The organism is Enterobacter vonholyi, assembly GCF_008364555.1.
Lineage (GTDB): Bacteria > Pseudomonadota > Gammaproteobacteria > Enterobacterales > Enterobacteriaceae > Enterobacter > Enterobacter vonholyi.
In genome coordinates, this window is the sequence record NZ_VTUC01000037.1 from 57,672 (window position 1) to 171,364 (window position 113,693).

Sequence of the window (113,693 nt, forward strand, 5' to 3'; positions counted from 1 at the left end):
GACCTTTATAGATGTTCACCAGGTTAGAGAGGCTACAGACGTAGAACTCTTTATCGTCCTGGAGACGTTTTTCAATGCGGCGGCGGGCGATAAACAGACGGCGTTCCATATCACGTGGACGCCAGCCCGCAGGCGCGTTGACGAAAATCTGTTCAATACGAGGCAGCGAGGAGAGGGCGATTTCACCGAGCACCCCTTCGTTGGTTGGCACATCGCGCCAGCCGACAATTGACAGGGTTTCACGCTGAAGTTCTTCTTCGACGATGCGGCGTGAGGCGGCAGCCTTTTCAGGATCCTGATTCAGGAACAGCATGCCGACAGCGTAGTTTTTGGCTAAACGCCAGCCGCGCTCTTCCGCCACGATGCGGAAGAAACGATCCGGTTTTTGCAGCAGCAGGCCGCAACCGTCGCCGGTTTTACCATCGGCAAGGATTGCACCACGGTGCTGCATACGGGCCAGTGCGTGAATAGCAGTACGCACTACCTTGTGGCTAGGTTCGCCTTCTATGTGGGCGATCAGGCCGAAACCACAGTTATCCTTCTCAAGGGATTTATCGTACAACATATCAGTGAACCTCCCCAGGCTCGTCGGGCTTCCCACTGAACTTTACCGTGGCGCACAGGCACAGAAAGAGCATGGCGACGGGGTTTGCGTTTCATACGCGGACCTCGCATTCGCCCTCTTTTTCATCCTTTCGCGCAGGTAAACAAGTTTGAGGACTTGCTTCAGAGGGAATCTCAATTACTGCATAAATATGATGAGCAGGCCGCTCATCCAGAAAGCTTCCAGCGGATTTCCAACTTATCGGGAATTGGTACACAGGTCAAATGGCAATCTTATTTATACAAAAATGTGCTAAAGAGAGTCTATGTTTTTGTATTTTAAGTGTATTTAACTATTTTTACATTGATTGAATGACCTGAGAGCGAGCAGCGGAGTGTGATCTGACTCACTATATGAAAGCGGTATTATCAATGTAGCGTGCTGAATAGCGGTTTTATAGCAGAACAATAATCTGGCAATGGATGCAAACCCGCATAAACCCACTGTTTTTCAGTGGTAGCGCTATAAATGAAAAAAACAATCAGAACATAAGGAAAAGTAATCACAGGAGGCGTGAATGAAATTGCAGTAATCGTGAGTATTTATTCATATAGATAAAGGCCGTCCAGGGCGATTGATCCAGGTCATCGCCGACAGAGGCTAAAAGTGGCAGGCTTGTCCCCTTTCTCCGGGACGGTCTATCAGATTATGCAGTTACAGAAATTAGTCAATATGTTTGGTGGGGATCTTTTGCAGCGGTACGGGCAAAAGGTTCATAAGCTGACGCTGCACGGCGGGTTTAGCTGCCCGAATCGCGATGGCACCATCGGGCGCGGCGGCTGCACCTTCTGTAACGTCGCGTCGTTTGCCGATGAGGCGCAGCAGCACCATTCTATCGCTGAGCAGCTTGCCCACCAGGCCAGCCTGGTGAACCGCGCGAAGCAATATCTGGCCTATTTCCAGGCCTACACCAGCACGTGGGCGGAGGTGCAGGTATTGCGTTCGATGTATCAGCAGGCCGTCAGCCAGGCCAATATCGTTGGGCTTTGCGTGGGCACACGCCCGGACTGCGTACCGGACGCGGTGCTGGACCTGCTCAGCGAGTACAAAGAACAAGGCTACGAGATCTGGCTGGAGCTGGGCTTGCAGACCGCGCACGACAAAACGCTGCACCGTATTAACCGTGGCCATGATTTCGCCTGCTACCAGCGCACCACGCGCCTGGCCCGCGAGCGCGGGCTGAAGGTCTGCTCGCATCTGATTGTTGGGTTACCCGGCGAGGGTCAACAGCATGGTCTTGAAACGCTGGAAAAGGTGGTTGAAACCGGCGTGGACGGCATTAAGCTGCACCCGCTGCATATCGTGAAGGGCAGCATTATGGCGAAAGCCTGGGAGGCTGGGCGGTTAAGCGGTATTGAGCTTGAAGACTATACGGTGACAGCGGGGGAGATGATTCGCCATACGCCGCCGGATATTGTCTACCACCGCATCTCGGCCAGCGCCCGCCGTCCAACGCTTCTGGCACCGCTATGGTGTGAAAACCGCTGGACGGGGATGGTGGAAATTGACCGCTATCTGCGGGAGAACGGCGTACAGGGTTCGGCGCTGGGCCGCCCCTGGATTCCGCGTCTAGCGGCGACGGCCGCCTAGCAAACTCCCCAGCATGCCGCGCACGATTTGATTGGTGACCTGTCGGGCTGCGCTTTTCGCCATGGTCTGCACCACGCCATCGCGCTTGCCGCCGCGCGGCCCGGTGCTGCCGAACAGAATGTCTTTGAGCCCACCGAGAATGCCGTCATCGACGGCGACAGATTGCCCTTTAGCGGCAGGCGCATCCTGCGATTCTGTTGTCGCCTGGACCCCTTTTTGCAGCATCTCGAACGCGGACTCGCGATCCACCTCGTCTTCGTATTTCCCGTAAACCGGAGAGTGGTTAATCAGGCCGTTGCGCTCATCGTCGGTCACCGGCCCCATGCGCGAGCAAGGCGCGATCACCATGGCGCGTTCTACCACAGACGGGCTGCCCTTCGCATCCAGGAACGAGATCAGCGCTTCACCGGTGCCTAGCGCCTGAATCGCCGCTTCGGTATCAAAGGCAGGATTGGCGCGCATGGTTTGCGCGGCGGCTTTCACCGCTTTCTGATCTTTTGGCGTAAAGGCGCGCAGGGCATGCTGCACGCGGTTGCCGAGCTGCCCGAGCACGTTGTCGGGGATATCCGACGGGTTTTGCGAGACAAACCAGACGCCGACGCCTTTGGAGCGGATCAGGCGGATAACCTGTTCGATCTTATCCAGCAATACCTGCGGCGCGTCGTTAAACAGCAGATGCGCTTCGTCAAAGAAGAACACCAGCTTCGGTTTTTCCAGATCGCCCGCTTCCGGTAATTGTTCATAGAGCTCGGAGAGCATCCACAGCAGGCTGGCGGCGTAGAGTTTCGGCATCTGGTAGAGCTTCTCTGAGCTCAGGATGTTAATAATGCCTTTGCCGCTGCTGTCGGTGCGCATCCAGTCCTTGATATCCAGCATCGGCTCGCCGAAGAAGTGTTCGGCCCCCTGCTGCTCAAGCGTCAGTAGACCGCGCTGAATAGCGCCCACCGAGGCGCTGCTGATATTGCCGTACTGGTTCTGGAAGGATTTGGCGTTATCGCCGATGTATTGCGTAATGGCGCGTAGATCTTTGAAATCAAGCAGCAGCAGTCCCTGATCGTCGGCAATGCGGAAGATAATATTCAGCACGCCGGACTGCACGTCGTTGAGGTTAAGCAGACGGGCCAGCAGCAGCGGGCCAAGATCGGAGACGGTGGCGCGCACCGGGTGGCCTTTCTCACCAAAGATATCCCACACCACCACCGGGTTACCGTGCGGGGTCCAGTCCGTGATGCCAATATTTTTCAGCCGCTCGAGCAGTTTTTCAGATGCCGTCCCATCCTGAGCCACACCGGTTAAATCGCCTTTCACGTCAGCCATAAAGACCGGTACGCCAATCTCTGAAAGCGACTCCGCCAGCTTTTGCAGGGTGACGGTTTTCCCCGTCCCGGTCGCTCCGGTGATCAGACCGTGGCGGTTCGCCATCGCGGGCAGTAAATACAGCTCTTTTTCCAGCGTCCTGGCAATTAACAATGGTGTACTCATGATGCGCTTCCTCTCTTAGTCCTGGGTGGAGTATAGGCAACCTGGCCGCAATTTGGTTGAGTAAATTCCTGACTTTGCGGCGCATTATCCAGCGCGGACTATGCTTTTGCATACGGTTCACAAAATAGTGGGAAACTATGTCCAGATTCTTCTTTAACGGTCGTAAACAGCTGGTCAACGATGCCATTGAAGGCATACTGCTTTCTGCGCCACACGCCAATCTCGTCAAGCTTGATATCGATCCGGCCATCAGGATCGTCGCACGCGGCGACTGGGACAAAAGCCGCGTGGCGGTGATCTCCGGCGGCGGCTCAGGCCACGAACCCGCGCACGCCGGGTTTGTCGGCAAAGGGATGCTGACGGCGGCAGTGTGTGGCGATCTTTTTGCTTCGCCGAGCGTGGATGCTGTGCTGAATGCCATTGTGGCGGTCACGGGCGACCGGGGCTGTCTGCTGATCGTAAAAAACTACACCGGCGATCGCCTGAACTTTGGTCTGGCGGCGGAAAAGGCTAAACGTTACGGTCTTAAGGTGGAGATGGTGATCGTGGCGGACGATATCGCGCTGCCGGATAACAAGCAGCCGCGCGGTATTGCCGGAACGGCACTGGTGCACAAGATTGCGGGCTATGCGGCGGAGCAGGGGAAATCGCTGAGCGAGGTGCGGGATATTGCGCAACAGGCCTGCGATAACCTCTGGAGCCTGGGCGTGGCGATGCAAACGTGCAACCTGCCGGGCAGCGACGATGAAGAGGGGCGGATTAAACAAGGCCATGTCGAGCTGGGCCTGGGCATTCACGGCGAGCCCGGGGCTTCCGTGGTGGATACGCAAAACAGCAAAGCCATTATCGACACCCTAGTGACGCCGTTACGCGCGCAGGCGGGCGAAGGGCGTTTTGCGGTATTGATTAACAATCTTGGCGGCGTATCGGCGCTGGAGATGGCGCTGCTGACCAAAGAGCTGGCGCACTCGGCGCTGAAAGAGAACATCGCGTACCTGATTGGCCCTGCGCCGCTGGTCAGCGCGCTGGATATGAAAGGCTTTTCTCTGACGCTGCTGAAGCTCAATGATTTCTTCGAAAAGGCGATTCACGCCGATGTCGAGACGCTGGGCTGGCAGAAGCCCGTGGCGTTTGCGCCACTGCGTACCGTGACGCATAGCGCCATTCATGACCGTGTGGAATATACCCCGTCTGACAATCCGCAGGTGCGTGCGTTTGTCTCCGCAGTGTCGACAACGCTGATCCAGCTGGAAAACCGCCTGAACGCGCTGGATGCCAAAGTGGGGGATGGCGATACCGGCTCCACCTTTGCGCAAGGGGCGCGGGATATTGCGCAGCGCCTGGAGGAGAACACGCTCCCGCTTAATGATGTGTCTAAGCTGCTGCTGCTGGTTGGCGAGCGGCTGGCGACGGTGATGGGCGGGTCGAGCGGGGTGCTGATGTCGATCTTCTTCACTGCGGCAGGGCAAAAGCTTCACGATGGTCAGCCTCTCCCTGAGGCCTTGCTCAGCGGACTGGCGCAGATGAAGCAGTACGGTGGGGCAGATCTCGGCGATCGCACGCTGATCGACGCGCTGCAACCGGCGCTGGAGGCGTTGCTGAAAGGAGATATCGAGGCAGCGGCGAAGGCAGCACAGCACGGTGCCGAAGCAACGGCGAAAATGGCGAAAGCCGGCGCGGGACGCTCGTCGTATGTCAATAAAGAGAACCTGGATGGAGTAATGGATCCTGGAGCGGTCGCGATAGCGGAAGTATTTAACGTATTGGCGCAGCAGTGAAAGTAGGCCGGGTAAGGCGAAGCCGCCACCCGGCAAACTCACATCAGAAATCCGCTTTCAGCACCACGCGGTAGCGGGCTTTACCGTCGCGCACGTGCTGGATCGCTTCGTTGATTTTCGACATTGGATACAGTTCGGTGGTCGGTGCCACTTTGGTGCGTCCGGCGAATTTCATCAGTTTGCGCAGCTCGTACGGCGTACCGGTAGCAGAACCGGATATGCTGCGATCCCCACCGATCAGGGTAAACGCCGGAACCGGCAGCGGCTTCATCACCGCACCCACGGTGTGGAAGTTACCGCCGTAGGCCAGCGCTTCAAAGTACGGCTGCCAGTCGAGATCCACGTTAACGGTGTTGATGATCAGATCAAACTGGCCCGCCAGCGCGTTCAGCGCCTGCGGATCGCGGCTGTTCACCACTTTATCCGCCCCCATCGCCAGCACTTCTTTCTCTTTCGCCGGGTTCGAGCTGAACGCCGTGACTTCGCAGCCCATCGCGTGCAGCAGCTTAATGGCGATATGGCCCAGTCCGCCGATACCGATGACGCCGACGCGGCTGGTGGCTGTTATATGGTGCATCAGCAGGGGCTTGAAGACGGTGATACCGCCGCACAGCAGCGGGCCGGCGGATTCGATATCAATGCTCTCCGGCAGCGGGATCACCCATTGCCAGTCGGCGCGCAGCTTATCGGCAAAACCGCCTTTGTTCAGGATGGTAGGAACGGCGCCTTCGAGGCAGTTGATCTGATTTCCGCTGATACAGGCGTCGCAGTGACCACAGCTGCGTGCCGTCCAGCCAATTCCCACGCGCTGGCCCACTTTCAGCCCTTTGTCCTGCGCGGCGCTACCGAGCGCCACGACGCGGCCAATGACTTCGTGTCCGGCAACCAGCGGATAGCTGGAGAAGCCCCATTCGTTGTCGATCATCGAGAGATCCGAGTGGCAGATCCCGCAGTAATCAACCTGTACTTCGACGTCTTCTGCTTTTAGTTCGCCCGCATCGTACTCGTACAGCTCAAGTTCTGCACCCGCCTGCGGTGCGGCGTAGCTTTTTATCTTCGACATCGTGTTTCCCCCGTTGTGGTGTGAACTGAGAGTGTAGAGCATTCAGTTTACAGCCGCTTAACAGAAGAGGGCAGGAACGAAAGTTACAGACTTTTCAGCATTCTGACTTCGCAATCAACGTGGCCGGTACAGCCCAGCGGCGCATCGATATGCTCAAAGCCCAGATGTTCATACAGGCCGATGGCCTCTTTGAGGAACGCGGTCGTTTCAAGGTAGCAGCGGGTGAAGCCCTGCTTGCGCGCGTGGTCCAGAGCAATCAGCGCCAGCTTTTTCGCCAGTCCTTGCCCGCGCGCCGTTGGCAGAAAATACATTTTCTGCAGTTCGCAGATATCCGGCTCGCTGCAGCTGAGGGGCGCCACGCCGCCGCCTCCGACAACCTGGCCGTTCTGCTCGATTACCCAGTAGGCGTGCCCTGGCTGGCTGTAGAGCTGGTAAAGCGCGTCCAGGTTCGGGTCGGCAACCGTGTAGCCTTTGTCAGCCGTCAGGCCATATTCGGCAGAAACGGTGCGGATAACGGCGGCGATAGCCGGGTTATCCTGCTCAGCGATCCGGCGCATCGTCGTCGCGACGGGGGTAATCACGCTCATAGCATTACTCATTACAAAAATTGACACATAACTGCTGTTAATAGCACCGCAGAAAGGGGAGTGCAAGCGAGGAGTTTTCAGGAAGGATACCCCTTACGCTCTGAAGCGTAAGGGGTAAAAGCATTACAGGGCAGCGATAACCGCCTGCTGCTCAATCAGCTTGGTCTTCGCATCGGCGAAGGCAACCAGACGCTCACGCTCTTTCGCGATGACCGCTTCCGGCGCGCGGGCGACAAAGCCTTCGTTCGCCAGCTTGCTTTCGATTTTGCCAATTTCCACGTCGACTTTCGCCACTTCTTTCGCCAGACGAGCCAGCTCCGCGTCTTTATCGATCAGACCTGCCATCGGGATCAGAAGCTCGGCGCCGTCGATGATTTTGGTCACGGAAACCGGACCTTTGTCATCCGCAGGCAGCACGGTGATGCTTTCCAGACGCGCCATGGTTTTCAGGAAGGTGTTGTTCTCTGTGACGCGACGAACAGCCGCTTCGCTGCAGCCACGAAGCAGCAGCTCCAGCGGTTTGCCAGGGGCAATGTTCATTTCAGCACGGATGTTACGTACCGCAACGATCGCCTGCTTCAGCCACTCGGTATCCGCTGATGCCGCTTCATCCACTTTCGCCGCATCGAATTCCGGGAACGGCTGCAGCATGATGGTATCTGCGTTGATGCCAGCAATCACCTTCACGCGCTGCCAGATGGTCTCGGTGATGAATGGAATAACCGGGTGCGCCAGGCGCAGCAGGCCTTCCAGAACGGTAATCAGCGTGTTGCGCGTGCCGCGCAGTTCCGCCTCGGTGCCGCCGTTCATCACCGGCTTCGCCAGCTCCAGATACCAGTCGCAGAACTGGTTCCAGGTGAATTCATACAGGATGCCCGCCGCGATGTCGAAGCGGTAGCTGTCCAGCGCCTCGCGGAACGCTTTCACCGTCTGGTTGAATTCCGCCAGGATCCAGCGGTCAGCCAGAGACAGCGTCATTTCGCCGCCGTTGAAGCCACAATCCTGATCTTCGGTGTTCATCAGCACGAAGCGGCTGGCGTTCCACAGCTTGTTACAGAAGTTTCGGTAACCTTCCAGACGCTTCATGTCCCAGTTGATGTCACGGCCGGTAGAGGCCAGTGCCGCCAGGGTGAAGCGCAGGGCGTCGGTACCGTGAGCCTCAATCCCGTTCGGGAACTGCTTCTCGGTGCGCTTGCGGATTTTCTCCGCCAGCTGCGGCTGCATCATGTTGCCGGTACGTTTTTCCAGCAGCTCTTCCAGAGAGATACCGTCAACCATGTCCAGCGGGTCAATAACGTTCCCCTTGGACTTGGACATCTTCTGGCCTTCGTCGTCGCGGATCAGACCGGTCATATAGACGGTATGGAACGGAACCTGCGGCTTGCCGTCTTCGTCTTTGATGAAGTGCATGGTCATCATGATCATGCGGGCAATCCAGAAGAAGATGATGTCGAAACCGGACACCATCACGCTGGTTGGGTGGAACTGACGCAGCGCGTCAGTGTTTTCTGGCCAGCCAAGGGTGGAGAAGGTCCACAGCGCGGAGGAGAACCAGGTATCCAGCACGTCTTCGTCCTGACGCAGGGCAACGTCCGCGCTCAGGTTGTTTTCCTGACGCACTTCATCTTCGCTGCGACCAACGTAGACGTTGCCTTCGTTGTCGTACCATGCCGGGATACGGTGACCCCACCACAGCTGACGAGAGATACACCAGTCCTGAATATCGCGCATCCAGGAGAAGTACATGTTTTCGTACTGCTTCGGCACGAACTGAATGCTGCCGTTCTCAACCGCTTCAACAGCTGGTTTCGCCAGCACGTCGGCACGCACGTACCACTGGTCGGTCAGCATTGGCTCGATCACCACGCCGCCACGGTCGCCGTACGGCACGGTCAGATCGTGAGGTTTGATCTCTTCCAGCAGGCCGAGTGCGTCGACGGCAGCCACGATCGCTTTACGCGCGGCAAAGCGTTCCAGCTTCTGGAACTCCGCCGGGATGTCGCTGGAGTAAACGTCAGACTCTTCGCCTTTGGTATCATACACTTCTGCGCTTTCGCGGATATCGCCGTCGAAGGTCAGGATGTTGATCATCGGCAGGGCGTGACGACGACCCACTTCATAGTCGTTGAAGTCGTGCGCAGGGGTGATTTTTACGCAGCCGGTGCCTTTTTCCATGTCGGCGTGTTCGTCGCCCACAATCGGAATACGGCGGTTTACCAGCGGCAGCACCACGAATTTGCCGATCAGATCTTTATAACGTGGATCTTCCGGGTTAACAGCCACGCCGGTATCGCCCAGCAGGGTTTCCGGACGGGTGGTTGCGACCACCAGGTAATCTTTACCGTCGGCGGTTTTTGCGCCGTCGGCCAGCGGATAGCGGATGTGCCACATGGAGCCTTTAGACTCGCGGTTTTCCACTTCCAGGTCAGAGATGGCGGTGCGCAGTTTCGGATCCCAGTTTACCAGGCGCTTGCCGCGGTAAATCAGATCTTCTTTATACAGGCGAACGAAGACTTCTTTAACGGCATTGGACAGGCCTTCATCCATGGTAAAGCGCTCGCGCTCCCAGTCCACGGAGTTGCCAAGACGACGCATCTGACGGGTAATGGTGCCGCCAGATTCCGCTTTCCACTGCCAGATTTTGTCGATAAAAGCGTCGCGACCGTAGTCGTGGCGGGTTTTTCCTTCTTCAGCGGCAATTTTACGCTCAACCACCATCTGGGTCGCGATACCCGCGTGGTCAGTCCCCGCCTGCCACAGGGTGTTTTTGCCCTGCATGCGCTGGTAACGGATCATGGTGTCCATGATGGTCTGCTGGAAAGCATGACCCATATGCAAACTGCCGGTGACGTTCGGCGGCGGGATCATGATGCAGAAGGACTCTTTGCTTTCGTCGCCGTTAGGCTTGAAATAGCCCTGCTGTTCCCAGTGCTCGTAAAGCGGCTGTTCGATATCGCGTGGGTTATATGTCTTTTCCATTATTTCCAGGTTGCCGTATTCAGGTTAAAACCAGCCAGGCGGTACGCTTTGTAGCGTTCGCGCGCCAGTTGTTTCAAAGATTCTTCGTAAGGGACAAAGTCTACCACTTCTGTGAAAGCGGTGGCAAAATCTGCAAAATCTATCCGCAGGCTAATCAGAATGTCGCGCGCGCTACTGTTGCGCTTTTGCGGCCAGGCAATTTCAACCGGTGCCCCGCCGCGCGGACCTTCGCCTGACAGGTTATGCGGAACAAAACTCTCCGGCGGGCGGGCCCACAGCGCTTCATCGAGACGAATCGCCTGCTGCTCATCTTCACAGGCTATCAACACGCGTTTGCCTGCGCGCCAACGTTCTGCGGCAATTTCACACACCAGCTGTTCGACGGCGCTGAGGCCATCCTGATGGGTGTCGTTGTCCAGAAGGTAGAACGTTGCATTCTTCATATATGGGGCTTCTTGTGCTCACTTTAAATGCTTAAGCCGGGCGGCGGCTTCGCCTTACCCGGCCTACGGTTTACTGCCGTTTTGACTTACTCGTCGCCGTTAAAACCCGCACGATTGAGCAGGAACTGCGACAATAGCGCTACCGGGCGACCGGTTGCGCCTTTGGCCTTGCCGGAGCGCCACGCGGTGCCCGCGATATCCAGGTGCGCCCAGTTGTACTTGCGGGTGAAGCGCGCCAGGAAACAGCCCGCGGTGATCGCCCCGCCAGGACGTCCGCCAATGTTCGCCATATCCGCAAAGTTAGACTCAAGCTGATCCTGATATTCGTCACCCAGCGGCAGACGCCATGCGCGGTCCCCGGCCTGCTCTGACGCACCAATCAGCTCGTGCGCCAGCGGATTGTGGTTCGACATCAGGCCGGTAATGTGATGGCCCAGCGCAATCACACAGGCTCCGGTGAGCGTGGCGACGTCAATCACCGCTTCCGGCTCGAAGCGCTCAACGTAGGTCAACACGTCACAGAGTACCAGACGGCCTTCGGCGTCGGTATTCAGCACTTCAACGGTCTGGCCGGACATGGTGGTCAGAACGTCCCCCGGACGATAGGCGCGGCCGCCAGGCATATTTTCGCAGCCCGCCAGAACGCCGATCACGTTGATAGGCAACTGAAGTTCCGCGACCATGCGCATCACGCCATAAACCGCCGCCGCACCGCACATGTCGTACTTCATCTCATCCATGCCTTCGGCAGGCTTGATGGAGATACCGCCGGAGTCGAAGGTCAGGCCTTTACCGACGAGCACAATCGGGCGTGCGTCTTCGGACGGGTTGCCTTTGTACTCAATGACCGACATCAGGGATTCGTTTTGCGAGCCGTTACCGACCGCCAGATAAGAGTGCATCCCCAGCTCTTTCATCTGCTGTTCGCCGATGACGCGGGTAATGACGTTTTTGCTGTAGGCGTCGGCCAGCTGACGCGCCTGAGAAGCCAGGTACGCCGCGTTACAGATGTTCGGCGGCATGTTGCCGAGATCTTTAGCCGCTTTAATGCCGGCTGCAATGGCCAGACCGTGTTGAATGGCGCGTTCACCGCTGGTCAGTTCACGACGGGTTGGCACGTTAAAGACCATTTTACGCAGCGGACGACGCGGCTCGCTTTTATTGGTTTTCAACTGATCGAAGCTGTACAGGCTCTCTTTTGCCGTTTCAACCGCCTGACGCACTTTCCAGTAGGTGTTACGCCCTTTGACGTGCAGCTCGGTCAGGAAGCAGACGGCTTCCATTGAGCCAGTATCATTCAGCGTATTGATTGTTTTCTGAATCACCTGCTTATACTGACGTTCATCCAGCTCGCGTTCTTTGCCGCAGCCAATCAGCAGAATACGCTCTGACAGTACGTTCGGAACATGGTGCAGTAACAGCGTCTGCCCAGGTTTGCCTTCCAGTTCGCCACGACGCAGCAGGGCGCTAATATAGCCGTCACTGATTTTATCGAGTTGCTCGGCGATCGGGGAGAGTCGGCGTGGTTCAAAGACGCCCACAACGATGCAGGCACTCCGCTGTTTCTCCGGGCTACCGCTTTTTACACTGAACTCCATGCACTACGCTCCTGAATCTTAAAGACAACGGCGGCAGCTACGGATAGAATTGAAACCTTTCGTAACTCATGTCCGCTGTTGTGGTGACTTCGTGTTAATCTTACGTTACTACGGTTTCGACACGTCAGAAACAATCCTGAAGCGTGAATCCGCCGGATGTTTTAATCTTAGCGATGATTTCGACGACTCAAGAGAATAAATGACGTTTAAGCCATGAAACAAGCGATTTTCCAGCAAAGAGACGGGTTTTTACGGGCGTATTTAAAGTGATAATCATAAGATATCTGGTGCGGGAGACGCTCAAAAGCCAACTGGCGATCCTTTTCATCCTGCTGCTGATTTTTTTCTGTCAGAAGCTGGTTAAGATCCTCGGTGCGGCCGTTGACGGCGAAATTCCAACAAATCTGGTACTTTCCCTGCTTGGTTTAGGGATCCCGGAAATGGCGCAGCTTATCCTGCCGCTAAGTCTTTTCCTTGGCCTTCTCATGACGCTTGGGAAACTCTACACCGAGAGTGAAATCACGGTGATGCACGCCTGCGGCCTGAGCAAAGCGGTGCTGGTGAAAGCCGCCATGATACTGGCGCTGTTCACGGGTATCGTTGCGGCGGTGAATGTGATGTGGGCGGGGCCCATGTCTTCCCGCCATCAGGACGAAGTGCTGGCCGAAGCGAAAGCCAACCCCGGCATGGCGGCGTTAGCCCAGGGGCAGTTCCAGCAGGCAACCGACGGAAACTCCGTGCTGTTTATTGAGAGCGTTGACGGCAGTAAATTCAACGACGTCTTCCTTGCGCAGCTGCGTCCCAAAGGAAACGCGCGTCCTTCAGTGGTGGTTGCAGACTCCGGTCAGCTTGCTCAGCGCAAAGATGGTTCACAGGTCGTGACGCTGAACAAAGGTACCCGTTTCGAAGGCACCGCGATGCTGCGTGACTTCCGTATTACGGATTTCCAGAACTATCAGGCCATTATCGGCCATCAGACCGTGGCGCTCGATCCAACGGATACCGAGCAAATGGACATGCGTACCCTCTGGAATACCGATACTGACCGGGCGCGTGCTGAGTTCCACTGGCGTATCACGCTCGTCTTCACCGTGTTTATGATGGCGCTGATTGTCGTTCCGCTGAGCGTGGTGAACCCGCGTCAGGGACGCGTGCTATCTATGCTGCCGGCGATGCTGCTTTACCTGATCTATTTCCTGCTGCAAACCTCGATTCGTTCCAACGGCGCGAAGGGTAAGCTGGACCCTATGGTCTGGACATGGTTCGTCAACAGCCTGTACATCTTACTGGCGCTGGGGTTAAACCTGTGGGATACGGTGCCTGTGCGCCGTATACGTGCCCGATTCTCGCGTAAAGGAGCCATCTAATGCAGGCGTTTGGCGTTCTTGATCGCTATATCGGTAAAACCATTTTTACCACCATCATGATGACGTTGTTCATGCTGGTGTCGCTCTCCGGCATTATCAAATTTGTCGATCAGCTGAAAAAAGCCGGGCAGGGGAGCTATGACGCGCTGGGCGCGGGGATGTATACCCTGCTCAGCGTGCCGAAAGATGTACAGATCTTCTTCCCGATGGCGGCACTGCTGGGGGCGCTGCTGGGGCTGGGAATGCTGGCGCAGCGCAGTGAGCTGGTCGTTATGCAGGCCTCGGGTTTTACCCGTATGCAGGTTGCGCTGTCGGTGATGAAAACCGCAATCCCACTGGTGCTGTTGACCATGGCGATTGGCGAATGGGTTGCGCCTCAGGGTGAACAGATGGCGCGTAACTACCGTGCTCAGGCCATGTACGGTGGTTCGCTGCTCTCGACTCAGCAAGGTTTATGGGCTAAAGACGGTAAAAACTTCGTCTACATCGAACGGGTGAAGGGGAATGATGAACTGGGCGGGGTGAGCATCTACGCTTTCGATGACCAGCGCCGTCTGCAGTCCGTTCGCCACGCCTCTTCGGCGAAATTTGACGCCGAACATAAGCAGTGGCGGTTATCCCAGGTTGATGAATCCGACCTGACCGATCCGAAACAGATTACGGGTTCTCAGACGGTAACCGGCACGTGGAAGACCAACCTGACGCCTGACAAGCTCGGTGTTGTTGCCTTGGATCCTGACGCGCTCTCCATCAGCGGTCTGCACAACTATGTGAAATATCTGAAGTCGAGCGGACAGGATGCGGGACGTTATCAGCTCAACATGTGGAGCAAAATCTTCCAGCCAATGTCCGTGGCGGTAATGATGCTGATGGCGCTGTCGTTTATCTTCGGTCCGTTGCGCAGCGTGCCGATGGGGGTTCGCGTCGTGACCGGCATCAGCTTCGGCTTTGTGTTCTACGTGCTCGATCAGATCTTCGGTCCGCTGACGCTGGTTTATGGCATTCCGCCGATAATTGGTGCGCTGCTGCCAAGCGCCAGCTTCCTCCTGATCAGCCTGTGGCTGATGTTGAAACGCTCCTGATTGACCTCTCCTCGCTTCCGGTTAACCGGAAGCGAGGCTAATCACCTGTTTCACCCCGCACTTTTTCTCATAACCTTCAACGCCTCGCCCTGAATTTGAGTATTATTGAGCGATAACGTCGTGAAGGGATCCTCTATGAAGCAAATTCGAATGCTCGCCCAGTATTACGTCGACCTGATGATGAAGCTTGGGCTGGTGCGTTTCTCCATGCTGCTTGCGCTGGCGCTGGTCGTTCTGGCCATTGTTGTGCAAATGGCCGTTACTATGGTTCTGCATGGTCAGGTCGAGAGTATCGACGTCATCCGCTCCATCTTCTTTGGGTTGCTCATTACCCCCTGGGCGGTCTATTTCCTTTCCGTGGTGGTTGAACAGCTGGAAGAATCCCGTCAGCGTTTGTCTAAGCTGGTCGATAAACTGGAAGAGATGCGCGAGCGCGATCTGAAGCTTAACGTCCAGCTTAAAGACAACATTGCGCAACTGAATCAGGAGATCTCCGATCGTGAGAAGGCGGAAGCCGAACGTCAGGCCACGCTGGAGCAGCTGAAAATCGAAATGAAAGAGCGCGAGGTCACGCAGATCCAGCTTGAGCAGCAATCCTCTTTCCTGCGGTCGTTCCTCGATGCGTCGCCGGACCTGGTGTTTTACCGCAATGAAGATAAAGAGTTTTCCGGCTGTAACCGGGCGATGGAGTTGCTCACCGGGAAAAGCGAGAAGCAGCTGATTCACCTGAAGCCGCAGGACGTTTACTCTGAAGAGGCGGCGGCCAAGGTCATGGAGACCGACGAAAAAGTCTTCCGTCATAACGTCTCGCTGACCTATGAACAGTGGCTGGATTACCCGGACGGACGCAAAGCCTGTTTTGAGATCCGTAAGGTTCCGTACTATGACCGCGTGGGGAAACGCCACGGCCTGATGGGCTTTGGCCGCGATATCACCGAGCGTAAGCGCTATCAGGATGCCCTGGAGCGCGCCAGTCGCGACAAGACCACCTTTATCTCCACCATTAGCCACGAGCTGCGCACGCCGCTTAACGGCATTGTCGGGCTGAGCCGTATTCTGCTGGATACCGACCTGACCGCAGAGCAGGAAAAATACCTCAAGACTATCCATGTCTCAGCGGTCACGCTGGGTAATATCTTCAACGATATTATTGATATGGATAAGATGGAGCGCCGTAAAGTTCAGCTTGATAATCAGCCTGTTGATTTCACCAGCTTCCTTGCCGATCTCGAAAACCTGTCCGGCCTGCAGGCCCAGCAGAAGGGACTGAGTTTTGTCATGGAGCCAACCCTGCCGCTGCCGCATAAAGTGGTGACTGACGGCACGCGTCTGCGCCAGATCCTGTGGAACCTTATCAGCAACGCGGTGAAATTCACCCAGAAGGGGCAGGTGGCGGTGCGTATCCGCTATGACGAAGGAGATATGCTGCACTTCGAGGTGGAGGACTCCGGGATTGGTATTCCGCAGGAGGAGCAGGACAAAATCTTTGCCATGTACTACCAGGTGAAGGACAGCAACGGCGGAAAACCGGCGACCGGAACAGGCATTGGCCTGGCGGTCTCTAAACGTCTGGCGAAGAGCATGGGTGGCGATATCACCGTTGCCAGCCAGCCGGGCAAAGGGTCAACCTTCACGCTAACGGTCCATGCGCCGGCGGTGGCGGAAGAGGTAGAAGATACCTTCGAAAATGACGATATGCCGCTGCCTGCCCTGCACGTTCTGCTGGTGGAGGATATTGAGCTGAACGTGATTGTGGCTCGCTCGGTATTGGAAAAACTGGGCAACAGCGTGGATGTCGCGATGACCGGTAAGGCCGCACTGGAGATGTTTAAACCGGGCGAATACGACCTTGTGCTGCTTGATATCCAGCTGCCGGATATGACCGGGCTGGATATCTCGCGTGAGCTGACGCGTCAGTACGCGGCCGACGAACTGCCGCCGCTGGTGGCGCTGACGGCGAACGTGCTGAAAGATAAAAAAGAGTATCTCGATGCCGGTATGGACGATGTACTCAGCAAGCCGCTGGCGGTGCCTGCTCTGACCGCCATGATTAAGAAGTTCTGGGATACCCGTGATGAAGAGGAGAGCACCATGACGTCTGTTGATAGCGCAAAAGCCCAAACGATACTCGATACCGCGATGCTGGAGCAGTATATCGATCTGGTAGGCCCGAAACTTATTACCGATGGTCTGGCGGTCTTCGAAAAAATGATGCCGGGCTATCTGAGCGTTCTGGAATCAAACCTGACGGCCCGGGACCAGAAAGGCATCGTCGAAGAAGGACATAAAATCAAAGGTGCCGCCGGCTCGGTCGGTTTGCGCCATCTTCAGCAGCTGGGTCAACAGATTCAGTCGCCTGATTTACCTGCATGGGAAGATAACGTGGGTGATTGGGTTGAAGAGATGAAACAAGAGTGGCAAAACGATGTTGCGGTGCTTAAAGCCTGGGTCGACGCCAGAAAAAAATGACCCCGGCTTAACCGGGGTGCGCGAATACTGCGCCAACACCAGGGAAATCGTGGCTGCGCCTATTTTTTTAAAGTTATTTTCGAAAGGGCGCTGCCTGAAAAATTTAGGCCGCACGCAGATAAGATAGCAAATCTTAAATGATTTGTTACATGAATCAGTGAAATGTGTGAAGCATAGCGTTTTAATCAAAATTATTAATGTGCTTCAGCAAGTTGCAGAAAAGGATTGTCATGATGAAAAAGATTGGTGTCGTGCTGAGCGGATGCGGTGTTTACGATGGTTCTGAGATACATGAAGCCGTAATCACGCTGCTGGCCCTGGCTAAGCAGGGAGCGGAGGTTATTTGTTTTGCACCAGACAAAAATCAGTCGGATGTGATTAACCATCTGACCGGTGAACCAATGGCGGAAACCCGTAACGTGCTGATTGAAGCCGCGCGTATTGCGCGAGGTGATATCCATCCTCTTATTCAGGCAGACGCCGCAGAGCTTGATGCGCTCATTGTGCCGGGTGGGTTTGGCGCGGCCAAAAATCTCAGTACCTTTGCCGAGCAGGGCGCGGAGTGTCAGATCGATCCTCATCTCAAAGCGCTGTCGCAGGCCATGCATGCGGCAGGGAAACCGCTGGGCTTTATCTGTATCGCACCGGCGATGTTGCCCAGGATTTTTGATTTCCCGCTGCGCCTGACCATCGGGACGGATATTGATACCGCGGAAATCGTAGAGGAAATGGGGGGCGAACACGTTCCGTGCCCGGTGGATGACATTGTGGTTGATGAAGATAACAAAATAGTCACCACGCCTGCGTATATGCTGGCGCAGAATATTGCAGAAGCGGCTATGGGGATCGAAAAGCTGGTCGCCCGAGTGCTGGTGCTGGCTGAATGAGTCGTCAATCTGGTGCTGGCGCGTGGGTAAAACGTATCCTGTTGCGCATCGTTCTGGTGCTGGCGGTATTTTGGGGCGGTGGACTCGCCCTGTTCAGCATTATGCCGGTCCCGTTCTCTGCCGTGATGGTTGAGCGTCAGCTCGGCGCGTGGCTCAGCGGTGATTTCGGCTATGTTGCCCATTCTGACTGGGTGAGCATGGACGAGATCTCACCGCTCATGGGGCTGGCGGTCATCGCGGCGGAGGATCAGAAATTCCCGGAGCACTGGGGATTCGACGTTGCGGCCATTGAGAAGGCGCTAGCCCATAATGAACGCCATGAAAACCGCGTGCGCGGTGCGTCAACCTTGTCGCAGCAGACGGCCAAAAATCTGTTTCTGTGGGACGGCCGCAGCTGGGTGCGAAAGGGGCTGGAAGCGGGGTTGACCCTGGGGATGGAAACGGTCTGGAGCAAAAAACGCATTCTGACCGTCTATCTCAACGTCGCTGAGTTTGGTGACGGCGTTTTTGGCGTGGAAGCTGCCGCGCAGCGTTATTTCAATAAGCCAGCCAGCCGTCTGAGCATGTCAGAAGCAGCGTTATTGGCCGCCGTTTTACCGAACCCTATCCGCTTTAAAGCCAGTGCCCCATCAGGGTACGTGCGAAGCCGTCAGGCGTGGATCATGCGCCAGATGCGTCAGTTGGGAGGGGAAGGGTTTATGGAGAGCAATAAATTAATGTAGGGCGGGTAAGCGCAGCGCTACCCGCCTGAATAGCAGACCTTAATCTTCGTCAAACCCTGCATTAAACAGCGCAATCACAGCTGCCAACGCTTCCTCTTCCTGAGGTCCGGTGGCTTCGACTTCAATCTGGCGCCCTTTGGCGGAATCCAGCATCAGCAGCGCGATCACGCTGTTCGCTTCCGCTTCGGTGCCTTCGTCATTTCGCAGCAGAACCTCTGCATCGAAACCCTGCATCAGCTCAAACAGCTTCATCGCCGGGCGTGCATGCATGCCCAGCTTATTGGTGATCTCAACGGTCTGTTTTACGGTCATGTTTTACGTTTTTCCAGCGTGCGATGACGGGACTGAACGTTCTTACCGCGCGAGCGGAAATAGTCGGCCAGCTGTTCGGCGATATAAACCGAACGATGTTTACCACCGGTACAGCCAATCGCTACCGTCAGGTAGCTACGATTGTTTGTCTCCAGCATAGGTAACCATAGCTCAAGGTAGCTTCGCGTCTGGTAGATAAAATTGTGTACTTCTGTGTGCCTGTCGAGGAAGGCCGCGACGGGTTTGTCCAGGCCGGTCATGGGACGCAGCTTCGGATCCCAGTGCGGGTTCGGCAGGAAGCGCACGTCGAAAACATAATCCGCATCAATCGGGATACCGTGCTTGAAGCCAAAGGATTCGAACACCATCGTCAGTTCACGCTCGCGTTTACCCAATAACCGGGTGCGCAGCATTTCTGCCAGCTCGTGAACGGACATCTCAGAGGTGTCGACAATCAGGTCGGCACGAGAACGCAGTGGCTCCAGCAGGTCGCTCTCTTCATCGATAGCACTCTCCAGAGAGAGGTTCTTACTGGAAAGCGGGTGCAAGCGACGGGTATCGCTGTAGCGACGGATTAGCGTATTGCGGTCTGCATCAAGGAACAGCAGCTGAGGCGAGAACGTGTCAGGCAGGTTGCTCATGGCCTGTTCGAAGATCTCTGGCGATTCAGGCATGTTACGGACGTCGATACTGACGGCTGCAGAGGTTTGTCTCTCCGCAAGCGTGCGGGCCAGATCGGGCAACAACACGACCGGCAGGTTATCAACGCAGTAAAAACCCATGTCTTCCAGCGCGCGCAGAGCAACGGATTTCCCCGACCCTGAACGGCCACTGACAATCATCAGCACCATGTTCCGTTTCTCCTCAGGACAACAGATGTGAAGGCCATCTCCTGGTTATGCATCATCCTGATTGCCTTCTGCTTCAGTGATAATTTGGTAGAGCTCTTCATCACTTTGGGCCGAGCGCAGTCGACGGCAAATAGTTTTATCGGCCAGACGTTTTGCGACCAGCGACAGCGTATGCAGGTGGGTTTTCGTCTGATCGGCAGGCACCAGCAGCGCGAAAAGGAGATCGACGGGCTGGTTATCAATGGCATCAAAGGCGATGGGTGTTTCAAGCTGCACAAACACACCAACGGCACGCAGGGTATCCTCTTCCAGTTTGCCGTGCGGGATCGCGATGCCGTTGCCGATACCGGTACTGCCCATTTTTTCACGGGTCAGAATCGCTTCGAACACCACCTGCGGCGGCAGGCCCAGCTGTTTAGCAGCCAGTTCACTGATGATCTCCAGCGCACGTTTTTTGCTCTGGCAGTGAACCGCACTGCGGGTACATTCCTGGTTAAGGACATTGCTCAGTTGAAGAGCGGAATCGTTGTTCATCATAATTTCACCTAAGCGCTAACTGTACAAATGGCCTGTTGTGTTTCACAACAGGCCGTCCTGCACCCGTTAACTGCCCGGACAATTAGTGTTGTTTCAGTTTATCTTTATGTTTATTGAGCTGTCGCGCAAGCTTATCAATCAAGCCGTCGATAGCAGCGTACATGTCTTGCCCTTCCGCACTGGCATGCAGTTCACCCCCGTTAACATGCAGGGTGGCATCCGAGATATGAGTCACTTTCTCCACTTTCAACACAATATAGACCTGATTGATCCTTTCGAAATACTGCTCGAGTTTTGCAAACTTCGCGTTCACGAATTCGCGTAAAGCCTCAGTAATTTCGACGTTTTGTCCAGTGATGTTGAGCTGCATAGTGTCTTCCTTATCGGTTGTGTCAGACCAGCTGTTTACGCTGGTTGGACGGCGGAATGGATAAAGACTCTCGATACTTCGCAACAGTACGACGTGCCACCATAATACCCTGATCGGACAGCATGGTGGTTAACTTACTGTCGCTTAGCGGCTTCGCGGGGTTCTCCGCGGCGATCAACTTCTTCACCAGGGCACGAATGGCCGTTGACGACGCTTCACCGCCGCCCTCGGTATTCACATGGCTGGAGAAGAAATACTTAAGCTCAAAAATACCGCGTGGACTGTGCAGATACTTCTGCGTGGTGACACGGGAAATGGTTGATTCATGCATCTCGACGGCCTGGGCGATATCCGCCAGCACCATCGGTTTCATATACTCTTCGCCCTGCTCAAAGAAAGCCTGCTGCTGTTCGACAATACAGCGGCTGACGCGTAGCAGCGTATCATTTCGGCTCTCAAGACTTTTGATCAGCCATCGCGCTTCCTGAAGATTGCTACGAATATATTGATTGTCGGAGTCGTTACGCACGCTGGTGCACATGGAGGCATACTGCTGGTTGATTTGCAGGCGAGGGATGCTGTCTGAATTCAGTTCAACGACCCAGCGGCCATTGTGTTTTCTGACCAGCACGTCCGGAATAACGTACTCAGGCTCGCTGGTCTGGATTGACTGTCCCGGGCGTGGATCGAGTGACTGGATCAGATTCACCGCTTCTTTCAGCACATCTTCTTTCAGGCGCGTGACGCGCATCAGGGTGCGGAAATCGTGGTTCGCCAGCAGATCCAGGTGATCGCTGATGATCACGCGCGCCTCGTCGAGCCATGGCGTCTCTTTGCTGAACTGAGAAAGCTGGATCAGCAGGCAGTCGCGCAGATCTTTTGCGGCTACGCCTACCGGATCGAAACGCTGGATGCGCTTCAGAACGGCTTCAACTTCCTCAAGTTCTATCTCTTCGTCGCCCATGCTTTCCAGAATATCGTCAAGCGTGACGGTCAAATAGCCGGTGTCGTCAACGGCATCGACAATTGAGGTAGCAATCGCGCGGTCGGTATCGGAGAAGGGAGTGAGTTCCACCTGCCACATCAGGTAATCCTGCAGCGACTGAGTGGTTTCTCCCTGATAGACCGGTAGCTCATCATCCTGGTAGTCCGCACGCGTACCGGAAGGCGTTCCGGCGGTGTAGATTTCATCCCAGCTGGCATCCAGCGGAAGCTCGTCGGGCATCTCTTTTTGTTCGAGTGCGTCGGCGGTATCAAGCGCTTCAGTGTCCTGTGACTGCTGGGTATCTACCTCGTCATGAAGATCGGTTTGTTCCAGCAGGGGGTTGCTGTCCAGCGCCTGCTGGAGCTCCTGCTGAAGTTCTAACGTGGACAGTTGCAACAGGCGAATTGCCTGCTGTAGCTGCGGCGTCATTGCCAGTTGTTGGCTGAGCCTTAATTGCAAACCTTGCTTCATGTTCAGAGCATTTTTCTCCGGTTCGGCGTTACGTTACCTCTACCCTATCAGAGTCTGAAGTCTTCCCCAAGATAGACGCGCTTAACATGATCGTCTTCGAGGATCTGCTGTGGCGTACCGTGGGCGATCAGATTGCCCTGGCTCACAATATACGCGCGTTCACATACGGCCAGCGTTTCACGGACGTTGTGGTCGGTGATCAGTACGCCAAGCCCGCTGTCGCGCAGGTGTTCAATGATACGTTTAATGTCGATAACCGAGATCGGGTCAACACCCGCAAACGGTTCATCCAGAAGGATAAATTTAGGGTTTGCGGCCAGCGCACGCGCGATCTCAACGCGACGGCGTTCGCCCCCGGAGAGTGCCTGACCGAGGCTGTCGCGCAGATGCTCAATGTGGAACTCTTCCATCAGCTCGTTGGCACGATCCTGACGCTGTTCGCTGGTCAGATCGTTACGAATTTGCAGGACCGCCATCAGGTTGTCGTAAACGCTAAGTCGACGGAAAATGGAGGCTTCCTGCGGCAGATAGCCGATCCCGCGACGCGCGCGCGCGTGAAGCGGTAGAAGACTGATGTCTTCATCGTCAATGATTATGTTGCCGGCATCGCGCGGCACAATGCCAACGACCATGTAGAAGGTTGTCGTTTTACCCGCACCGTTAGGGCCAAGCAGCCCCACGATTTCGCCAGAGTTGACGGTCAAACTGACATCTTCTACGACACGGCGGCCCTTATAGGCCTTCGCGAGGTTTTTTGCAGTTAATGTTGCCATAACGGATTAGTTACTCTTCTTCTGTGCCGGGGCCTGGCCCTTGCCTTTGTCCTGCAGCTGCGACGGAACCAGTACGGTCGTGACGCGTTTACCTTTCTCGCTGGAGGCCTGCATTTTTTGCTCTTTCACCAGATAGGTGATTTGATCGCCGGTAATGTTGCTGTCCAGCTGTTCCAGATACGCGTTTCCGGTCAGGATTACCAGGTCCTTCGCCAGCTCGTAATGCATATGTGAGGCGCGGCCTTTCACCGGCTTGCCGTTGTCCTGCATCTGGTAGAAGGTTGCCGGGTTGCCGTAACCATCAATGATCTCTTTGCCCTGCTCGCCACCCGGACGGGTCACGACCACTTTGTCAGCGTTAATTTTGATGGTGCCCTGGGTCATGACGACGTTACCCGTGAAGGTGACGACGTTACCCTGCATATCGAGAGACTGGGTGTCGGACTCGATATGAATCGGCTGGTCGGTATCGCCCGTTACAGCAAGCGCGGGGAGACTGGTCGCCAGCATCGCGCTGGCGATAATTACTTTAAGGCTGAGTTTGTTTGTTTTGAATTTCATAGGAGGTTCTAACCTTTTCAATCAGCTCGGCGTTCTTGCTGCGTAAGTTCCCGCGCATTCTCAAACCGCTGGAATTAAATGTTGTGCCATACAGTGTGACCAGATCCTGCGACGTCACGTCCTGGGTAACCAGGTTGATCTGGGCATTATCCGTCGTAATTTTTCGCAGTTGCGAGTCAGCGGTTAGGGCGTTGACTTCAACGTGGCCGTACAGATAAAGCATACGGTCATTTGTCAGTTTGGCCCGATCTGACTTAATTGACCACGTCGGCACTTTGTCTTTATCGAATGTGGTCATCACAGGTTGGGTAAACCACGAAATACCGTCATCTGAAAAATATTCAACATGCTGGGCAATCAGGCGATAGTTCAGCGCGCCTTCCGGGCTGTAGACCACTGTTTCGCTGTGATCGCTTTTATAGGTTGGATCGGTATTGTTAACCACTTCCGTTTGCGTATCGTCGCGATCGGCAAGGTTCACGCCAATCAATACCAGTGCGACTAGCGAAAGCAAAATGATAATCCAGCGTCTGGTTTTACTCATATCGATTGCCCTTTGGCCTCATCAAGCTTGCCCTGCGCCAGCAGGAGCAGATCGCAGACTTCACGGACGGCACCACGGCCCCCGTTGATGTGGGTAACGTAGTCAGCGCGCGGGATCAGCAGCGGATGCGCATCGGCAACGGCGATGCTCAGCCCGACTTCAGCCATCACTGGCCAGTCAATCAGATCGTCCCCAACGTAGGCCACGTTTTCCGGTGCGATAGCCAGTTTACCCAGTAAATCCTTAAACGCCGCCATCTTATCGGACTGCCCCTGATACAGATGGGTAATTCCTAAGGTTTCACAGCGGTCTTCTACCAGTTTAGCTTTTCGCCCGGTGATGATAGCCACCTCAATACCCGAGGTGAGCGCACAGCGGATACCATAGCCGTCGCGGACGTTAAATGCTTTCAGCTCTTCACCATTATTGCCCATGTAAATCAGGCCATCGGAGAGTACGCCATCCACATCCAGGATGAGCAGACGAATGTTTTTCGCCTTTGCCATCATCTGGGTACTGACCGGGCCATAACAGGTTGCAAGGGATGCACCCGCATTACTCATTGTCTTATCCTTCATTACACTACGCCTGCGCGCAGCAGATCATGCATATGTACCACACCCAGCAACTGGTCGCCATCGGCAACCATAACGGAGGTGATATGGCGGGACTGCATCAGGTTCAGCACATCAACGGCCAGCGTACCCGGACGCACGCGGATACCGCCCGGCGTCATCACGTCGGCAATGCCCAGGGTACGGACATCAACACCCATGTCGAACACGCGGCGCAGGTCGCCATCGGTGAAGATCCCCTGAATTTTCATCAGATCGTCGCACACGACCGTCATACCCAGATTCTTACGGGTGATTTCCAGCAGCGCATCACGTAGGGAGGCCTCTTTGCTGACGTGAGGGATCTCATCCCCGGTGTGCATAATATCGTTTACCCGAAGCAGCAGCTTGCGCCCCAGCGCGCCGCCCGGATGGGAAAGCGCGAAATCTTCCGGCGTAAAACCGCGGGCTTCAAGCAGTGCGACGGCAAGCGCATCACCCATGACCAGCGCTGCGGTGGTGCTGGACGTTGGCGCCAGGCCGAGCGGACAGGCCTCCTTGGGAACCTTCACGCACAGGTGAATATCGGCCGCACGCGCCATGCTACTTTCCGGACGGCTGGTCATGCAAATAAGCGGCACCTGCAATCGTTTCAGTACCGGGATCAGCGCCAGAATTTCATTGGACTCACCGGAGTTAGACAGTGCGATGACGATATCCTGCGGCGTGACCATACCCAGGTCGCCGTGCGCGGCTTCCCCCGGGTGTACAAAGAAGGAAGAGGTTCCGGTGCTGGCAAATGTTGCCGCCATTTTACGTCCAATGTGGCCGGACTTACCCATCCCCATCACCACGACTTTGCCAGCACAGTAGAACATCTTCTCACATGCCAGACTAAAATCCTGATTAATGTACTGATCTAACTGCGCCAGACCTTCACGTTCAATCTCCAGAACCTCTTTGCCTGCTTTCTGAAAGTCAAAACCCGGCTGCAATTCTATTTGCGACATAATGCGTTTCCGTTTACCCAGAGAGAAGAGGCGAGAGCCAGTACAGCATCGCCATCCATACGATAAATCCACCCGTCAGCAGCGCGCCTGCGCCTTTGCCGATCTGTCGTTGCCGCCGCCAGCAGAGCAGGGCAAATATCACGCTGACCAATAACATCACGCCGTAGTCACGCGAGAACGCCAGGGGATTAAAGGGCCCTGGCGTAATGAGGGCCGGAAGGCCCATCACAATGGCGATATTAAATATGTTGGAACCGATGATATTACCAATGGCAATGTCATCTTCACCTTTACGTGCCCCCGCAATGGCCGTGGCCAGTTCCGGCAGGCTGGTACCGATGGCAATCACCGTCAGACCAATGGTAAGTTCACTGATGGCGAAATAGTTCGCCAGTACCGTCGCGTTATCCACGACCATACGCGTTGCCATCGGCATGATGATCAGCGCAACGCCAAGCCAGAGCAGGGCAACAGGCAGTGTGCCTTCTCGCGGAAGTTCGGCGACCTGCTCACGCGTGAGGCTATCCTGACCCTGTTTTTCCGCCTGACGGGCGATTTTAACACTATACAGCAACCAAATGACGGCCAGCGCCAGCAGGAAAATGCCGTCGCTATAGCTCAGTACGCCATCGTAAAATACGCAGCCTGCCAACAGGCTTACGATTAACATTAGCGGCAATTCACGGCGCAGAACATCAGAATGCACGCGAAATGGATGGAGCAGTGCGGCCAGGCCTAAAATCAAGAGTATATTGACGATGTTAGAGCCAATCGCGGTGCCTACTGCAAGGTCTAACTGACCATGCAGCGATGCCGAGACAGAGACGATGATTTCAGGAAGTGACGTTCCGACACTGACCACGGTCATCCCGATGACGACAGGCGGTACGCCCGTCAGGCGACACAGGATAGATGCAGCAAATACTAAACGGTCAGCACTGTAGACGACCAAAAGTAAACCAATTATTAACAGTGCTGTTGCTAAAAGCATCAAAAGTCCTTTCTTCAGGTATACTCGTCGGTCCATCGCGCGTGAACGGCTGGACTGCATACAGTCTGAGGCGTAACGAATTCCTAATTTTGACTTTATGCGCCGGAAAAGTAAAACAAATGCCAGCTTTCGCTAACCTCTACGGTTATTATTCTGTAAAAATGCTGAGTTTAGGGCTGATTCAGGCTACATGCCTTAACGTGAGCAGGATAAGAAAGGAACTATAAATGAGCCAAACCATGGCGAATTTAGTCGATGTCCGCGGGTTGAGTTTTTCTCGCGCCAACAGATTGATATTTGATGATATTTCGTTGACCGTTCCGCGTGGCAAGATCACTGCCATTATGGGGCCGTCCGGGATCGGTAAAACGACCCTGCTTCGCCTTATTGGTGGGCAGATCCCACCGGATAGCGGTGAAATCCTCTTTGATGGCGAAAACATCCCGGAGATGTCGCGCTCGCGCCTGTATACTGTCCGCAAACGCATGAGCATGCTCTTTCAGTCGGGCGCCTTGTTCACCGACATGAACGTCTTTGATAACGTGGCTTATCCGCTGCGCGAGCATACCAGTCTGCCACCTGAACTGCTGAAAAGCACGGTGATGATGAAGCTCGAAGCCGTTGGCTTGCGGGGTGCTGCGAAGCTGATGCCTTCGGAGCTGTCCGGCGGCATGGCGCGCCGCGCCGCGCTGGCGAGAGCCATTGCATTAGAGCCTGATTTAATCATGTTCGACGAACCGTTTGTTGGACAGGATCCCATTACGATGGGCGTGCTGGTGAAGCTCATCTCTGAACTGAACAGCGCGCTTGGTGTCACCTGCATTGTGGTGTCTCACGATGTACCGGAAGTATTGAGCATTGCCGATTACGCCTATATCGTGGCGGACAAAAAGATCGTCGCACACGGTAGCGCTCAGGCGCTGCAGGAAAATTGCGATCCGCGTGTTAGACAGTTCCTCGACGGTATTGCTGATGGCCCTGTGCCGTTCCGCTACCCGGCAGGCGACTATCGTGACGATTTACTGGGAATAGGGAGTTAAGCCACTCATGCTGTTAAATGCGTTGGCCGCTCTCGGACACCGTGGCATAAAAACCATCAGGACGTTCGGGCGTGCCGGATTGATGTTATTCAACGCCCTGGTTGGCAAGCCGGAATTCCGTAAGCACGCGCCGCTATTGGTGCGCCAGCTTTATAATGTCGGCGTGCTGTCGATGCTCATCATCATTGTCTCCGGTCTGTTTATCGGTATGGTGCTTGGGCTGCAGGGCTATCTTGTTCTGACAACCTACAGTGCGGAAACTAGCCTCGGGATGCTGGTGGCGCTCTCGCTGCTGCGCGAACTGGGGCCCGTCGTGGCGGCGCTGTTGTTCGCCGGGCGCGCGGGGTCGGCATTAACAGCTGAGATTGGCCTGATGCGTGCGACCGAGCAGCTTTCCAGCATGGAGATGATGGCGGTCGATCCGCTGCGTCGCGTGATCTCGCCGCGTTTCTGGGCTGGGGTGATCTCTTTACCGTTACTGACTATTCTGTTTGTCGCCGTGGGTATCTGGGGCGGCTCGCTGGTTGGCGTGCACTGGAAAGGCATCGATGCCGGTTTCTTCTGGTCCGCGATGCAGGACGCCATTGACCTGCGAATGGATCTGGTTAACTGCCTGATTAAAAGCGTGGTATTTGCCATTACGGTCACCTGGATTGCATTGTTCAATGGCTACGATGCCATCCCGACGTCGGCGGGCATTAGCCGTGCAACTACACGTACAGTCGTTCATTCGTCGCTGGCCGTACTGGGTCTGGATTTTGTGCTCACCGCACTGATGTTTGGGAATTGAGTTCATGCAAACGAGAAAAAATGAAATTTGGGTCGGTGTATTCCTGCTGCTGGCGCTGCTGGCCGCGCTGTTTATCTGCCTGAGAGCGGCGGATATCACGTCTGTGCGCACAGAACCGACGTATCGCATCTATGCCACCTTCGATAACATCGGCGGGCTGAAGGCGCGTTCACCGGTCCGTATCGGCGGCGTGGTGATCGGGCGCGTATCCGACATTACGCTGGATGAGAAGACCTATCTGCCTCGCGTCGCGATGGATATCGAAGAGCGTTACAACCACATTCCGGACACCAGCTCCCTGTCTATCCGGACTTCCGGTCTGCTGGGCGAACAATATCTGGCGCTTAACGTTGGCTTTGAAGATCCCGAGCTGGGAACGACTATCCTTAAAGACGGTAGCGTCATTCAGGATACGAAATCCGCGATGGTGCTGGAGGATATGATTGGTCAGTTCCTTTACAACAGTAAAGGAGATGAGAAAAAATCTGACGCTGCCCCTGCGCAGAGCGAAGACCATACCAATGCCGCGCCGACCCCAGGTGCTGCGAATTAATATCAGGAGAAGTCATTCATGTTTAAACGACTGTTAATGGTTGCCATGCTGGTCATCGCCCCTCTTACCGCCGCCCACGCTGCGGATCAGAGTAACCCGTACAAACTGATGGACGAAGCGGCGAAGAAGACATTCGACCGTCTTAAAAACGAACAGCCTAAGATTCGTTCTAATCCTGATTACCTGCGTGACGTGGTTGACCAGGAGCTGCTGCCGTACGTGCAGATCAAATATGCGGGTGCGCTGGTGCTGGGCCGCTATTACAAAGACGCGACTCCTGCGCAGCGTGAGGCCTACTTTGCCGCGTTCCGTGAATACCTAAAACAGGCTTATGGCCAGGCGCTGGCGATGTACCACGGTCAGACCTATCAGATTGCGCCCGAGCAGCCGCTGGGCGATGCGACCATCGTCCCTATCCGTGTGACGATCAACGATCCTAACGGCCGTCCGCCGGTTCGTCTGGATTTCCAGTGGCGTAAAAACAGCCAGACCGGTCACTGGCAGGCGTATGACATGATCGCCGAAGGCGTAAGCATGATCACCACCAAACAGAACGAATGGAGCGATCTGCTGCGCACCAAAGGCATTGATGGCCTGACCGCTCAGCTGCAGTCCATTGCTCGTCAGAAAATCACGCTGGACGAGAAGAAGTAATGTCACAGCAACTCAGCTGGTCGCGTGAAGGCGAGACGTTAAAGCTGTCCGGTGAACTGGATCAGGATCTGCTGAACCCACTGTGGGACAAACGCCATGAAGTGATGCAGGGCGTGATGCTTATCGACTTAACCGAGGTCACGCGGGTGGATACGGCCGGGGTTGCGCTGCTTGCCCATCTGATTGCTGTAGGGAAAAAGCAGGGGGCTAGCGTCACGCTTCGCGGCGCGAGCGAGAATGTCGTGACCCTTGCTCAGCTCTACAATCTTCCTCAGGACGTATTGCCTCGTTAATATTTTCAGTGCGTTACTTCCGAAAGCCCTGACAGTTTCATCGTCAGGGCTTTTTGCTTGTTTAAGACAACGTCACTTTGCTCTAAGATGTTGGGCTTGTTTTCACTATCAGATGATTAAGAACCCATGGAAAATCATGAAATCCAGACAGTGCTGATGAATGCACTCTCCCTTCAGGAAGCCCACGTCACTGGCGATGGCAGTCACTTCCAGGTTATTGCTGTGGGTGAGATGTTCGACGGTATGAGCCGCGTGAAGAAACAGCAGGCTGTGTACGCGCCGCTGATGGAATATATTGCGGATAACCGCATCCACGCCCTGTCGATTAAAGCGTTCACCCCGCAAGAGTGGGCACGCGATCGCAAACTAAACGGTTTTTGAGCTGAGGGCGACAGGCCCGCAGCACGGTTGAATTTATAAGAGAGCACACAATGGATAAATTTCGTGTACAGGGGCCAACGCGTCTCCAGGGCGAAGTCACAATTTCTGGCGCGAAAAACGCCGCGCTGCCAATCCTCTTTGCTGCGCTGCTGGCTGAAGAGCCGGTAGAAATTCAGAACGTACCGAAGCTGAAAGATATCGACACCACCATGAAGCTGCTCACCCAGTTGGGCACGAAAGTTGAGCGTAACGGTTCCGTCTGGATCGACGCCAGCAAGGTGAACAACTTCTCAGCACCTTACGATCTGGTGAAAACCATGCGTGCATCCATCTGGGCGCTTGGCCCGCTGGTGGCGCGTTTTGGTCAGGGTCAGGTTTCTCTGCCGGGCGGTTGCGCCATCGGTGCGCGTCCGGTTGACCTGCACATCTTTGGTCTGGAAAAACTGGGCGCAGAGATCAAGCTGGAAGAAGGTTACGTTAAAGCGTCCGTTAATGGTCGTCTGAAAGGCGCGCACATTGTCATGGACAAAGTGAGCGTGGGCGCAACGGTAACCATTATGTCTGCGGCGACGCTGGCAGAAGGCACCACCATCATCGAAAACGCCGCGCGTGAACCGGAGATTGTGGATACCGCCAACTTCCTCGTGGCGCTGGGGGCGAAGATCTCCGGCCAGGGTACCGACCGTATCACCATCGAAGGCGTTGAGCGTCTGGGCGGTGGTGTCTATCGCGTTCTGCCGGACCGTATCGAAACCGGTACATTCCTGGTCGCAGCGGCGATTTCTGGCGGTAAGATTGTTTGTCGCAACGCACAGCCAGATACCCTGGATGCGGTGCTGGCGAAACTGCGCGATGCGGGTGCGGATATTGAAGTCGGTGAAGACTGGATCAGCCTCGATATGCATGGCCAGCGTCCAAAGGCAGTCAATGTGCGTACGGCGCCACACCCGGCGTTCCCAACTGACATGCAGGCGCAGTTCACCCTGTTGAACCTGGTCGCCGAGGGTACTGGCTTCATCACAGAAACCATTTTCGAGAACCGCTTTATGCACGTACCGGAGCTGATCCGTATGGGTGCACGTGCTGAGATCGAAAGTAATACCGTGATTTGCCATGGCGTTGAGACGCTGTCCGGCGCTCAGGTGATGGCAACCGATCTGCGTGCGTCTGCAAGCCTGGTGCTGGCGGGTTGTATCGCGGAAGGTACAACGATTGTGGATCGTATCTATCACATCGATCGTGGCTATGAGCGTATCGAAGATAAACTGCGCGCGCTGGGTGCCAACATCGAGCGTGTGAAGGGCGAGTAATCGTTCCGGCAGCCCCCTGCCAGAAATGACCGGGGGGTTGCTGTTCCTGTCAAAAAACGCGTTATTCCTGCGGTTCTCTTTTTACTCTTCTCTGGCGAATCATGCGCGATCTGTCGATAAATTCATGGGTAATGGGATCGTGGTAGCGTGAAGGCCAAATCACCCACGGATGCGTATCCAGCGCCGTTGCGATAATTAATTCTCCTTTGGGCCAGGGGCGGGTGAGGGCGTTTGCCAGAGTTGAAGAACTCAGTCCATGGCGGCGGGACTCTGCTGCCAGTGAAGTGCCTTTTTTGCGCAATGCGGCAATAATATCAGCCGTGTGCCAGTCGATAAATTTCGTATCCATAACGCCGTCCTTAAGTTCGGATTCACCTACGCCGTTTCTTCTGAAACGACGGGGTTTACTATACCCATTTCAACTTCTTGTTCTAAAAAGTTCGCGTTACTTGATGGGATATTCAGAATAAGACACGGCTTTATTCATGCGGTCTCTAAACCGATGAATTTACATGAACACGGAATTTACAGGCGTGTACAGGAACTCCCCGCTATCGCTGCGGGGAGATACAAGGGGATTAACGGTCGCGCTGGACGGCGATGTGGGCAAGACCAATCAGTGCCTCGCGCCACGGACTGTCTGGAATAACCTTAAGCGCTTCGATGGCTTTGTCGGCTTCTTCTTCCGCACGCTGACGCGTCCATTCCAGCGATCCGCAGATTGCCATGGTTTCCAGTACAGGTTCCAGAAGATGGCGACCATTTCCCTGCTCAATCGCTTCGCGGATCATTTTCGACTGGTCGGCTGTTCCGTTCCGCATAGCATGCAGCAGCGGCAGGGTCGGTTTGCCTTCGTTCAGGTCATCGCCCACGTTTTTGCCGAGCGTCTCGCCGTCCGCACTGTAGTCCAGTAAATCATCGATCAGCTGGAATGCCGTACCCAGATAGCGGCCATAGTCCTGCAGGCCCTTTTCCTGTGCTTCGGTACAGTCAGCCAGAATGCCGGAACACTGGGCCGCCGCTTCAAACAGGCGCGCGGTTTTGCTGTAGATGACGCGCATGTAGTTTTCTTCGGTGATGTCAGGATCGTTCACGTTCATCAGCTGCAGCACTTCGCCTTCAGCAATGACGTTTACGGCTTCGGACATTACTTCCAGCACTTTAAGGGAGCCCAGACTGGTCATCATCTGGAAGGCGCGGGTATAAATAAAATCTCCCACCAGGACGCTGGCTGCGTTCCCGAAAGCGGCGTTTGCCGTGGCTTTGCCACGACGCATATCCGATTCATCCACCACATCGTCATGCAGAAGCGTCGCCGTGTGGATAAATTCGATGAGCGCTGCGATAGTGATGTGGGCATTTCCCTGATAGCCAACGGCTCTGGCAGCCAGAATGGCAATCATCGGACGAATGCGTTTACCGCCGCCGCTGACGATGTAATAACCCAACTGATTGATCAGTTGAACGTCAGAGTTGAGTTGCTCCAGGATTGCTGCATTCACACCCGCCATATCTTGCGCGGTTAACTCGTTGATTTTTTCTAAATTCATCGCAAAAGCCGGGCTTTTTATCCTGTTGATCCCATCTTCAATGGGGTAACGAAGGGTTTCGGTTTATCAATAGTAGTGCTGATTGTACTGAAAAAACGGCTCAGATAAACGTTACCGTACGTGTTGTGTTTTTTTTCTTCATGTATTGACGGTAGCACTTGTCAAAGGCTCGCGTTTTGCGTAATATTCGCGCCCTATTGTGAATATTTATAGCGCACTCTGATTCATACGAGGACGTGCGCGGAAGCGGAGTTTATATGTACGCGGTTTTCCAAAGTGGTGGTAAACAACACCGAGTAAGCGAAGGTCAGACCGTTCGCCTGGAAAAGCTGGACATCGCAACTGGCGAATCTGTTGAGTTCGCTGAAGTTCTGATGATCGCAAACGGTGAAGAAGTCAAAATCGGCGTTCCTTTCGTTGATGGCGGCGTTATCAAAGCTGAAGTTGTTGCACACGGTCGTGGCGAGAAAGTTAAAATCGTTAAGTTTCGTCGTCGTAAGCACTACCGTAAGCAGCAGGGCCACCGTCAGTGGTTCACTGATGTGAAAATTACTGGCATCAGCGCCTAAGACCTGAGGAGAGATTTAAATGGCACATAAAAAGGCTGGCGGCTCCACACGTAACGGTCGCGATTCAGAAGCTAAACGCCTGGGCGTTAAGCGTTTCGGTGGCGAATCCGTTCTGGCGGGTAGCATCATCGTTCGTCAACGTGGTACCAAATTCCACGCTGGCAACAACGTAGGTTGCGGTCGTGACCACACTCTGTTTGCTAAGGCAGACGGTAAAGTGAAATTTGAAGTTAAAGGCCCGAACAACCGTAAATACATCAGCATCGTTGCTGAGTAAGGTTTTCTCGGTCCGGTAACGGATTAAAGCCCCGCAACCTGTTGCGGGGCTTTTTACATTGGAAACCCGGTAATTTTTTCTGTAGGGAAAACGGGCATGAAGCAGCAGGCCGGCATTGGTATTCTTTTGGCGCTCACTACCGCAATGTGCTGGGGTGCGCTGCCAATTGCAATGAAGCAGGTACTGGAAGTGATGGAGCCGCCTACGGTGGTTTTTTATCGCTTTCTGATGGCAAGCATCGGCCTCGGGGCCATTCTGGCAATCAAAGGTAAGCTTCCACCCTTGCGGCTCTTCCGTAAACCGCGCTGGCTGGTATTGCTGGCTATCGCGACGGGCGGTCTGTTCGGTAACTTCATCCTGTTCAGCTCTTCCCTGCAATACCTCAGCCCCACGGCATCGCAGGTGATAGGTCAGCTTTCACCGGTTGGCATGATGGTCGCCAGCGTCTTTATCCTCAAGGAAAAGATGCGCGGTACGCAGATTATCGGGGCGAGCATGCTGCTGTGCGGTCTGGTGATGTTCTTCAACACCAGTCTGATTGAGATTTTCACTCGCCTGACGGATTACACATGGGGTGTAATTTTCGGTGTGGGGGCAGCAACGGTCTGGGTGAGCTATGGCGTCGCACAAAAGGTGTTATTGCGTCGTCTTGCCTCACAGCAGATCCTCTTTTTGCTGTACACTTTGTGTACAATAGCATTGCTGCCATTAGCAAAGCCGGGAGTGATTTCCCAGCTTAGCGACTGGCAACTGGCGTGCCTCATTTTTTGTGGGCTGAACACGCTGGTCGGTTATGGCGCGCTGGCCGAAGCGATGGCGCGCTGGCAAGCAGCACAGGTGAGCGCGTTAATTACGCTTACTCCGCTGTTTACGCTGTTATTTTCAGATTTGTTATCAATGGCCTGGCCCGATGTCTTCGTCAGACCGATGCTCAACCTGTTGGGTTATCTCGGTGCGTTTGTCGTGGTTGCGGGCGCGATGTATTCCGCCATTGGTCATCGTCTTTGGGGACGTTGGCGCAAAAATGAAGCGGTTGTAGTAGTCCCCCGCTCAGGCGAATGAGTTACGGAGAGTAAAATGAAGTTTGTTGATGAAGCGACGATCCTGGTCGTGGCTGGTGATGGCGGCAACGGTTGCGTGAGCTTCCGCCGTGAAAAGTATATCCCACGTGGCGGTCCTGATGGCGGCGACGGCGGGGATGGTGGTGACGTGTGGCTGGAGGCGGATGAGAACCTCAACACGCTGATCGACTACCGTTTCGAAAAATCCTTCCGCGCTGAACGTGGCCAAAACGGCCAGAGCCGTGACTGTACCGGGAAACGCGGTAAAGACGTCACCATTAAAGTTCCGGTCGGTACGCGCGTGATTGACCAGGGGACCGGTGAAACCATGGGTGACATGACCAAACACGGTCAGCGCCTGATGGTGGCGAAAGGCGGCTGGCACGGTCTGGGTAACAGCCGTTTCAAATCTTCCGTTAACCGTACGCCGCGTCAGAAAACGATGGGTACGCCGGGCGATAAGCGCGACCTGCAGCTGGAGCTGATGCTTCTGGCAGACGTGGGCATGCTGGGTATGCCAAACGCCGGTAAATCGACGTTCATTCGCGCCGTCTCTGCGGCCAAGCCAAAAGTGGCAGACTATCCGTTTACCACGCTGGTACCAAGCCTGGGTGTTGTCCGTATGGATAACGAGAAGAGCTTCGTGGTTGCCGATATCCCGGGTCTGATTGAAGGCGCCGCGGAAGGGGCGGGTCTGGGGATTCGCTTCCTGAAGCACCTTGAGCGCTGCCGCGTGCTGCTGCACCTTATCGATATCGATCCTATCGACGGTTCCGATCCGGTTGAAAATGCCCGTATCATCGTGGGCGAGCTGGAAAAATACAGCGAAAAACTGGCGAATAAACCACGCTGGCTGGTCTTCAACAAGATCGACCTGATGGATAAAGCCGAAGCGGAAGCAAAAGCGAAAGCCATTGCTGAAGCGATGGGTTGGGAAGATAAGTACTACCTGATCTCTGCGGCAAGCCAGGTTGGCGTGAAAGATCTATGCTGGGATGTGATGACCTTCATCATTGAGAACCCAATTGTTCAGGCGGAAGAAGTCAAACAGCCTGAAAAAGTCGAATTCATGTGGGATGACTACCACCGCCAGCAGCTCGAAGAGCTGGAAGCGGAAGAAGACGATGAAGACTGGGACGATGACTGGGATGAAGACGACGAAGAAGGCGTCGAGTTCATCTACAAGCACTAATATCTGTTCAAAGCCCCCATTATGGGGGCTTTTTTATTGAAGCGTTGTGGGCAGCCAGCAGTTGGCGATTAAACCGCCTTCAGCGCCATTTTCAAGGGTCAGCCTGCCGTGGTGTAGCTGGACGATGCGCTGCACGATACTCAGGCCCAGACCGCTCCCTCCGTAGCGCTGGTCAAGACGGCGGAATGGCTCAGTGATTGACACTCGGTGCGCTTCATCAATCCCTGGACCCTGATCGATAACGCTGATCTGCGATCCCCCGTCGACCTCGGTTAATGTCACTGTAATCGTTGTCCCTTCCGGGCTGTAGCGCCCTGCATTCTCCAGCAGGTTGCGCAGCATCAGGCGCAGGAGCACGGCATCTCCCTGAACCGTGAGCGCGCTTTTAGCGGGCCAAATCACCGTATGCTCTTTGGCTTCATGCCCCAGGCCGAGAGGTTCAATGATATTTTCCGTCCAGTTCACGGTTTCGTAGTGCCCGCTCGCCATTGCCTGTCCGGCACGGGCCAGCATTAGCAGCTGTTCGACGGTATGCATGAGCTGATCGATACGGCTAATTAACGTCGCGGCCTGTGGCGCGCCTGACTGCGCCATGAGCTCAAGATGGAGCCGGATGCCGGCCAGAGGCGTTCTCAGCTCGTGTGCGGCGTCTGCGGTGAAGAGACGCTCCTGCTGAATGGTGCTATCCAGTCGTGCCAATAGCTGGTTCAGGGAGGTCGTCACCGCGCCAATTTCTTCCATGTCGGAATACATAGGAAGCGGGGTTAAGTTATCGGCCGAACGGTTAGCGAGACTGTCGCGGAGTTTATTCAGCGGTCGGGTTATCCAGGTGACCGCCCAGAAGGAGAAGAGCAGGGTAAAGCCGACCATCACCAGGGAAGGAACCAGCAGCGAGGCAATCGCTTCACGGATCTCTTTCTCGACGTGATTATTGCGCGCTTTTGCTGACAGCGTTTCGTTGACCAGAAAACCAATCTGTTCACGGCTTTCATGCCATAGCCAGATAACGCTTATCAGCTGGAAAAACAGGAGAATCACCGCCAGCAGCACCATCAAACGCCGACGCATGCTGTTCATTTCTGGCTCTCCAGACGGTAGCCGACGCCGCGAACGGTTTTGATCCTGTCTTTGCCGAGTTTACGCCGCAGGTTATGGATGTGGACCTCAAGGGTATTTGAGCCGGGATCGTCCTGCCAGGAGTAAATATCCTGCTGGAGCGTTTCTCTGTGTACCGTTTGCCCGCTCCGCATGATCAGACGCGTAAGCAAGGCGAACTCTTTTGGCGTCACCTCTACGGCCTGATCCTGGCGCAGCACCTGCTGGGTTTGCAAATTCAGCGTAATATCGCCGTCGGTCAATAAGTTATCACTATGGCCCTGATAGCGGCGAATTAACGCTCGCACCCGAGCCTGCAGCTCCGCGAGCGCAAAAGGCTTCACCAGGTAATCATCAGCGCCTGCATCGAGGCCAGTGATACGGTCTTCAATGGAATCTCGTGCCGTCAGGATCAATACCGGGTTGGCGATGCCGCGACGTCGCCACTGGCCGAGCAGCGTGGCGCCATCTTTATCAGGCAAGCCCAAATCGAGGATCACCAGGCTGTATTCGCCGCTCTGAATCAGAGAGTCCGCCTCCGCTGCGGTGCCAGCACAGTCGAGGGCGTACCCTTCATTGGCTAGACCTAGCGCCAGCCCTTCCTGCAATAACAGATCGTCTTCAACTATGAGTAGTTTCATCGCTAGTTATTCTGATAGATGTCCTTATAAAGCCTGCTTTCGAAGCGAACAAGCGGAATACGACGATTGCGCTGGTCGGTCGGTTCGACGGCATAGCCGGAAAGATACTGCACGAATGCCATGCGTTGTCCGCTGGCGGTAGTGATGAAGCCTGCAAGGTTGTAAACCCCCTGCAATGAGCCTGTTTTCGCGGAGACTTTACCATCCACACCGGCAGCGTGAAGCCCGGCACGGTACTGCAGAGAACCGTCATGCCCGGCCAGCGGCAGCATTGAAATAAAGTTTAGCTCAGTGTCGTGCTGTGCAATGTACTGAAGCACCTGCATCATCGTGGCCGGAGAGATCAAATTATGACGCGATAGTCCGGAGCCATCGACGGCGATGGTATTACCCAGATCGATTCCGGCCTGCTGGCGCAGGATCTGCCGAACCGCGTCTGAACCCGCGCGCCAGGTTCCCGGCACGCCGAAACGCGCGTGACCAATCATGCGAAACACCGTATCGGCAATCATGTTGTCCGATTTTTTCAGCATGATCCGCAGTAAATCGTGCAGCGGAGGAGACTGTTTGCTGGCGATGACCGTGCCGGGCTGGTTGACCTGCGTCTGACGAAGCAGGGTGCCGGTATAAGTTATGCCCGCTTGCTTCAGTTCATCTTTCAGAATGGCACCCGCATAGCTTGCCCCATCCTGTATCGCAAAGGCCAGGGGCAGTGGATCGGCGCGCTGCGTCAGGCAGCCGGTAAGGGTGAAGCGGTTAAGATCGCCAGGCACGACGTCCAGCTCACAATATTGCGCATCCGGGGAACCTTTCGCCAGCGTGCGAACCTGGCTAAACATGGTGACCGGGTAGTAGGATGCTATGCGGATAAATGCTAAATCATCTGGCTTTGGCGCGCTGTAAAGTGAAACCGAAAAGCAGTTACGGTCAACAATCGCGGCGGCGGGTGGGGCGCTAAAGCACTGGGTCATGTCGTTCCACGGCCAGCCAGGAGCTTTATCGTGGCTGGCAAAGATGGACGTGTCAATCAGCACATTGCCATCAATTTTCTGCACGCCAGATTTTTTCAGTACCGCAACCATATTGCGGATATCCTGGCGCTTAAAGGTCGGATCGCCGCCAAAACGGGCGATAAGATCGCCTTTCAGTTCGCCACCCTCGACGTTACCTTTGGTCTCGAGTGTGGTAGTAAAACGGAAGTCAGGACCGAGCTGGAGCAAGGCGGCGAGGGCAGTGATCACCTTTTGGGTACTGGCAGGCAGCGCCATCTGTTGACTGTGATAGTCAATCTCGGGAGCCTGTGCGCCAACCTTCTGCACCATCAGGGCAAGGTTCGCGCCTGCGGGGAGCTGATTAATGTACTCATCAACATTCGCGGCCTGGGCAGTGAACGTTAAACTGGTAGTCAATCCGATGATAAATCTGGAAAATCGCATAATCTCGCGCTAACAACCCGAAAACAAACCGTCATACTACGGTGCATAGCACTGCAAAGTAAACGATGACCCATAGTGAACTTCGCGGTAAAATGCATATCAAATTGAAAAATTGCTGCTGACCTGGGGCATTGCTCCCGGGTCGGTTTTCTTTTTGCTTCTTGCCCGCTTAGGTGGGCAGGAGCAGGGAACACTGCTCCCAACAGGAATGTTTAAGAGGTATAACAAATGCAAGCTATTCCGATGACCTTACGTGGTGCCGAAAAACTGCGCGAAGAGCTGGATTTCCTGAAATCCGTGCGTCGTCCTGAAATCATCGCCGCTATCGCGGATGCGCGCGAGCATGGCGACCTGAAAGAGAACGCTGAATACCACGCCGCGCGTGAGCAGCAGGGTTTCTGTGAAGGGCGTATTAAAGATATCGAGGCAAAACTGTCCAATGCACAGGTTATCGATATCACCAAAATGCCTAACAATGGGCGTGTGATCTTTGGTTCTACCGTGACCGTGCTGAACCTGGACAACGACGAAGAGCAGACCTATCGCATCGTCGGTGATGATGAAGCAGACTTCAAACAGAACCTGATTTCAGTGAACTCTCCGATTGCTCGCGGCCTGATTGGCAAAGAGCAGGACGATGTTGTCACCATCCGCACCCCTGGCGGTGAAGTGGAATACGAAATTATTAAGGTTGAATACCTGTAATTCGCTTCTCTACTAAGATGTTGATACATTGTAAAGAAAAGAAAAAGGCCGCGTAGCGGCCTTTTATCAACTCAAGGAGCATGGCATTTTGCTCGCCTGCTGGCAGAAATCCCTCGTTTCACACAGAAAATGTGTTTAATTCAGGATATCCTTAGCGTGGCAGCGAGATTTTACGCTCTTTAGATGGGCGGTAGAGCACCAGCGTTTTACCGATGACCTGTACATTACAGGCGCCGGTTTCGCGCACGATGGCTTCCACGATCAGGTTTTTAGTGTCTCTGTCTTCAGAGGCGATTTTCACCTTGATCAGCTCGTGGTGTTCCAGCGCTTGTTCAATCTCGGCAAGCACCCCTTCGGTCAAACCATTGTTGCCAAGCATCACTACAGGCTTGAGCGGATGTGCCAGACCTTTAAGGTGCTGTTTTTGTTTAGTACTAAGATTCATCGTATATTTTTGCTTACGTTGGGATTGAAAACGGTTCATTCTACCGCCATCTCCCTTATATCGCCAAATAGCTGCGTAGAAATTTACGTCACAGGCAGGTAACGATGAACCAGGACGGAAATGTTAAATGACAGGTAAAAAGCGTTCTGCCAGCTCCAGCCGCTGGCTTCAGGAACACTTTAGCGATAAATATGTTCAACAGGCACAGAAAAAGGGGTTGCGTTCCCGTGCCTGGTTTAAACTTGATGAAATACAGCAAAGTGACAAACTTTTTAAGCCGGGGATGACGGTTGTAGACCTCGGTGCGGCACCTGGCGGATGGTCCCAGTATGCGGTAACGCAGATCGGCGGAACGGGCCGAATCATTGCGTGCGATCTTTTACCAATGGATCCCATTGTCGGTGTCGACTTCCTTCAGGGCGACTTTCGTGATGAATTAGTGCTGAAAGCGTTACTTGATCGTGTAGGTGATAGTAAGGTCCAGGTTGTCATGTCAGATATGGCACCAAATATGTGCGGAACACCGGCGGTGGATATCCCCCGCGCCATGTATCTGGTGGAGCTAGCGTTAGAAATGTGTCGTGATGTACTAGCGCCTGGTGGTAGTTTTGTTGTGAAGGTGTTTCAGGGCGAAGGTTTCGAGGAGTATCTTAAGGAAATTCGCTCCCTGTTTGCGAAGGTTAAAGTTCGTAAGCCGGACTCTTCCCGGGCCCGTTCCCGAGAAGTGTATATTGTAGCGACCGGGCGAAAATGATAACCGGTAGATTTCAGGCGAAAGTTTGAATGAAACTGGATATAGAGTATCCTGACGCTGTTTTTAACACAGTTGTAATATGAGGTTAATCCCTTGAGTGACATGGCGAAAAACCTAATACTCTGGCTGGTCATTGCCGTTGTGCTGATGTCAGTATTCCAGAGCTTTGGGCCCAGCGAGTCGAATGGCCGCAAGGTGGATTATTCTACCTTCCTGCAGGAGGTCAATCAGGACCAGGTTCGCGAAGCGCGTATCAACGGACGTGAGATCAACGTTACCAAGAAAGATAGTAACCGTTACACGACTTACATCCCGGTGAACGATCCTAAGCTGCTTGATAACCTTCTGACTAAAAACGTCAAGGTGGTAGGTGAGCCGCCAGAAGAACCAAGCCTGCTGGCTTCTATCTTCATTTCCTGGTTCCCGATGCTGCTTCTTATCGGCGTCTGGATCTTCTTTATGCGCCAGATGCAGGGCGGCGGTGGCAAAGGTGCCATGTCGTTCGGTAAGAGCAAGGCGCGTATGCTAACGGAAGACCAGATCAAGACCACGTTCGCTGACGTCGCCGGTTGTGACGAAGCGAAAGAAGAGGTCGGTGAACTGGTTGAATACCTGCGTGAACCGAGCCGTTTCCAGAAGCTGGGCGGTAAGATCCCGAAAGGGGTGCTGATGGTTGGCCCTCCGGGTACAGGTAAAACCCTGCTGGCGAAAGCCATCGCGGGCGAAGCGAAGGTGCCGTTCTTTACTATTTCAGGTTCTGACTTCGTTGAAATGTTCGTGGGTGTCGGTGCATCTCGTGTGCGTGACATGTTCGAGCAGGCCAAGAAGGCAGCACCGTGCATTATCTTCATCGATGAAATCGACGCCGTAGGCCGCCAGCGTGGCGCAGGTCTGGGCGGTGGTCACGATGAACGTGAACAGACGCTGAACCAGATGCTGGTTGAGATGGACGGCTTCGAAGGTAACGAAGGTATCATCGTTATCGCGGCGACTAACCGTCCGGACGTACTTGACCCTGCGCTGCTGCGTCCAGGCCGTTTCGACCGTCAGGTTGTTGTGGGTCTGCCGGACGTTCGCGGTCGCGAACAGATTCTGAAAGTTCACATGCGTCGCGTACCGCTGGCGCCAGATATCGATGCGGCAATCATTGCGCGCGGTACCCCAGGCTTCTCCGGTGCGGACCTGGCTAACTTGGTCAACGAAGCTGCTCTGTTTGCCGCTCGGGGTAACAAGCGCGTCGTATCGATGGTGGAGTTTGAGAAAGCGAAAGACAAAATCATGATGGGTGCGGAACGTCGCTCCATGGTGATGACGGAAGCGCAGAAAGAGTCCACGGCATACCACGAAGCGGGTCATGCGATTATTGGTCGCCTCGTGCCGGAACACGATCCGGTGCATAAAGTGACGATTATTCCGCGTGGTCGTGCGCTGGGTGTGACCTTCTTCCTGCCTGAAGGCGACGCGATCAGCGCCAGCCGTCAGAAGCTGGAAAGCCAGATTTCTACCCTCTACGGTGGTCGTCTGGCAGAAGAGATTATCTACGGTGTGGAACATGTTTCTACCGGTGCGTCCAACGACATTAAAGTGGCGACAAACCTGGCGCGTAACATGGTGACTCAGTGGGGCTTCTCCGACAAACTCGGTCCGCTGCTGTATGCAGAAGAAGAGGGTGAAGTATTCCTGGGCCGTTCTGTGGCTAAAGCGAAACATATGTCCGATGAGACGGCACGTATCATCGACCAGGAAGTTAAATCTCTGGTAGAGCGTAACTATGCGCGTGCGCGCCAGATCCTGAACGACAATATGGACATCCTGCATTCGATGAAAGATGCGCTCATGAAATATGAGACCATCGATGCACCGCAGATTGACGACCTGATGGCGCGCCGCGAAGTACGTCCGCCAGCAGGCTGGGAAGACCCAGGCACTTCCAATAATTCTGACAACAATGGCACCCCGCGTGCGCCGCGTCCGGTTGATGAACCGCGTACGCCAAATCCGGGCAACACCATGTCAGAACAGTTGGGCGATAAGTAAGCCACTGCTGTTGACGCGTTTGTCTGTACCTCAAACCCTGGAGCTTGCTCCGGGGTTTTTCATTTCTGTTTAACCATATAGATACCAGGGATTTCGCCATGAAATTATTCGCTCAGGACTCGCATCTCGATCTTTCACATCCCCACGTGATGGGGATCCTGAATGTTACCCCTGACTCCTTCTCTGACGGCGGTGCGCATAACACGCTTATCGAGGCGGTTAAGCACGCGAATTTAATGATTAATGCGGGTGCCACCATCATTGACGTTGGCGGCGAATCGACGCGTCCAGGCGCGGCGGACGTGTCTGTGGAAGAAGAGCTGGCGCGCGTGGTGCCGGTCGTTGAAGCTATCGCGCAGCGGTTTGAAGTGTGGATCTCCGTTGATACTTCCAAACCGGAGGTGATCCGTGAAGTGGCGAGAGTAGGCGCTCACATTATCAATGATATCCGTTCACTTACCGAACCGGGAGCGATTGAGGCGGCTGCGGAAACGGGGCTGCCGGTTTGCCTGATGCATATGCAGGGCCAACCGAAAACTATGCAGGACGCGCCGAAGTATGACGATGTCTTTGCCGACGTAAATCGCTTCTTTATTGAGCATATCGAACGCTGTGAACGTGCAGGTATCCCAAAAGAGAAATTGCTGCTCGACCCGGGGTTCGGTTTCGGTAAAAATCTCTCACACAATTATGCGTTGCTTGCGCGCTTATCGGAATTCCATCATTTTGACCTGCCGTTACTGGTAGGGATGTCAAGAAAGTCGATGATTGGGCAGTTGCTGAACGTGGGGCCGGGCGAACGCCTGAGCGGCAGCCTGGCCTGCGCGGTGATTGCGGCGATGCAGGGCGCGCACATTATTCGTGTCCATGACGTTAAAGAAACAGTAGAAGCCATGCGTGTGGTGGAAGCCACACTGGCAGCGAAGGAAAACAAACGCTATGAGTAATCGTAAATATTTTGGTACCGACGGTATCCGTGGGCGCGTAGGCGATGCTCCCATCACCCCTGATTTTGTCCTGAAGCTCGGCTGGGCTGCTGGTAAAGTGCTTGCGCGTCATGGCTCACGTAAAATTATCATCGGTAAAGACACCCGTATTTCGGGCTATATGCTGGAATCCGCGCTGGAAGCGGGGCTGGCGGCTGCGGGACTGTCCGCCTCCTTTACGGGCCCAATGCCAACGCCTGCGGTCGCGTATCTGACGCGCACCTTCCGTGCGGAAGCGGGAATTGTCATTTCAGCTTCTCACAACCCGTTCTACGACAACGGCATTAAATTCTTCTCCATTGATGGCACCAAGCTGCCGGATGACGTGGAAGAAGCTATTGAAGCTGAGATGGAAAAAGAGATTACCTGTGTTGATTCCGCAGAGCTGGGTAAAGCGAACCGCATCGTTGATGCGGCGGGTCGCTATATCGAATTCTGTAAAGGTACCTTCCCGAATGAGCTGAGCCTGGCCCACCTCAAAATTGTGGTGGACTGTGCGAATGGCGCGACCTATCACATCGCCCCGAATGTCTTCCGCGAACTGGGTGCGAAAGTAATCACCATTGGCTGCGAGCCGGATGGTCTGAACATTAATGAGCAGGTGGGGGCAACTGACGTTCGTGCCCTGCAGGCGCGTGTTCTGGCAGAAAAAGCCGATCTGGGTATTGCGCTGGACGGCGACGGTGACCGCGTGATCATGGTTGACCACGAAGGTAATAAGGTCGACGGCGATCAGATCCTCTACATCATTGCCCGTGAAGGCCTGCGTCAGGGCCAGCTGCGCGGCGGTGCGGTGGGCACGCTGATGAGTAACATGGGCCTGGAACTGGCCCTGAAACAGCTCGGTATTCCGTTTGTCCGCGCGAAGGTGGGTGACCGCTATGTGCTGGAAAAACTGCAGGAGAAGGGCTGGCGTATCGGTGCAGAAAACTCGGGTCACGTGATCCTGCTCGACAAAACCACCACCGGTGACGGTATCGTGGCCGCGCTGCAGGTGGTTGCCGCTATGGCGCGCAACCATATGAGCCTGCACGATCTGTGCAGCGGCATGAAAATGTTCCCACAGATCCTGGTAAACGTACGTTTCACTGCCGGCAAAGGCGATCCGCTGGAAAATGAGAACGTCAAAGCGGTGATGGCTGACGTTGAAGCGGCCCTCGGCAATCGTGGACGCGTGCTGCTGCGTAAGTCCGGTACTGAACCGCTGATCCGCGTGATGGTGGAAGGTGAAGACGAAGCGCAGGTAACCGAATTCGCGCACCGTATTGCGGATGCTGTAAAAGCTGCATAATCTTGCACGCTAAATGTTTAAAAAGGCGGCGTTTGCCGCCTTTGTTTTAAGCAATTAATGGCTTTTTGCTGTTTTTTTCCGCAGTTGATACAATGCGTCGAAAATGCCCTTGCGAAGGTGATTCGCTTTGGTTAGTATTCACACCCGCTTCAGTGGGAAACAGAAATCCTGCTAATTGGTCGAAGCATTGGTATGCGGCAAATCCGCAAGGAACAGGTTGATTATGTACGAAGCTCTTTTAGTTGTTTTCCTTATTGTAGCCATCGCTCTCGTAGCGCTGATTATGCTGCAGCAAGGTAAAGGCGCTGATATGGGAGCCTCCTTCGGAGCAGGCGCTTCCGGTACGCTGTTCGGTTCAAGTGGTTCTGCGAACTTCATGACCCGCACTACGGCGATTCTGGCTACGCTGTTCTTCATCATCAGCCTGGTGCTTGGCAATATCAACAGCAACAAGACCAGCAAAGGAAGCGAGTGGGAAAATCTGAGCGCGCCAGCGAAAACTGAGCAGACTCAGCCAGCTGCACCGGCTAAGCCAACCAGCGATATCCCGCACTAAGTATTCTGTACCGAGGTGGTGGAATTGGTAGACACGCTACCTTGAGGTGGTAGTGCCCTAACGGGCTTGTGGGTTCGAGTCCCATCCTCGGTACCAATATTCCAGAAAAAAGACGTCGAAAGACGTCTTTTTTTTCGTCTGTAGATTATGTGTTGTTTTTCGTAGGCCCGGTAAGCGCAGCGCCACCGGGCAAAATGGCGGGTTGCGCTGCGCTTACCCGCCCTACGAAAGTCCAAATAAAAAAGGCGTCCCCAGGACGCCTTTTGCATGCTACATCAGCGATTACTTCTTATCGCTATGCTCCAGTTTTTCAACCTGAGGCAGGCCGTTATCGGAATTCGCGGAGAGCAGGCCATTCTCAACATAGTTGAACAGCTTCTCGCGGGTATCGGTAATGTCCAGATTACGCATGGTCAGCTGTCCAATACGATCGTCCGGTGAGAACACGGATTCACCTTTCTCCATGGTCAGACGCTCTGCTTTATAGGTCAGGTTGTCAGACACCGTATTCAGAATGGAGTAGTCGTTACCGCGACGCAGTTCCAGGGTCACCTCACCGGTTATCGCGCTTGCCACCCAACGCTGCAGGGCATCACGCAGCATCAGTGCCTGTGGATCGAACCAGCGGCCCTGATACAGCAGTTTACCCAGCTGACGGCCATGAGAGTGATACTGCTCAATGGTATCTTCGTTGTGGATACCGGTCAGCAGGCGCTCGTAAGCGATGTGCAGCAGTGCCATACCCGGGGCTTCATAGATGCCACGGCTTTTCGCTTCGATGATACGGTTTTCAATCTGATCGCTCATGCCCAGACCGTGACGACCGCCAATCCGGTTAGCTTCCAGCATCAGCTCAACATCGTCTGAGAAGGTTTTACCGTTCAGCGCAACCGGATGGCCGCGTTCGAAACGTACGGTAACTTCTTCAGCCTGGATTTTGACGTTCTCGTCCCAGAACTTCACGCCCATGATCGGGTTAACGATCTTCACGCTGGAGTTCAGGAATTCCAGGTCTTTCGCTTCGTGCGTCGCTCCCAGCATGTTGGAGTCGGTGGAGTAGGCTTTCTCGACTGACATCTTATAGTCAAAGCCGCAGGCAATCATAAACTCGGACATCTCATGACGACCACCCAGCTCGTCGATGAAGTCGGTATCCAGCCACGGTTTGTAAATCTGCAGTTCGGCGTTGGTCAGCAGGCCATAACGATAGAAACGTTCGATATCGTTTCCTTTATAGGTGCTGCCGTCACCCCAGATGTTGACGCCGTCTTCTTTCATCGCCGCAACTAGCATGGTGCCGGTAACCGCGCGGCCCAGCGGAGTGGTGTTGAAATAGGTCAGACCGCCGGTTGTGTTATGGAATGCACCACACTGAATAGCTGCGATACCTTCCGCGACCAGTTGCTTACGGCAGTCAATCAGGCGCGCGTTCTCTGCACCATACTCTTTAGCGCGACGAGGAATAGCATCATAGTCGTCCTCATCCGGCTGACCCAGGTTCGCAGTATAAGCATACGGAACCGCTCCCTTCTGGCGCATCCACAGCAGTGCAGCGCTGGTATCCAGGCCGCCTGAGAAAGCGATGCCAATACGTTGTCCTACCGGAAGATGCTTGAGAATCGTCGTCATAGAATAAAACCCTGCTTGATTGACTGATTAGAGACCGCTTTCGCTCTCTTGTGCATTTTTATGCAAAATAAGTGAGTATTCATTTAATCATCTTTTGGCGAAGACCGGAAGAGACTCGTGCGTTTTTTGTAAAAATTTTGGTCCGATCGATCTGGCGGAAGTCGCCTTGACAGGTGGGGTCAACTATCAATATACTAAACGCCGATTTTACGTCCCGTCTTCGGTACCAAATCCCAGCATTATTTGCAAATTCTGTCCAAAACGCGTAGAATTTGCCACGTTTCAGGCGCGGGGTGGAGCAGCCTGGTAGCTCGTCGGGCTCATAACCCGAAGGTCGTCGGTTCAAATCCGGCCCCCGCAACCACTTTCCCATAAAGTTCTTTTTCAAATATACTGTGAAGACTTAGAGCCTTCGTAGCTGGATTTGAAAAAATTCTTTAGGAAAGTGCTCCAGGCCACAGTTGTGGCTATAGGGTTCAGTTATCTAAAGCCCCGATTTATCGGGGTTTTTTGTTATCTGACTACAGAATAACTGGGCTTTACGCCCTTTTTTTATGTCTTGGGGGTGGGCTTGTCCACATTAGAGCAAAAATTAACAGAGATGATTACTGCACCGGTCGAAGCACTGGGCTACGAACTGGTCGGCATCGAATTCGTTCGCGGCCGTACATCGACGCTGCGCATCTATATTGATAGTGAAGATGGCATCAATGTTGATGATTGTGCTGATGTCAGCCACCAGGTGAGTGCGGTTCTTGATGTTGAAGACCCAATTACCGTTGCGTACAACCTGGAAGTTTCCTCACCTGGCCTCGATCGCCCGATGTTCACGGCCGAGCACTATGTGCGCTTTACCGGTGAAGAAGTGGCTCTCGTTCTGCGTATGGCCGTACAGAACCGCCGCAAATGGCAGGGAATTATCAAAGCCGTTGATGGTGAAATGATCACGGTGACAGTCGAAGGCAAAGATGAAGTGTTCGCGCTGAGTAATATCCAGAAGGCGAACCTGGTTCCCCACTTTTAACAGTCTGGATTGAGGTGAAAAGCCCGCGATGAACAAAGAAATTTTGGCTGTTGTTGAAGCCGTCTCCAATGAGAAATCACTGCCGCGTGAGAAGATTTTCGAAGCGCTGGAAAGTGCACTGGCTACAGCAACCAAGAAAAAATACGAACAAGAGATCGATGTTCGCGTAGAAATCGATCGTAAAAGCGGTGACTTCGATACATTCCGTCGTTGGGTAATCGTTGAAGAAGTGACCCAGCCGACCAAAGAGATCACGCTGGAAGCCGCCCGTTTTGAAGACGAAAGTCTGAACGTGGGTGACTACGTTGAAGATCAGATTGAATCTGTGACCTTCGACCGTATCACCACCCAGACCGCTAAACAGGTTATCGTGCAGAAAGTGCGCGAAGCCGAGCGCGCGCTGGTTGTCGATCAGTTCCGCGATCAGGAAGGCGAGATCATCACCGGTGTGGTGAAGAAAGTGAACCGCGACAACATCTCTCTGGAGATCAAATCCGAAGGGTTGCCGGGTAACGCTGAAGCCGTGATCCTGCGTGAAGATATGCTGCCACGTGAAAACTTCCGTCCAGGCGACCGTATTCGCGGTGTTCTGTACGCCGTTCGCCCTGAAGCGCGTGGTGCACAGCTCTTCGTGACCCGTTCTAAACCAGAAATGCTGGTAGAACTGTTCCGGATTGAAGTACCGGAAATCGGTGAAGAAGTTATTGAGATTAAAGCGGCGGCTCGCGATCCGGGCTCCCGTGCGAAAATTGCGGTGAAAACCAACGACAAGCGTATCGACCCGGTCGGTGCTTGCGTCGGTATGCGCGGTGCGCGTGTCCAGGCAGTTTCTACTGAGCTGGGCGGTGAACGAATTGATATCGTTCTGTGGGATGACAACCCGGCGCAGTTCGTGATCAACGCAATGGCTCCAGCTGATGTGGCGTCTATCGTTGTTGACGAAGACAAACACACCATGGATATCGCTGTTGAAGCGGGCAACCTGGCGCAGGCAATCGGCCGTAACGGTCAGAACGTACGCCTGGCGTCACAGCTGAGCGGCTGGGAACTCAACGTCATGACCGTTGATGACCTGCAGGCTAAGCATCAGGCTGAAGCCCATGCGGCGATCGATACCTTCACCAAATACCTGGATATTGACGAAGATTTCGCCACTGTTCTGGTAGAAGAAGGTTTCTCTACGCTGGAAGAACTGGCCTATGTGCCAATGAAAGAGCTGCTGGAAATTGACGGTCTGGATGAACCAACCGTTGAAGCCCTGCGTGAACGCGCTAAAAACGCACTGACCACCCTGGCACTGGCTCAGGAAGAAAGCCTTGGCGATAAGAAGCCGGCTGATGACCTGCTGAATCTGGAAGGTCTTGATCGTGCGATTGCGTTCAAGCTGGCTGCCCGTGGTGTTTGTACGCTGGAAGATCTCGCTGAGCAAGGCGTTGATGACCTGGCTGATATCGAAGGTTTAACCGACGAGAAAGCCGGCGAGCTCATCATGGCCGCACGTAATATTTGCTGGTTCGGCGACGAAGCGTAATAAACTGTAGCAGGAAGGAACAGCATGACTGATGTAACTGTAAAATCGCTGGCTGCTGAGATTCAGACCTCCGTGGACCGCCTGGTACAGCAATTTGCTGATGCAGGGATCCCGAAGTCCGCTGATGACTCGGTGACCGCGCAAGAAAAACAAACCTTGTTAACGCACCTGAACCGTGAACACGGCTCTACGCCTGACAAGTTAACGCTGCAGCGCAAAACGCGTAGCACGTTAAACATCCCTGGTACCGGTGGTAAAAGCAAATCGGTACAAATTGAAGTCCGCAAGACGCGCACCTTTGTAAAACGTGATCCGCAAGAGGCAGAACGCCTTGCCGCGGAAGAGCAGGCACAGCGTGAAGCGGAAGAACAAGCTCAGCGTGAGGCGGAAGCAGCCGCCAAACGTGAAGCAGAATTAAAAGCTGAACGTGAGGCCGCAGAAAAAGCGAAACGCGACGCAAGTGATAAAGTGAAGCGTGACGCTGCGGAAAAAGACAAAGTGAGCAATCAACAGACAGACGAAATGACCAAAACCGCCCAGGCTGAAAAAGCCCGCCGTGAAAATGAAGCTGCCGAGCTGAAGCGTAAAGCGGAAGAAGAAGCCCGCCGTAAGCTGGAAGAAGAAGCTCGCCGCGTCGCCGAAGAAGCGCGTCGTATGGCTGAAGAAAATGAGAAGAACGGTGTTGATACCGTTGAGCAGTCTGAAGACACCAGCGACTATCACGTGACCACTTCTCAGCACGCGCGTCAGGCTGAAGATGATAACGACCGTGAAGTTGAAGGCGGTCGTGGCCGTGGTCGTAATGCAAAAGCAGCGCGTCCGGCGAAAAAAGGCAACAAGCACGCTGAATCTAAAGCTGACCGTGAAGAAGCACGCGCGGCTGTTCGCGGCGGTAAAGGCGGCAAGCGTAAAGGTTCCGCTCTGCAGCAGGGCTTCCAGAAGCCAGCTCAGGCCGTTAACCGTGACGTTGTGATCGGCGAAACCATTACCGTTGGCGAACTGGCGAACAAGATGGCGGTTAAAGGCTCTCAGGTCATCAAAGCGATGATGAAGCTGGGCGCTATGGCAACCATCAACCAGGTGATCGATCAGGAAACTGCACAGCTGGTTGCGGAAGAAATGGGTCACAAAGTTATCCTGCGTCGTGAAAACGAGCTGGAAGAAGCGGTAATGAGCGACCGTGACACAGGTGCTGCGGCAGAACCGCGCGCACCGGTAGTGACCATCATGGGTCACGTTGACCACGGTAAAACTTCTCTGCTTGACTACATTCGCTCTACCAAGGTTGCCTCTGGCGAAGCGGGTGGTATTACCCAGCACATCGGTGCATACCACGTAGAAACTGACAACGGTATGATCACCTTCCTGGATACCCCGGGTCACGCCGCGTTTACCTCAATGCGTGCTCGTGGTGCTCAGGCGACGGATATCGTTGTTCTGGTTGTTGCTGCAGACGACGGCGTCATGCCGCAGACCATCGAAGCTATCCAGCACGCGAAAGCAGCGGGTGTGCCGGTTGTGGTTGCAGTGAACAAGATCGATAAGCCAGAAGCGGATCCCGATCGTGTTAAAAACGAACTTTCCCAGTACGGTATTCTGCCGGAAGAGTGGGGCGGCGAAAGCCAGTTCGTACACGTGTCTGCGAAAGCGGGTACCGGTATCGACGAACTGCTGGACGCGATCCTGCTGCAGGCCGAAGTTCTGGAGCTGAAAGCCATCCGTAACGGTATGGCGAGCGGTGCGGTTATCGAATCCTTCCTGGATAAAGGACGTGGCCCGGTTGCTACCGTTCTGGTTCGCGAAGGTACGCTGCATAAAGGCGATATCGTTCTGTGCGGTTTCGAATACGGTCGCGTTCGTGCGATGCGTAACGAACTGGGTCAGGAAGTGCTGGAAGCAGGTCCGTCCATTCCAGTTGAAATCCTGGGTCTGTCCGGTGTTCCGGCTGCTGGTGACGAAGTGACCGTGGTGCGTGACGAGAAGAAAGCGCGTGAAGTGGCACTGTATCGTCAGGGCAAATTCCGTGAAGTTAAACTGGCTCGTCAGCAGAAATCTAAACTCGAGAACATGTTTGCCAACATGACCGATGGCGAAGTTCACGAAGTGAACATCGTTCTGAAAGCCGACGTTCAGGGTTCTGTGGAAGCGATCTCCGACTCCTTGCTGAAACTGTCTACCGACGAAGTTAAAGTGAAGATCATCGGTTCTGGCGTAGGTGGTATCACCGAAACCGACGCGACCCTGGCTGCTGCGTCCAACGCTATCCTGGTTGGCTTCAACGTTCGTGCGGATGCGTCTGCGCGTAAAGTGATTGAAGCCGAAAGCCTGGATCTGCGTTACTACTCCGTCATCTATAACCTGATCGACGAAGTGAAAGCAGCGATGAGCGGCATGCTGTCTCCTGAGCTGAAACAGCAGATCATCGGTCTGGCTGAAGTACGTGACGTGTTCAAATCACCGAAATTCGGTGCGATCGCGGGCTGTATGGTTACCGAAGGTAACATCAAGCGTCACAACCCAATCCGCGTCCTGCGTGACAACGTGGTTATCTACGAAGGCGAGTTGGAATCTCTGCGCCGCTTCAAAGATGACGTTAACGAAGTCCGTAACGGCATGGAATGTGGTATCGGCGTGAAGAACTACAACGACGTTCGCGTTGGCGATATGATCGAAGTTTTCGAGATCATCGAAATTCAGCGTACCATCGCTTAATTACCGATTGTAAGCCGGGATCGCCTCGCGCCACCCGGCAATAATTTCAAAAAGGGGCTTTAGCCCCTTTTTTGTCTGGAGAATTTATTATGGCGAAAGAATTTGGTCGCCCTCAGCGCGTAGCGCAGGAAATGCAGAAAGAGATCGCGCTCATTCTGCAACGTGAAATCAAAGACCCGCGCGTCGGCATGATGACCACCGTTTCCGGTGTCGAAATGTCCCGCGATTTGGCCTATGCAAAAGTGTTCGTTACTTTCCTGAACGATCAGGACGAAGCGGCAGTGAAAAACGGCATTAAAGCGCTGCAGGAAGCGTCTGGTTTCATCCGCTCTCTGCTCGGCAAGGCGATGCGCCTGCGTATCGTGCCTGAACTGACGTTCTTCTACGACAACTCGCTGGTTGAAGGTATGCGTATGTCCAACCTGGTGACCAGCGTGGTTAAACATGACGATGAGCGTCGTGTTAACCCGGCGGACGACAGCAAGGAGGACTGATGAGTCGTCCTCGTCGTCGTGGTCGCGACGTGCATGGTGTGCTGCTGCTGGATAAACCCCAGGGCGCTTCCAGCAACGACGTGCTGCAAAAAGTTAAGCGTATTTATAACGCCAACCGTGCGGGCCACACCGGCGCGCTCGATCCGCTGGCAACCGGCATGCTGCCGGTCTGCCTGGGAGAGGCGACAAAGTTTTCCCAATACCTGCTCGACTCCGATAAGCGTTACCGCGTTATCGCTAAGCTGGGCCAGCGCACGGATACCTCCGACGCGGATGGTCAGGTAGTTGAAGAGCGCCCGGTGACGTTCAGCGCGGAACAGCTTGATGCTGCGCTGGAGAGTTTCCGTGGTGACACGATGCAGGTGCCGTCGATGTATTCGGCGCTGAAGTATCAGGGAAAAAAACTCTACGAATATGCGCGCCAGGGCATTGAAGTCCCGCGTGAAGCCCGTCCGATTACCGTGTATGAGCTGCTGTTTATTCGCCACGAAGGTGATGAGCTGGAGCTTGAAGTACACTGTTCGAAAGGGACCTATATTCGCACCATCATTGACGACCTCGGTGAAAAGCTGGGCTGCGGCGCGCATGTGATTTACCTGCGCCGTCTGGCGGTGAGCAAGTATCCGGTGGAGCGGATGGTGACCCTGGAACATCTGCGCGAGCTGTTAGAACAGGCGGAAGCGCAGGGGATCGCGCCGGCAGATTTGCTGGATCCACTGCTAATGCCGATGGACAGTCCGGCAGCGGACTTCCCGGTCGTTAATCTTCCTTTAACATCGTCCGTTTACTTTAAGAACGGCAACCCGGTTCGTACGGCGGAAGCGCCGCTGGAAGGCCTGGTACGTGTGACCGAAGGTGACGAAGGGAAATTCATCGGTATGGGCGAAATGGATGGCGAAGGGCGCGTTGCGCCGCGTCGTCTGGTCGTCGAATATCCGGTCGACGCGTGACGGTGATAACGGCTCACCTTGCGATAAGCAGGGGAGACGAGTAGAATATCGCCGCTTAACGCCTGGTAAATTGTTTAACAATCTGCGGGGCGTACATGGGATCGCTGAATTAGAGATCGGCATCCTTACATTCTTTATACTTTGGAGTTTGAAAATGTCTCTAAGCGTTGAAGCTAAAGCTAAAATCGTTTCTGAGTTTGGTCGTGGTACTAACGACAGCGGTTCTACCGAAGTTCAGGTTGCACTGCTGACTGCACAGATTAACCACCTGCAGGGTCACTTTGCAGAGCACAAAAAAGATCACCACAGCCGTCGTGGTCTGCTGCGTATGGTTTCTCAGCGTCGTAAACTGCTCGACTACCTGAAACGTAAAGATGTTGCACGCTACACCGCGCTGATCGAGCGTCTGGGTCTGCGTCGCTAATTCTTGCGAGTTTCAGAAAAGGGGGCCTGATGGCCCCTTTTTTCAACCAGACGGCAGCAATTCACTGGAAACTATTGTATTGTTGCTATAAATGATCTTCATTGCAGAGGTTCGCGCGGCTAATGAGAGGCTTCACCCATGGGGGTGTTGGTTGTCATTAGTCGCGAGGATGCGAAGAAGGTCGGGTTAAATCGACAGCACACCGGTGGTGTGCTTTCAAACATTTAAGAAAGGACAGAACTTTGCTGAATCCGATCGTTCGTAAATTCCAGTATGGTCAACATACCGTCACGCTGGAAACCGGCATGATGGCTCGTCAGGCTACTGCTGCCGTTATGGTAAGCATGGATGACACTGCGGTATTCGTTACCGTGGTTGGCCAGAAAAAAGCTAAACCAGGTCAGGACTTCTTCCCCCTGACCGTTAACTACCAGGAGCGTACCTACGCTGCCGGTAAAATCCCGGGTGGCTTCTTCCGTCGTGAAGGCCGTCCAAGCGAAGGCGAAACCCTGATCGCGCGTCTGATTGACCGCCCGGTTCGTCCGCTGTTCCCGGAAGGCTTCGTTAACGAAGTACAGGTTATCGCGACCGTTGTTTCCGTTAACCCACAGGTTAACCCAGACATCGTTGCCATGATTGGCGCATCCGCTGCCCTGTCACTGTCTGGTATTCCGTTCAATGGCCCAATCGGTGCCGCGCGCGTTGGCTACATCAACGACCAGTACGTGTTGAACCCAACTCAGGAAGAGCTGAAAGAAAGTAAGCTGGACCTGGTTGTTGCGGGTACTGAAGCAGCTGTGCTGATGGTTGAATCCGAAGCTGAACTGCTGAGCGAAGACCAGATGCTCGGTGCTGTGGTCTTCGGCCATGACCAGCAGCAGATCGTTATCCAGAACATCAACGATCTGGTGAAAGAAGCCGGTAAACCACGTTGGGACTGGCAGCCAGAAGCGGCAAACGACGCGCTGAACGCACGCGTTGCAGCTCTGGCAGAATCTCGTCTGAGCGATGCGTACCGCATCACTGACAAGCAGGAGCGTTACGCTCAGGTTGACGTGATCAAATCTGAAGTAACCGCGACCCTGGTTGCCGAAGACGAAACGCTGGACGCTAACGAAATTGGCGAAATCCTGCACGCAATCGAGAAAAACGTTGTTCGTAGCCGCGTTCTGGCAGGCGAGCCGCGTATCGATGGCCGTGAAAAAGACATGATCCGCGGCCTGGACGTGCGTACTGGCGTTCTGCCTCGTACTCACGGTTCCGCGCTGTTTACCCGTGGCGAAACGCAGGCACTGGTTACTGCGACCCTGGGTACTGCACGTGACGCACAGATCATCGACGAACTGATGGGCGAGCGCACTGACAGCTTCCTGTTCCACTACAACTTCCCTCCGTACTCCGTAGGCGAAACCGGTATGGTTGGCTCGCCGAAGCGTCGTGAAATTGGTCACGGTCGTCTGGCGAAGCGCGGCGTGCTGGCAGTAATGCCAGAAGCTGACAAATTCCCGTACACCGTACGTGTGGTGTCTGAAATCACCGAATCCAACGGTTCCTCTTCCATGGCTTCCGTATGTGGTGCTTCTCTGGCGCTGATGGATGCAGGCGTGCCAATCAAAGCCGCCGTTGCGGGTATCGCAATGGGCCTGGTGAAAGAAGGCGACAACTTCGTTGTTCTGTCTGACATTCTGGGTGACGAAGACCACCTGGGCGACATGGACTTCAAAGTGGCGGGTTCCCGCGACGGTATCTCTGCGCTGCAGATGGATATCAAAATTGAAGGTATCACCAAAGAGATCATGCAGGTTGCTCTGAACCAGGCTAAAGGTGCGCGTCTGCACATCCTGGGCGTGATGGAACAGGCGATTAACGCGCCGCGTGGCGACATTTCTCAGTTCGCTCCACGTATCCACACCATCAAGATCAATCCAGACAAGATCAAAGATGTTATCGGTAAGGGCGGTTCCGTAATCCGTGCGCTGACCGAAGAGACTGGCACCACCATCGAAATCGAAGATGACGGTACTGTGAAGATCGCAGCAACCGACGGCGAGAAAGCGAAATTCGCGATCCGTCGCATCGAAGAAATCACTGCAGAGATCGAAGTGGGCCGCGTCTACGCAGGTAAAGTGACCCGTATCGTTGACTTTGGCGCGTTCGTTGCCATCGGTGGCGGTAAAGAAGGTCTGGTTCACATTTCTCAGATCGCTGACAAGCGCGTTGAGAAAGTGACCGATTACCTGCAGATGGGTCAGGAAGTACCGGTGAAAGTTCTGGAAGTTGATCGCCAGGGCCGTATCCGTCTGAGCATTAAAGAAGCAACCGAGCAGTCTCAGCCAGCTGCTGCGCCAGAAGCACAGGCGGCAGAACAGCAAGGCGAGTAAGTTGCCATTTGCCCTCCGCTTTGCGGAGGGCCTATTATCAGGCAGGACGCCTTGTTAAGCCGCCGGGGGACAGGACGTTCATCCAATAGTTGTCTTCGGGAGTGGGAAATGAAGCCTTTTTTGCGCTGGTGTTTCGTTGCGACAGCTTTAACGCTGGCAGGATGCAGCAACTCTGCCTGGCGTAAGAGCGAAGTCCTCGCAGTGCCATTGCAACCGACTTTGCAGCAAGAAGTGATTCTGGCACGCATGGAACAAATACTTGCCAGTCGGGCTTTAACCGATGAAGAACGCGCACAGCTTTTATATGAGCGCGGAGTGTTGTATGATAGTCTCGGTCTGAGGGCACTGGCGCGAAATGATTTTTCACAAGCGCTGGCTATCCGACCTGATATGCCTGAAGTATTCAATTACTTAGGCATTTATTTAACGCAGGCAGGCAATTTTGATGCTGCCTATGAAGCGTTTGATTCTGTACTTGAGCTTGATCCAACTTACAACTACGCGCACTTGAATCGCGGTATCGCATTGTATTACGGCGGTCGTGATAAGTTAGCGCAAGATGATCTGCTGGCGTTTTATCAAGACGATCCTAATGATCCTTTCCGTAGCCTGTGGCTTTACATCGTTGAGCGGAAGCTCAATGAGAAGCAGGCAAAAGAGGCACTGAAACAGCGCTTCGATAAATCGGACAAGGAACAGTGGGGATGGAACATTGTCGAGTTCTACCTGGGCAACATTAGCGAAGCAACGCTGATGGAACGCCTCAAGGCGGACGCAACGGATAACACCTCGCTCGCTGAGCATCTCAGTGAAACCAACTTCTATTTAGGTAAGTACTACCTAAGTCTGGGGGATATGGACAGCGCTACGGCACTGTTCAAATTAGCGGTTGCTAACAACGTACACAACTTCGTTGAGCACCGTTATGCATTGTTGGAATTATCGCTCTTGGGCCAGGAGCATGACGACCTGGCAGAATCGGACCAGCAATAGCTGACGACATAAACATCAGCCCGTAATCTTTTGATTGCCATCACCTTAACTGGTGAGGGCGTTGTTGTTCGTCAATACACCTACTTTGAGCCGGTTCACACTTTTCAATGAAAATTGCTAATCATTTTCACGATGAGCTAAGTAGACTGGCCGCCATTGACATTGAGGCACTCGTACTACATGGCTGAATTCGAAACCACTTTTGCAGATCTGGGCCTGAAGGCTCCTATCCTTGAAGCCCTTAACGATCTGGGTTACGAAAAACCATCTCCGATCCAGGCTGAGTGTATCCCACACCTGCTTTCTGGTCGTGACGTGCTGGGCATGGCCCAGACTGGTAGCGGTAAAACTGCAGCATTCTCGCTGCCGCTGCTGAACAACATTGATCCGGACCTGCGTGCACCGCAGATCCTCGTCCTGGCTCCAACCCGTGAACTGGCTGTTCAGGTTGCAGAAGCAATGACGGAATTCTCTAAACATATGCGCGGCGTAAACGTGGTAGCCCTGTACGGCGGCCAGCGTTATGACGTGCAGTTACGCGCCCTGCGCCAGGGTCCACAGATTGTTGTCGGTACGCCGGGCCGTCTGCTGGATCACCTGAAGCGCGGTACTCTGGACCTCTCTAAACTGAGCGGTCTGGTGCTGGATGAAGCAGATGAAATGCTGCGTATGGGCTTCATCGAAGACGTCGAAACCATCATGGCGCAGATCCCGGACGGTCATCAGACCGCGCTGTTCTCTGCCACCATGCCAGAAGCGATTCGTCGTATCACCAAACGCTTCATGAAAGATCCGCAGGAAGTGCGTATTCAGTCCAGCGTAACCACTCGCCCGGACATCAGCCAGAGCTACTGGTCTGTGTACGGCATGCGCAAAAACGAAGCGCTGGTACGTTTCCTGGAAGCGGAAGATTTTGATGCGGCGATTATTTTCGTTCGCACCAAAAACGCGACCCTGGAAGTGGCTGAAGCCCTGGAGCGTAGCGGCTACAACAGCGCAGCGCTGAACGGCGACATGAACCAGGCTCTGCGTGAGCAGACTCTGGAGCGTCTGAAAGACGGTCGTCTGGATATCCTGATTGCAACCGACGTGGCAGCACGTGGTCTGGACGTTGAGCGTATCAGCCTGGTTGTTAACTATGACATCCCGATGGATTCCGAGTCTTACGTTCACCGTATCGGCCGTACCGGTCGTGCGGGTCGTGCTGGCCGTGCGCTGCTGTTCGTTGAGAACCGCGAGCGTCGTCTGCTGCGTAACATCGAACGCACCATGAAGCTGACCATTCCAGAAGCGGACCTGCCAAACGCAGAGCTACTGGGCAAACGCCGTCTGGAAAAATTCGCCGCTAAAGTACAGCAGCAGCTGGAAAGCAGCGATCTGGATCAGTACCGTGCGCTGCTGTCGCAGATTCAGCCTGTTGCTGAAGGCGAAGAGCTGGACATGGAAACCCTGGCTGCAGCACTGCTGAAAATGGCTCAGGGCGAACGTAGCCTCATCGTGCCACCAGATGCACCGATGCGTCCTAAGCGTGAATTCCGTGACCGTGACGATCGCTTCGAACGTCGTGGCGACCGTAACGATCGTGGCCCACGTGGTGACCGTCCAGAGCGCGGTGGTGAAGACCGTCCACGTCGTGAACGTCGCGACGCAGGTGACATGGAACTGTACCGCATTGAAGTGGGCCGTGATGATGGCGTTGAAGTTCGTCACATCGTTGGCGCGATCGCTAACGAAGGCGACATCAGCAGCCGTTACATTGGTAACATTAAGCTGTTCGCATCCCACTCTACTATCGAGCTGCCAAAAGGCATGCCGGGCGAAGTGCTGCAGCACTTTACGCGTACCCGCATCCTGAACAAGCCGATGAACATGCAGCTGCTGGGTGATGCGCAGCCACGTCCTGACCGTGGCGGCGAACGTCGTGGCGGTGGTCGCGGTTTCGGCGGTGAGCGTCGTGAAGGCGGTCGCAGCGAAGGTCGCGGTGGTGAAGGTCGTCGTTTCTCCGGCGAGCGCCGCGAAAGCCGTGGCCCGCGTCGTGAAGAAGGCACCAGCCGTCGTCGTTTCGGTGACGCGTAAGCCTTACGCTTCTGACGTAAAGTAAAATATACAGCCCCGATTCATGCGATCGGGGCTTTTTTTATTCCTTTTGTACTCTTGTACTGGTACAGTGCGTCACATTAAAATGCAGAACCGTATGATTGACTGGAGAAAAGGCTGTATGGCGACACTAACCACCACCCAAACGTCACCTTCGCTGCTTGGCGGCGTGGTGATCATCGGCGGAACCATTATAGGTGCCGGGATGTTCTCCCTGCCCGTGGTCATGTCCGGTGCGTGGTTCTTCTGGTCGCTGGCCGCGCTGGTCTTTACCTGGTTCTGTATGCTCCATTCCGGGCTGATGATCCTCGAGGCGAACCTGAACTACAGGATTGGCTCCAGTTTCGACACCATCACCAAAGATCTGCTGGGCAAAGGCTGGAATCTGGTGAACGGGCTGTCCATCGCGTTTGTGCTGTATATCCTCACCTACGCGTATATTTCAGCGAGCGGCTCGATTCTGCATCACACCTTCTCGGAGATGTCGCTGAACGTTCCGGCGCGTCTGGCGGGGCTATGTTTCGCGCTGGCTGTGGCGTTTATCGTATGGATGAGTACCAAAGCGGTGAGCCGCATGACGGCAATCGTACTGGGCGCGAAGGTCATCACCTTCTTCCTGACCTTCGGCAGTCTGTTGGGGCACGTGACGCCCGCCACGCTGTTTAACGTCGCCGAAGTGAACACCTCCTACACGCCTTACCTGCTGATGACCCTGCCGTTCTGTCTGGCGTCGTTCGGCTACCACGGTAACGTGCCGAGCCTGATGAAGTACTACGGCAAAGATCCGCGCACCATTGTGAAGTGTCTGGTCTACGGCACGCTGCTGGCGCTGGGGCTGTATGTGATTTGGCTGCTGGGGACGATGGGCAACATCCCGCGTCCGGAATTTATCGGCATCGCCCAGAAGGGCGGTAACATTGACGTGCTGGTGCAGGCGCTGAGCGGCGTGCTGAACAGCCGCAGCCTGGATCTGCTGTTGGTTATCTTCTCTAACTTTGCGGTGGCGAGCTCTTTCCTCGGCGTAACCCTGGGCCTGTTTGACTACCTGGCGGATCTGTTCGGCTTTGATGATTCTGCGATGGGGCGCTTTAAAACCGCGCTGCTGACCTTCCTGCCGCCGATTGTGGGTGGCCTGCTGTGGCCGAACGGTTTCCTGTACGCCATCGGCTATGCAGGGCTGGCGGCAACCATCTGGGCGGCAATTGTGCCCGCGCTGCTGGCACGTAAATCACGTAAACGCTTCGGCAGCCCGAAATTCCGCGTCTGGGGCGGCAAGCCGATGATTGCGCTGATTCTGGTATTCGGCGTTGGTAACGCTCTGGTACACGTGCTGTCGAGTTTTAATCTGTTGCCCGTTTACCAGTAAAACGTGCTGTTTGAACCCCTCACCCCGGCCCTCTCCCATAGGGAGAGGGTGAAAAGCAAAAACTACCCCACCAACTCCTCTTTCACCTGCATCGCCAGCTCAAACGAGTGCAAACGCGCCTGGTGATCGAAAATCTGGCCGTTAACCATAATTTCATCCGCCTGCGTTTCGCGCAGCACCGCCTCCAGCCCGTGACGCACTTTCGCTTTATCGCCTACCAGCGACATGCTCAGCGCCTGCTGCACGCCATACTGTTCGGAGGCTGACCACAGCTGATGCATATTCTCCACCGGTGGCGGAAGCTGGCCCGTTTCACCGCGACGCAGCTTCACAAACGCCTGCTGCATGGAGGTAAACAGGAATTCCGCGTCGCGATTGCTGTCGGCGGCAACGATGTTGATACACACCATCGCGTACGGCTTCTCCAGACGCTCGGACGGTTTGAAGTTCGTGCGGTAGAGATGCAGCGCCTGATGCAGCATATCCGGCGCGAAGTGCGAGGCAAATGCAAACGGTAGCCCCAGTTGGGCGGCAAGCTGCGCGCTGTAGAGGCTCGAGCCCAGCAGCCACACCGGGATCTTCTCGCCGTAGCCCGGTACCGGACGCACGTGCGGGTTCGGATCGCGTGCGTCGAACCAGTCCACCAGTTCGGCCACGTCGCGCGGGAAGTTGTCGATATCGCCGCTCATATGGCGACGCAGGGCACGCATGGTAGGCTGGTCGCTGCCCGGTGCACGGCCAAGCCCTAAATCGATACGGCCCGGATAAAGGGTATTCAGGGTGCCAAACTGCTCGGCGATCACCAACGGAGAGTGGTTCGGCAGCATCACGCCGCCGGATCCCAGGTGCAGTGTGGTGGTGTTTGCCGCCAGATAACCAATCAGTACCGAGGTGGCGGCGCTGGCGATGCCCACCATGTTGTGGTGTTCGGCCAGCCAGTAGCGGTGATAGCCACGCTTTTCGGCCAGCTGAGCCAGATCCAGAGAGTGCGAAAAGGCTTCTCTTGCCGAGGAGCCTTGTGGGATCGGCGCCAGATCCAGCACCGAAAACGGAATGGTTTTGTCAGTCATAACAGCTCACTTTGTCGACGGTGAATCTTTAATACTGCATTAAAAAATGATAACCGTTGTTAACAAAGTGAGCCTTTTTTAGGCCTGAAGTTCCAGTCCTGCGAGCCGTCGCCAGTAGCCGTTACAGTCGCTGTTTGCCGTAAGCGGCAGCGGAGCAGCACCGTTTTCGTTGGCGCGGAAGGCATCCAGCATCGCAAACACGCCGTTATCGAGCGGTGACAGGCGCACCATATCCACCAGCCCGTCCATCGACGCCAGCTCGTTGCCAAGGTTATAGACATAGCCGCTCATGGTCTGAATGCCGTTGAGAACAAACACCTGCTGGTTCTCCTGGGACAGCATGCTGCGTCCGTTCGGGTACTTAATACAGCAGGTTTCGCACTCGTCTTTTGGACGGTCTTCCGAGCGTGCGGTAAAGCAGCGGGCGGAATAGGCCAGCGGCAGATGCCCGTAGCTCAGCACTTCCACTTCAAACTTGTTACGAATGCCCAACTCTTCGCACTGGGTCAGCAGGTTTGCCAGCCAGTCGCGGGAGAGCTCAACAGGCATACACCAGCGCGTCATCCCATGTTTGAGCAGCAGGCGCAGGGTCACGGCGTTGTAGCAGTTCAGGGCATGGCCCGCGACAAACGGCAGCCTGCGTTCGGCGCACATGTTCACCACGCCGAGATCGCTCGCCTCCAGCAGGAACTCGCCGTTCTCTACGTAGCGTTTCAGCTCGCCCAGTTCAGAAGATGCCTGCACCAGCGCGAGCGTGGAGAGCACGACCTGTTTGCCGCTGACGGCCAGGTTTTTCGCCATATCAAGCCAGTCGCCCACTTTGGTGGCGCGGCGTTTGCTACACACCGCTTCGCCGAGGTAAATCACATCGGCGCTGCTGGAGGCAGCCTGTTGGTAAAAATCTTCCAGCGTCTCTTTTGGCCAGTAGTAAAGCACCGGCCCTAATGAATATTTCATGATTTTCTCACTGCCATTTACGGTGATACGCGCCCAGCGTGGTTTGCGTGCCTTCGGACATCGATCCGAGCGTTTCCATCCAGGCCTGCTGCGGGGCGTAGTTCTGCGGGGCCGCCATGCAGCGGTCGATGGCCTGACGCCACACTTTCGCCACCTGGCTCACATAGGCCGGGCTGCGCTGGCGACCTTCGATTTTCACCGAGGCAATATTGGCCGCCAGCAGTTCAGGCAGCAGCTCGAGCGTATTAAGGCTGGTAGGCTCTTCGAGCGCGTGGTAGCGCTCGCCGTCGACCAGATAGCGGCCTTTACACAGCGTCGGATAACCGGCGTTTTCACCATCCTGATAGCGGTCAATCAGCACCTCATTCAGACGAGATTCCAGCCCCTGCGGCGTTTGCTGCCAGCGAACGAAGCGGGCAGGGGAGCAGGCCCCGACGGTATTCGGCGACTCGCCGGTCAAATACGAGGAAAGATAGCAACGGCCTTCGGCCATAATGCACAGGCTGCCAAAGGCAAAAACTTCCAGCGGCACTGGCGTGACGCGCGCGAGTTGCTTAACCTGATGAATAGAGAGTACGCGCGGCAGCACCACGCGGGCTACGTCAAAGTTTCGGTGATAAAATCGTACGGCCTCCTCGTTGGTGGCAGATGCCTGAACAGAGACGTGGCGCTCAATATGGGGATAGCGTTCTGCCGCATACTCAAGCATAGCGAGGTCGGCCAGAATCAGCGCATCGGCACCCAGCTGTGCCGCCATATCCACCGCGCGCTGCCAGCGGGCGTAGCCGTCAGGATGAGCAAAGGTATTGATGGCGATATGCAACTTGCGGCGGTGCTGGTGAACGAAGTTAACGGCTTCCTGAAGCTTTTTCTCCGTAAAGTTGAGGCCGGCAAAATGGCGGGCGTTGGTGTCATCTTTCAGCCCGATATAGACCGCATCGGCCCCATTTTCGATGGCCGCCTTAAGCGCCGGAAGATTTCCGGCTGGGCAGAGCAGCTCCATAATTTATCCTGATGTTGTCGATCGCAAAAATGTTAACGAGCTGGGATTTTAATTAACCCATACGCGACAATTTTTGATTTAAGGCAGCTAATGGCGTATTGATGGCACCAATAATGAGGTACGACGGACGATGGTTTGTTGATTTACGCCGCTATGTTGCGCTTCGGATATGGCAAAATAGCAGGACTATAGATATCAGGGAGTAAAGCTCGTGCTGGATAAACTGCGTTCACGTCTCGTACAATTTGGTCCATCAATGCTGAGCGTGCCGGTCAGGCTGGCGCCGTTCGCGCTTAAACGCCAGGTGCTGGAGCAGGTCCTGAGCTGGCAGTTCCGCCAGGCGCTGCAGGATGGTGAGCTGGAGTTCCTGGAAGGACGCTGGTTAAGCATTGAGGTGCGTGACATCGGGCTGCGCTGGTTTACCTCCGTTGAGAATGACCAGCTCATCGTCCGCGAAACCGCCGAGGCAGACGTGAGCTTTAGCGCCAACGCCAGCGATCTGCTGATGATCGCCGCGCGCAAGCAGGATCCGGACACGCTCTTCTTCCAGCGCCGTCTGGTGATTGAAGGCGACACGGAGCTGGGCCTGTACGTGAAGAATTTAATGGATGCCATTGAGCTGGAGCAGATGCCGAAAGCGCTGCGCGTGATGCTAATGCAAATGGCAGATTTCGTTGAGGCCGGGCTGAAAACCCCGCCGGACGGTAAACACACTTCAGTAGGTGAGCCATGCTGATTCGAGTCGAAATTGGGATTGATGCGCCGGGGATCGATGCGTTGTTGCGCCGAGCCTTTACGAGCGATGCCGAAGCCCAACTGGTCCACGATCTTCGCGAAGACGGCCTGATTACGCTGGGGCTGGTTGCCACCGATGATGAAGGTCAGGTGGTGGGCTATGTAGCCTTCAGTCCGGTAACCGTTCAGGGCGAAGAGCTGCAGTGGGTCGGTATGGCGCCGCTGGCGGTGGATGAAAACTATCGCGGGCAAGGGCTGGCGCGTCAGCTGGTCTATGAAGGGCTGGATTCGCTCAATGAGTTCGGCTATGCGGCCGTTGTAACGCTGGGCGATCCGGCGTTCTATGGCCGTTTAGGCTTCGAGCAGGCCGCGCGTTACGATCTGCGCTGCCGCTGGCCGGGTACGGAATCCGCTTTCCAGGTACACCGTCTGGCGGACGACGCGCTTAACGGCGTCAATGGGCTTGTCGAGTACCACGACCATTTCAACCGCTTTTAATCAGGCTCTCGCGTAGCGCCTCAAAGGAGCCGTCTCCGGTCACGAGGCGCTCTTTCTGGCGCTTCGTCAGCTGCTTGATGCGGTATTCCAGCCTGAGTGCCAGCGATCGGTCGCCGACCGCTGCTGAGAAGGCGAGCTGTAATTCTCCTTTCCCCCGCAGCGCTTTTGCCCCTTTCCCCGTTTGATGTTGTAAAAAACGCCGCCCCACATCGGTGGTGATCCCGGTGTAGAGTGCGTTATCAGCGGTTCGGACAAGATAGAGAAACCAGCACACGGTAAACAGATTCAGTATGTTAAGGTGAACGCACCATAGCATGAGAGAGAACGAAAATGGAAACACTGGCCGCCATTAACCGCTGGCTGGCGAAGCAGCACGTCGTCACCTGGTGCGTCTACAGCGAGGGTGAGATGTGGTGCGCAAACGCGTTTTACTACTACGATCCTGAGCGCGTCGCGTTTTATGTTATGAGCGAAGACAAAACGCGCCATGCGCAGATGACCGGCCAGCAGGCTAAGGTCGCGGGCACGGTGAACGGTCAGCCGAAAACGGTCGCGCTGATCCGCGGCGTGCAGTTTAAAGGGGAGATCCGTCGTCTGGACGGAGAAGAGAGCGACGCGCGTCGTAAGCATTACACGCGCCGCTTTCCGGTTGCCGCTGCGCTAAAAGCCCCGGTGTGGGAAATCCGCCTCGATGAGCTGAAATTTACCGACAACACCCTGGGCTTTGGCAAGAAGCTGCACTGGTTACGCGCCGAGCAGGCGTAGCGCTTCGCGGTTAAACGCCGGGAGATCGTCCGGGGTCCGGCTGGTGATCAGCTGGTCTTTGTCGTTGACCACCTCCTGATCGTAAAACTCAGCACCCGCGTTTTTGAGATCGATAACGATCGGTTTCACAGCCGTAAGCTTACGCCCTCGGACCACTTCTGCGCTGATGAGCAACTGCGGGCCGTGGCAGATGGCAAAGACCGGTTTGCCGGTAGAGACAAAGTCCCGGGTAAAGGTCACGAAACGCTCGTCCCCGCGCAGGGAATCCGGTGAGTGGCCGCCGGGTAACAGCAGGGCGTCGAAATCTGAGGGGCTAACGTTGTCGATGGTCTCGTCGATGGTCACGCTGGCCTCGCCCTTATGGCCTGTTACCGTTTTGCCCGCCTCTCTTTCAATGGTGATGACCTCATGTCCCGCCTTGCGGAACGCCTCTGCAGGAGAGGTGAATTCTGAATCTTCAAACTCGTCGGTAATCAAGACTGCGATTTTCTTGCCCATGCTTCCTCCGTTGTTTTGGCTTCAGACTGATTTTTCTCCGCTTGTGGTAAATACTTACCTGTAACAGACTTCTAAGTGTGGTCGACGACGCTGAGTTCGCAAACGGACAATTCTGTAAAGGGGATAAGATGAGTCAGGTATTGATTACGGGTGCTACCGGGTTAGTGGGCGATCACCTGCTGCGGCTGCTGATTCAGGATCGCCGCGTGAACTACATCGCCGCCCCGACGCGTCGACCGCTGGCGGACATCTCCGGCGTCTTTAATCCGCACGATCCCCAGCTGACGGATGCGCTGGCGCAGGTCCAGGACCCGATTGATATCGCCTTTTGCTGTCTGGGCACCACGCGGCGGGAGGCGGGGAGCAAAGAGGCATTTATCCACGCCGACTATACGCTGGTGGTGGACACCGCGCTTACGGCGAAAAAGCTGGGAGCCAGACATTTTCTGGTGGTCAGCGCGCTGGGCGCCAGTGCCGGATCGCCTTTCTTCTACAACAAGGTGAAGGGTAAGATGGAGGACGCGCTGATTGCGCAGAAATGGGAGCAGCTGACGATTGTGCGCCCCTCGATGCTGATCGGCCACCGGGACGAGCGCCGCTTTAACGAGTCCATCATGGCCCCGCTGTTTCGCATCCTTCCCGGCAACTGGAAAGCCATCGAGGCGCGGGACGTCGCGCGTGCGCTGTTAAAAGAGGGACTGGCCCCGTCGAAAGCGGGCGTAAACATTATCCCTTCGGCAAAACTGCGTGAAATCGCGCAGGGCGAGGCGTAAACTCCCCCGGCTAATAACTCATACTCTCCGGGGAATGCTATGACTGGTCAGTCTTCATCTCAGGTGGCAACACCTGTTCAATGGTGGAAGCCCGCACTCTTTTTTCTCGTGGTCATTGTTGGCCTCTGGTACGTGAAATGGCAGCCGTACTACGGTAAAGCCTTCACCGCCGCCGAAACGCACAGCATCGGTAAATCTATTCTCGCTCAGGCTGATGCCAGCCCGCTTCAGGCGGCGTGGGACTATGCCATGGTCTACTTTCTTGCCGTCTGGAAGGCCGCCGTCTTAGGCGTGATCCTGGGCTCACTGATTCAGGTGCTGATCCCGCGCAACTGGCTGGTGAAAACCCTCGGACAACCGCGCTTTCAGGGTACGCTGCTGGGAACGATCTTCTCCCTGCCGGGGATGATGTGCTCCTGTTGCGCCGCGCCTGTGGCTGCCGGGATGCGTCGCCAGCGCGTGTCGATGGGCGGCGCGCTGGCGTTCTGGATGGGCAACCCGCTGCTCAACCCGGCAACGCTGGTGTTTATGGGCTTTGTACTGGGCTGGCATTTTGCGTTCATTCGTCTGGTGGCCGGACTGCTGACCGTGCTGGTGGTGGCGACGCTGGTGCAGAATCTGGTGAAGGATAAGGCGCCAGAGTCCGCGTCTGTTGAGCTGGACGTTAGCGAGCCGCAGGGCAGTTTCTTCGCACGCTGGGGCAAGGCGCTATGGCAGCTTTTCTGGAGCACCATCCCGGTCTATATCCTGGCGGTACTGGTTCTCGGGGCGGCGCGCGTCTGGCTCTTTCCGCATGCGGATGGCGCTATCGATAACACGCTGTTGTGGGTCATTGCGATGGCCGTTGCAGGCTGCCTGTTTGTGATCCCTACAGCCGCAGAAATTCCCATTGTTCAGACCATGATGCTGGCCGGTATGGGCACCGCGCCGGTGCTGGCATTGCTCATCACGCTGCCTGCCATCAGCCTGCCGTCGCTGATTATGCTGCGTAAGTCATTCCCGGCGAAAGCGCTGTGGCTGACCGCAGGGCTAGTGGCGTTGAGCGGGGTGATAGTGGGGAGTATTGCGTTGATGTGAAAAAAAGCCCGGTGGCACGAGCGCTCACCGGGCTTACAGTTGGGTGTAGCTTACTTGATGTAAGTAAACGCGGTGGTGACGTGCTTCACGCCGCTCACCCGGCTGGCGATATCGGCCGCCGCTTTCCCTTCACGTTCGGTCACCAGACCCAGCAGGAACACTTCACCGTTTTCTGTCGTCACCTTCACGTTGGAGGATTTCACCTGGTCCGAGCCCAGCAGCTGGGAGCGTACTTTGGTGGTGATCCAGGTATCGGAAGAGGCATCACCCAGGCCAATTGGCTTGCCCTGACGCACTTCGTTAAACACCTCTGTGGTCCCTTCGACGCCCATCGCAATCTGTTTCGCACGAGAGGCGAGCTCCAGATTCGGTGCCTGACCTGCCAGCAGCACTTTGCCCTGATAAGCCGTCACGTTGATACGCGCTTCTTTCTTGATTTGTTCGTCTTTCGACAGCGCACTGTTGACGCGCAGCTCCAGCGTACCGTCATCCACCTGCGTTCCCACGGTGCGCGGATCGGTTGCCGCTTTGGTGCCTACCGCGGCGGTACCCACAACGGCCGCAGCGATACATCCCTGAAGCAGTAATGCAGACATAAGGACTGCGAGGGTCGATAAAGCCTTCATAAGAACTCCTTAATCATCCTGGTGAGGGAAAAGCGTGTTATCGATCAAGTCACATAAGCAGTTCACCGTGAGCATATGCATCTCCTGAATACGTGCGCTCCGGTGAGAAGGAATGCGGATTTCCACATCCTGCGGCCCAAGCAGACCCGCCAGCTCACCCCCGTCATAGCCGGTTAAGGCCACGATGGTCATGTCGCGGGTGACGGCGGCTTCAACGGCTTTGACAATATCCCGGCTATTGCCGCGCGTGGAGATGGCCAGCAGCACATCTCCGGCATGACCCAGAGCTCGCACCTGCTTTGCGTAAATTTCGTCATGCAGACGATCGTTAGCAATCGCCGTTAAGACCACATTATCGGTATTAAGTGCAATGGCAGGTAAACTGGGGCGTTCTGTTTCAAAACGATTGATCATGCTGGCAGCAAAATGCTGTGCGTTGGCGGCTGACGTGCCGTTGCCACAACAGAGGATTTTGTTGCCGTTAAGCAGGGATTGCACCAGCGTCATTGCGGCACGCGAGATAGCATCCGGAAGGGCTTCCGCCGCGGCAATCTGAGTCTGGATGCTTTCTGTGAAGCACACTTTAATTCTTTCGAGCACGTTATCCCTTTTAAATCTTAATTATGCGTCTTCGCCAAAAGCGTTTTTAAGCCATTCGATCTCATTTCCGGTGAAGGCTATCACATCGAACCGGCAATCCACAGTATCAAAACTCCCATTATGGCGGGCAAGCCACAAGTGGGCAGTCTGTAATAATTTATGTTGTTTGGCGAGCGTCACGCTGGCGGCAGCACCGCCAAAACGAGAGGACTGTCGAAAGCGGACTTCTACAAACACGGTGACCTGACCGTCTTTCATGATCAGGTCGATTTCGCCGCCGCGCCCGCGGACGTTGGCGGCGATAAAACGCAGTCCTTTGCCTTCAAGCCAGCGACGCGCCTTTAATTCCCACGCATCGCCGGTCTCTTTTCGGCTTAACTGGCCGGGACGATCTGCCCCTGCTGGTATTTGAGCCATGATAACTTCCTGTTGATCACGCAGTCCTGGGTGGCGGTCAGATCGCCGGTATTGCCGTTAAGCTCAAAGCCCGGCACCTGGCGCATCTGGGTAAAGTGGTTCGCCAGCGCCCATGCATCGACACCCATCGCATACAGACGCGCCAGAGAATAATCGTTACGTACGGTACTCAGCGCCTGCTGCATCAGCGCCGGATTGCTGCCAGCCAGCATTGGGATTTCGCTGTACTGCAGACCGTCCATTTCCAGACGGAAATCCGGGCCGGCGGTGCCCTGCGCGCTGCGTGAGCTGGCGTAGAGCGTTGCGCCGCTCTGGCTGCCGTTACGCATCGCGATCATCGGTTTGATAAAGGCGATCTCCTGCGGCGTGGCAACGATATAGGCCGCATCCACTTTACCGCCACCGCTAATCTGTGCGTCGGTAGGCGGGGCCGGGATCGTCAGGCCGCCAATCGTCACGCCCTGCTGCTGCGGCAGGCTCGCGGTGACAGGACTGCCGTTAAGCGCGATACCCGCTCCACCGTTTACGCCCGCACGCAGTTCAGAGACGGAGCCGAATTTCTGCTGCAGCACGACGCCGCCGCCCAGCTTCTGCCACTCATCGGCAAAGGCATTCGCCACGCGATCGCCCAGCGCGCTGCGTGGGATGAGCAGCAGCGGAGCCTGCTTACCCTGCTCGTGAATATGACGCGCCGCATCGCGGGCTTCATCTTCAGGGGAAAGCGCGAAGTAGCAGATATTGGCCCGGTTCTGAACCTGCTCAGGCTGGTTGAGCGCCAGCACGTTCAGCGTGGTATTGCTCTTCATCAGCTCTTCCACGTTGTTTTTCAGCAGCGGGCCGACAACGATGCTCGCCCCGTCCTGTTGAACCTGCGCCAGAACCTGGTCAAGCGGCTGCGAGCTGGTGTCGTAAATTTTCACCTCAGCGCCCGGGTTGGCGCTGGTGGTTGCTACGGCCTGCGGCTGAGCGGCAGGCTGGGCCGCGGGTTGTGCAGTCTGCTGCTGAGGCTGTTCTGCCGTTGCGTCAGGTGCTGGTGCCGCTTGGGTCTCGGCCGGAGCCTGGGTCGCAGGTGCTGTTGTCGCCGGTGCAGCTGTAGCCTGAGGCGTCGTCGGGGCCGTCACCGGGTTTTGCATCGTGCCCTGCGCCGGAGCTTGCGCCGTGGTCAGGTCGCTGGTCTCGGCGGCGGATGGGCTGACAACATCACTCACGTTAGCCGCCTGGGCCGCCTGAGCGGGAACAGCGCTGCCGGTTACCGACGTAGTGCCGTTTTTCGCTGCTTCAAAGCCCTGCTGAATGGTACGGCCAAACACCGCCGCCTGGCCGTTGAGCGGCAGAAGCAGGGCGATTTTGCTGGTAGACGCTGGCTTAAAGTTCTGTACGTTCACCAGCTGGGTTGGCAGCATTTTCGCCCCCGGGTTTTGCGGGTAACGTGTCTGCCAGTCCGTAATACCGGCTTTTAGCATCTTTGGATCGCTGCGGTTGTTAAACCACATCTGCTGCAGATCCAGCCAGCCCTGAAGAACGTTTTCATCGGCGTTGATGACCAGAGCCTGCGCCTGTTCCTGCGTCATCGACGCCAGCGCTTGCCAGGTGGCATCAATATTTTTCTGCTTCTCGGCACCGCCGAGCAGCGGCTCTTGCGCGATGAGGGCGCGGAGCAGCGTCAGGGAAGGGCGCCCCTGCTCAGCGGTAATGCCCGCCTGCCAGAAGCGAGCCTGCTGGTTTTTATCCAGCGCGCTCACGTCAATGTCCCCGAGGATCTTCTTCGCGGCGGCGTAATCTTTCAACGCGACCTTCAGCTCGGCAGAGAGCAGGCTCTGCTCGCGACGCTGGGCGTCGTTAAGATCTTTCGGCAACTGGTTAAACAGTTCGGCAGCCTGCTGGGTTTTACCCTCTTTCAGCAGTGCACGAATGGCGAGTAATTGCCAGTTGGTCTTGGTATCATTTGAACTCTGCGACATTTGCTGCAGATAAAAGCCAGAATCAGCCTGAGCGGAACCCTGAAGATGGGCGGTGCTCTGGTCAGGTGCCTGGGTGCCACAGCCTGCAAAGATCAGGGCTGCCAGCAGAAGCGGCACGCTGCGCGTGGCTTTTTTTCGAAGAAACGTTAACGGTACCATACTGTATCCAGTGATTTTTTTTACGCAATGCTCAATATTAAATCGGCAATACGGACGAAACAATGAAACAACACGAAACGGCAGATAATTCTCAAGGCCAGCTTTATATTGTACCTACTCCTATCGGGAATTTGTCTGATATTACCCAACGTGCGCTCACCGTACTGCAAGCTGTTGATTTAATTGCTGCTGAAGATACCCGCCACACCGGCCTGCTGCTGCAACATTTCGCGATTAACGCCCGTTTGTTTGCTCTGCACGATCACAATGAGCAACAAAAAGCCGAAACGCTGGTGGCGAAGCTGAAAGAGGGGCAGAACATTGCTCTGGTCTCCGACGCCGGTACGCCGCTGATCAACGATCCCGGCTATCACCTGGTGCGTACCTGTCGCGAAGCCGGTATTCGCGTTGTGCCGCTGCCCGGGCCGTGCGCCGCGATTGCTGCATTAAGCGCTGCAGGTCTGCCGTCTGACCGTTTCTGCTATGAAGGCTTCCTGCCTGCCAAATCCAAAGGCCGCCGCGACGTTTTAAAAGACCTGGAAGCGGAACCGCGCACCCTGATTTTCTACGAATCCACGCACCGCCTGCTGGAGAGCCTGGAAGATATGGTGACCGTCTGGGGAGAAGGCCGCTACGTGGTGCTGGCGCGCGAGCTGACCAAAACCTGGGAAACGATCCACGGCGCGCCGGTGGGTGAACTGCTGGCGTGGGTGAAGGAAGACGAAAACCGCCGCAAGGGCGAAATGGTGCTGATTGTCGAAGGACATAAAGCGCAGGAAGACGCGCTGCCAGCCGACGCGCTGCGCACGCTGACGCTGCTGCAGGCGGAACTGCCGCTGAAGAAAGCCGCTGCGCTGGCGGCAGAAATTCACGGCGTAAAGAAAAATGCGCTGTATAAGTATGCGCTGGAGCAGCAGGGGGAGTAAGGCATCCCCTGCCGGTTTTTGCCGGGTGGCGGCTACGCCTTACCCGGCCTACGGATCGTTATGCGTCTTTTAGCCAACAGATATCGCCTCAAACTGGAAGGTTTGCGGCTTGTCCGACGGGTTACCTCAATGCGGGATAGATGTGGGACGGAAAATCACGTCACCGGTGCCGGGTTGAACACCGCCAGCTGGTTATGTAATCCCCATTGATCGGAGAAGGTTTTCTTCCGCCCGCTGGCGACATCCAGAATGAAGTGGAACAGCTTCCAGCCCACGTCCTCAATACTCTCTTCTCCGGTCGCGATAGTACCCGCGTTGATGTCCATTAAGTCATACCAGCGGTTTGCCAGCTCGGTGCGTGTCGCCATCTTGATCACCGGTACCGCCATCAGGCCGTACGGCGTGCCGCGCCCGGTGGTAAAGACCTGCACCGTAATGCCGGATGCGACCTGCTGCGTGCCGCAAACGAAATCGCTGGCCGGCGTTGCCGCGTAAATCAGGCCGCGTTTCGTCGGGCGCTGGCCCGGAGAGAGCACTTCCACAATCGCGCTCTGCCCGGATTTGGCAATCGAACCAAGGGCTTTTTCCACCACGTTTGCCAGGCCGCCTTTCTTGTTGCCTGGAGACGGGTTGGCGCTGCGGTCGGTTTTGCCCATCTCGAGATAGCTATCGTACCAGGCCATTTCCTCAAGCAGGCGCTTGCCGACCTCTTCATTAACGGCGCGCGGCGTCAGCAGATGGATGGCGTCACGCACTTCGGTCACCTCGGAGAACATCACCGTGGCGCCGCAGCGAACGAGCAGATCGGACGCATAGCCCACCGCCGGGTTGGCCGTCACGCCGGAGAAGGCATCGCTGCCGCCGCACTGGGTTCCGACCACCAGCTCCGACGCCGGGCACGTTTCACGCTGTCGCTGGTTAAGCTTGTCCAGATGGCGCTCTGCCACCTGCAGAATATCGTCGACCATTGAGCGGAAACCAACGTGGCGTTCGTCCTGCAGGCGCACGATGCTGGCCTCGTCTGCCGGAATGGCTTTCACATCTTCGGTGCCCTGCAGCAGGCGCTCTGGCTGCAATTTTTCACACCCCAGACCGATGACCATCACCTCGCCGCCAAAGTTCGGGTTCAGGGCAATATTGTGAATGGTACGGATAGGTACCACGGCGGCGGGGGCGTTAATCGCCACGCCGCAGCCGTAGAGGTGGTTCAGGCCCACCACGCCGTCGACGTTCGGGTATTTCGGCAGCAGGTCGCGCTCGATGATTTTCACCACGTAATCCACCACGCCCGCCACGCAGTGCACGCTGGTGGTAATGCCGAGCAGGTTCTTGGTGCCGACGCTGCCGTCCGCGTTGCGGTAGCCTTCGAAGGTATAGCCCTCCAGCGGAGGAAGCGGTTCCGGCACGCGGGTCGCCAGCGGAAGCGTGTTCAGCGGCGGCGCTTCCGGCAGCGCCACCAGCGACTCTTCAACCCAGCTCCCCTGTGGTATAGCGCGAACGGCATAGCCGATGACTTCACCGTAACGTACGATTTCGCTATTAGCAGGGATATCCACCAGGGCGACTTTATGTCCCTGTGGAATATGCTCAATCAGTTCCAGCCCGTCCGGGAAGCGGGTGCCCGCTTTTAAGCCATTGTCGTTGACAATAATCGCCACATTATCGGTGTCGTGTACTTTGATATAAAACGCCGTCGGCGATGCCTGTCGAATTTCAATGTCGGCCATTGTTCACTATTCTCCAGCAAAGTGTCTGATAATAAATTCAGCCATTTTTCTAATGGTAGAAATAAATACGCGGCTTTCAGAAATAAAGCATGTCAGTAGAATGAATAGCAAAATGTGATCCCGATCGCTTCAGAACCCGTAATCCTTGATTCTGTGCATTAGCGCCCAGTGCTTTGTGCATATGCAAAAATTTTTATCAAAATATACCGTAATACCTGAGCATTAAAACAATGTGCGGTCGCGGATTGCGCCTTATACTGAATGACGTTTTTATCACGCCAGAATAATAAATATCATGCTGGCGCGGTGTCTGAATAAATAAAATGATACTGAAAAAGGCTGCGGAATTAAAAAGGTAAATACGATGAATAACGATATCTTCCCGAATAAATTTAAAGCGGCTCTTGCGACGCACCAGATTCAGATTGGCTGCTGGTCCGCGCTGGCAAACCCTATCAGCACCGAAGTGCTGGGCCTGGCCGGTTTCGACTGGCTGGTGCTGGACGGCGAACATGCGCCGAACGATATCAGCACCTTTATTCCGCAGCTGATGGCGCTTAAAGGCAGCCACAGCGCCCCGGTAGTGCGTGTCCCCACCAACGAGCCGGTGATTATCAAGCGCCTGCTGGATATCGGCTTCTATAACTTCCTGATCCCGTTTGTGGAGACAGAAGAACAAGCGGCACTGGCCGTAGCCTCTACGCGCTATCCGCCAGAAGGGATTCGCGGCGTTTCCGTTTCGCATCGCGCCAATATGTTTGGCACCGTGCCGGACTACTTCGCGCAGTCCAACAGCAACATCACCATTCTGGTTCAGATTGAGAGCCAGAAGGGCGTTGATAACGTCGATGCGATTGCAGCCACCAACGGCGTGGACGGTATCTTCGTTGGCCCAAGCGATCTGGCTGCCGCCTTTGGCCATCTGGGTAATGCCAGCCACCCTGACGTGCAGCGCGCGATCCAGCACATTTTTGCCCGTGCTAAAGCACACTGCAAACCGTGCGGCATTCTGGCACCGGTTGAGGCTGACGCCCGTCGCTATCTGGAGTGGGGAGCCACGTTTGTTGCCGTCGGTAGCGACCTCGGCGTATTCCGCTCGGCCACGCAGAAATTAGCCGACGCTTTTAAAAAATAATCATCATTGAGGAAACAGATTATGACGCTGAAAGTGGGTTTTATTGGCCTGGGCATCATGGGTAAACCAATGAGTAAGAACCTCATCAAAGCGGGTTACTCACTGGTGGTATCCGATCACAATCCGCAGGCCGTGGCAGAGGTGATAGCGGCTGGCGCTGAAACGGCCACCACCGCGAAAGCCATTGCCGAGCAGTGCGATGTCATCATCACCATGCTGCCTAACTCCCCACATGTCAAAGAGGTTGCGCTGGGTGAAAACGGCATTATCGACGGCGCGAAGCCCGGCCTGGTGCTGATCGATATGAGCTCTATCGCACCGCTTGCAAGCCGTGAAATCAGCGAGGCGCTAAAGGCAAAGGGTGTCGATATGCTGGATGCGCCGGTCAGCGGCGGTGAGCCGAAAGCGATCGACGGCACGTTGTCGGTGATGGTCGGCGGTGATAAAGCCGTTTTCGATAGATACTACGACCTGATGAAAGCGATGGCGGGCTCCGTGGTGCACACGGGAGAGATTGGGGCGGGTAACGTGACCAAGCTGGCAAACCAGGTGATTGTGGCACTCAACATTGCCGCCATGTCTGAAGCACTGACGCTGGCAACCAAAGCGGGCGTCAATCCGGACCTTGTCTATCAGGCCATTCGCGGCGGTCTGGCGGGCAGCACCGTACTGGATGCCAAAGCGCCGATGGTGATGGATCGTAATTTCAAGCCGGGATTCCGCATCGACCTGCACATTAAAGATCTGGCGAACGCGCTGGATACGTCACACGGCGTGGGCGCACAGCTGCCGCTGACCGCAGCAGTTATGGAGATGATGCAGGCGCTGCGTGCCGATGGCCTGGGCACGGCAGATCACAGCGCGATTGCATGCTATTACGAAAAACTGGCGAAGGTGGAAGTGGCGCGTTAATCACGGCTTTCCCATACCTGGGGGTGACAGCGGCGTGCAAACCCTCTATACTGCGCGCCGAAGCTGACCAGACAGTCGCCGCTTCGTCGTCGTCCCTTTCGGGGGAGACGGGCGGAGGGGAGGAAAGTCCGGGCTCCATAGGGCAGGGTGCCAGGTAACGCCTGGGGGGGAAACCCACGACCAGTGCAACAGAGAGCAAACCGCCGATGGCCCGCGCAAGCGGGATCAGGTAAGGGTGAAAGGGTGCGGTAAGAGCGCACCGCGCGGCTGGTAACAGTCCGTGGCACGGTAAACTCCACCCGGAGCAAGGCCAAATAGGGGTTCACATGGTACGGCCCGTACTGAACCCGGGTAGGCTGCTTGAGCCAGTGAGCGATTGCTGGCCTAGATGAATGACTGTCCACGACAGAACCCGGCTTATCGGTCAGTTTCACTTCTTAAAAAACCCCGCTTCGGCGGGGTTTTTGCTTTCTGAATGTTGCTGGTCGGGTAAGCGCTGCGCCGCCCGGCAACCGAACAAACGACATCAATTCTCATATTTGCGACATTAAGCACATTTCACTGTTTTTATCCCCACAGTATCGCTCCTGCGTCTATAGACGATCGCCATCACAAAATTTCACGCTAAAGAATGCACGATTTTCAGTATTGAAAATTTGTTATGATTGTTATCTTAATGATCGCGAAACTTTTCTCGTTTGATATGCATATATTTAAATCAAATACATTTCTCCCGTGAATATGTGACGTATTCCACTCTTTTCCTCAAGCCTGAAAATTCGCGTTAGAAAAACTTGATAAATTGAAAGAATGTTTCAAACAAATAGCGGTTATTTATTGGCCTTTAATTGCCTGAAATATCGTCTTTATTGATTTTTTCCGGACGGTAAAATTTATCCGGGTTATCGCCATAAAATTAATTTATTACCGCTATTTTTGTTGATCAATATCAGCGTAGTAGCATATTTATATCGTTGTATGCTAATGAAATATAACGATTTTATTTTGTTTTTGGTATGTGGGTTAAAGGGTCGGGAAAGCAAATTGTGAGTAACAGCACATACCCCTTTAAAGATTATTGAGTAGAATTCACCCCGTCATAGGGAAATAAGCGCAGAATATTATGAACACTATTATTCTACCGAAAACACAGCACCTCGTGGTATTTCAGGAAGTCATTAAAAGTGGCTCCATAGGTTCTGCAGCAAGACAGCTGGGCCTGACGCAACCTGCCGTCAGCAAAATCATCAGCGATATTGAGACCTACTTCGGCGTGGAAGTGATGGTGCGTAAAAACACCGGCGTAAAACTCACTGCCGCGGGCCAGGTTCTGCTCTCGTACTCAGAGTCGATCACCCGCGAAATGAAAAACATGGTGAGTGAAATTAACAGCCTGAGCTTCAGCACCGTTATGGACGTCTCCTTTGGTTACCCGTCGCTAATCGGCTTTACCTTCCTGTCTGAGATGATCAAAAAATTCAAGGAAGTGTTCCCGAAAGCACGCGTCTCGATGTATGAAGCCCAGCTCTCATCTTTCCTTCCGGCCATTCGCGACGGTCGTCTGGATTTCGCTATTGGCACCCTGAGCGATGAAATGTTGCTTCAGGATTTGCACGTCGAACCGCTGTTTGAGTCCGAATTTGTGCTGGTCGCCAGTAAAACGCGAACGTGCACCGGCCCGACGACACTGGCATCGCTCACGCATGAGCAGTGGGTGATGCCGCAAACCGATATGGGCTACTACAAAGAACTTCTGACCACCCTGCAAGACAACCACATCAGCATCGAAAGCATCGTCCAGACCGATTCGGTCGTCACCATTTATAACCTTGTCCTGAATGCCGATTATCTGACGGTGATTCCCCGCGACATGATTGCGCCATTCGGGTCCGATCAATTTATTGTGCTGCCTGTGGAAGATGAATTACCCGTGGCGCGTTATGCCGCCGTGTGGTCAAAAAATTACAGGATTAAAAAATCGGCGTCAGTATTAGTTGAGCTGGCAAAACAATATTCGTCGATGAATATCGAAAGACGACGATGAATAATTAGTATTTATTTTAAAACACCCAGCGCGTTAACGTGTTAACGCGCTGACACCCTGACTTTGCCTGAAAAGAATGAATTATTATAACGAGGATATTATGCATATTACCTACGATCTCCCTGTAACCATTGAAGATATTCAGGACGCCAGAAAACGACTGGCAGGAAAAATATATAAAACCGGTATGCCTCGCTCGAATTATCTCAGCGAACGCTGTAAGGGCGAAATATTCCTGAAGTTCGAGAACATGCAGCGTACCGGCTCGTTTAAGATCCGCGGGGCGTTTAACAAATTAAGCTCGCTGACCGACGCTGAAAAACGCAAAGGCGTTGTCGCCTGCTCCGCGGGAAACCACGCGCAGGGGGTATCCCTCTCCTGCGCGATGCTTGGCATCGACGGCAAAGTGGTGATGCCGATGGGGGCGCCGAAGTCTAAAGTGGCCGCGACGCGCGACTACTCGGCGGAAGTCGTGCTGCACGGCGAGAACTTCAACGACACCATCGCCAAAGTCAGCGAAATCGTCGAGATGGAAGGGCGTATTTTTATCCCCCCTTACGACGATGCAAAAGTCATTGCCGGACAGGGCACCATCGGTCTGGAAATTCTTGAAGATTTATATGACGTGGATAACGTCATTGTGCCTATCGGCGGCGGTGGACTAATTGCCGGGATTGCAACGGCAATTAAATCCATCAATCCCACCATTAATATCATCGGCGTACAGTCTGAAAACGTGCACGGAATGGCGGCCTCCTGGCATGCCGGAGAAATAACCAACCATCGCGTTACCGGCACGTTAGCCGACGGCTGCGACGTCTCTCGCCCGGGGAAGTTAACCTTCGAGATCGTTCGTGAATTGGTCGATGACATTGTGCTGGTGAGCGAAGACAACATTCGCGACAGCATGATCGCGCTTATTCAGCGAAATAAAGTGGTGACAGAAGGTGCCGGCGCGCTGGCCTGTGCCGCGTTATTAAGCGGCAAGCTTGATCACTATATTCAGGGTCGTAAAACCGTCTGCATTATTTCCGGCGGCAATATCGATCTCTCCCGTGTTTCCCAAATTACCGGCTTCGTTGACGCATAAAGGTGACCTATGAGCAACACAGAAAGCATTATCGTTGGCCAGACAAAAACGTCCTCCTGGCGTAAGTCTGATACCACCTGGACGCTTGGCCTGTTTGGTACCGCCATTGGCGCAGGCGTGCTGTTCTTCCCCATCCGCGCGGGCTTTGGCGGATTAATCCCCATCCTGCTGATGCTGGTTCTCGCGTTCCCGATTGCGTTTTACTGCCACCGCGCGCTGGCGCGTTTGTGTCTCTCCGGCAGCAATGTCTCAGGCAACATCACCGAAACGGTGGAAGAGCACTTTGGTAAGACGGGTGGCGTGGTCATCACGTTCCTCTACTTCTTCGCCATTTGCCCGCTGCTGTGGATTTACGGCGTCACCATTACCAACACCTTTATGACCTTCTGGGAAAACCAGCTCCAGCTGCCTGCGCTGAACCGCGGCGTGGTGGCGCTGTTCCTGCTGCTGCTGATGGCCTTTGTTATCTGGTTTGGTAAAGACCTGATGGTGAAGGTCATGAGCTTCCTGGTATTCCCGTTTATTGCCAGCCTGGTGCTGATTTCCCTGTCGCTGATCCCTTACTGGAACTCGGCGGTGATCGACCAGGTCAACCTGAGCGATCTCGCCTTCACCGGCCATGACGGCATTCTGGTCACCGTGTGGCTGGGTATCTCCATCATGGTCTTCTCCTTCAATTTCTCGCCTATCGTCTCCTCTTTCGTGGTCTCCAAGCGCGAAGAATACGAGCCGGAGTTCGGAAAAGAGTTCACCGAGCAGAAATGTTCCAAAATCATCGGTCGCGCCAGCCTGTTGATGGTGGCCGTGGTGATGTTCTTTGCCTTTAGCTGCCTGTTTACGCTCTCTCCGCAGAACATGGCGGACGCCAAGGCGCAGAACATTCCGGTGCTCTCTTACCTGGCGAACCACTTTGCGTCAATGTCCGGGACAAAATCGACGTTCGCGACGGTGCTGGAATACGGTGCCTCCATCATCGCGCTGGTTGCTATCTTCAAATCTTTCTTCGGTCATTACCTGGGCACGCTGGAAGGGCTGAATGGCCTGATCCTCAAGTTCGGCTACAAGGGCGACAAGAAGAAAGTCTCTGTTGGCAAACTGAACACCATCAGCATGGTGTTCATTATGGGCTCCACCTGGGTTGTGGCCTACGCCAACCCGAACATTCTCGACCTTATTGAAGCCATGGGCGCACCAATCATCGCCTCTCTGCTGTGCCTGCTGCCGATGTATGCCATCCGCAAGGCACCGGCGCTGGCGAAATACAAAGGGCGTACCGAGAACGTCTTTGTTACCGCGGTCGGCCTGCTGACCATTCTGAATATCGTTTACAAACTGTTCTAACCCATTGCTCAGGAAGAGCGGAGTCACATGATGATTGAGTTTCCGGTTGTACTGGTTATTAACTGCGGATCGTCCTCTGTTAAGTTTTCGGTGCTCGACGCCAGCAGCTGCGATGCCCTGATGACGGGCATTGCAGACGGGATCAACACCGAGAAGGCCTTTATTTCCGTGAACGGGGGTGAGCCGGTCAGGCTGGCTCACCAGGACTACGAAGGGGCGCTGGCTGCCATCGCCCTTGAGCTGGAGAAGCGTAACCTGATGAGCAGCGTGGCCTTAATTGGACATCGCATTGCGCACGGCGGCGACCTCTTCAGTGAGTCGACCCTGATCACGGAAGAAGTGATCGAGCAGATCCGCCAGGTCTCCCCGCTGGCACCATTGCATAACTACGCCAACCTGAGCGGCGTGGAAGCCGCAGAGCACCTGTTCCCGGGCGTGCAGCAGGTGGCGGTATTTGATACCAGCTTCCACCAGACGCTGCCGCCGCAGGCGTATCTGTACGGATTGCCGTACCGCTATTTTGAAGCGCTGGGCGTGCGCCGCTACGGCTTCCACGGCACCTCTCACCGCTACGTGGCCGCGCAGGCGCATACGCTTCTCGGGCTGTCCCCCGATGACAGCGGCCTGGTGATTGCCCATCTCGGCAACGGGGCGTCCATCTGCGCGGTGCGCAACGGTGAAAGCGTCGACACCTCGATGGGGATGACGCCGCTGGAAGGTCTGGTAATGGGTACGCGCTGCGGCGACGTGGACTTCGGCGCGATGGCGTGGATTGCCCAGCAGACCGGCCAGTCGTTAGAGGATCTGGAGCGCGTGGTCAATAAAGAGTCGGGATTGCTTGGGATCTCCGGCATCTCCTCCGATTTACGCGCGCTGGAGAAAGCCTGGCACGAAGGCAATGAGCGGGCGCAGCTGGCTATCCATACCTTTGTTCACCGCATTGCGCGACATATCGCCGGGCACGCGGCGTCGCTGCACCGCCTGGATGGGGTGGTCTTTACCGGCGGCATTGGCGAAAACTCGAAGCTTGTCCGCGCGCTGGTGGCGGAACATCTGAAAGTCTTCGGCATCATCCTCGACGACGCTAAAAATGCCCTGCCGGGCAGCGCGGGTGAGCGCGTGATCTCCACCGAATCGTCCCGCGTGGCCTGCGCGGTGGTCCCTACCAACGAAGAAAAAATGATCGCGCTGGACGCCCTCCGTCTTGGGAAGGTTACCCCGGCTGCGGCTTACGCCTGATAAAGCGAGAATCACATGAAAGTAACAATCGATACGGGCGTCGCACCCTACAGCGACGCATGGGCCGGGTTTCGCGGTGAAGAATGGAAAAACGCCGTCAACGTCCGCGATTTTATTCAGCATAACTACACCCCTTATGAAGGCGATGAAGCTTTCCTCGCGCAGGCGACGCCTGCAACGACGGCGCTGTGGCAGAAGGTAATGGTCGGCATTCGCCAGGAGAATGCCACCCACGCCCCGGTGGATTTCGACACTAACATTGCCACCACCATTACGGCCCACGGGCCTGGCTACATAGACCAGGATCTGGAGACGATCGTCGGCCTGCAAACCGATAAGCCTCTCAAGCGTGCGCTGCACCCGTACGGTGGGATCAACATGATCCGCAGCTCGTTCGAAGCCTATGGCCGGGAGATGGATCCGCACTTCGAGTACCTGTTTACCGACCTGCGCAAAACCCATAACCAGGGCGTGTTTGACGTCTACTCCCCGGAGATGATGCGCTGTCGTAAATCCGGCGTGCTGACCGGTTTGCCGGACGGCTACGGGCGCGGACGCATCATCGGTGATTACCGCCGCGTGGCGCTCTACGGCATCAACTATCTGGTACGCGAACGTGAACTTCAGTTTGCCGATCTGCAGGGCAGGCTGGAGCGCGGCGAAGATCTGGAGGCAACGATCCGCCTGCGCGAAGAGCTGGCGGAGCACAAGCGCGCGCTGCTGCAGATCCAGCAGATGGCGGCGAACTATGGCTTTGATATCTCACGTCCGGCGATGAACGCCCAGGAAGCGGTGCAGTGGGTCTATTTTGCCTACCTGGCAGCGGTGAAATCCCAGAACGGCGGGGCGATGTCGCTGGGGCGCACGGCCTCGTTCCTCGATATCTACATCGAACGCGACATGCAGGCGGGGCGGCTGAGCGAGGTGCAGGCGCAGGAGCTGATCGACCACTTCATCATGAAGATCCGCATGGTGCGCTTCCTGCGCACGCCGGAGTTCGACACGCTCTTCTCCGGCGATCCGATCTGGGCGACGGAAGTGATCGGCGGCATGGGGCTGGACGGACGCACGCTGGTGACCAAAAACAGCTTCCGCTATCTGCATACCCTGCACACCATGGGACCCGCGCCGGAGCCGAACCTGACGATCCTCTGGTCAGAACAGCTGCCGATCGCGTTCAAGAAATACGCCGCGCAGGTATCGATCGTCACCTCTTCTCTGCAGTATGAGAACGACGATCTGATGCGTGCGGACTTCAACAGCGACGATTATGCCATTGCCTGCTGCGTCAGCCCGATGGTGATCGGCAAGCAGATGCAGTTCTTTGGCGCGCGCGCCAACCTTGCCAAAACGCTGCTGTACGCAATCAACGGTGGGGTGGACGAAAAGCTGAAGATCCAGGTCGGGCCAAAAACAGAGCCGCTGCTGGACGACGTGCTGGATTACGACACCGTGATGGCGAGTCTCGATCACTTTATGGACTGGCTGGCGGTGCAGTACATCAGCGCCCTGAATCTCATTCACTACATGCATGATAAGTACAGCTACGAAGCCTCGCTGATGGCGCTGCACGACCGGGATGTCTATCGCACCATGGCCTGCGGCATTGCCGGGCTGTCGGTGGCGGCGGATTCCCTGTCGGCGATTAAATACGCTACGGTGAAGCCGGTGCGCGACCATACCGGCCTGGCGGTCGATTTCGTGATTGAAGGGGACTATCCGCAGTACGGCAACAACGACGACCGTGTGGACAGCATTGCCTGCGACCTGGTGGAGCGCTTTATGAAGAAAATTCAGGCGCTGCCAACCTATCGCAACGCGGTGCCGACCCAGTCGATCCTGACCATCACCTCCAACGTGGTTTACGGCCAGAAGACCGGGAACACGCCGGACGGACGCCGCGGCGGCACGCCGTTTGCGCCAGGCGCAAACCCGATGCACGGGCGCGACAGGAAAGGGGCGGTGGCCTCGCTAACATCGGTTGCCAAGCTGCCATTTACCTATGCGAAAGATGGCATCTCCTACACCTTCTCCATTGTGCCGCAGGCGTTGGGTAAGGACGAGCTGGTGCGCAAAACCAACCTGGTGGGGCTGCTGGACGGGTACTTCCATCACGAAGCATCTATTGAGGGCGGGCAGCACCTGAACGTTAACGTGATGAACCGGGAGATGCTGCTGGATGCCATTGCGCATCCGGAGAATTACCCGAATCTGACCATCCGCGTTTCGGGCTATGCGGTGCGGTTTAATGCGCTGACGCGGGAACAGCAGCAGGACGTGATTTCTCGAACGTTTACCCAGTCAATCTAAATCTAAGTGCTCATGCCCCCTCAACCCTGGGGGCATGTTTTTGCCCGCGAAACATACAAAATTGTTTATATAATTACTCACACATATTCATCCGCTCTTGAAAAACAATGCCCGCTTTTCCTATCACAGCATGTAAGGACAGTAAGATGATGAAAATGACCCGTATTGCGCTGGTCGCCGCCTCGCTGGCAGTGTGCAGTTTTACGGCACAGGCCGCGAACGTTGAGGCTGCTCCGTCTCCATCGCAGGATCCGCTGGTACAGCACCTGAAGCTCAGCAATGAGCAGGTTAAGAAGATTGAAGATCTGCATAAGCAGCTGGAACAAAATGTCAGCAAGATCCCGATGACGGGCGTGAAGGACGGCGCGCTGGTCGACATGTTCCAGGCGGGTAAATGGGACGAAAGTACGGTCAAAAGCCAGCTTGCCGCCTTTAGCAAAATTGAAGAGCAGACCCGTTATTACCGCGTGAAATATTACTTCGACGTCAGCCAGGTATTAACGCCGGAACAGCGTAAACAGATTAGAACTGATATGGCTAACGCGCTGGCAGAGTGATTTCGTCGTCGCGTACGGCGCCGGATAATTCTGCCGAGGCTCGATCGGTTCCCTCTCCCGTTGGGAGAGGGTTAACGTGAGGGCATTCTCTAAACCGGCAAATCAATCAGCAGCGCGCGCAGCGGCGTATCTGCCACCAGCGTGATATTCGCTTCATCACGAATAAACGCCCCGTCGCCGCAGGTGAGGGCTTCTTTTTCTTCCGTGTGCGTCACCGCATGCACCGTACCGTGAATAGACTGCAGATAGGCGCGCGGACCGTGAAGCTGGAAGCTCGCCTGTTCACCTTTCTTCAGTTCGATATGATGCAGCCACACCTGCTGGCGCAGCTGCAGGCTACCTGTACTGCCGTCCGGCGATGCAATCAGCTGCTGCTTATCGCCCGCTAAATCTAACTTCTGGACCAGCGGATTTTCCCGCTCAGGGCAGGCGTCGAGCCACAGCTGCATGCGGGTCAGCGTTTTATCTTTGCTGAGGTTATGCTCGCTGTAGCTGATGCCCGGCTGCGTGGAAATTAACAACGCTTCGCCAGCCTTTGCCTGGACATGATTGCCCTCGCTATCGCGGTATTCTGCCTCGCCTTCCAGGATCAGGTTCAGGATATCGACTTTCGGGTACGTACGCGGCTGGAAGGAGGCGCCCGGGGCGAGCACTTCCTGGTTCAGCACGCGCAGTGAAGCGTAACCGAGGAGTTTAGGGTCAAAGTAGTGTCCAAAGGAAAAGGTGTAGCGGGCCTGCAGCCAACCGAAATCGGCTTGTCCGCACTGTTTAGCTGTTCTTGTCGTAATCATAAACTTGACCTCTCTTTACACTAAAACAATGGTAAAGGTATGGACGCTTCATTGTTAGCCAGATATTCTGCCCGGTATGTTCAAATTTCCTGAATGAGAACGAGATGGCTAAAGAGAGAGCATTGACGCTTGAGGCGCTTCGCGTCATGGACGCGATTGACCGGCGCGGCAGTTTTGCGGCAGCGGCCGATGAACTGGGGCGCGTTCCGTCTGCGCTGAGCTACACCATGCAAAAGCTGGAAGAAGAGCTGGACGTGGTGCTTTTTGACCGCTCCGGACATCGAACAAAATTCACCAACGTGGGTCGAATGCTGCTGGAGCGCGGCCGCGTACTGCTGGAAGCGGCGGACAAGCTGACGACAGACGCCGAAGCGCTGGCGCGCGGCTGGGAAACCCATCTCACGCTCGTGACCGAAGCGCTGGTGCCGACCGAAGCGCTGTTCCCGCTGGTGGATCGCCTGGCGGCGAAGGCCAATACGCAGCTGTCCATCATCACCGAGGTGCTGGCAGGGGCGTGGGAACGTCTGGAGACGGGCAGGGCAGATATCGTTATTGCGCCGGACATGCACTTCCGCTCATCGTCGGAAATCAACTCGCGCAAGCTCTACAGCGTGATGAACGTTTACGTTGCCGCCCCCAACCATCCGATTCATCAGGAACCCGAGCCGCTCTCTGAAGTGACGCGCGTGAAGTATCGCGGCGTGGCGGTCGCGGATACCGCGCGCGAGCGTCCGGTGCTGACGGTGCAGCTGCTGGATAAACAGCCTCGTCTGACGGTGACCTCGCTGGAGGACAAACGGCAGGCGCTGCTGGCCGGTCTGGGCGTGGCGACGATGCCGTACCCGTTTGTGGAAAAAGATATTGCGGAAGGACGACTGCGGGTTGTGAGCCCGGAGTACACCAGCGAAGTGGATATCATTATGGCGTGGCGTCGCGACAGCATGGGCGAAGCCAAATCGTGGTGCCTGCGAGAAATTCCAAAGCTCTTTGCGCACCACAACAAATAAGCGTACAGGCCCGGTAAGCGTAAGCGCCACCGGGCAGTAATTTACGCGCCGATCTTAGGATCGGGACCAAAACGGTTTTCGCCCGGCGTTCCGCTCTGGCAGTTGAAAATCAAAATCACGATCCAGCCCACAATCGGGATCAGCAGCAGCAGCAACCACCACGCCGAACGATCGGTATCGTGCAGCCGACGGAACAGTACCGCCCACGATGGCAGCAGGACTAAAAGGCCATAAATGGTGGTCAGCACGCCTTCACCGCCAGCTCGCTCCCAGCCAAGAATTTTATCCACAATACCCAGCACCATGATGAGGATGAAGTTCACCAGAACGAACATCCAGTACTCTTTGCGGCGGGCGCGGCCACCAAATCCAATGTAGTTGCGCAGTACTTTCAGATACCAGTCCATTTTCCTTGCCTCAATAATCGGTCAATCACTTGTTTTCTAAGCAATCAAAGTAAGGATAGATGGAGATTGTGAATTAAAAAAGGGCATCTATTGATGCCCTTAATATTTATCCAAATCGGACGTCGCGCCCGTGCGGTTCATCCAGGTTCTGCCACGGACCGATGGAGATAATACCCGTCGGGTTGATGGTCTTGTGGCTGCGGAAATAGTGGGTGCGAATATGGTCGAAGTCGACCGTTTCCGCGATGCCCGGCATCTGGTAGATGTCGCGCAGGAAACCATACAGGTTCAGGTAGTCGCTGATGCGGTGTTTATCGCACTTAAAGTGGGTGACATAGACCGGATCAAAGCGAACCAGCGTGGTCCACAGGCGAATGTCCGCTTCCGTCAGGCGATCGCCCGTCAGGTAGCGATGCTGGCCCAGGATCTGCTCCAGGCGTTCCAGTGATTCAAACACCTTCCCGACCGCTTCGTCATACGCTTCCTGGCTGGTGGCGAAACCGGCCTTGTAGACACCGTTGTTGACGTTGTCGTAAATCCAGCCGTTCAGCTCGTCAATCTTATCGCGCAGTTCAACCGGGTAATAATCTCCGGCGCGGGCGCCGTGCGCATCAAATGCGGTATTGAACATGCGGATGATCTCCGCAGACTCATTGCTGGCAATCGTCTGGTTTTTCTTGTCCCACAGCACAGGCACGGTCACGCGACCGGTGTAGTGCGGATCGGCGCGCAGATAGAGCTGGTACAGGAAATCGTGGTGATACAGTTCGTCGCCGGTTGCCGCAGGGAAATCACTGTCGAACGTCCAGCCGTTTTCCAGCATCAGTGGGTTGACCACCGAAACCGGAATTAAGGATTCGAGACCTTTGAGCTTGCGCACAATTAGCGTGCGGTGCGCCCACGGGCAGGCAAGGGAAACATAAAGATGATAACGGTCTTTCTCAGCCGCGAAGCCGCCTTCGCCGCTCGGGCCGGGGGCACCGTCGGCGGTCAGCCAGTTACGGAAGGCCGAAACTGAGCGCTTGAAGCGACCTCCGGTGGATTTGGTGTCATACCAGACATCCTGCCATACGCCGTCTACGAGTTGTCCCATTTTTTCTCCTCCGTCAGATAGCAAAAGCGAGGAGATGTCTCCTCGCTTTGAGTTCATTCAGTATAGCGTGCTTACCATTTCTTATTCAGAACGCGGTCGATGCTGTATGCGCCCGGGCCAGTGACGGCCAGCAGCAGGAAGCCACCCGCGATGGTCAAGTTTTTCATGAACATCAGAGAGTTCACGCCTTCCGCAAAGTTGCTGTGGAAGATGAACGCCGTCAGTACGGTGAAGCCTGCAGTAAACAGCGCGGTAGTGCGGGTCAGGAAGCCGAACAGGACTGCCAGGCCGCCGCCGAACTCAAGAAGAATAGTCAGTGGCAACAGGAATCCCGGAACGCCCATGGCTTCCATATACTGCTGGGTACCCGCATAACCGGTGATTTTTCCCCAACCAGCTACGATGAACAGAATTGGTATCAGAATACGCGCTACCAGTACACCAACATCTTCTAATTTTTTCATTTTACTCTCCAGGAAACCACATCAGCGGCTGAACGTTATTTGTCTGCAATTCCGGGTAGATACCGCGTCGTTGCTGTCGATGGAGAGGATAATAAACGGGGCGGGTGGCAATTGTTAGCAAGGAAAACTGTCAATCTTCTTCAAAGATATTGAGTAAGGGAGCGTGCGCGCTGGTGCGTTCACCTGAAGCCTTTCCCACAGGGAGAGGGCGCAAAAACAAAAAACGGTAACCAGGGTTACCGTTTTGCTTTTATCACCGCAGCTGCTGCTGCCGCAACGTTGCTTTCACCAGACGCCAGGCGCTCCAGGCACCAAACCCACGGCGCGCCCAGCGGATGAGCATATTTGGATGACGAACCGTCCAGATAGCCATCACGCTGCTGCCGACCAGCGCCCATGAACGCAGGCTCAGGAAGGTGTTCCAGCCTCGGTCAAACCGTCGCGTCGCGTCAATCCAGTCGCGACGGCTGGCCGACAGATCCAGCCGTTGCTGCTGGATCTGGCTTAGCAGGTACGCTTTTCGCTTTTGACGTTCGGCTTTACCGCTCACGGCTTGTCATCCTCCAGCAGGGCGCGATCGTTAGCCAGCTCCTGACGCGTATGGCGCAGGAACGTGGACTTACGCGCTTTACGCAGCGTCCAGATACCGCCAATCAACGCTGCTACCAGCAGAACGACGGTGGTGGCAATCATGGCGTTAAGACGATACTGCGGGTCAATGGCCCAGATGATTAACACCATCAGGCTCATCAGACCAAACGCGGCGAAGAGCATGGTCAGTCCGAGCATCAGCAGCATCTGGAAGAGGTTGGCTTTCTCCTCTTCCAGCTCAACCACTGCCAGCCGGACGCGCGTTTCGGCAATCCCGACCAGCGTTGTTAAAATACGCTGGCCGATGCCGAGGACGTTGTTAGCAGGCCCTTGTGCGTGACGAGGATCTTCCATATCAACGACGCGTCAGAAGGACACCCAGTACCACACCCACTGCGGCACCAATTCCTACACCCGTCCATGGATTATCACGCACGTATTCGTCCGCGCGGGCAGCCGCTTCGCGGGTCTGTTTCGCCAGTGCATCACCGGTTTCACCCAGGCGATAGCGGCTCTCTTTCAGCGCCTGCTCCGCCTTGCTGCGCAGCTTGCTGACCTCTTCTTTTGACTTATCAGCAGAGGAGTTCAGCACCTCTTCAAGGGTATCGGCCAGGGATTTCAGTTCAGCGCGCAGATGTTCAGACGTCGTATCTTTTGACATGATTCTCTCTCCTGTTGAGATTTCCGTTAACTCAATAATCGCGAGCTTCCAGCGCTTTCAGGTCGTCCTGCGCTTCTTTCAACTTCTTCTCGCGCTTAGCAATTTTATCCGCATCTCCTTTCTCTTTCGCTTCCTGCAGGTCGCGACGGCGCTCGGCTATCTCGTCCTTCTGTTCAGCGATTTTCTTCTTGTGGTCGGCACGAAGCTTGCTGTCTGAACAGTTCGCTTTCACTTCGCTCAGCGCTTTTTTAAGACCGTCAACACGGTGCTGATTGTTATGCTTTTCGGCATAACCGATCTCACGCTGAATATCCTGTTCTTTCTCCTGACAAAGAGAGTTTGCGAAGGATGCTGTGCTTAAAGAAAAAAGGGCCAGAGCCAGAGTCATGCGGAATTTCATTATCGAAACCTTCCATTGTGTTGCGGCGTAAGCCGCTATCCAAAGTTATGCGGAGTACAGTCGAGGGGTGCTCCGCGTACTTAAGCATAGTAAGTAAACGGGGGATTCACCAAAGTGAGTGAAAAGATTCGGAATCCTGGAAGTTATCCAAACCGATGCGACGTATCGCGAATCAAAGAGAGCCAGGCTGCAGGCTGGCTCTCATCTTCCTGCTGGGCAATGATATACCCGTGCGGCAGCGTACGGTCGAGAACCACTTTCGCGGCGGCACTTTGCGCACGGGAATCAAACTTGATCAGTAAAACGTCGTCCTGCGGAGTGATGCTTTTAAAGCGGATCCCGTTCGCATCCAGATGATGCCAGACAGAAAAACCGTCAGGCACGCTGGCACCCTGGTTCACCGGGCGAATGGCAAGCGTGGATTCCTGGTGCGAAAGCGCGCTCCATGCCAGCAGCATGGCGCTGAGCACCACCAGTGTCATCACGGCACAGGCAAAACGGCGCAGGGCGAGCGGTGAGATAGCCATCGTTAGCCTCTGGCTCCGTATTTCTTTTTCCACAGCACGACCAGAGAGCCGATAAGGCCTAAGACCAGCAGAACCACAGGCAGCAGCATCAGGCAGGACATCAGCTGGTCTTCATATTTCATAAACACCGGCGTTTTACCCAACGCATAGCCGAGCGTCGTCAGAATAAGCACCCATAACAGACCGCTCATCCAGTTAAAGAACTGGAAGCGGGCGCTGCTCAGCCCCGACAGACCGGCAATGGTCGGCAACAGCGTACGTACAAACGCGATAAAGCGGCCAATCAGCAGCGCGGAAAGCCCGTGCTTATGGAAAAGGTGGTGCGCCCGCTGGTGATAATGTGCAGGCAGGTGCGAGAGCCAGTTCTGGACGATCCGGGTATTGCCCAGCCATCTACCCTGGATGTAGCTCACCCAGCAGCCGAGGCTGGCCGCGACGGTCAGTAATAAAATGGTTTGCGGAAACGCCATCGCCCCTTTGGCACACAGCACGCCAACGAGCACCAGCAAACTGTCACCAGGCAGGAAGGCAGCAGGCAGCAAACCGTTCTCAAGGAACAGGATCATAAACAAGACGAAATAGAGCATGCCAATCATGGAAGGGTTGGCCAGCGTTTCAAAATCCTGCGCCCAAAGGGCATGCAGTAGTTGGGTCAAAAGTTCCATTCAGTGTTCCTGGAAATCGGTTAACGTCACGCCTGTTATCCGGGGCAAACAGCACGGCGACATTGTTGTGATTTCATTATGGTCGCTCGCGGACACATTGCGGTGTGGCCAACACGTTTCCCTGTTAATTGGCTGGTTAGCAAGCACTAACTTACAAAATAACGAAGTGAATCCAATTGTAACAAAGCCCAACGTTCTGCGTCACAGAATTTGCAGGCGTGAGTTGATTTTGGCGTAAGCCCAGGAAGTGAGCGAGGGGATTTACAAAGGCTGACACTATATATGTTTTGCTTACCCACTGAAGCCAGAAGGCGCAGCGAGGCGCCTGCAAGCGGGAAGGTCATCTATTTTGCGGCACTTGGGGCCGTATCGAGATGAACAACGGGATTATCGGCGAAAAGATAGCGGTCAGCGTTAAATTCGAAGTCGTCGCTGGTTTCATTGAACAGCATCTGCTTGGTGTTTTCCAGATGCTGCCACATCGCCAGCTTAGCGGCATGGGGATCTTTACGAATCAGCGCCTTAAGGATTTGATCGTGATCGTCACACCAGTTGTCGACGGTACGGGAATCGATATGGTCGTGCAGTTTCTTCCAGTACGGGTTATGAACGCGCTGAGTCCACATTTTCTCAACGATTGCCGCCAGCGCCGTATTTTGGGTTGCCAGGGCGACCTGGACGTGAAACTGCAGATCCCACTCTGAATCGCGGAAACATTTTTCCTTACGGGCATTCTCCTGGATTTCCATCAGCTTCATGATGTCCTGCTTGGTCACCTGCGTCGCCGCAAACTCAGCAATATTGCTTTCGATCAGTTGGCGAGCCTGGAGCAGCTCAAACGGACCGTAGCTGGCGAATTCCAGACTTTCGTCCGCGACGGGAGAGTGTTTCGGCAGATTAGAAATCACGTGAATGCCGGAGCCTTTGCGTACCTCAACGTAGCCTTCCACTTCCAGCATGATGATGGCTTCGCGCACCACGGTGCGACTGACGCTTTTTTCATCCGCAATGAAGCGCTCGGCGGGAAGTTTATCACCGACAAGATAGACTCCTTGCTCGATGCGATCTTTCAGCTCGGCAGCAAGTTGTTGATATAAACGACGTGGTTCGGTGATTTCCATATGCGCTCCAGGCAGGGTACGGCAGATGATTTGTTATACCACTTTTGCGTGCCACTCTCCAGATTTTGCCATTAAAAAAGCCGCCTGGAGGCGGCTTAGGGGAAACGCATTTTCGCTAACTTTGCGTAGCCGGTTTCCCAAGGGACTCTTTTGCCAGCTCCTCTGCCGATTTGCTTTTCAGCACCGTCCAGATCACCACCGCGCCCAGCAGGTCGAAGATCGCCAGCACGGCGAACAGCGGGCTGAAGCCGATGGTATCCGCCAGTGCGCCGACCACCAGCGCAAACATCGTACTCGCGGTCCAGGCTGCCATCCCGGTCAGGCCGTTGGCGGTGGCCACTTCGTTACGGCCAAAGACGTCAGAGGAGAGCGTAATCAGCGCGCCGGACAGGGACTGGTGAGCAAATCCGCCGATGCACAGCAGGGCGATAGCCACATACGGGCTGGTGAACAGGCCGATCATGCCCGGGCCAATCATCAGCAGTGCGCCCATGGTCACCACCATCTTACGGGAAACAATCAGGTTCACCCCAAACCAGCGCTGGAACAGCGGTGGCAGGTATCCGCCCACGATACAGCCCAGGTCAGCGAACAGCATCGGCATCCAGGCGAACATCGCGATCTCTTTCAGGTTAAAGCCGTAGACTTTAAACATGAACAGGGGGATCCACGCGTTGAAGGTACCCCATGCCGGCTCGGCCAGGAAACGCGGCAGGGCGATACCCCAGAACTGACGGGTGCCCAGGATCTGCCAGACGGTCATTTTTTTGCCGTTGTTGGTCTGATGCTGCGCTTCCTGACCACCAATGATGTACTCGCGTTCTTCTTCAGACAATTTTTTCTGATCGCGCGGATGTTTATAGAAAATCAGCCACGCCATGGCCCACGCAAAGCTCAGCACGCCAGAGATGATGAACGCCATCTGCCAGCTGTGCATCACGATAGCCCACACCACCAGCGGTGGTGCAATCATCGCCCCGATGGACGAGCCGACGTTGAAGTAACCGACCGCAATGGAACGCTCTTTTGCCGGGAACCACTCGGAGCTGGCTTTCAGCCCTGCGGGGATCATGGCGGCTTCAGCTGCACCTACCGCGCCGCGCGCCAGCGCCAGGCCGCCCCAGCTTCCCGCCAGCGCGGTGGCTCCGCAGAACACCGCCCAGGCGATGGCGAAGAAGGCATAACCGATTTTGGTACCGAGAATGTCCAGCACATAGCCAGCAACAGGCTGCATGATGGTATAAGCCGCGGAATAGGCGGCAATGATGTAGGAGTATTGCTGCGTGGAGATATGCAGCTCTTCCATCAACGTTGGCGCTGCTGCTGCCACGGTGTTACGCGTCAGGTAGCCCAGCACGGTGCCTAACGTCACCAGTGCGATCATATACCAACGTAACCCTTTAATTTTACGCATCTAAAACCTCATCGTTATGTTATTTCCGCGCCAGAACGCGGCAACCTCTCGACCGTTTCCGGGAGCAGTTGTGTAACGGGAGGGGCGCAGCCGGGAGCATGTCCCGGAACGGCCCGAACCTTGCCATAAGTAAGCGTGCATAAGTCGGTATCCGTACCGTTAAATCTGGTGTATCTGACACCAGGAATGCATTCCGTCGGCTTATAGTTTGCGACGGCGAAAAGATAACTTGTCATACAACTTTAAAAGGTGAGTGACATCACAAATGTATGATTCTTTGTGGGGACATTAATTGCTGAGCGCAAAGCCAGTAATGATGCGGCTTGTAGAAGGGTTTACTCCATTGAGGGTAATTTATTTGTTGACGTTTATTGATCTCACTCACGAAAAAAACGTCGGCTGGTGGAAATTGGTGTGATAACTTTGCAGCATATGAACATACGCTTTCTGACGCTCCCGTAATGAGGAAGACGATAATGACGCCGTTTATGACCGACGATTTTCTATTAGATACCGAATTTGCTCGCCGCCTGTACCACGACTACGCAAAAGACCAGCCGATTTTCGACTATCACTGCCATCTGCCGCCGCAGCAGGTTGCCGAAAATTATCGCTTCAAAAACCTGTATGACATCTGGCTGAAGGGTGACCACTACAAATGGCGCGCCATGCGCACCAACGGCGTGGCTGAGCGCCTGTGTACCGGCGATGCGACCGACCGCGAGAAGTTTGACGCCTGGGCGGCGACCGTTCCGCAGACCATCGGCAACCCGCTTTACCACTGGACGCACCTTGAGCTCCGCCGTCCGTTTGGCATCACTGGCAAACTGCTCTCCCCAACGACCGCCGATGAAATCTGGGAGCGCTGCAACGCCCTGCTGGCGCAGGATAACTTCTCCGCGCGCGGCATCCTGAAGCAGATGAACGTGAAGATGGTGGGCACCACCGACGATCCGATTGACTCTCTGGAGCATCATGCGGTTATCGCCAAAGACACCTCTTTTGATATCAAAGTGCTGCCAAGCTGGCGCCCGGATAAAGCCTTCAACATTGAGCAGGCTACCTTCGCCGACTACATGGCGAAGCTGGCGGAAGTGTCCGATACCGACATCCGTCGTTTCACCGACCTGCAAACCGCGCTGACCAAACGTCTGGATCACTTCGCGGCGCACGGCTGTAAAGTCTCTGACCACGCGCTGGACGTGGTGCTGTTTGCGGAATCAAATGAAGCCGAGCTGGACAGCATTCTGGCACGTCGTCTCTCCGGTGAATCGCTTAGCGAGCACGAAGTGGCGCAGTTCAAAACGGCGGTACTGGTGTTCCTCGGTGCGGAATATGCGCGTCGCGGCTGGGTACAGCAGTACCATATCGGTGCGCTGCGCAATAACAACCAGCGCCAGTTTAAGCTGCTTGGTGCGGATGTAGGCTTCGACTCCATCAACGACCGTCCGCTGGCAGAAGAGCTGTCCAAACTTCTGAGCAAACAGAACGAACAAAATCTGCTGCCTAAAACCATCCTTTACTGCCTGAACCCGCGCGATAACGAAGTGCTGGGTACCATGGTCGGCAACTTCCAGGGCGAAGGGATGCCGGGCAAGATGCAGTTCGGCTCCGGCTGGTGGTTCAACGATCAGAAAGACGGTATGGAACGTCAGATGACGCAGCTGGCGCAGCTTGGCCTGCTAAGCCGCTTTGTCGGCATGCTGACCGACAGCCGCAGCTTCCTGTCCTATACCCGTCATGAATATTTCCGCCGCATTCTGTGCCAGATGATTGGCCGCTGGGTGCACGCAGGCGAAGCGCCAGCGGATATCCAGCTGCTGGGCGAAATGGTGAAAAACATCTGCTTTAACAATGCGCGTGACTACTTCGCCATTGAACTGAACTAGGGCCGTTTGAGGTTGATATGCAATACATCAAAATCCATTCGCTGGATAATGTGGCCGTCGCACTGACGGACCTCGCTGAAGGCGACGTGGTGACCGTTGATAACCAGAGCGTCACCCTGCGTCAGGCGATTGCTCGCGGACACAAGTTTGCCGTGAAGCCTCTCGCTAAAGGGGACAACGTCATTAAGTACGGTCTTCCGATCGGGCATGCGTTAGCGGATATCGAGCCGGGTAAACATATTCATTCTCACAATACCCGCACCAATCTGAGCGATCTGGACGAGTACAGCTATCAACCTGATTTACCCGCGGAAGAGCGCCAGGCTGCAGATCGTGAAGTACAGATCTACCGTCGCGCTAACGGTGAGGTGGGGATCCGCAACGAGCTGTGGATCCTCCCGACCGTCGGCTGCGTCAACGGCATCGCGCGGCAGATCCAGACGCGCTTCCTGAAAGAGACCAACAGTGCCGAAGGCACTGACGGGGTACATCTGTTCAGCCACACCTACGGCTGCTCCCAGCTGGGTGACGACCACATCAATACCCGCACCATGCTGCAAAACATGGTGCGCCACCCGAACGCGGGTGCGGTGCTGGTGATCGGCCTGGGCTGCGAGAACAATCAGGTGGACGCCTTCCGCGAGACGCTGGGCGAATTCGATCCTGAGCGCGTGCATTTTATGGTGTGCCAGCATCAGGACGACGAAGTGGAAGCGGGCGTTGAGCAGCTTCATCAGCTGTATAACGTGATGCGCCACGACAAGCGCGAGCCGGGCAAGCTGAGCGAGCTGAAGTTTGGTCTGGAGTGCGGCGGATCTGACGGCCTGTCCGGCATCACCGCCAACCCGATGCTGGGTCGCTTCTCGGATTACGTCATTGCCAACGGCGGCACCACTGTGCTGACCGAAGTGCCGGAGATGTTCGGCGCAGAGCGTATTCTGATGAGCCACTGCCGCGACGAAGAGACGTTTGAGAAGACCGTCACCATGGTGAACGACTTCAAACAGTATTTCATTGCCCACAATCAGCCCATTTACGAGAACCCGTCGCCGGGTAACAAAGCGGGCGGGATCACCACGCTGGAAGAGAAATCCCTTGGCTGCACTCAGAAAGCGGGCGCCAGCCAGGTGGTTGACGTTCTGCGCTACGGCGAGCGCCTGAAAACGCACGGTCTGAACCTGCTGAGCGCGCCGGGGAACGATGCGGTTGCCACCAGCGCGCTGGCGGGAGCCGGCTGCCATATGGTGCTGTTCAGCACCGGTCGCGGTACGCCGTACGGCGGTTTTGTGCCGACGGTGAAAATTGCCACCAACAGCGAGCTGGCGTCGAAGAAAAAGCACTGGATCGACTTTGACGCGGGCCAGCTGATCCACGGCAAGGCGATGCCGCAGCTGCTCGATGAATTTGTTGATGCCATCGTGGAAATTGCCAGCGGCAAGCAAACCTGTAACGAGAAGAACGACTTCCGCGAGCTGGCGCTCTTTAAGAGTGGCGTGACGCTTTAAATAGGGAGCGGGCTGGTGCCCTCACCCTGACCCTCCCCCACAGGGAGAGGGTACAAACACTAAAAACGGCAACCTCAGGGTTGCCGTTTTGCTGTTAACCTCGCAGGGCGTTCTTCGCTAAACGCGCGTCTTCCGCCTGACAGGCCGCTGCGGTAAACAGCACGTCGGTAGAGGAGTTCAGCGCGGTTTCGCAGGAATCCTGCAGCACGCCGATGATAAAGCCGACGGCTACTACCTGCATGGCGATTTCGTTCGGGATACCGAACATATTACACGCCAGCGGGATCAGCAGCAGGGAACCGCCCGCCACGCCCGATGCGCCACAGGCACACAGCGACGCCACGACGCTCAACAGCAGCGCGGTTGGCAGATCCACCGGAATGCCCAGCGTATGCACCGCCGCCAGGGTCAGCACAGTAATGGTGATTGCCGCACCCGCCATATTCACGGTTGCACCCAGTGGGATCGAAACGGAATAGGTGTCGCGGTCCAGGTTCAGCTTCTCCGCCAGCGCCATGTTAACCGGAATGTTCGCCGCCGAGCTGCGGGTGAAGAAGGCGGTTACGCCGCTTTCGCGCAGGCAGGTCAGCACGAGCGGATACGGGTTGCGGCGGATCTGCCAGAACACCAGCAGCGGGTTGATCACCAGCGCCACCAGCAGCATACAGCCGACCAGCACAACCAGCAGCTGCGCGTAACCCCACAGTGCGTCAAAACCGGTAGTTGCCAGCGTGGAGGAGACCAGCCCGAAAATACCGACTGGCGCAAAGCGAATCACCAGCTTCACCATAAAGGTCACGGCGTTGGACAAATCGTTGACCAGGTTTTTCGTCGTCTCGTTGCCGTGGCGCAGCGCGAAGCCCAGACCAATCGCCCAGACCAGGATACCAATGTAGTTTCCGTTCATCAGCGCGGTGATGGGGTTAGAGACCATGCTCATCAGCAGGCCCCGCAGGACTTCGACAATCCCGGACGGCGGCGTGATATCACCGGCCGCGCTGGTCAGGTGCAGCGTGGACGGGAACAGGAAGCTAAACACCACGGCCGTTAAGGCAGCCGAGAAGGTTCCCAGCAGATAAAGGAACAGAATGGGGCGAATATTGGTTTTTTGTCCGTGCTGGTGGTTGGCAATTGACGCCATGACCAGCATCAGAACCAGTACCGGCGCGACGGCTTTCAGTGCACCTACGAACAGCGTCCCGAGCAGCCCCGTGGCTTCCGCGGCAGGTTTTGACACCATCGCCAGCAGAATACCCAGCACCAGCCCGACCAGAATTTGTTTAACGAGGCTGCCCTGCGCCAGGCGCGCGAACAGACCGCTTGATTGTATGCTCATACATATTTCCTGAGTGAAATTGCGTTCCATCCCGGATGTGCTCTTAGTCACATTTATGTCCGGATGTAAGTAAATGTTTGCCTGGTCGAGTATAGGGAATGCGCGAAAGGAGGGAAGCGTAAAATGCTGGATTTTACGTGTTGCATCATATTTTTTAACTACTGCGTTACAAAAGTGTGTTCACCCTCTCCCTGTGGGAGAGGGCTGGGGTGAGGGGATTACTCCACCTGCTGCTTCTTATCGTGCTGGCGGTTAACCCAGGTATTGATAATCAGCGTCACGATCAGAATGCCAAATACCACGCCGAGCGAAATAGCGATCGGGATATGGTAGAAATCGACGATTAGCATTTTGATACCGATAAACACCAGAATCACCGACAGGCCGTACTTCAGCATGGAGAAACGCTCCGCCGCGCCTGCCAGCAGGAAATACATGGCACGCAGGCCGAGAATGGCGAAAAGGTTAGAGGTCAGGACGATGAACGGGTCGGTGGTTACCGCGAAGATCGCCGGAATGCTGTCCACGGCGAAAATCACGTCGCTCAGCTCAACCAGAATCAGCACCAGCAGCAGCGGGGTGGCAAACAGCAGGCCGTTCTTGCGCACGAAGAAGTGCTCGCTCTCGATCTTGTCGGTCATGCGCAGATGGCCGCGGATCCACTTCACCAGCGGGCGATCGCCAATCGCAGAGCCGTCCTCTTTCGCCAGCGCCATTTTGACCCCGGTGAACAGCAGGAACGCGCCGAAGACGTACAGCAGCCATTCGAACTGGGTAATCAGCCAGCTGCCAGCGAAGATCATGATGGTACGCAGGATAATCGCGCCTAGCACGCCGTACACCAGCACGCGACGCTGCAGGGCAGCAGGCACGGCGAAGTAGCTGAACAGCATCAGCCAGACGAAGACGTTATCGACCGCCAGGGCTTTTTCAATCAGATAACCGGTGAGGAAGGCGAGCGCCTGAGGGTCGGCCACCGCGCGGCCTTCAGTCGAGGCCAGGTACCACCAGAAGGCAGCGCAGAAGAGCAGAGAGAGGGTGACCCACACCAGCGACCAGGCGGCGGCCTGTTTCATGGTCATGCCGTGCGCGCCGCGACGTCCCTGCAAAAAGAGGTCGATCGCCAGCATGATGAGCACGACGACCGCGAATCCGCCCCACAACATTGGAGTGCCGACAGAATGCATACTATTTTCCTTACACATAAAAAACAAAAACGGCCATGGTCAGAAGACGATAGCCGTTAGCTTTTTATGCATAGACCTCGCCTTCCGGCAAGGTCTCACTTACAACCACGAAGGTTGCCCGGCGACCGGATGCGGTATTGCACGCATCGTAATGACGATCCACCGACGAAGAAGTTACTCCCCTTTGCAGGTAACAAAATATGTCAGACCATTGGTTTCGTCAATGGCCTGCGCCGTTTCATTACACAGCTTTACGCGATAACTTCCGCGCCTACGCCGTCTGCAGGGAATACCACGCCGGTCTGGCGGCGGATCTCCGTTTGCAGCTTCGCCGTGGTGCGGCTCACCGCAAGGCCTGGGTGATTCACTTCGTTGTCTTCCACCAGACGGGCGAAGACCTCTGCCTCATAGAGCATAGTGTTAATATGCTGAGGCTGCGTCAGCTCCTGGGCTTTGCCACCTCGCGGGACAAAGCTCACCTTCTGGCACTCGGAGATCTTCTCGATGACCAGCGAGCCCGCTTCGCCCTGAATTTCGCTCGGCAGGACAGAGTCGCTCACCTTGGAGTGCTGCAGCGTGACGCTGAAATCCCCGTAGTCCAGCACCGCGACACCGTGCGCATCCACGCCGCTCTCCAGCAGGCTGGCGGTAGCCGTGACGCCGTGCGGTTCGCCCCACAGGGCCACTGCAGAGGCCAGGCAGTAGAATCCGATATCCATTATCGAGCCGTTCGAGAACGCCGGGTTAAAGGTGTTCGGGTTCTCGCCGTCCAGATAGCGCTGGTAGCGCGACGAGTACTGGCAGTAGTTAATAAAGGCTTTGCGCACCTTGCCGATTTTCGGCAGGGACTGCTGCAGCAACAGGAAATTCGGCAGGCTGGCGGTTTTGAACGCTTCGAAAAGAACCACCTGGTTTTCGCGGGCAAGCGCAATGGCCGCCTCCACTTCCTCAATATTTGATGCCAGCGGCTTCTCGCAAATCACATGCTTTTTATGGCTGAGGAACAGCTTCGTTTGCGGGAAGTGCAGGGAGTTCGGGCTGGCGATATAGACCGCGTCAATGGCGTCGCTTTGCGCCATCTCATCAAGCGAGGTGAAGAGATGCTCAACGAGGTAATCGTTGGCAAAACTCTGCGCCTGCTCAAGGCTGCGGGAATAGACTGCGGTAAGTTTCAGTTTGCCGGTTTCGTGGGCGGCGTCGACGAACTGGCGCGTGATCCAGTTCGTTCCAATGACTGCGAAACGTATCATAAACGTTTACGTACTCCGTAGCGGGGAACCTTTAGCCACTGTAGCACGTCATCATGACAATTCGCGTGCGCTATTCCGCATTACCATTTAACGATAAATGCGTAAGCCACAGGCGGGTATCAAACTCCAGCTGGTGGTACTGCGGCTCCATGTGGCAGCACAGGGAATAGAACGCTTTGTCGTGCTCTTTCTCTTTCAGGTGCGCCAGCTCGTGCACCACGATCATCCGCAGAAAGGCTTCCGGCGCGTTACGGAAAACCGTCGCGACGCGGATCTCCGCCTTGGCCTTCAGCTTGCCGCCCTGAACGCGTGAGACGGCGGTGTGCAGGCCGAGCGCGTTTTTCAGCACGTGGATCTTGTTGTCGTACATCACCTTGTTGATCGGCGGCGCGCTCTTCAGATACCGGCTTTTCAGATCCTGCGTATACTGCCAGAGGGCCTTATCGGTCGCGAAATCGTGCGTGCCGGGATAGCGTTTTTCCAGCACCGCGCCGAGCTTCTGCTCGGCAATCAGGCTGCGAACCTGAGTCAGTAAATGCTCCGGATAGCCCTGGAGATAAGTAAGTTGGTTCATCAAAAGCCCAAATTAATGCGAAAACGGGTATACTCACGCACCCTTTTCAGGGATACGCCAAATTTTACCATTCAGGAGGGCCGATGAGCCACTTAGACAACGGTTTCCGTTCACTCAACCTTAAACGTTTCCCGGAAACGGACGACGTTAACCCGCTTCAGGCGTGGGAAGCGGCGGATGAATATCTGCTGCAACAGTTGGATGAGACTGAAATCCGCGGCCCGGTTTTGATCCTGAATGACGCCTTCGGCGCGCTGGGCTGTGCCCTGGCGGAGCACACGCCGTACAGCATCGGCGATTCCTACTTAAGCGAGCTGGCGACGCGTGAAAACCTGCGCCATAACGACATCGAAGAGTCCAGCGTGAAGTTCCTCGACAGCACCGCGGACTACCCGCAGGCGCCGGGCGTGGTGCTGATCAAAGTGCCAAAAACCATGGCGCTGCTGGAGCAGCAGCTGCGCGCGCTGCGTAAGGTCGTGACGCCAGAAACCCGTATCATCGCGGGTGCCAAAGCGCGCGATATTCACACCTCGACGCTGGAGCTGTTCGAGAAAGTTCTCGGCCCGACCACCACCACGCTGGCGTGGAAAAAAGCGCGCCTGATCAACTGTACGTTCACCGCTCCCGAGCTGGCCGACGCGCCAGAGACCCTGAGCTGGAAGCTGGAAGGGACCGACTGGACCATCCACAACCACGCGAACGTCTTCTCCCGCACCGGCCTGGATATCGGCGCGCGCTTCTTTATGGAACACCTGCCGGAAAATCTGGAAGGAGAGATTGTCGACCTGGGCTGCGGCAACGGCGTGATTGGCCTGACGCTGCTGGCGAAGAGCCCGGAGGCCAGCGTGGTGTTCAGCGACGAATCGCCGATGGCGGTGGCCTCCAGCCGTCTGAACGTTGAAACCAATATGCCGGACGCGCTGGACCGCTGCGAGTTTATGATCAACAACGCGCTGTCGGGCGTAGAGCCTTTCCGCTTCAACGCCGTGTTCTGCAACCCGCCGTTCCACCAGAAGCACGCCCTGACGGATAACGTCGCGTGGGAGATGTTCCACCACGCGCGCCGCTGCCTGAAGATCAACGGCGAGCTGTACATCGTGGCCAACCGCCACCTGGACTACTTCCATAAGCTGAAGAAGATTTTCGGTAACTGCGTCACCGTTGCGACGAACAATAAGTTCGTTGTGCTGAAGTCGGTGAAGCTGGGGCGTCGTCGGTAAGTTTGAGAGCGTCGCGGCTTGATGCCCTCACCCCAACCCTCTCCCACAGGGAGAGGGAGCAAACGCTAAAAACGGCAACTGGGTTGCCGTTTTGCTTTTACCCTGGCCACCGGGCAATGCTCTAGATCGCCAGAGCTAATTTCGTCCCCTGCGCAATCGCGCGCCGCGCGTCCAGCTCCATCGCCACGTCGCACCCGCCAATCAGATGCACTGTTTTACCGGCCTCGCGCAGCGGATCGGCCAGATCGCGCTTTGGCTCCTGCCCGGCGCACAAAATGACATGATCCACGCGCAGCAGCTGCGGCTCGGCGCCGATCGTGACGTGCAGCCCCTCGTTGTCGATCTTGTGGTAGCTGACAGCCGGGATCATCTTCACCCCGCGTGAGAGCAGGGTGGCGCGGTGGATCCAGCCGGTCGTTTTGCCCAGCCCTTCACCCGGCTTGCTGGCCTTACGCTGCAGCATCACGATCTGGCGCGGGCTTTTCGGCAGTTGCGGCCCTTCCGGGCGTAATCCGCCGGACTGGCTGAGGCTGGTATCAATACCCCATTCGACGCAAAACTCGGCAATGTTCTGGCTGGTCGCCTCGCCCGGCTGGCTCAAATACATGGCGGTATCAAAGCCGATCCCGCCGCAGCCGATAATCGCCACCTTCTCGCCAACCGGTACTTTGTCACGCAGCACGTCGAGATAGCTCAGCACTTTTGGATGATCGATACCCTCGATCGCAGGCGTGCGCGGTACGATCCCGCTCGCCAGAATCACCTCATCGAAATCAGTCAGATCCGCCGCGCTGACAAACTGGTTAAGCCGCAGCTCGACGCCCGTCAGTTCGATCATCCGGCGGTAGTAGCGCAGCGTTTCATAAAACTCCTCTTTGCCCGGGATCTGTTTGGCGATATTAAACTGCCCGCCGATCTCCCCGGCTGCATCAAACAGCGTCACGCTGTGCCCGCGCGAAGCGGCATTCACCGCAAACGCCAGGCCCGCAGGTCCTGCGCCGACAACCGCCAGGCGTTTTTTCGCTGTCGCCGGGATCACCGGCATTTTGGTTTCATGGCAGGCGCGCGGGTTGACGAGGCAGGAGGTGACCTTGCCGACGAAGATCTGATCCAGACAGGCCTGGTTACAGCCGATGCAGGTGTTGATCTCATCCGCGCGGCCGCTTTGCGCTTTGGACAGCAGTTCGGCATCGGCGAGGAACGGGCGCGCCATTGAGACCATGTCGGCATCGCCGCGCGAAATCACATCGTCCGCCACCTGCGGATCGTTAATGCGGTTGGTGGTGACCAGCGGAACAGACACTTTCCCTTTCAGCCTGCGCGTTACCCAGCTGAACGCCGCGCGCGGCACCGGCGTGGCGATGGTCGGAATGCGCGCCTCGTGCCAGCCAATCCCTGTGTTGATAATCGTCGCACCTGCGGCTTCAATCGCCTGCGCCAGCTGCACGGTTTCGTCAAACGTGCAGCCGCCCTCCACCAGGTCGAGCATCGACAGGCGGAAGATGATGATAAAGTCCGTGCCCGCACGTTCGCGCACGGCGCGCACGACTTCTACAGCAAAGCGCATCCGGCGGGAATAGTCGCCGCCCCATTCGTCGTCTCGCTGGTTGGTGCGGGCAGCCAGAAACTCGTTGATCAGGTAGCCTTCGGAGCCCATCACCTCAACGCCGTCATAGCCCGCCTCACGCGCCAGCGCGGCGCAGCGGGCGAAGTCGTCGATCAGCGCCAGGATCTCGTCGTGGGTGAGGGCGTGAGGTTTAAAGCGGTTGATCGGCGCCTGAATGGCCGATGGTGCGACCAGGTTAGGCTGGTAGCTGTAGCGTCCGGTGTGCAGGATTTGCAGGGCGATTTTACCGCCCTCGCTGTGCACCGCGTCGGTCACAATGCGGTGGTACGGCAGCTGCGACGCATCGTTCAGCACCGCGCCGCCCTCCATGCCGACGCCGGAAGGGGCTGGGGCTACACCCCCGGTGACAATCAGCGCCACCCCGTGGCGGGCGCGTTCGGCATAGAAGGCCGCCAGACGCTCGGCCCCGTCCGGATGCTCCTCCAGCCCGGTGTGCATCGAGCCCATCAACACGCGGTTTTTAAGGGTGGTAAACCCCAGATCGAGGGGGGCGAATAACGACGGGTAGCGGCTCATAGTCTCTTCCAGTGTAAAATTATTGTTATGTGGTCGGATGAGTTACTAATTTAGCCAGCGGCAGCGGAAAGGTAAAAGCGGGATCGAATGATTGTGATAGATCTCAAAGAACTTCCCCGGTGGCGCTGCGCTTACCGGGGCTACAAAACCCCAGGACAGATAAGCGTAGCGCCGTCCGGCGTTATTTACGGCGCTGCTGCCCGTACCAGCCCCGGAGCCTGCCACATCGAGGTCGTCAGCCCGCTGTCCACCAGCCCGAGCTGGTCGGCGTACACCGCCTGCCATTTCTGCATCATGCCGTCGTACAGCTCCCGGTATTGCGGGTTCGGCGTGAACTCGCGGCTCCACTTCACAAGCCGTTCGCCCGTCGAGGCCATATCGGCAAACAGCCCCGCGCCAGCACCTGCCGCAATCGCGCAGCCGAGCGCCGTCGCCTCTTTCACTTCCGGCACGCGCACCGGCAGGCCGGTGACGTCGCTTAAGATCTGGCTCCACAGAGCGCCTTTGGAACCGCCGCCCGCAAACACCAGGCTTTCAAACGTTACGCCGGAGAAGCGCGAAATCTGCGCCAGGTTGCAGGCCGAGACGATCGCCGCATTCTCCTCCAGGGCGCGGAACAGCGTCGCTTTGTTGCATTTTTCCGGGTCGATGGAGAGGTTAATAAACGACGGCGCGGCGTGGTACCACTGCTTAAAATGCATCGCGTCGGAGAAGATCGGCATCACCCCGTGGGAACCCGCCGGCACGCGGCTCGCCATCTCTTCCAGCAGGGAGTAGGTGTCCATCCCCATACGATCGGCAATCAGCTTTTCCTCCGCGCAGAAGGCGTCGCGGAACCAGCGCATGGTCAGCCCGGTAAAGAAGCTGATCGACTCCGCCTGCGCCATGCCGGGAATGACGTGCGGGTTCACGCGGATGTTCATCTCAGGATCGGTGCGCACCTGCGGCAGGTTGACCACCTGCTGCCAAAAGGTACCGCCCAGTACCGCCGTTTGTCCGGCGCGGACCACGCCCAGCCCCAGGCAGCCCAGCTGCACGTCGCCGCCGCCCATCACCACCGGCGTGCCTTCGCGCAGGCCGCTCTGCAGCGCGGCCTCCCGGTTTATAGCACCCAGTACGGTGCCGGTCTCTTTCACCGGGGAGAGGATATCGGCGCGCAGCCCGGCCATGTCGAGCAGCGCCGGACGCCAGTTGCGGGAAAACAGATCCAGCATGCCGGTGGTGCCCGCGTTAGACGGGTCGACCGCCAGCTCGCCGGAGAGCTTCGCCGCCAGCCAGTCGCTGATCATGGTGATGGTCGCGGCGTTGCGGTAAATATCCGGACGATGGTGCGCCAGCCACAGCAGGCGCGGCATGGCGCTCAGCGCCAGCGTCTGGCCAGAAACCTCATACACTTCGGATTCAAAACGGTCATCGTGGATCTCTTTGAGTTCGGCCACTTCGCGGCTGGCGCGGGCGTCGACGTTAGCGCAGGCCCAGATGGCCTCGCCGTTGCGGTCATACAGCACGATCCCTTCGCGCATTGAACAGCAGGCAACGGACTGAATATCTGCCGCGGTCAGATTCGCGCGCGACAGCGCCTGATGAATGCACCGGCAGGCCAGCTGCCAGTTGGTCTCGAGGTCGAACTCCATCGACCCCGGCACGTTCTCAACGCTCAGGTGCTTCCACTCGGCCTGACCGACGGCAATCTGGTTGCCCTGTAAATCGAAAATAACGGCGCGAACGCTGCCTGTCCCTGCATCTAACGCTAAAAGGTAACTCATGAGCTTGCCTCGCTGTTAGCGCAGGGCGGGCTCTCATTTGGCCAGAGCCAGCACCGCGCGGGCTGTCGTCTCCTCCGTCACCAGGCCATTGATACGTCGACCCTTCAGTGCGGCATAAATCGCATCGGCTTTTTCTTCCCCTCCGGCCACGCCAACGATGGTGGGCAGCTGCGCCAGCTCATCAAGCGAGACGCCGAGTAATTCTTTATGGATCTCCAGCTCCTCAACGCATTCACCTTCGGCATTGAGGAAATAGCCGAGAATGTCGCCGACCGCGCCTTTGCGGGCATACATCAGCTGTTCACCTTCGCTGATATAGCCGGAGCGCAGTATCGTAGCGTCGCGGCGCTGGTTCACCGAACCAATGCCAACCACCGCGACGTCGGCGGCGGTAGCGGCGAGGATCACGTCCCGCACGCTGGTCTCGCGTTTTAAGATCCCGGCCACTTCGGCGGAAGACACGCGAAGCGGGGCGGGGATCATGCTGACGCTGCAGGCCGCGTCCAGCTGTCCAATACCGGTCATATATGGCCCGACGCCGCCGGAGAGCGTCACGAGGCGGATTTGCTGCGAGCTGATAAAGCCGCTCAGGTGCTGCAGGCTGCTCATGGTGGTTTCACCAAACCCCACGGCCAGCAGCTGGCCGGGTTCCAGCACGCCCATCAGCGACTGCGCCGCGCCAATGCCCAGCCGCACGTTCATCGGCGGCGTATTTAAGGCTGGCATCACGCGCACCAGCTTCAGGCCAAAGCGCTGCTGTAGCTCGGTTTCCAACGACAGGCAGCCCTCGTAGCGGGAGTTAATCTGCACGCGGATCACCCCTGACTGACGGCCTTTTTCCAGCAGGCGAGAAATCTTCAAACGCGGCAGCCCGAGCCGCTCGCCGATATCGTTCTGGGTCAGCCCGTCGTGGTAGTAGCACCAGGCTACGCGCGCCACCAGCTCTTCTTCCGCCAGCGCCAGCCCGGCAAACCGTCCTTCTTCCGCAGTGCGTTTATCGCTCATAGTTGAACTCTTATAAAAATTTAGATCATATGTTCGTGATGACGCGGAGGGAAAGTGTGAGCCACGCGACAAAACGGATCATTTCGATCGTTTCTGGTTTATCTGAATCTCAATCGATAAAACTGTGATCCCTGCACGGTTGTAAATATAGTTCACCGTCTACGCTTTTGAACATTATTAAATCTAAAAATCATTTGTTCAATAGCGGAGCGATGATGACACCACTTCTCGACGCGCGGAATATCAGCAAGCAGTTCTCAGGCGTGCCGGTTCTGAAAGGCATTGATTTCACGCTGCTTGCGGGCCAGGTGCACGCGCTGATGGGCGGAAACGGCGCGGGAAAATCGACGCTGATGAAGATCATCGCCGGGGTCGAGACGCCGGACAGCGGTGAACTTTCCGTCGAGGGGCAGACATATGCGCGGCTGACGCCCGTGCAGGCGCACAGGCTCGGCATTTACCTAGTGCCGCAGGAGCCGCTGCTGTTCCCCAACCTTACGGTGCGGGAAAACATCCTGTTCCGCCTGCCGCGCGAACGCGATCGGGAAAAACGGCTGGAGGAGAAGCTTGAGCAACTGCATTGCCAGCTCAACCTCGACGCCGCCGCCAGCACCCTGGAAGTGGCGGATCAGCAGATGGTGGAGATCCTGCGCGGATTAATGCGCAACGCCAGGATCCTGATCCTCGACGAGCCCACGGCCTCCCTCACGCCGGGCGAAACCGAACGGCTGTTCCGCCAGATCCGCGCCCTGCAGGCACTCGGCGTCGGGATCGTGTTTATCTCCCATAAGCTGCCGGAAATTCGCATGCTGTCGAGCCACGTCTCGGTGATGCGCGACGGCGCGGTGGTGCTGAGCGGCGAAACCGCGCAGTTTGACGATAGCGCCCTGATCGCCGCCATGACGCCGGTGAGCCGCGAGAAATTCCTGAGCGATACGCAAAAGCTGTGGCTGGCGCTGCCGGGCAACCGCCGCACCCAGCCGCAGGATTTTCCGGTGCTGCGGGTAGAGGACCTGACCGGAGAAGGGTTTATCGATCTGAGCCTTGAGATCTACGCCGGGGAGATCGTCGGCCTGGCCGGGCTGGTGGGTTCCGGGCGCACCGAGTTTGCCGAAACCCTCTACGGCCTGCGGCCTGTGCGCGGGGGCCGCATTTGGCTGGAAAATCAGGAGATCGCCAACGAGCCGGTGCGTTTGCGACTGGACAGAGGCCTGGTCTACCTGCCGGAAGACAGGCAGGTATCCGGCCTGTTCCTCGACGCGCCGATCCGCTGGAACACCGTGGCGCTGAACGAGCCATCGCTCTGGCAGCAGCGGAAAAGAGAGTCCGCGGTGGTGGAGCGCTATCACCGGGCGCTGGGGATCAAGCTCAACCATGCGGATCAAACCGTGCGCACGCTCTCCGGCGGCAACCAGCAGAAGGTGCTGCTTGCACGCTGTCTGGAGGCCAACCCGTTATTGCTGATCGTCGACGAGCCGACGCGCGGCGTGGACGTCTCGGCGCGCGCCGATATCTACCAGCTTATCAAAAGCGTGGCGGCGCAGAACGTGGCGGTGCTGATGATCTCAAGCGATCTCGATGAGTTTCCGGGCCTCGCGGACCGCGTGCTGGTGATGCACCAGGGCGTGCTCAGCGGCGAACTGCCGCGCCACGCCGTCAGCCTCGATCGCATGATGGCGCTGGCGTTCGGAGGGCAATCATGAAGACCTTACTGAAAAACCGCGAGCTGAGCGCGTTTCTCGCCATTCTGGCGCTGTTCGCCGTGCTGGTGGCGCTGAATCCCTCTTACTTCAGCCTGCAGACGCTGAGGATGATCTTCGCCAGCTCGCAGATCCTGATCCTGCTGGCCATCGGCGCGGCGCTGGTTATGCTGACCCGCAATATCGACGTGTCCGTCGGTTCAACGGTCGGGCTGTCCGCCATCGCCGTCGGCGTGGCGCTGAACGGCGGCTACAGCCTGCCCGTTTCCATTCTCTTCGCACTGTCGATCGGGGCGCTGGCCGGGGCGTTCAACGGTTTTCTGGTGGTGGGGCTGCGCATTCCGGCGATTGTCGCGACCCTCGGCACGCTGGGGCTGTACCGCGGGGCGATGCTGCTCTGGACGGGCGGAAAGTGGATTGAAGGGCTGCCGCCGGGGTTGAAATCCCTCTCTGAGCCTGCGGCAATCGGCGTATCGCCCCTTGGCATGGTGGTGTTGACCATCGCGGCCACAGGCGCGTGGACGCTGTCGCGCACCGCGTTCGGGCGTGATTTCTACGCGGTGGGGGATAACCTCGCCGCCGCGCGCCAGCTGGGAGTGGCGGTGAACCGCACCCGCATGATCGCCTTCACCCTCAACGGCATGCTGGCGGCCTGCGCCGGGATCGTCTTTGCCGCGCAGATTGGCTTTGTGCCCAACCAGACCGGCAGCGGGCTGGAGATGAAGGCCATCGCCGCCTGCGTGCTCGGCGGAATTTCGCTGCTGGGCGGCACGGGGACGCTGATTGGCGCGCTGCTCGGTGCGTTCTTCCTGACGCAAATCGACACCGTGCTGGTGCTGTTCAGGCTCCCGGCGTGGTGGAACGACTTTATCGCCGGGCTGGTGCTGCTGGGCGTGCTGGTGCTCGACGGGCGTCTGCGCCAGGCGCTGGCGCGGCATCAGCGGGCGCTGAAGTACGGTCGCTTCCAGCCGGGTAACAGAGGGGGAAAGCACGTCACCCCCTTTCCCAAACGTAAAAAAGAGGTGGCGTAAATGAGGCTTAACTGGGAAAGCGCGCTGCTCATTTTGCTGGTGCTGGAGATCCTGCTTTTCGGGGCCATCAACCCGCGCATGCTCGATATCAACATGCTGCTTTTCAGCACCAGCGACTTCATCTGCATCGGCATTGTGGCGCTGCCGCTCACGCTGGTGATTATCAGCGGCGGGATCGACATCTCCCTCGGCTCGACCATCGGCCTGTGCGCCATCGCGTTGGGGGTGATGATGCAGGCGGGCTGGCCGATGGCGGTCGCCATTCCGCTGACGCTGCTGCTCGGCCTGCTGTGCGGGCTGATGAATGCGGCGCTGATCCACTACACCGGCATCAGCCCTTTGGTTATCACCCTCGGCACGCTCTACCTCTACGGCGGCGGGGCGCTGCTGCTCTCCGGCATGGCGGGGGCCACGGGCTACGAGGGAATCAGCGGTTTCCCGGACGGCTTCACGGCGTTCGCTAACCTCACGGTGTTGGGCCTGCCGATCCCATTGGTCTTGTTCGCGGTAATCACCGTCTTCTTCTGGCTCATTACCCACCGGGGGCGCTTTGGCCGTCATCTGTTCCTGATTGGCCAAAATCCGCGTGCGGCACGCTATGCGGCGCTGTCGGTGAACGGCATGCCCTACGCGCTGTACGGCCTGGTGGGCGTTGCCTCCGCGATTGCCGCGCTGGTCATGGTCTCCTATTTCGGCTCCGCACGTTCGGATCTTGGGCGCGATTTACTGATGCCCGCGCTCACCGCCGCCGTGCTCGGCGGAGCCAATATCTACGGCGGTTCAGGTTCGGTTGTCGGTACGGCGCTGGCGGCGCTGCTGGTGGGCTATCTGCAGCAGGGTTTACAGATGGTCGGTATCCCCAACCAGGTGTCGAGCGCGCTGTCAGGGGCGCTGCTGGTTGTGGTGGTGATGGGACGTTCGCTGAGTCTGCACCTCGAATGGGTGCGATCTCTCTTTAGAAAACAATCCGGAGCGTAAGATGAAAACAAAACTGCTCGTCCTGGCAATGGCCCTCAGCTTCGCTTCGGCGCAGGCGGCGGACCGCATTGCCTTTATCCCGAAGCTGGTGGGCGTGGGCTTCTTCACCAGCGGCGGCAACGGCGCGAAAGAGGCGGGGAAAGATCTTGGCGTGGACGTGACCTACGACGGCCCGACCGAGCCGAGCGTTTCCGGCCAGGTGCAGCTCATCAATAACTTCGTCAACCAGGGCTATAACGCCATTATCGTCTCCGCCGTGTCGCCGGACGGGCTGTGTCCGGCGCTTAAGCGCGCGATGCAGCGCGGCGTCAAGGTTCTAACCTGGGATTCCGACACCAAGCCGGAGTGCCGCAGCATCTACATCAACCAGGGGACGCCGGAACAGCTGGGCGGCCTGCTGGTGGAGATGGCGGGCAAGCAGGTCACCAAACCGAATGCCAAAGTGGCGTTCTTCTACTCAAGCCCCACCGTCACCGACCAGAACCAGTGGGTGAAAGAGGCGAAGGCCAAAATCGAGAAAGATCATCCCCAGTGGCAGATCGTAACGACCCAGTTTGGTTATAACGACGCCACCAAATCGTTGCAAACCGCCGAAGGGATCTTAAAAGCCTACCCGGATCTGGATGCGATTATCGCCCCGGACGCCAACGCGCTGCCGGCGGCGGCGCAGGCGGCGGAAAACCTGAAGCGGGAAGGGGTGGCGATTGTCGGGTTTAGCACG

The 113,693-nt window shown here is 55.9% G+C and carries 111 protein-coding genes, 2 tRNA genes and 1 other RNA gene (2 of these 114 cut by a window edge); 60 read left to right on the forward strand and 54 right to left on the reverse strand.

Annotated features, from left to right (window positions below; all coding sequences use genetic code 11):
- Positions 1-565, reverse strand: the beginning of a protein-coding gene (gene gltB, locus F0319_RS19120) for a glutamate synthase large subunit (protein ID WP_149367565.1). The gene continues 3,896 nt to the left of window position 1, outside the view; the window shows 565 of its 4,461 coding nt (coding positions 1-565); its start codon is at positions 563-565; its stop codon lies beyond the left edge, outside the window.
- 687 nt (positions 566-1,252) lie between these two features.
- Here gltB and mnmL point away from each other — a divergent pair.
- Positions 1,253-2,194 carry a tRNA modification radical SAM protein MnmL/YtqA gene (gene mnmL / locus F0319_RS19125; RefSeq protein WP_149367680.1) on the forward strand — a complete coding sequence of 314 codons (942 nt, stop codon included), beginning with the start codon at positions 1,253-1,255 and terminating at the stop codon, positions 2,192-2,194.
- Here mnmL and F0319_RS19130 read toward each other — a convergent pair.
- Entirely contained in the window at positions 2,174-3,676 is a 1,503-nt protein-coding gene (locus tag F0319_RS19130) for a helicase HerA-like C-terminal domain-containing protein (protein ID WP_115876361.1), read from the reverse strand. The genes mnmL and F0319_RS19130 overlap by 21 nt on opposite strands.
- Before the next feature lie 137 nt (positions 3,677-3,813).
- Here F0319_RS19130 and F0319_RS19135 point away from each other — a divergent pair, with 137 nt between their 5' ends.
- Positions 3,814-5,454: a dihydroxyacetone kinase subunit DhaK gene (locus F0319_RS19135; RefSeq protein ID WP_149367566.1), complete on the forward strand. Its 1,641-nt coding sequence runs from the start codon at positions 3,814-3,816 to the stop codon at positions 5,452-5,454.
- Between the two features lie 43 nt (positions 5,455-5,497).
- Here the strand turns inward: F0319_RS19135 and ahr are convergent, their stop codons facing one another.
- From ahr to pepA, 5 genes are all read right to left on the reverse strand, one after another.
- Positions 5,498-6,517 carry an NADPH-dependent aldehyde reductase Ahr gene (ahr, locus tag F0319_RS19140; RefSeq protein ID WP_045403564.1) on the reverse strand — a complete coding sequence of 340 codons (1,020 nt, stop codon included), beginning with the start codon at positions 6,515-6,517 and terminating at the stop codon, positions 5,498-5,500.
- 83 nt (positions 6,518-6,600) lie between these two features.
- Positions 6,601-7,104, reverse strand: coding sequence for a GNAT family N-acetyltransferase (locus tag F0319_RS19145; RefSeq protein WP_045403561.1), 504 nt, complete (start codon positions 7,102-7,104; stop codon positions 6,601-6,603).
- A gap of 123 nt (positions 7,105-7,227) precedes the next feature.
- Positions 7,228-10,083, reverse strand: coding sequence for a valine--tRNA ligase (locus tag F0319_RS19150; protein WP_149367567.1), 2,856 nt, complete (start codon positions 10,081-10,083; stop codon positions 7,228-7,230).
- Positions 10,083-10,526 carry a DNA polymerase III subunit chi gene (gene holC / locus F0319_RS19155; RefSeq protein WP_008502815.1) on the reverse strand — a complete coding sequence of 148 codons (444 nt, stop codon included), beginning with the start codon at positions 10,524-10,526 and terminating at the stop codon, positions 10,083-10,085. Before holC ends, F0319_RS19150 begins: the two co-directional genes overlap by 1 nt.
- A gap of 86 nt (positions 10,527-10,612) precedes the next feature.
- Positions 10,613-12,124: a leucyl aminopeptidase gene (pepA, locus tag F0319_RS19160; RefSeq protein ID WP_023309366.1), complete on the reverse strand. Its 1,512-nt coding sequence runs from the start codon at positions 12,122-12,124 to the stop codon at positions 10,613-10,615.
- A 266-nt stretch (positions 12,125-12,390) separates the two neighbouring features.
- On the opposite strand from pepA, the gene lptF reads away from it, so the two are divergent.
- From lptF to mtgA, 5 genes are all read left to right on the forward strand, one after another.
- Positions 12,391-13,491 (forward strand): LPS export ABC transporter permease LptF, encoded by a 1,101-nt coding sequence (lptF, locus tag F0319_RS19165; RefSeq protein ID WP_047650945.1) that lies wholly within the window; start codon positions 12,391-12,393, stop codon positions 13,489-13,491.
- Positions 13,491-14,573: an LPS export ABC transporter permease LptG gene (lptG, locus tag F0319_RS19170; protein ID WP_115876359.1), complete on the forward strand. Its 1,083-nt coding sequence runs from the start codon at positions 13,491-13,493 to the stop codon at positions 14,571-14,573. The genes lptF and lptG overlap by 1 nt, the downstream gene beginning before the upstream one ends.
- A gap of 135 nt (positions 14,574-14,708) precedes the next feature.
- The gene (gene arcB, locus F0319_RS19175; protein ID WP_111964978.1) at positions 14,709-17,042 is read left to right on the forward strand and encodes an aerobic respiration two-component sensor histidine kinase ArcB; all 2,334 of its coding nucleotides are present in this window, start codon (positions 14,709-14,711) and stop codon (positions 17,040-17,042) included.
- 233 nt (positions 17,043-17,275) lie between these two features.
- Complete coding sequence (elbB, locus tag F0319_RS19180; protein WP_136195211.1) at positions 17,276-17,929, forward strand: isoprenoid biosynthesis glyoxalase ElbB; 654 nt, start codon at positions 17,276-17,278, stop codon at positions 17,927-17,929.
- Positions 17,926-18,651, forward strand: a complete 726-nt coding sequence (gene mtgA / locus F0319_RS19185; protein WP_149367568.1) for a monofunctional biosynthetic peptidoglycan transglycosylase — start codon at positions 17,926-17,928, stop codon at positions 18,649-18,651. Before elbB ends, mtgA begins: the two co-directional genes overlap by 4 nt.
- A gap of 39 nt (positions 18,652-18,690) precedes the next feature.
- Here the strand turns inward: mtgA and npr are convergent, their stop codons facing one another.
- From npr to F0319_RS19240, 11 genes are all read right to left on the reverse strand, one after another.
- Positions 18,691-18,963, reverse strand: a complete 273-nt coding sequence (gene npr, locus F0319_RS19190; RefSeq protein WP_003861872.1) for a PTS phosphocarrier protein NPr — start codon at positions 18,961-18,963, stop codon at positions 18,691-18,693.
- The gene (gene rapZ / locus F0319_RS19195; protein WP_008501442.1) at positions 18,960-19,814 is read right to left on the reverse strand and encodes an RNase adapter RapZ; all 855 of its coding nucleotides are present in this window, start codon (positions 19,812-19,814) and stop codon (positions 18,960-18,962) included. Before rapZ ends, npr begins: the two co-directional genes overlap by 4 nt.
- Positions 19,815-19,859: 45 nt before the next feature.
- On the reverse strand, positions 19,860-20,351 hold the full coding sequence (ptsN, locus tag F0319_RS19200; protein ID WP_008501443.1) for a PTS IIA-like nitrogen regulatory protein PtsN: 492 nt from the start codon (positions 20,349-20,351) through the stop codon (positions 19,860-19,862).
- Between the two features lie 82 nt (positions 20,352-20,433).
- Positions 20,434-20,721 carry a ribosome hibernation promoting factor gene (hpf, locus tag F0319_RS19205; protein WP_111964975.1) on the reverse strand — a complete coding sequence of 96 codons (288 nt, stop codon included), beginning with the start codon at positions 20,719-20,721 and terminating at the stop codon, positions 20,434-20,436.
- 22 nt (positions 20,722-20,743) lie between these two features.
- On the reverse strand, positions 20,744-22,177 hold the full coding sequence (gene rpoN, locus F0319_RS19210) for an RNA polymerase factor sigma-54 (protein WP_111964974.1): 1,434 nt from the start codon (positions 22,175-22,177) through the stop codon (positions 20,744-20,746).
- A 47-nt stretch (positions 22,178-22,224) separates the two neighbouring features.
- Positions 22,225-22,950 (reverse strand): LPS export ABC transporter ATP-binding protein, encoded by a 726-nt coding sequence (gene lptB / locus F0319_RS19215; RefSeq protein ID WP_023309359.1) that lies wholly within the window; start codon positions 22,948-22,950, stop codon positions 22,225-22,227.
- 6 nt (positions 22,951-22,956) lie between these two features.
- On the reverse strand, positions 22,957-23,511 hold the full coding sequence (lptA, locus tag F0319_RS19220) for a lipopolysaccharide ABC transporter substrate-binding protein LptA (RefSeq protein ID WP_033146750.1): 555 nt from the start codon (positions 23,509-23,511) through the stop codon (positions 22,957-22,959).
- A complete protein-coding gene (lptC, locus tag F0319_RS19225) occupies positions 23,480-24,055 on the reverse strand; it encodes an LPS export ABC transporter periplasmic protein LptC (protein ID WP_111964973.1) in 576 nt (191 codons plus the stop codon). Before lptC ends, lptA begins: the two co-directional genes overlap by 32 nt.
- Positions 24,052-24,618 carry a 3-deoxy-manno-octulosonate-8-phosphatase KdsC gene (kdsC, locus tag F0319_RS19230; protein WP_048981180.1) on the reverse strand — a complete coding sequence of 189 codons (567 nt, stop codon included), beginning with the start codon at positions 24,616-24,618 and terminating at the stop codon, positions 24,052-24,054. The genes lptC and kdsC overlap by 4 nt, the downstream gene beginning before the upstream one ends.
- Positions 24,619-24,632: 14 nt before the next feature.
- A complete protein-coding gene (kdsD, locus tag F0319_RS19235; RefSeq protein ID WP_023333606.1) occupies positions 24,633-25,619 on the reverse strand; it encodes an arabinose-5-phosphate isomerase KdsD in 987 nt (328 codons plus the stop codon).
- A 13-nt stretch (positions 25,620-25,632) separates the two neighbouring features.
- On the reverse strand, positions 25,633-26,610 hold the full coding sequence (locus F0319_RS19240; protein ID WP_039260412.1) for a calcium/sodium antiporter: 978 nt from the start codon (positions 26,608-26,610) through the stop codon (positions 25,633-25,635).
- Between the two features lie 227 nt (positions 26,611-26,837).
- On the opposite strand from F0319_RS19240, the gene mlaF reads away from it, so the two are divergent.
- The 7 genes from mlaF (at position 26,838) to murA (ending at position 31,631) form a co-directional block, all read left to right on the forward strand.
- A complete protein-coding gene (mlaF, locus tag F0319_RS19245; protein WP_111964971.1) occupies positions 26,838-27,650 on the forward strand; it encodes a phospholipid ABC transporter ATP-binding protein MlaF in 813 nt (270 codons plus the stop codon).
- Positions 27,651-27,657: 7 nt separating this feature from the next.
- On the forward strand, positions 27,658-28,440 hold the full coding sequence (gene mlaE / locus F0319_RS19250) for a lipid asymmetry maintenance ABC transporter permease subunit MlaE (protein WP_010436044.1): 783 nt from the start codon (positions 27,658-27,660) through the stop codon (positions 28,438-28,440).
- A 4-nt stretch (positions 28,441-28,444) separates the two neighbouring features.
- Positions 28,445-28,993, forward strand: a complete 549-nt coding sequence (gene mlaD, locus F0319_RS19255) for an outer membrane lipid asymmetry maintenance protein MlaD (protein WP_111965012.1) — start codon at positions 28,445-28,447, stop codon at positions 28,991-28,993.
- Positions 28,994-29,011: 18 nt separating this feature from the next.
- Positions 29,012-29,647: a phospholipid-binding protein MlaC gene (mlaC, locus tag F0319_RS19260; protein WP_045403542.1), complete on the forward strand. Its 636-nt coding sequence runs from the start codon at positions 29,012-29,014 to the stop codon at positions 29,645-29,647.
- Positions 29,647-29,940: a lipid asymmetry maintenance protein MlaB gene (gene mlaB / locus F0319_RS19265; protein WP_149367569.1), complete on the forward strand. Its 294-nt coding sequence runs from the start codon at positions 29,647-29,649 to the stop codon at positions 29,938-29,940. Before mlaC ends, mlaB begins: the two co-directional genes overlap by 1 nt.
- A gap of 126 nt (positions 29,941-30,066) precedes the next feature.
- Positions 30,067-30,321: a BolA family iron metabolism protein IbaG gene (ibaG, locus tag F0319_RS19270; protein WP_008501458.1), complete on the forward strand. Its 255-nt coding sequence runs from the start codon at positions 30,067-30,069 to the stop codon at positions 30,319-30,321.
- Between the two features lie 50 nt (positions 30,322-30,371).
- Positions 30,372-31,631 (forward strand): UDP-N-acetylglucosamine 1-carboxyvinyltransferase, encoded by a 1,260-nt coding sequence (gene murA / locus F0319_RS19275; RefSeq protein ID WP_115876352.1) that lies wholly within the window; start codon positions 30,372-30,374, stop codon positions 31,629-31,631.
- Between the two features lie 61 nt (positions 31,632-31,692).
- Here murA and sfsB read toward each other — a convergent pair whose 3' ends face one another.
- Positions 31,693-31,980 (reverse strand): DNA-binding transcriptional regulator SfsB, encoded by a 288-nt coding sequence (gene sfsB / locus F0319_RS19280; RefSeq protein WP_111964968.1) that lies wholly within the window; start codon positions 31,978-31,980, stop codon positions 31,693-31,695.
- Between the two features lie 229 nt (positions 31,981-32,209).
- Positions 32,210-33,181, reverse strand: a complete 972-nt coding sequence (gene ispB / locus F0319_RS19285; RefSeq protein ID WP_149367570.1) for an octaprenyl diphosphate synthase — start codon at positions 33,179-33,181, stop codon at positions 32,210-32,212.
- 257 nt (positions 33,182-33,438) lie between these two features.
- On the opposite strand from ispB, the gene rplU reads away from it, so the two are divergent.
- From rplU to cgtA, 4 genes are all read left to right on the forward strand, one after another.
- On the forward strand, positions 33,439-33,750 hold the full coding sequence (gene rplU / locus F0319_RS19290) for a 50S ribosomal protein L21 (RefSeq protein WP_003025032.1): 312 nt from the start codon (positions 33,439-33,441) through the stop codon (positions 33,748-33,750).
- A gap of 19 nt (positions 33,751-33,769) precedes the next feature.
- Positions 33,770-34,027 carry a 50S ribosomal protein L27 gene (gene rpmA / locus F0319_RS19295; protein WP_004385076.1) on the forward strand — a complete coding sequence of 86 codons (258 nt, stop codon included), beginning with the start codon at positions 33,770-33,772 and terminating at the stop codon, positions 34,025-34,027.
- Positions 34,028-34,123: 96 nt separating this feature from the next.
- A complete protein-coding gene (locus F0319_RS19300; protein ID WP_023309346.1) occupies positions 34,124-35,089 on the forward strand; it encodes a DMT family transporter in 966 nt (321 codons plus the stop codon).
- A gap of 15 nt (positions 35,090-35,104) precedes the next feature.
- Entirely contained in the window at positions 35,105-36,280 is a 1,176-nt protein-coding gene (cgtA, locus tag F0319_RS19305) for an Obg family GTPase CgtA (protein WP_021242261.1), read from the forward strand.
- Positions 36,281-36,313: 33 nt separating this feature from the next.
- Here cgtA and pmrB read toward each other — a convergent pair whose 3' ends face one another.
- Genes pmrB through dacB form a run of 3 tightly spaced genes read right to left on the reverse strand, consistent with a single transcriptional unit; the run spans position 36,314 to position 39,452 of the window.
- Positions 36,314-37,357 (reverse strand): two-component system sensor histidine kinase PmrB, encoded by a 1,044-nt coding sequence (gene pmrB, locus F0319_RS19310; RefSeq protein ID WP_149367571.1) that lies wholly within the window; start codon positions 37,355-37,357, stop codon positions 36,314-36,316.
- Positions 37,354-38,016, reverse strand: coding sequence for a two-component system response regulator PmrA (gene pmrA / locus F0319_RS19315; protein ID WP_149367572.1), 663 nt, complete (start codon positions 38,014-38,016; stop codon positions 37,354-37,356). Before pmrA ends, pmrB begins: the two co-directional genes overlap by 4 nt.
- Positions 38,017-38,018: 2 nt before the next feature.
- Positions 38,019-39,452, reverse strand: a complete 1,434-nt coding sequence (gene dacB, locus F0319_RS19320) for a serine-type D-Ala-D-Ala carboxypeptidase (protein ID WP_115876348.1) — start codon at positions 39,450-39,452, stop codon at positions 38,019-38,021.
- A 228-nt stretch (positions 39,453-39,680) separates the two neighbouring features.
- Between dacB and greA the strand changes: the two genes are divergently transcribed.
- Positions 39,681-40,157: a transcription elongation factor GreA gene (gene greA, locus F0319_RS19325; protein WP_014171793.1), complete on the forward strand. Its 477-nt coding sequence runs from the start codon at positions 39,681-39,683 to the stop codon at positions 40,155-40,157.
- 151 nt (positions 40,158-40,308) lie between these two features.
- Here the strand turns inward: greA and yhbY are convergent, their stop codons facing one another.
- Positions 40,309-40,602, reverse strand: a complete 294-nt coding sequence (gene yhbY / locus F0319_RS19330; RefSeq protein ID WP_003861814.1) for a ribosome assembly RNA-binding protein YhbY — start codon at positions 40,600-40,602, stop codon at positions 40,309-40,311.
- Between the two features lie 127 nt (positions 40,603-40,729).
- Here yhbY and rlmE point away from each other — a divergent pair, with 127 nt between their 5' ends.
- The 6 genes from rlmE to F0319_RS19360 all read left to right on the forward strand — a co-directional run bounded on the left by rlmE (position 40,730) and on the right by F0319_RS19360 (position 46,322).
- The gene (gene rlmE, locus F0319_RS19335) at positions 40,730-41,356 is read left to right on the forward strand and encodes a 23S rRNA (uridine(2552)-2'-O)-methyltransferase RlmE (RefSeq protein ID WP_003861812.1); all 627 of its coding nucleotides are present in this window, start codon (positions 40,730-40,732) and stop codon (positions 41,354-41,356) included.
- A 102-nt stretch (positions 41,357-41,458) separates the two neighbouring features.
- Complete coding sequence (gene ftsH / locus F0319_RS19340; RefSeq protein WP_111964963.1) at positions 41,459-43,393, forward strand: ATP-dependent zinc metalloprotease FtsH; 1,935 nt, start codon at positions 41,459-41,461, stop codon at positions 43,391-43,393.
- A gap of 98 nt (positions 43,394-43,491) precedes the next feature.
- The gene (gene folP / locus F0319_RS19345; protein WP_133295205.1) at positions 43,492-44,340 is read left to right on the forward strand and encodes a dihydropteroate synthase; all 849 of its coding nucleotides are present in this window, start codon (positions 43,492-43,494) and stop codon (positions 44,338-44,340) included.
- Complete coding sequence (glmM, locus tag F0319_RS19350) at positions 44,333-45,670, forward strand: phosphoglucosamine mutase (RefSeq protein WP_023309339.1); 1,338 nt, start codon at positions 44,333-44,335, stop codon at positions 45,668-45,670. Before folP ends, glmM begins: the two co-directional genes overlap by 8 nt.
- 223 nt (positions 45,671-45,893) lie before the next feature.
- Positions 45,894-46,226 carry a preprotein translocase subunit SecG gene (gene secG, locus F0319_RS19355; RefSeq protein WP_023309338.1) on the forward strand — a complete coding sequence of 111 codons (333 nt, stop codon included), beginning with the start codon at positions 45,894-45,896 and terminating at the stop codon, positions 46,224-46,226.
- A gap of 9 nt (positions 46,227-46,235) precedes the next feature.
- Positions 46,236-46,322 (forward strand) — tRNA-Leu (locus tag F0319_RS19360).
- Positions 46,323-46,508: 186 nt separating this feature from the next.
- Here the strand turns inward: F0319_RS19360 and argG are convergent.
- Entirely contained in the window at positions 46,509-47,855 is a 1,347-nt protein-coding gene (gene argG, locus F0319_RS19365) for an argininosuccinate synthase (protein ID WP_149367573.1), read from the reverse strand.
- A 287-nt stretch (positions 47,856-48,142) separates the two neighbouring features.
- Between argG and F0319_RS19370 the strand changes: the two genes are divergently transcribed.
- The 12 genes from F0319_RS19370 to mtr all read left to right on the forward strand — a co-directional run bounded on the left by F0319_RS19370 (position 48,143) and on the right by mtr (position 61,827).
- A tRNA-Met gene (locus F0319_RS19370) sits at positions 48,143-48,219 on the forward strand.
- Positions 48,220-48,426: 207 nt separating this feature from the next.
- Complete coding sequence (gene rimP / locus F0319_RS19375) at positions 48,427-48,879, forward strand: ribosome maturation factor RimP (RefSeq protein ID WP_014833432.1); 453 nt, start codon at positions 48,427-48,429, stop codon at positions 48,877-48,879.
- Between the two features lie 28 nt (positions 48,880-48,907).
- The gene (gene nusA, locus F0319_RS19380; protein WP_003861798.1) at positions 48,908-50,410 is read left to right on the forward strand and encodes a transcription termination factor NusA; all 1,503 of its coding nucleotides are present in this window, start codon (positions 48,908-48,910) and stop codon (positions 50,408-50,410) included.
- Between the two features lie 24 nt (positions 50,411-50,434).
- The gene (gene infB / locus F0319_RS19385) at positions 50,435-53,122 is read left to right on the forward strand and encodes a translation initiation factor IF-2 (RefSeq protein ID WP_115876346.1); all 2,688 of its coding nucleotides are present in this window, start codon (positions 50,435-50,437) and stop codon (positions 53,120-53,122) included.
- Between the two features lie 89 nt (positions 53,123-53,211).
- Positions 53,212-53,616 (forward strand): 30S ribosome-binding factor RbfA, encoded by a 405-nt coding sequence (rbfA, locus tag F0319_RS19390; protein WP_003024988.1) that lies wholly within the window; start codon positions 53,212-53,214, stop codon positions 53,614-53,616.
- Positions 53,616-54,566: a tRNA pseudouridine(55) synthase TruB gene (truB, locus tag F0319_RS19395; RefSeq protein ID WP_115876345.1), complete on the forward strand. Its 951-nt coding sequence runs from the start codon at positions 53,616-53,618 to the stop codon at positions 54,564-54,566. Before rbfA ends, truB begins: the two co-directional genes overlap by 1 nt.
- 154 nt (positions 54,567-54,720) lie before the next feature.
- Complete coding sequence (rpsO, locus tag F0319_RS19400; RefSeq protein WP_003861789.1) at positions 54,721-54,990, forward strand: 30S ribosomal protein S15; 270 nt, start codon at positions 54,721-54,723, stop codon at positions 54,988-54,990.
- A gap of 242 nt (positions 54,991-55,232) precedes the next feature.
- Positions 55,233-57,371, forward strand: a complete 2,139-nt coding sequence (gene pnp / locus F0319_RS19405) for a polyribonucleotide nucleotidyltransferase (protein WP_111964960.1) — start codon at positions 55,233-55,235, stop codon at positions 57,369-57,371.
- Positions 57,372-57,479: 108 nt separating this feature from the next.
- Entirely contained in the window at positions 57,480-58,364 is an 885-nt protein-coding gene (gene nlpI, locus F0319_RS19410; protein ID WP_149367574.1) for a lipoprotein NlpI, read from the forward strand.
- A gap of 107 nt (positions 58,365-58,471) precedes the next feature.
- The gene (yrbN, locus tag F0319_RS22580) at positions 58,472-58,552 is read left to right on the forward strand and encodes a protein YrbN (protein ID WP_100122156.1); all 81 of its coding nucleotides are present in this window, start codon (positions 58,472-58,474) and stop codon (positions 58,550-58,552) included.
- Positions 58,545-60,440, forward strand: a complete 1,896-nt coding sequence (locus F0319_RS19420) for a DEAD/DEAH family ATP-dependent RNA helicase (RefSeq protein WP_111964959.1) — start codon at positions 58,545-58,547, stop codon at positions 60,438-60,440. The genes yrbN and F0319_RS19420 overlap by 8 nt, the downstream gene beginning before the upstream one ends.
- A 142-nt stretch (positions 60,441-60,582) precedes the next feature.
- Positions 60,583-61,827 (forward strand): tryptophan permease, encoded by a 1,245-nt coding sequence (gene mtr / locus F0319_RS19425; protein WP_047646463.1) that lies wholly within the window; start codon positions 60,583-60,585, stop codon positions 61,825-61,827.
- Positions 61,828-61,889: 62 nt separating this feature from the next.
- On the opposite strand, the gene F0319_RS19430 is transcribed toward mtr, so the two are convergent.
- The 3 genes from F0319_RS19430 to ubiU form a co-directional block, all read right to left on the reverse strand.
- Positions 61,890-62,897 carry a luciferase-like monooxygenase gene (locus tag F0319_RS19430; protein WP_149367575.1) on the reverse strand — a complete coding sequence of 336 codons (1,008 nt, stop codon included), beginning with the start codon at positions 62,895-62,897 and terminating at the stop codon, positions 61,890-61,892.
- 78 nt (positions 62,898-62,975) lie between these two features.
- Positions 62,976-63,854: a U32 family peptidase gene (locus F0319_RS19435; protein ID WP_149367576.1), complete on the reverse strand. Its 879-nt coding sequence runs from the start codon at positions 63,852-63,854 to the stop codon at positions 62,976-62,978.
- A 7-nt stretch (positions 63,855-63,861) separates the two neighbouring features.
- Positions 63,862-64,857, reverse strand: coding sequence for a ubiquinone anaerobic biosynthesis protein UbiU (gene ubiU, locus F0319_RS19440; RefSeq protein ID WP_149367577.1), 996 nt, complete (start codon positions 64,855-64,857; stop codon positions 63,862-63,864).
- A gap of 211 nt (positions 64,858-65,068) precedes the next feature.
- Here ubiU and ubiT point away from each other — a divergent pair, with 211 nt between their 5' ends.
- Both ubiT and F0319_RS19450 read left to right on the forward strand, forming a co-directional pair.
- Positions 65,069-65,593: a ubiquinone anaerobic biosynthesis accessory factor UbiT gene (ubiT, locus tag F0319_RS19445; RefSeq protein WP_149367578.1), complete on the forward strand. Its 525-nt coding sequence runs from the start codon at positions 65,069-65,071 to the stop codon at positions 65,591-65,593.
- Complete coding sequence (locus F0319_RS19450) at positions 65,587-66,090, forward strand: GNAT family N-acetyltransferase (protein ID WP_111964955.1); 504 nt, start codon at positions 65,587-65,589, stop codon at positions 66,088-66,090. The genes ubiT and F0319_RS19450 overlap by 7 nt, the downstream gene beginning before the upstream one ends.
- Here F0319_RS19450 and F0319_RS19455 read toward each other — a convergent pair.
- Complete coding sequence (locus F0319_RS19455) at positions 66,077-66,406, reverse strand: GIY-YIG nuclease family protein (protein WP_111964954.1); 330 nt, start codon at positions 66,404-66,406, stop codon at positions 66,077-66,079. The genes F0319_RS19450 and F0319_RS19455 overlap by 14 nt on opposite strands.
- 14 nt (positions 66,407-66,420) lie before the next feature.
- Here F0319_RS19455 and F0319_RS19460 point away from each other — a divergent pair, with 14 nt between their 5' ends.
- Complete coding sequence (locus tag F0319_RS19460) at positions 66,421-66,855, forward strand: YhbP family protein (protein ID WP_008501485.1); 435 nt, start codon at positions 66,421-66,423, stop codon at positions 66,853-66,855.
- Here F0319_RS19460 and F0319_RS19465 read toward each other — a convergent pair.
- Complete coding sequence (locus F0319_RS19465; RefSeq protein ID WP_111964953.1) at positions 66,835-67,353, reverse strand: type 1 glutamine amidotransferase domain-containing protein; 519 nt, start codon at positions 67,351-67,353, stop codon at positions 66,835-66,837. The genes F0319_RS19460 and F0319_RS19465 overlap by 21 nt on opposite strands.
- 128 nt (positions 67,354-67,481) lie before the next feature.
- Between F0319_RS19465 and F0319_RS19470 the strand changes: the two genes are divergently transcribed.
- Both F0319_RS19470 and F0319_RS19475 read left to right on the forward strand, forming a co-directional pair.
- Positions 67,482-68,126 carry an NAD(P)H-binding protein gene (locus F0319_RS19470; RefSeq protein ID WP_111964952.1) on the forward strand — a complete coding sequence of 215 codons (645 nt, stop codon included), beginning with the start codon at positions 67,482-67,484 and terminating at the stop codon, positions 68,124-68,126.
- Positions 68,127-68,165: 39 nt separating this feature from the next.
- Complete coding sequence (locus F0319_RS19475) at positions 68,166-69,203, forward strand: permease (RefSeq protein WP_149367579.1); 1,038 nt, start codon at positions 68,166-68,168, stop codon at positions 69,201-69,203.
- A 50-nt stretch (positions 69,204-69,253) separates the two neighbouring features.
- Here the strand turns inward: F0319_RS19475 and dolP are convergent, their stop codons facing one another.
- Genes dolP through F0319_RS19495 form a run of 4 tightly spaced genes read right to left on the reverse strand, consistent with a single transcriptional unit; the run spans position 69,254 to position 72,966 of the window.
- Entirely contained in the window at positions 69,254-69,829 is a 576-nt protein-coding gene (gene dolP / locus F0319_RS19480; RefSeq protein WP_111964950.1) for a division/outer membrane stress-associated lipid-binding lipoprotein, read from the reverse strand.
- A gap of 9 nt (positions 69,830-69,838) precedes the next feature.
- Complete coding sequence (gene diaA, locus F0319_RS19485; protein WP_003861754.1) at positions 69,839-70,429, reverse strand: DnaA initiator-associating protein DiaA; 591 nt, start codon at positions 70,427-70,429, stop codon at positions 69,839-69,841.
- Positions 70,430-70,450: 21 nt separating this feature from the next.
- On the reverse strand, positions 70,451-70,846 hold the full coding sequence (locus F0319_RS19490) for a YraN family protein (protein ID WP_111964949.1): 396 nt from the start codon (positions 70,844-70,846) through the stop codon (positions 70,451-70,453).
- On the reverse strand, positions 70,804-72,966 hold the full coding sequence (locus F0319_RS19495) for a penicillin-binding protein activator (RefSeq protein WP_149367580.1): 2,163 nt from the start codon (positions 72,964-72,966) through the stop codon (positions 70,804-70,806). The genes F0319_RS19490 and F0319_RS19495 overlap by 43 nt, the downstream gene beginning before the upstream one ends.
- A 62-nt stretch (positions 72,967-73,028) precedes the next feature.
- Here F0319_RS19495 and rsmI point away from each other — a divergent pair, with 62 nt between their 5' ends.
- On the forward strand, positions 73,029-73,892 hold the full coding sequence (gene rsmI, locus F0319_RS19505) for a 16S rRNA (cytidine(1402)-2'-O)-methyltransferase (protein ID WP_149367581.1): 864 nt from the start codon (positions 73,029-73,031) through the stop codon (positions 73,890-73,892).
- A 155-nt stretch (positions 73,893-74,047) separates the two neighbouring features.
- On the opposite strand, the gene garD is transcribed toward rsmI, so the two are convergent.
- Positions 74,048-75,619: a galactarate dehydratase gene (gene garD / locus F0319_RS19510; protein ID WP_149367582.1), complete on the reverse strand. Its 1,572-nt coding sequence runs from the start codon at positions 75,617-75,619 to the stop codon at positions 74,048-74,050.
- Positions 75,620-75,983: 364 nt separating this feature from the next.
- On the opposite strand from garD, the gene garL reads away from it, so the two are divergent.
- The 9 genes from garL (at position 75,984) to F0319_RS19555 (ending at position 86,247) form a co-directional block, all read left to right on the forward strand.
- Positions 75,984-76,754, forward strand: coding sequence for a 2-dehydro-3-deoxyglucarate aldolase (garL, locus tag F0319_RS19515; RefSeq protein WP_149367583.1), 771 nt, complete (start codon positions 75,984-75,986; stop codon positions 76,752-76,754).
- Between the two features lie 21 nt (positions 76,755-76,775).
- Positions 76,776-77,666: a 2-hydroxy-3-oxopropionate reductase gene (gene garR, locus F0319_RS19520; RefSeq protein WP_149367584.1), complete on the forward strand. Its 891-nt coding sequence runs from the start codon at positions 76,776-76,778 to the stop codon at positions 77,664-77,666.
- Between the two features lie 59 nt (positions 77,667-77,725).
- Positions 77,726-78,102, forward strand: an RNA gene (gene rnpB / locus F0319_RS19525) — RNase P RNA component class A.
- A gap of 687 nt (positions 78,103-78,789) precedes the next feature.
- Entirely contained in the window at positions 78,790-79,710 is a 921-nt protein-coding gene (gene tdcA, locus F0319_RS19530) for a transcriptional regulator TdcA (protein ID WP_111964943.1), read from the forward strand.
- A gap of 100 nt (positions 79,711-79,810) precedes the next feature.
- Entirely contained in the window at positions 79,811-80,800 is a 990-nt protein-coding gene (gene tdcB / locus F0319_RS19535; RefSeq protein ID WP_133295183.1) for a bifunctional threonine ammonia-lyase/L-serine ammonia-lyase TdcB, read from the forward strand.
- A 9-nt stretch (positions 80,801-80,809) separates the two neighbouring features.
- On the forward strand, positions 80,810-82,141 hold the full coding sequence (gene tdcC, locus F0319_RS19540) for a threonine/serine transporter TdcC (protein ID WP_149367585.1): 1,332 nt from the start codon (positions 80,810-80,812) through the stop codon (positions 82,139-82,141).
- A 30-nt stretch (positions 82,142-82,171) separates the two neighbouring features.
- A complete protein-coding gene (tdcD, locus tag F0319_RS19545; protein ID WP_149367681.1) occupies positions 82,172-83,380 on the forward strand; it encodes a propionate kinase in 1,209 nt (402 codons plus the stop codon).
- Between the two features lie 15 nt (positions 83,381-83,395).
- Positions 83,396-85,690: a formate C-acetyltransferase gene (pflB, locus tag F0319_RS19550; RefSeq protein ID WP_149367586.1), complete on the forward strand. Its 2,295-nt coding sequence runs from the start codon at positions 83,396-83,398 to the stop codon at positions 85,688-85,690.
- A 146-nt stretch (positions 85,691-85,836) separates the two neighbouring features.
- Entirely contained in the window at positions 85,837-86,247 is a 411-nt protein-coding gene (locus tag F0319_RS19555) for a Spy/CpxP family protein refolding chaperone (RefSeq protein WP_115876326.1), read from the forward strand.
- Positions 86,248-86,336: 89 nt separating this feature from the next.
- On the opposite strand, the gene F0319_RS19560 is transcribed toward F0319_RS19555, so the two are convergent.
- Entirely contained in the window at positions 86,337-87,038 is a 702-nt protein-coding gene (locus F0319_RS19560; RefSeq protein WP_149367587.1) for a pirin family protein, read from the reverse strand.
- A 104-nt stretch (positions 87,039-87,142) separates the two neighbouring features.
- On the opposite strand from F0319_RS19560, the gene yhaJ reads away from it, so the two are divergent.
- Complete coding sequence (gene yhaJ / locus F0319_RS19565) at positions 87,143-88,045, forward strand: DNA-binding transcriptional regulator YhaJ (protein ID WP_008503135.1); 903 nt, start codon at positions 87,143-87,145, stop codon at positions 88,043-88,045.
- A gap of 41 nt (positions 88,046-88,086) precedes the next feature.
- On the opposite strand, the gene F0319_RS19570 is transcribed toward yhaJ, so the two are convergent.
- The 11 genes from F0319_RS19570 to F0319_RS19620 form a co-directional block, all read right to left on the reverse strand.
- Positions 88,087-88,452 (reverse strand): DUF805 domain-containing protein, encoded by a 366-nt coding sequence (locus tag F0319_RS19570; protein WP_023294635.1) that lies wholly within the window; start codon positions 88,450-88,452, stop codon positions 88,087-88,089.
- A gap of 106 nt (positions 88,453-88,558) precedes the next feature.
- Complete coding sequence (locus F0319_RS19575; RefSeq protein ID WP_149367588.1) at positions 88,559-89,545, reverse strand: glutathione S-transferase family protein; 987 nt, start codon at positions 89,543-89,545, stop codon at positions 88,559-88,561.
- 71 nt (positions 89,546-89,616) lie between these two features.
- On the reverse strand, positions 89,617-90,009 hold the full coding sequence (locus F0319_RS19580; protein WP_149367589.1) for a DoxX family protein: 393 nt from the start codon (positions 90,007-90,009) through the stop codon (positions 89,617-89,619).
- Between the two features lie 253 nt (positions 90,010-90,262).
- A complete protein-coding gene (locus F0319_RS19585) occupies positions 90,263-90,559 on the reverse strand; it encodes a YqjK-like family protein (protein WP_111964937.1) in 297 nt (98 codons plus the stop codon).
- A complete protein-coding gene (locus tag F0319_RS19590) occupies positions 90,556-90,954 on the reverse strand; it encodes a phage holin family protein (protein ID WP_014885329.1) in 399 nt (132 codons plus the stop codon). The genes F0319_RS19585 and F0319_RS19590 overlap by 4 nt, the downstream gene beginning before the upstream one ends.
- Position 90,955: 1 nt before the next feature.
- Positions 90,956-91,261, reverse strand: a complete 306-nt coding sequence (locus F0319_RS19595) for an ElaB/YgaM/YqjD family protein (RefSeq protein WP_008503141.1) — start codon at positions 91,259-91,261, stop codon at positions 90,956-90,958.
- A 31-nt stretch (positions 91,262-91,292) separates the two neighbouring features.
- The gene (locus tag F0319_RS19600; protein WP_149367590.1) at positions 91,293-91,661 is read right to left on the reverse strand and encodes a DUF1090 domain-containing protein; all 369 of its coding nucleotides are present in this window, start codon (positions 91,659-91,661) and stop codon (positions 91,293-91,295) included.
- 143 nt (positions 91,662-91,804) lie between these two features.
- Positions 91,805-92,188 (reverse strand): EnvZ/OmpR regulon moderator MzrA, encoded by a 384-nt coding sequence (gene mzrA, locus F0319_RS19605; protein WP_023344960.1) that lies wholly within the window; start codon positions 92,186-92,188, stop codon positions 91,805-91,807.
- Positions 92,189-92,190: 2 nt separating this feature from the next.
- Complete coding sequence (yqjA, locus tag F0319_RS19610; protein ID WP_149367591.1) at positions 92,191-92,853, reverse strand: DedA family general envelope maintenance protein YqjA; 663 nt, start codon at positions 92,851-92,853, stop codon at positions 92,191-92,193.
- 344 nt (positions 92,854-93,197) lie between these two features.
- Positions 93,198-93,974 (reverse strand): transcriptional regulator ExuR, encoded by a 777-nt coding sequence (exuR, locus tag F0319_RS19615; RefSeq protein WP_023615584.1) that lies wholly within the window; start codon positions 93,972-93,974, stop codon positions 93,198-93,200.
- Between the two features lie 115 nt (positions 93,975-94,089).
- A complete protein-coding gene (locus F0319_RS19620; protein WP_024906406.1) occupies positions 94,090-95,388 on the reverse strand; it encodes an MFS transporter in 1,299 nt (432 codons plus the stop codon).
- Between the two features lie 476 nt (positions 95,389-95,864).
- On the opposite strand from F0319_RS19620, the gene uxaC reads away from it, so the two are divergent.
- Together uxaC and F0319_RS19630 are read left to right on the forward strand one after the other, a co-directional pair.
- A complete protein-coding gene (gene uxaC / locus F0319_RS19625) occupies positions 95,865-97,277 on the forward strand; it encodes a glucuronate isomerase (RefSeq protein WP_149367592.1) in 1,413 nt (470 codons plus the stop codon).
- Positions 97,278-97,294: 17 nt separating this feature from the next.
- Positions 97,295-98,782, forward strand: a complete 1,488-nt coding sequence (locus tag F0319_RS19630; RefSeq protein WP_149367593.1) for a UxaA family hydrolase — start codon at positions 97,295-97,297, stop codon at positions 98,780-98,782.
- Between the two features lie 94 nt (positions 98,783-98,876).
- On the opposite strand, the gene sstT is transcribed toward F0319_RS19630, so the two are convergent.
- The 4 genes from sstT to F0319_RS19650 all read right to left on the reverse strand — a co-directional run bounded on the left by sstT (position 98,877) and on the right by F0319_RS19650 (position 103,129).
- A complete protein-coding gene (gene sstT / locus F0319_RS19635) occupies positions 98,877-100,118 on the reverse strand; it encodes a serine/threonine transporter SstT (protein WP_149367594.1) in 1,242 nt (413 codons plus the stop codon).
- Between the two features lie 218 nt (positions 100,119-100,336).
- Positions 100,337-101,305 (reverse strand): TerC family protein, encoded by a 969-nt coding sequence (locus F0319_RS19640; RefSeq protein WP_023309283.1) that lies wholly within the window; start codon positions 101,303-101,305, stop codon positions 100,337-100,339.
- A 251-nt stretch (positions 101,306-101,556) separates the two neighbouring features.
- Positions 101,557-102,555 (reverse strand): Gfo/Idh/MocA family protein, encoded by a 999-nt coding sequence (locus F0319_RS19645; RefSeq protein WP_111964933.1) that lies wholly within the window; start codon positions 102,553-102,555, stop codon positions 101,557-101,559.
- Between the two features lie 70 nt (positions 102,556-102,625).
- Positions 102,626-103,129 carry a YgjP-like metallopeptidase domain-containing protein gene (locus F0319_RS19650; protein WP_023309281.1) on the reverse strand — a complete coding sequence of 168 codons (504 nt, stop codon included), beginning with the start codon at positions 103,127-103,129 and terminating at the stop codon, positions 102,626-102,628.
- A gap of 83 nt (positions 103,130-103,212) precedes the next feature.
- Here F0319_RS19650 and rlmG point away from each other — a divergent pair, with 83 nt between their 5' ends.
- Positions 103,213-104,349: a 23S rRNA (guanine(1835)-N(2))-methyltransferase RlmG gene (gene rlmG, locus F0319_RS19655; protein ID WP_149367595.1), complete on the forward strand. Its 1,137-nt coding sequence runs from the start codon at positions 103,213-103,215 to the stop codon at positions 104,347-104,349.
- 121 nt (positions 104,350-104,470) lie between these two features.
- On the opposite strand, the gene F0319_RS19660 is transcribed toward rlmG, so the two are convergent.
- From F0319_RS19660 to lsrR, 3 genes are all read right to left on the reverse strand, one after another.
- On the reverse strand, positions 104,471-106,492 hold the full coding sequence (locus F0319_RS19660) for an NADPH-dependent 2,4-dienoyl-CoA reductase (protein WP_149367596.1): 2,022 nt from the start codon (positions 106,490-106,492) through the stop codon (positions 104,471-104,473).
- A 185-nt stretch (positions 106,493-106,677) separates the two neighbouring features.
- Entirely contained in the window at positions 106,678-108,258 is a 1,581-nt protein-coding gene (gene lsrK, locus F0319_RS19665) for an autoinducer-2 kinase (RefSeq protein ID WP_149367597.1), read from the reverse strand.
- A 33-nt stretch (positions 108,259-108,291) separates the two neighbouring features.
- Complete coding sequence (gene lsrR / locus F0319_RS19670; RefSeq protein WP_008503156.1) at positions 108,292-109,263, reverse strand: transcriptional regulator LsrR; 972 nt, start codon at positions 109,261-109,263, stop codon at positions 108,292-108,294.
- A gap of 215 nt (positions 109,264-109,478) precedes the next feature.
- On the opposite strand from lsrR, the gene lsrA reads away from it, so the two are divergent.
- The 4 genes in view from lsrA to lsrB are tightly spaced (at most 1 nt apart) and all read left to right on the forward strand, a layout consistent with a single transcriptional unit that may run on beyond the window.
- A complete protein-coding gene (gene lsrA / locus F0319_RS19675; RefSeq protein ID WP_149367682.1) occupies positions 109,479-110,966 on the forward strand; it encodes an autoinducer 2 ABC transporter ATP-binding protein LsrA in 1,488 nt (495 codons plus the stop codon).
- Entirely contained in the window at positions 110,963-111,994 is a 1,032-nt protein-coding gene (lsrC, locus tag F0319_RS19680) for an autoinducer 2 ABC transporter permease LsrC (RefSeq protein ID WP_149367598.1), read from the forward strand. Before lsrA ends, lsrC begins: the two co-directional genes overlap by 4 nt.
- Positions 111,995-112,972, forward strand: a complete 978-nt coding sequence (gene lsrD / locus F0319_RS19685) for an autoinducer 2 ABC transporter permease LsrD (RefSeq protein ID WP_149367599.1) — start codon at positions 111,995-111,997, stop codon at positions 112,970-112,972.
- 1 nt (position 112,973) lies between these two features.
- Positions 112,974-113,693, forward strand: the 5' portion of a protein-coding gene (gene lsrB, locus F0319_RS19690; RefSeq protein ID WP_111964926.1) for an autoinducer 2 ABC transporter substrate-binding protein LsrB. The gene runs 282 nt beyond the window's last position; only the first 720 of its 1,002 coding nucleotides appear in the window; its start codon is at positions 112,974-112,976; its stop codon lies off the right edge, out of view.

Excerpts from the sequence above, each read along its gene's own strand:
- mnmL (WP_149367680.1), top strand. The coding sequence starts at position 1,253 with ATGCAGTTACAGAAATTAGTCAATATGTTTGGTGGGGATCTTTTGCAG.
- F0319_RS19130 (WP_115876361.1), bottom strand. The coding sequence starts at position 3,676 with ATGAGTACACCATTGTTAATTGCCAGGACGCTGGAAAAAGAGCTGTAT.
- F0319_RS19135 (WP_149367566.1), top strand. The coding sequence starts at position 3,814 with ATGTCCAGATTCTTCTTTAACGGTCGTAAACAGCTGGTCAACGATGCC.
- ahr (WP_045403564.1), bottom strand. The coding sequence starts at position 6,517 with ATGTCGAAGATAAAAAGCTACGCCGCACCGCAGGCGGGTGCAGAACTT.
- F0319_RS19145 (WP_045403561.1), bottom strand. The coding sequence starts at position 7,104 with ATGAGCGTGATTACCCCCGTCGCGACGACGATGCGCCGGATCGCTGAG.
- F0319_RS19150 (WP_149367567.1), bottom strand. The coding sequence starts at position 10,083 with ATGGAAAAGACATATAACCCACGCGATATCGAACAGCCGCTTTACGAG.
- holC (WP_008502815.1), bottom strand. The coding sequence starts at position 10,526 with ATGAAGAATGCAACGTTCTACCTTCTGGACAACGACACCCATCAGGAT.
- pepA (WP_023309366.1), bottom strand. The coding sequence starts at position 12,124 with ATGGAGTTCAGTGTAAAAAGCGGTAGCCCGGAGAAACAGCGGAGTGCC.
- lptG (WP_115876359.1), top strand. The coding sequence starts at position 13,491 with ATGCAGGCGTTTGGCGTTCTTGATCGCTATATCGGTAAAACCATTTTT.
- arcB (WP_111964978.1), top strand. The coding sequence starts at position 14,709 with ATGAAGCAAATTCGAATGCTCGCCCAGTATTACGTCGACCTGATGATG.
- elbB (WP_136195211.1), top strand. The coding sequence starts at position 17,276 with ATGAAAAAGATTGGTGTCGTGCTGAGCGGATGCGGTGTTTACGATGGT.
- mtgA (WP_149367568.1), top strand. The coding sequence starts at position 17,926 with ATGAGTCGTCAATCTGGTGCTGGCGCGTGGGTAAAACGTATCCTGTTG.
- npr (WP_003861872.1), bottom strand. The coding sequence starts at position 18,963 with ATGACCGTAAAACAGACCGTTGAGATCACCAATAAGCTGGGCATGCAT.
- rapZ (WP_008501442.1), bottom strand. The coding sequence starts at position 19,814 with ATGGTGCTGATGATTGTCAGTGGCCGTTCAGGGTCGGGGAAATCCGTT.
- ptsN (WP_008501443.1), bottom strand. The coding sequence starts at position 20,351 with ATGATGAACAACGATTCCGCTCTTCAACTGAGCAATGTCCTTAACCAG.
- hpf (WP_111964975.1), bottom strand. The coding sequence starts at position 20,721 with ATGCAGCTCAACATCACTGGACAAAACGTCGAAATTACTGAGGCTTTA.
- rpoN (WP_111964974.1), bottom strand. The coding sequence starts at position 22,177 with ATGAAGCAAGGTTTGCAATTAAGGCTCAGCCAACAACTGGCAATGACG.
- lptB (WP_023309359.1), bottom strand. The coding sequence starts at position 22,950 with ATGGCAACATTAACTGCAAAAAACCTCGCGAAGGCCTATAAGGGCCGC.
- lptA (WP_033146750.1), bottom strand. The coding sequence starts at position 23,511 with ATGAAATTCAAAACAAACAAACTCAGCCTTAAAGTAATTATCGCCAGC.
- lptC (WP_111964973.1), bottom strand. The coding sequence starts at position 24,055 with ATGAGTAAAACCAGACGCTGGATTATCATTTTGCTTTCGCTAGTCGCA.
- kdsC (WP_048981180.1), bottom strand. The coding sequence starts at position 24,618 with ATGAGTAATGCGGGTGCATCCCTTGCAACCTGTTATGGCCCGGTCAGT.
- kdsD (WP_023333606.1), bottom strand. The coding sequence starts at position 25,619 with ATGTCGCAAATAGAATTGCAGCCGGGTTTTGACTTTCAGAAAGCAGGC.
- F0319_RS19240 (WP_039260412.1), bottom strand. The coding sequence starts at position 26,610 with ATGCTTTTAGCAACAGCACTGTTAATAATTGGTTTACTTTTGGTCGTC.
- mlaF (WP_111964971.1), top strand. The coding sequence starts at position 26,838 with ATGAGCCAAACCATGGCGAATTTAGTCGATGTCCGCGGGTTGAGTTTT.
- mlaE (WP_010436044.1), top strand. The coding sequence starts at position 27,658 with ATGCTGTTAAATGCGTTGGCCGCTCTCGGACACCGTGGCATAAAAACC.
- mlaD (WP_111965012.1), top strand. The coding sequence starts at position 28,445 with ATGCAAACGAGAAAAAATGAAATTTGGGTCGGTGTATTCCTGCTGCTG.
- mlaC (WP_045403542.1), top strand. The coding sequence starts at position 29,012 with ATGTTTAAACGACTGTTAATGGTTGCCATGCTGGTCATCGCCCCTCTT.
- mlaB (WP_149367569.1), top strand. The coding sequence starts at position 29,647 with ATGTCACAGCAACTCAGCTGGTCGCGTGAAGGCGAGACGTTAAAGCTG.
- ibaG (WP_008501458.1), top strand. The coding sequence starts at position 30,067 with ATGGAAAATCATGAAATCCAGACAGTGCTGATGAATGCACTCTCCCTT.
- murA (WP_115876352.1), top strand. The coding sequence starts at position 30,372 with ATGGATAAATTTCGTGTACAGGGGCCAACGCGTCTCCAGGGCGAAGTC.
- sfsB (WP_111964968.1), bottom strand. The coding sequence starts at position 31,980 with ATGGATACGAAATTTATCGACTGGCACACGGCTGATATTATTGCCGCA.
- ispB (WP_149367570.1), bottom strand. The coding sequence starts at position 33,181 with ATGAATTTAGAAAAAATCAACGAGTTAACCGCGCAAGATATGGCGGGT.
- rplU (WP_003025032.1), top strand. The coding sequence starts at position 33,439 with ATGTACGCGGTTTTCCAAAGTGGTGGTAAACAACACCGAGTAAGCGAA.
- rpmA (WP_004385076.1), top strand. The coding sequence starts at position 33,770 with ATGGCACATAAAAAGGCTGGCGGCTCCACACGTAACGGTCGCGATTCA.
- F0319_RS19300 (WP_023309346.1), top strand. The coding sequence starts at position 34,124 with ATGAAGCAGCAGGCCGGCATTGGTATTCTTTTGGCGCTCACTACCGCA.
- cgtA (WP_021242261.1), top strand. The coding sequence starts at position 35,105 with ATGAAGTTTGTTGATGAAGCGACGATCCTGGTCGTGGCTGGTGATGGC.
- pmrB (WP_149367571.1), bottom strand. The coding sequence starts at position 37,357 with ATGAACAGCATGCGTCGGCGTTTGATGGTGCTGCTGGCGGTGATTCTC.
- pmrA (WP_149367572.1), bottom strand. The coding sequence starts at position 38,016 with ATGAAACTACTCATAGTTGAAGACGATCTGTTATTGCAGGAAGGGCTG.
- dacB (WP_115876348.1), bottom strand. The coding sequence starts at position 39,452 with ATGCGATTTTCCAGATTTATCATCGGATTGACTACCAGTTTAACGTTC.
- greA (WP_014171793.1), top strand. The coding sequence starts at position 39,681 with ATGCAAGCTATTCCGATGACCTTACGTGGTGCCGAAAAACTGCGCGAA.
- yhbY (WP_003861814.1), bottom strand. The coding sequence starts at position 40,602 with ATGAATCTTAGTACTAAACAAAAACAGCACCTTAAAGGTCTGGCACAT.
- rlmE (WP_003861812.1), top strand. The coding sequence starts at position 40,730 with ATGACAGGTAAAAAGCGTTCTGCCAGCTCCAGCCGCTGGCTTCAGGAA.
- ftsH (WP_111964963.1), top strand. The coding sequence starts at position 41,459 with ATGGCGAAAAACCTAATACTCTGGCTGGTCATTGCCGTTGTGCTGATG.
- folP (WP_133295205.1), top strand. The coding sequence starts at position 43,492 with ATGAAATTATTCGCTCAGGACTCGCATCTCGATCTTTCACATCCCCAC.
- glmM (WP_023309339.1), top strand. The coding sequence starts at position 44,333 with ATGAGTAATCGTAAATATTTTGGTACCGACGGTATCCGTGGGCGCGTA.
- secG (WP_023309338.1), top strand. The coding sequence starts at position 45,894 with ATGTACGAAGCTCTTTTAGTTGTTTTCCTTATTGTAGCCATCGCTCTC.
- argG (WP_149367573.1), bottom strand. The coding sequence starts at position 47,855 with ATGACGACGATTCTCAAGCATCTTCCGGTAGGACAACGTATTGGCATC.
- nusA (WP_003861798.1), top strand. The coding sequence starts at position 48,908 with ATGAACAAAGAAATTTTGGCTGTTGTTGAAGCCGTCTCCAATGAGAAA.
- infB (WP_115876346.1), top strand. The coding sequence starts at position 50,435 with ATGACTGATGTAACTGTAAAATCGCTGGCTGCTGAGATTCAGACCTCC.
- rbfA (WP_003024988.1), top strand. The coding sequence starts at position 53,212 with ATGGCGAAAGAATTTGGTCGCCCTCAGCGCGTAGCGCAGGAAATGCAG.
- truB (WP_115876345.1), top strand. The coding sequence starts at position 53,616 with ATGAGTCGTCCTCGTCGTCGTGGTCGCGACGTGCATGGTGTGCTGCTG.
- rpsO (WP_003861789.1), top strand. The coding sequence starts at position 54,721 with ATGTCTCTAAGCGTTGAAGCTAAAGCTAAAATCGTTTCTGAGTTTGGT.
- nlpI (WP_149367574.1), top strand. The coding sequence starts at position 57,480 with ATGAAGCCTTTTTTGCGCTGGTGTTTCGTTGCGACAGCTTTAACGCTG.
- yrbN (WP_100122156.1), top strand. The coding sequence starts at position 58,472 with ATGAAAATTGCTAATCATTTTCACGATGAGCTAAGTAGACTGGCCGCC.
- F0319_RS19420 (WP_111964959.1), top strand. The coding sequence starts at position 58,545 with ATGGCTGAATTCGAAACCACTTTTGCAGATCTGGGCCTGAAGGCTCCT.
- mtr (WP_047646463.1), top strand. The coding sequence starts at position 60,583 with ATGGCGACACTAACCACCACCCAAACGTCACCTTCGCTGCTTGGCGGC.
- F0319_RS19430 (WP_149367575.1), bottom strand. The coding sequence starts at position 62,897 with ATGACTGACAAAACCATTCCGTTTTCGGTGCTGGATCTGGCGCCGATC.
- F0319_RS19435 (WP_149367576.1), bottom strand. The coding sequence starts at position 63,854 with ATGAAATATTCATTAGGGCCGGTGCTTTACTACTGGCCAAAAGAGACG.
- ubiU (WP_149367577.1), bottom strand. The coding sequence starts at position 64,857 with ATGGAGCTGCTCTGCCCAGCCGGAAATCTTCCGGCGCTTAAGGCGGCC.
- F0319_RS19450 (WP_111964955.1), top strand. The coding sequence starts at position 65,587 with ATGCTGATTCGAGTCGAAATTGGGATTGATGCGCCGGGGATCGATGCG.
- F0319_RS19455 (WP_111964954.1), bottom strand. The coding sequence starts at position 66,406 with ATGCTATGGTGCGTTCACCTTAACATACTGAATCTGTTTACCGTGTGC.
- F0319_RS19460 (WP_008501485.1), top strand. The coding sequence starts at position 66,421 with ATGGAAACACTGGCCGCCATTAACCGCTGGCTGGCGAAGCAGCACGTC.
- F0319_RS19465 (WP_111964953.1), bottom strand. The coding sequence starts at position 67,353 with ATGGGCAAGAAAATCGCAGTCTTGATTACCGACGAGTTTGAAGATTCA.
- F0319_RS19470 (WP_111964952.1), top strand. The coding sequence starts at position 67,482 with ATGAGTCAGGTATTGATTACGGGTGCTACCGGGTTAGTGGGCGATCAC.
- F0319_RS19475 (WP_149367579.1), top strand. The coding sequence starts at position 68,166 with ATGACTGGTCAGTCTTCATCTCAGGTGGCAACACCTGTTCAATGGTGG.
- dolP (WP_111964950.1), bottom strand. The coding sequence starts at position 69,829 with ATGAAGGCTTTATCGACCCTCGCAGTCCTTATGTCTGCATTACTGCTT.
- F0319_RS19490 (WP_111964949.1), bottom strand. The coding sequence starts at position 70,846 with ATGGCTCAAATACCAGCAGGGGCAGATCGTCCCGGCCAGTTAAGCCGA.
- F0319_RS19495 (WP_149367580.1), bottom strand. The coding sequence starts at position 72,966 with ATGGTACCGTTAACGTTTCTTCGAAAAAAAGCCACGCGCAGCGTGCCG.
- rsmI (WP_149367581.1), top strand. The coding sequence starts at position 73,029 with ATGAAACAACACGAAACGGCAGATAATTCTCAAGGCCAGCTTTATATT.
- garD (WP_149367582.1), bottom strand. The coding sequence starts at position 75,619 with ATGGCCGACATTGAAATTCGACAGGCATCGCCGACGGCGTTTTATATC.
- garL (WP_149367583.1), top strand. The coding sequence starts at position 75,984 with ATGAATAACGATATCTTCCCGAATAAATTTAAAGCGGCTCTTGCGACG.
- garR (WP_149367584.1), top strand. The coding sequence starts at position 76,776 with ATGACGCTGAAAGTGGGTTTTATTGGCCTGGGCATCATGGGTAAACCA.
- tdcA (WP_111964943.1), top strand. The coding sequence starts at position 78,790 with ATGAACACTATTATTCTACCGAAAACACAGCACCTCGTGGTATTTCAG.
- tdcB (WP_133295183.1), top strand. The coding sequence starts at position 79,811 with ATGCATATTACCTACGATCTCCCTGTAACCATTGAAGATATTCAGGAC.
- tdcC (WP_149367585.1), top strand. The coding sequence starts at position 80,810 with ATGAGCAACACAGAAAGCATTATCGTTGGCCAGACAAAAACGTCCTCC.
- tdcD (WP_149367681.1), top strand. The coding sequence starts at position 82,172 with ATGATTGAGTTTCCGGTTGTACTGGTTATTAACTGCGGATCGTCCTCT.
- pflB (WP_149367586.1), top strand. The coding sequence starts at position 83,396 with ATGAAAGTAACAATCGATACGGGCGTCGCACCCTACAGCGACGCATGG.
- F0319_RS19555 (WP_115876326.1), top strand. The coding sequence starts at position 85,837 with ATGATGAAAATGACCCGTATTGCGCTGGTCGCCGCCTCGCTGGCAGTG.
- F0319_RS19560 (WP_149367587.1), bottom strand. The coding sequence starts at position 87,038 with ATGATTACGACAAGAACAGCTAAACAGTGCGGACAAGCCGATTTCGGT.
- yhaJ (WP_008503135.1), top strand. The coding sequence starts at position 87,143 with ATGGCTAAAGAGAGAGCATTGACGCTTGAGGCGCTTCGCGTCATGGAC.
- F0319_RS19570 (WP_023294635.1), bottom strand. The coding sequence starts at position 88,452 with ATGGACTGGTATCTGAAAGTACTGCGCAACTACATTGGATTTGGTGGC.
- F0319_RS19575 (WP_149367588.1), bottom strand. The coding sequence starts at position 89,545 with ATGGGACAACTCGTAGACGGCGTATGGCAGGATGTCTGGTATGACACC.
- F0319_RS19580 (WP_149367589.1), bottom strand. The coding sequence starts at position 90,009 with ATGAAAAAATTAGAAGATGTTGGTGTACTGGTAGCGCGTATTCTGATA.
- F0319_RS19590 (WP_014885329.1), bottom strand. The coding sequence starts at position 90,954 with ATGGAAGATCCTCGTCACGCACAAGGGCCTGCTAACAACGTCCTCGGC.
- F0319_RS19595 (WP_008503141.1), bottom strand. The coding sequence starts at position 91,261 with ATGTCAAAAGATACGACGTCTGAACATCTGCGCGCTGAACTGAAATCC.
- F0319_RS19600 (WP_149367590.1), bottom strand. The coding sequence starts at position 91,661 with ATGAAATTCCGCATGACTCTGGCTCTGGCCCTTTTTTCTTTAAGCACA.
- mzrA (WP_023344960.1), bottom strand. The coding sequence starts at position 92,188 with ATGGCTATCTCACCGCTCGCCCTGCGCCGTTTTGCCTGTGCCGTGATG.
- yqjA (WP_149367591.1), bottom strand. The coding sequence starts at position 92,853 with ATGGAACTTTTGACCCAACTACTGCATGCCCTTTGGGCGCAGGATTTT.
- exuR (WP_023615584.1), bottom strand. The coding sequence starts at position 93,974 with ATGGAAATCACCGAACCACGTCGTTTATATCAACAACTTGCTGCCGAG.
- F0319_RS19620 (WP_024906406.1), bottom strand. The coding sequence starts at position 95,388 with ATGCGTAAAATTAAAGGGTTACGTTGGTATATGATCGCACTGGTGACG.
- uxaC (WP_149367592.1), top strand. The coding sequence starts at position 95,865 with ATGACGCCGTTTATGACCGACGATTTTCTATTAGATACCGAATTTGCT.
- F0319_RS19630 (WP_149367593.1), top strand. The coding sequence starts at position 97,295 with ATGCAATACATCAAAATCCATTCGCTGGATAATGTGGCCGTCGCACTG.
- sstT (WP_149367594.1), bottom strand. The coding sequence starts at position 100,118 with ATGAGCATACAATCAAGCGGTCTGTTCGCGCGCCTGGCGCAGGGCAGC.
- F0319_RS19640 (WP_023309283.1), bottom strand. The coding sequence starts at position 101,305 with ATGCATTCTGTCGGCACTCCAATGTTGTGGGGCGGATTCGCGGTCGTC.
- F0319_RS19645 (WP_111964933.1), bottom strand. The coding sequence starts at position 102,555 with ATGATACGTTTCGCAGTCATTGGAACGAACTGGATCACGCGCCAGTTC.
- F0319_RS19650 (WP_023309281.1), bottom strand. The coding sequence starts at position 103,129 with ATGAACCAACTTACTTATCTCCAGGGCTATCCGGAGCATTTACTGACT.
- rlmG (WP_149367595.1), top strand. The coding sequence starts at position 103,213 with ATGAGCCACTTAGACAACGGTTTCCGTTCACTCAACCTTAAACGTTTC.
- F0319_RS19660 (WP_149367596.1), bottom strand. The coding sequence starts at position 106,492 with ATGAGCCGCTACCCGTCGTTATTCGCCCCCCTCGATCTGGGGTTTACC.
- lsrK (WP_149367597.1), bottom strand. The coding sequence starts at position 108,258 with ATGAGTTACCTTTTAGCGTTAGATGCAGGGACAGGCAGCGTTCGCGCC.
- lsrR (WP_008503156.1), bottom strand. The coding sequence starts at position 109,263 with ATGAGCGATAAACGCACTGCGGAAGAAGGACGGTTTGCCGGGCTGGCG.
- lsrA (WP_149367682.1), top strand. The coding sequence starts at position 109,479 with ATGACACCACTTCTCGACGCGCGGAATATCAGCAAGCAGTTCTCAGGC.
- lsrC (WP_149367598.1), top strand. The coding sequence starts at position 110,963 with ATGAAGACCTTACTGAAAAACCGCGAGCTGAGCGCGTTTCTCGCCATT.
- lsrD (WP_149367599.1), top strand. The coding sequence starts at position 111,995 with ATGAGGCTTAACTGGGAAAGCGCGCTGCTCATTTTGCTGGTGCTGGAG.